Below are 115343 nucleotides of genomic sequence, written 5' to 3' on the forward strand. Positions count from 1 at the left end.
TGTGGTTATTGCTTTTAACGTGCTGGATGATCAGGACATCCATATTCATAAAAAGCGTGAATATGACATTGGTTTGATCACGGCTCCGAGGTTTGCTCCTGCAGGGGGCACGGAGGCCGATCTATTATCCGCTTGTGCAGATTTGCCTTTGTGCCTGCCAGATGGCTCGCTTTCCATCTGGCCAAGGCTGGAGGGCGCGTTTACGCGCATGCGTGTGCAACCCAGAGTAATGATGGATACAAATTCGGTCCGGCTTATCCGTGATTACATAAAGCAAGGTGAGTGCATGGGTTTTCTGACATGGCTGGATGTTGTGCAGGATGTGTCATCGGGGGATTTATCGTTCCATGCTCTGGATAACCTGCGGTTGAACGAAACATTGTGCCTGTGCACGCGGCATGTGGCGGGGGAGGTTATGCCTGTCATGGCAACCCTTGCACGCATGTTTGATGCACTGCCGCAAACGGGCACGCTCATGCCCGGCTGAGCGGGAGGCCCCTTATGGTATGCATTATGCGGGCTTGTGCCGGTTTTGTGGGGTGCATACATGCTTTGTGCGCCAGTGGGCCCCTGCGGTTAGGTAGGTCATGGCCGGGTATGGTAGTATCAGCAGCCATGTGCCCATGGGGCAGGAATATGGAAGGCACGGACCATGCGTAAACAGCTTATAAGTCTTGTTCTGGGCGGTGTGCTTGCCGTGTGCTCGGTTCCTGCCATGGCGCAGGATAATGAGGAGGACGGGGACTATAAGGCGTTGATGCAGAAGACGACCAATAACGCCAACGGGATTTGTATAGATTACCTCAACTCCGAGCATGAGGATTATTCAGGCGATAAAATGAGTGAGTCCCGCCCGCCGGATGAGGTTACAAAAGGCCTGTCCAAAGCCATAAGGGACGAATGCCAGAAACACCCCAAGGAGCGGGTGGGCAAGGCCGTTACCAATGTTAAAACAGCCTATGCGCACGAACTTGCGCAAATTATTAAAAAAATGAAAATCAATGATGACCCGATCAACACCAATGGCGGGTCATAACTCCTCCCATTTGTGGGGGAATACCCCCTCTGACCAGAATGGCGCAGGAGGGGAGGGGGCGTCAGATGTGCGAGAAGATGGCTTTCTCGGGCAGGCGGGATTTGGGGAGCTTGGCATTGAAGTCAGCATCCGAATGGTAGCCAAGGGCCACAATAACGGCTGGTGACAGGTCTTTTTCCGCCAGTTCCAGTTCTTCGCTCAGAATGGCAGCATCAAAGCCTTCCATCGGGGTGGCGTCCACGCCAAGGAGTGCGGCAGACAAAAGCAGAAAACCCTGAGCAATATAGGTCTGTTTTTGTGTCCATGTGGCAACATCCCCGGCCTGTTCATGCAGCCCTACAAACCCGGAGCGCCCTTTGTGTGCCAGCGCGCGGGCATCTGCATCGGCGTAGCGGCCATCGGCCTGTTCCTGGTCTGCAAGGGTTTGCAGGTATTCTGGTGGCAGCGTGTTGCGCGCACTCAGCACAATAACGTGCGAGGCATTCAGAACCCGGGGGGCATTAAAGGCAAAGGTGCCGCTGGTGGATTTGGCAACACGGGCTTTGCCCTCGGCCGTATCGGCCACAAAAAAGTGCCATGGCTGGGAGTTAACGGAGGAGGGGCTGTAACGCAGGGCTTCCAGCAGTTGCGCGACGACTGGGGCCGGTATCTTGCGCTCGCTGTCATATGCCTTGGTTGTATGGCGGTGTTTGAGAGTGTGCAGAAGGTCCATGATTCTGTCCTACGTTCCCCGGTATTATCCTGTGCATGCATGGCCCGCGGCGTGGCAACGGGTGCTGCCCTGCGCAGGGCGCTCTGGCGCGTCAGGCGGTATGTTGCTCCCACCTAGAGTGGGTCGGATCGCGCGGGAGATCAAGAGGGAGGGGGAGGTGCGTTCTGGCGTTGCTACGTTTGTGCGCGCTTTCAGCCGACAACAATACGGTCCCGCCCGTCCTTTTTGGCCTGATACAGCGCGGCATCCGCCTTGCGGATAATGGCGGTTGTTTCCGTCGGTAAGGATTTGTCCCACATGGCCACACCGAACGACATGGTGGTTTTGCCCAGAACGCGGCCATTGTAATGCAATTCCAGCCGGGACAGGCTCGCCCGCAGGTTTTCCACCCGCTGGATAAGCGTGTTCAGCGGGTGAGAGGTTGTGATGATCAGGAACTCCTCCCCACCAAAGCGGCAAACAATGTCATTACTTCTGAAGGAGTTCTGGATTTCATTGGCAATGGTGCGCAGGACCATGTCCCCCGCATCATGCCCGAATTCATCGTTAATGTGCTTGAAATGGTCAATATCGGCCATAATCAGGCCCAGTGCAGTGTTGTTTCGGCTGGCGGTGGCAATTTCGGCGTTCAGGGTTTCTTCCATGTAACGGCGGTTGTACAGGCCGGTCAGCGGGTCATGGATTGTTTGTTCCAGCAGGTCTTTCTGCAGGTTCTGGTTGACCAGAGCAGAGGCAATGTTTTCCACCAGTGCAACAAGGCGGAAGCGGTTTTCCTCCGCGACATGGCTTTGCAGGTACAAAAGCCCCACAACCTCGCCACTCGCAAACAGGGGTTCGCAATGATAAATGCTGACATTGCTATCCACATGCTGGCAGCTTACATCCCCGCCGGGGGTGTTGACGGAGTGGCTCTGCCCCAGCCGCAGCGCCCAGCAGGAGGAAGGATGTAACCCCTCGCAGCCAACGGGTGTGCTGCTGCCCCAGTGTGCAATACGCTCAAGCTGGTTTGTGGTGTGGTTATGTGTGTATAGCGCGCCGGGTATGCCGGGCAGCACGCGGGGCACAAAAGCGCAGATAATGGCCGAAAGTTCATCGCTGGTGCGGGCCGCTTGCAGGCGGTGTGCCATTTCCCCCAGCAGTTCCATGGCCTCGTTGTTGCGTTTGAGTTCGGTATTGGCCTTGAGCAGTTTATAGTCGCTGGCTTCCTGCGCCTGCATGGCGGCATCCAGCCGTTCGGCCATGGTGTTGTAGCCTTGGGCCAGCATATCAAATTCGGTACAGCCCATCTGGTCATCTACACGCACGGTGCGGTTGCCGTTCCCGAAGTCGGACATGGCCCGCACAATCTGGCTGACGGAACGGCGCATGCCGTTGAGCACAAAATACAGAAGCCCATTGACCAGCAGAACAATAATCAGGCACCCGCCGATAACCAGATTTCTGTTCCATGTGACATGCGCCCTTGCAGTGGCTTCCCGCGCAATGAGCAGTTCCTGCTCTGTCTGGCGGATTTCATCAGCTTTTTGGGCAATAATGGCCATGTTCACCCGGCCCTGACCAATAATAACCCGCGAGCGGGCCTCATCAAACCGGCCCTGACGGGCCAGTGCGATCTGCTTGGTCAGGGTGTCCAGCCGTTCGTTGGTAGCAATTTGCAGGCTTTGTGCCCGTTCGTGCTGGATGGGGTTATCCTGCACCAGTTGTTCAAGCATGTTGACCTTGGCGAGGGCAGACGCAACGCGGTCGTCAAAATCCTTGGCAAAGGAGGGGTCCGTGGTCAGCAGGTAGCCGCGTTCCTCGGCCTGGGCCTCGCGCAGGTCGGACAGGGTTTCAGAGACAATTTCGGTAATTTTCTGCCTGTGAGCGTTCCATTCAAAGCTGGAGATCATGCTGTTGGAAGCGGAAAGCAGCAACCCGGAAAGACAGACCAGATTAACACTGACGATGGAGCCGACAAAGACGATCCGGGATGTAAGGGAATGGAGCAAAATAATCTCTTTTAATTCTAAGATTTTGCGCAAAATATAGAAGATATTTTGGTTTTTCAATTACGTTTTGGCAATTTTGCAAGAATGTCATGCAGTTATACGTCATGATTTCATTCATTATTGCAGATCAGATAAAGCAGATGCGTATAGATGCCTGCCACACCGCCACCTATGTGCGAAGGAGAGGGGGTAAAAGAGGGCTAATTGATATTGAGTTGCATATGCGGTATTGGGGCTGCATCGTCAGTCTCCCAGAGTTCCTAGGCTTATGCGGTCCAACGCGTTTACCCTGTCTCAACTCCTGATTTCCCAGCGTTCCGTGTTTGTCCGCATGGTCAAACAGATTGTGGGAAGCCGCCCGGAGGCCGAGGATGTGGTGCAGGGGTTGTGGATCAAGCTGCAGGGCGTGGAGGACGACCGCTCCATAGAAAACCCGCAACCCTACCTTGTTCGGCTTGCGCTTAATTCTGCCAAAACGCACAAGATGCGGCTGAAACGCCACGATCAGGCCAAGCAGGACGCGCAGGACCTGCTGCATGGCAGCCGGGAGAGTTTTTCCCCCGAACGGGTAACAATGGGGCGCGAAGATATTGAGCATATGGATAACGTGATAAGGGCTTTGCCCGAACGCACACGCTATATTCTTTACCTGAACAGAATTCAGGGCGTGCCCCAGCAGCGTATTGCGGTGGAGCTGGGTATTTCCACCACATCGGTAGAGCGGCATATGCGCCGTGCGCTGGATATTATTGCCCTGAGCCGGGACGCCGGACCTTCCTGAGCGCTATTGTTCAGGAAAATGCAGCATTTTTATAAAACCATGCTGTCAATATATATTGGTATTAAGAAATAGGTCTGTTGCGTGTCCGCTCAAAGTTCTCAGTCTCCAGCACGAATCAAGGCCCGCGAATGGGTGGTTGTGCTGGCGTCTGGCCATACGTCCCCCCAGAGCGTTGCTGCCGTAAAGGCATGGCTGGCCGAAGCGGAGGAGCACAGGCAGGCGTTTGATGCAGAGCGACAGCTCTGGCAGGAACTGCATCTGTTTGAACAGGTTCTGGCTCAGGCGGAACCCCAGCCCCAGTGCAGGCTCGTTCAACCCCGAAGGGCATGGAAGCCCGCAAAACGCTGGGCGTTTGCGTTGCCTGTCATGGCCGCATTGGGAGTGGCACTGTTTTTTGCCCCCGATATTATGCTGCATCTGCGCGCGGATTACCTGACCCATGCGGGGGAGGTAGCAACCTATACCCTGCTCGATGGCACCAGTCTGGCGCTGGATGCGCAATCTGCTGTTGCCCTGCATTTTTCTCCCACGGAACGCAGGGTGGAACTGCTGGCAGGCCGGTTGTGGGTGGATGTGCAACATCAGGATACAAGGCCCTTCCGGGTTGTGGCGGCCGATGGTGTTACGCAGGATGTGGGCACGGCTTTTTTTGTCGGGCAGGATAAAAACCGGGTGGATATTGCGGTTACTCAGGGTCGCGTGCTGGTGGGCAAGCAGGATGCAGCCATGCAAACGGACCTGCAGGTAGGGCAGGCAGCGCATTACCTGCGTGGCGGCGCCGTCATGCGTGACCCCGCCGTGGACCCCGAAGATATAGCCGCTTGGCGGTATGGTGAACTGGTTATACGGAACCAGAGCGTGGCGGATGCCTTGCGGCTTATTGCGCGTTACCGCCGCGGGCCAACATGGGTCTGGGCCAATACTGCCGGAATGGACCGGGTGGATGCCGTGCTACGGAATGACCACCCGGATGATGCCATTTTATCCCTTATTAACGGGCGGGGGTTAAAGCTGACCCACCTGCCGGGCAACGGGTTGCTTATTACATCTGGCTCTCGCTGATTTTTTTTGCGTTCAGGGGGTGGGTAAATACCCCCGACGTGAGTCTTACATCTGTATGCAGGGAGTTGCGAATGCATCTCACTGTCGGTTCTGGCTGTTCCTGCCATAGCCCGATGGTTGTTTGTCAGGTGAAAGATGCATCACATTTTGTTTGGTCGCCGCTTAAAAAACGTGTCTGTTGGCTGGTACACTCTGGGTGGGTTGCTGTGCAGTGCTACGGCAAGTCTGCCCGCCATGGCGCAGACAGCACCCCTGCCCGGAGTGGGAGTGCATACGTTCCATATTGCATCCCAGCCTCTGGCTGCGGCCATCCGCCAGTTTTCACGCCAGTCGGGTGTGCAGGTTTCTGTGCCCACATCCCTTGTGCGCAATCTGGTCTCGGGGGAGGTGTCCGGCACATTGAGCGCGCCTGATGCGCTGGGCAAAATGCTGGCTGGCACGGGGCTGAGCTTCAAAAGCACGGCTCCAACCTCTGTAGCACTTGTGCAGGGGGGCACCGTGGCGGCTCCAGTAGGCCGGGCAAAGAGCGAGAGTGTGGATGTTGTCGGCCGTGCGCGTACAGCCAGCACCATGGCGTCCTCCGGCACCAAAACAAATACGCCGCTGGTTAATACGGCGCAGTCCATAACGGTGATCAGCCGGCGCGAAATGGATAACCGTGGCGTGTTAAGCCTTAACCAGGCCATACGCTATATTGCCGGTGTGCTGCCCGACCAGCGTGGCGCAACCGCATCGCGCTATGACCAGTTTACCCTGCGTGGCTTTACGGTTCCCACCTTTCTGGACGGGCTTAAGGAGCAGGCCAGCCCCACCGGCTATGCAACGGCCCAGACCGATACCTCGCGGCTGGACCGCATAGAGGTGCTCAAAGGCCCGTCTTCCGCTCTTTATGGGCAGTCCAGCCCCGGCGGGCTGGTTGCCCTGTCCAGCAAACTGGCCACGGCAGACAAGTTTTATGGCAGCCTGACAGCAACCGGCGGCAGTTTTGACCTGTACCGTGTGGATGGAGATGTAGGCGGGTGGGCCACAAAAGACGGTTTTGTGCGCTACCGCCTGTATGGCACGGTTAATGGTTCGGACAGCCAGCTCAGCCAGACCGTTAACCGGCGCTACAGCATAAGCCCGACGGTAACATTTGGGGGGGATGGCCCAACAACCTTTACGCTGCTGGGCAATTACCAGTACGATCCCAAAAGTGGGGCTTATGGGTCAGTGCCGCTGCAGGGGTCTTTGAAAAAAGCTGCTTTTGGCTACATTCCCCGCAATTTTTATGATGGGGAACGCTCTTACGAGGAGTTCGACCGTAACCACGGGGCCATTACCTATATTTTCAACCACGAGTTCAACAAAAACTGGAGTGTTGCATCGCGCGGCCGGTATGATGACATCCAGACAAAATACAAAAGCGTCTATAACAAGGGCGTTTATATGGACAGTGGCTACACCCGGCATATGGACCTTGAACAGTTGGGTGACTTCTCCCGCGGGATGATCTTTGCCAACGAGCGGATGCAAAATCTTGCATTCGATAGCCAGGTCAAGGGGCGGTTCAACACGTCCATTCTGCATCATCAGCTCATGGTCGGGTTTGATTACCAGCAAAGCCACGCAACCGAGGTGGATGGCTGGGGCGATGCACCGGGCATTAACGTGCTGCACCCGCTTTACGGGCAGCCGCTTACAAACCCGCCGGTTGCCAGTAATTACGTCACCAACCAGCACCAGATCGGGCTATATGCACAGGACCAGATCCGGATTGAAAACCTGTATCTGACCGGCAGCCTGCGTAATGACTGGTACCATAGCGAGCAGAATGAGCGGGTCAGCAACCAGCGCACAACAGAAAGCCCGGGGCAGATTACCTTCCGCGCATCTGGCCTGTATCATTTTGACTTCGGGCTTTCGCCTTACATTTCATACGCCACGTCTTTTGAACCGCAGGCCGGTCTGGTCTCCAATGATGGAGGGCTTCACAAGCATCAGGCTGACCCCAGCATGGGCAAACAGCTTGAAGGCGGGTTAAAATACCAGATCCCCGGCCTGCCGGTTCTGCTCTCTGCTGCGGCATTCCATATTGAGCAGACAGGTGTTCTGGTCTCTGTCCCCAGCAGTGACTATTCCACCCAGAGCGGCAAAGTGCATTCGGATGGCTTTGAATTTGAAGCGCATGTGGAGGCCTATAAGGGGCTGGACGTGACAGCCGCCGTAAGCACGCAGCGCGTCAAAGACGATTCAACTGGGCGGCCACTTATTGGCGCGAACCGGGGCAATGCATCGCTGTTTGCATTTTACACCATGCAGTCCGGTCGCCTTAAGGGGTTTGGCTTTGGGGGCGGGGTGCGCCATGTGGCCTCCTCCTACGGTGGTACGGCGTCCTATGGTGCGGTTACGGTGCCGTCCTATACGCTGTTTGATGGGTCGATCAGTTACGATATGTCTAACCTTGGGTCGTCATTTAAGGGCTGGACGTTGCAGGCCAGCGTGCACAACCTCTTTAACAAGCGCTTTGTCTCCAGCTGCTATGCCGGGGCACCGTATTCTGAATGGTGCTGGTATGGAGAGCAGCGTAATGCGCAGGCCAGCGTAGGCTACACCTGGTAAAACCCGGAAGGGGCGGGGGCTGCCCGGCCCCCAACCGGCCTGTAGGCTCTACGTTATCCACAGATTCTGAGGATGCTTGCGTGGGTAAGCCTGTGGATGAAAAGCGGATAAACACAGGGTTGCAATCTTGCCCGGCACTTGGTAGGCATCGCGCAGTCCTTGGGGAGTAGTTACCCTCAGTTTTGAGGGGCCTTCATCAACACACTTGGCCTTTTGGCCATGGTGGAGGCAGCGTTTTGCAAAAAACGCCAGGCAAGACCAACGGCAGAGGAAGCCCCAGTTGTGGCCGGGGGATTTCTGTCTGCTGTTTGTGTTTCTTGCGGCCCGTGGAATCTTCATGACCGGTTTTTTCACGCTGGGTGTTCTGGGGCTCAGCCTGTCGGTGGATGCTTTTGCTGCGGCTGTTGGCAAAGGGGCAAGCGAGCAGACTGCCCGTTTGAACGATGCCGTGCGCATAGGCGCGGTCTTTGGTTTTTTTGAAGCCATAACACCAGTCATCGGCTGGGTTCTGGGGTTGGCACTCAGCACATGGATTGCAGCGGTTGACCACTGGATTGCCTTTGGCCTGCTGCTGGCCATTGGGGGCAACATGATCCGCCTTGCCGTGCGGGGGGAAGAGCAGGCACAGCCAGATCAGGTTGTGGATCAGGCATCGCCGCGGCGTGGGGTGCTTGGTCTGGTCACAACCGCACTGGCTACCAGCATAGATGCAACGGCTGTGGGGGTTAGCCTTGGTGTCATGCAGGTGAATATTCTGTCCGCCTGCCTGATTATAGGCGGCATTACAACCGTTGTGGCTACAATGGGGGTCATCATTGGCCGGCATGCCAGTGTATGGATTGGCCGTTACGCAGAAATTCTGGGCGGGTGTGCGTTGATCGGCATAGGCTGTTCCATTCTTTATACGCATCTCAGTGCGCCATAAGGCGGGTATGGGCGGGGCAGGGGTGCATGCCTGCCCCGGGGCAGCTTTGCCTGCAGGTTGGCGCTTTAATTTCAAGTCATAATTGTTATGTTATACTATAACGTATATACCGGGGGGAGTATGCCGCAACAATAAGGTTCTCCTATGCCCAACAGGCTGCCCGTTACCGTTTTGTCCGGTTTTCTTGGTGCCGGAAAAACAACCTTGCTCAATTACATTCTGAATAACCGCGCAGGCCGCAAGGTCGCGGTCATTGTGAATGACATGAGCGATGTGAACATAGACGCCGATCTGGTGCGCGATGGGAGCAACCTCTCCCGCACGGATGAAAAACTGGTGGAAATGAGCAACGGCTGCATCTGCTGCACCTTGCGTGATGACCTGTTGCAGGAGGTACGCAGGCTGGCCGAAGATGGCCGGTTTGATTACCTTTTGGTGGAATCAACCGGTATTGCAGAACCCCTGCCCATTGCCGCCACGTTTGAGTTCCGTGATGAAGTCGGTGCCAGTCTGGCGGACATAGCCCGGCTGGATACCATGGTAACCGTTGTGGACGCGGTTAATCTTCTCAACGATTACGGTTCAACCGATTTTCTCAAGGATCGGGGGGAAATCGCAGGGGAGGATGATGAACGCGCTCTGGTTTCCCTGCTGGTGGAGCAGATTGAATTTGCAGATGTTGTTGTGCTCAACAAGGTTTCCAGCGCCACGCCCGAACAGCGCGTAGCGGCCCGCCAGATTATTATGAGCCTGAACCCTGACGCCGATATTGTGGAAACAGACAATTCCGTGGTGCCGTTGGACAGGGTTTTGAATACGCACCGCTTTGATTACGAAAAAGCTCATAAAAACCCGTTATGGTACAAAGAGCTTTATGGGTTTGCAGACCATGTGCCCGAAACGGATGAATACGGTATCCGCAGTTTTGTTTTTAGAGCGCGTCGCCCATTTATCCCCGAAAAATTCAAGGCTTTTATAGATCATGCCTGGCCGGGTGTTGTGCGTGGCAAGGGGTATTTCTGGCTGGCGACCAGACCCATGTGGGTGGGGGAACTGGGGCAGGCTGGAGCACTGGTGCAAACGCAGGCCGCCGGGCACTGGTGGGTTGCCATTCCTCCTGAACATTGGCCGGAAGATACGGAATGGCAGGATATGCTGGTTTCCAGGTGGGACCGGGTTTATGGCGACCGCAGGCAGGAACTGGTGTTTATTGGCACGGCCGATATGGACGAAGCCGCTATTCGCGCCGCATTGAACGCCTGCCTTGTGCCAGATACCGGGCAAACTCTTTTTGATGGAAGCATGTTTGCAAACCTGCCAGACCCGTTCCCCGCGTGGCAGATGGAGCCCGTGGAGCCATGACCCGCGCGCCAGCCCCCAGTAACGAACGCACCCTGCGCCACGAGGTCTGGCGCAGGTATGACGGCAACGACTGGCAGGCATTTGATGCCTTGCCCCCCAGCATACGCCAGCGCGTAACCCAGCATAGTTACGATGCATGGTCCGTGAATGTGCTTATGCTCTGGCGGCATTACAAACGGAGTTATGGCCGCACGGCACGGGCCGAAAAAGCACTGATCCGCTACCTGGATTATTGTGAGCGGCTGGAGCGCGACGTGTTTGCCACGCGGTATGGGGAGCAATATGGCATGCCGCTCCCCCATATGGCGGCAGGGTGTACTGTACAACGGTAACGGCATGCGTATTGGTTGCGTGCATTATCGCCTTTGCCAGCGGCTGCATATATGATAGAACAAAAAAAGAACATATTGCAGATGGAAAGCTAACATGGCGGTAGCAGAGCGGATCGTGTTTCAGCCATTTGTGTGGCAGGGGGCGGTATTGCGGGCGGGAGCACCCATTGTGTGCCCGAACGTGGAAGATGCACGCAGGCGGGTGGACAAAATCCGGGCCGGTATCCTGCATGTTGCCGGGGCCGTGGTCGTGCGCATGGATGTGGATGAAGACATAGGCGATTACGGGGAGCCCGAATATCTGGAACGGATCGGTGATACCCCCGGTGGAGAAGACGAGGACTAATCCGCCCTACAGCAATAGTCACAGCCAGTTGCTATGCCGCTCCGGTTTTGGCCGGGCATGACAAAGGGGTGATTGCGGGTGCGCAACACTCTGTAGGAACTGGCGCATCTTCCTGCTAAAGAGGGCGCATAAAGGCAGGGGGCAACCCGGCCTGCGGCGTGATTGTTAAAGGATGGTGTTTATGGCTGTGCATTATGCCACGGTAACATGGGAGCAACTGCATAGGGATGCACGGGCGCTGGCGGCGGCCCTTATGCCCAGAATGCCCTTTAAAGGTATTGTGGCGGTTACCCGTGGCGGGTTAATTCCCGCAGCCATTGCCGCCCGGGAACTGGGGTGCCGGTTGATCGAGACCATTTCCGTCGTGACCTATGACGAAGAAGAAATGGGCCAGCCCCAGATTATCAAAGCCCCGGAAGCAGCAGGGGATGGCGAAGGGTTCCTGATTATTGATGATCTGGTCGATTCCGGCGTGACCGCGCGCTTTGTGCGTGAATGTCTGCCCAAAGCCTATTTTGCCTGCCTGTATGCCAAACCTGCCGGTAAACCCTTGACCGATCTGTTTATTACGGAAGTTCCGCAGGATACGTGGGTTCTTTTTCCGTGGGATACGGCTCCGCTGTTCGTGCCGCCGCTGGTCAGCAACAAAAAAGAGTGTGCGGAGTAATTTTTTTAGCGCAACAGGGTTGCCAGTTTATAATTAGACGCCTAGTTTCCCGCTTGTTCGGGGCGTGGCGCAGCCTGGTAGCGCGCGTGTTTTGGGTACACGAGGCCCCCGGTTCGAGTCCGGGCGCCCCGACCATAAATAAAGCGGGAGGCACATAATGCCAGCGCGTATTTATCAGCAGTCCAAGCCAGCAGGTCAGTCCGGTCTGGCAGGCACCCGCAAATGGGTGTTTGAATACGGTCAGGGCGCTCCACGCAAGCAGGATGCCCTTATGGGGTGGACCGGCAGCGCGGATACCCGTTCACAGCTCCGCCTTCTGTTTGACAGCCGCGAGGCCGCCGAGGCTTACGCCCAGAATGAGCAGATTGCTTATGAGGTTGAACAGCCAGCGCAGCGGCACCGTCGTCCCAAGGTTTATGCCGATAACTTCGGCTACAACCGAATCCAGAACTGGACGCACTGAAATTTAGCCTCCACTCCCTGTGCGGGATGGGAGGCTTTTCGCGCCCTTAGCTCAGTTGGATAGAGCAACAGCCTTCTAAGCTGTGGGTCATTGGTTCGAATCCAATAGGGCGCGCCAGTTTTTTGTCTGTAAAATCCTGTCAGGGTGGGGGATCAGGCTCCGCCCTTTTTTGTGTCCGCTCTGCGCCGGGTTGTCTGGTGCCGCATTGTGCCACGGGGCTGGGTAAAGCGTTGGGCCAGCCGTGAGTTGGGGAAGGTATATGGGGGCAGGGCCGTAGTGCGCGCCCCCATGCTCTGGGTGTCAGATAATGTAATCAATAGGGGGGAGTGTCTGGTCCATGTTCAGGGCGGGCATACCCTTGTGGCGCACACCGACCTTGCGGGCAGGGTTGCCGACTACGGTGGTAAAAGGGGGTACGGGCTCAAGTACAATGGAGCCAGCGCCAATTTTGGCACCTTCACCAATTTCAATATTACCAAGGACTTTGGCGCCTGCGCCAATCAGCACGCCCCGGCGCACCTTGGGGTGGCGGTCCCCGCAATGTTTACCCGTGCCACCAAGGGTCACATTTTGCAGAATGGAAACATCGTCTTCAATAATGGACGTCTCCCCCACTACAATGCCTGTGCCGTGGTCAAACAGAATGCGGCGGCCAAGCTGTGCGGCTGGGTGAATGTCCACCCCGAACAGTTCTGATGCACGGCTTTGCAGATGCAGGGCCAGATGCCGCCGTTCAGACAGCCAGAGCCAGCGCGCCACCCGGTAGGTCTGCACCGCATGATAACCTTTGAAGAACAGGAACGGAGTTACAAAATCCGGGCAGGCCGGGTCCCGCTCCCGGATGGCCAGCAGGTCGGCAGCAGCTGCGCATACCAGATCAGGCTCCGCGTCAAAACTTTCCTTCACCAGTTCGGAAAGTGCATCGGCGGCAACGGAACGGTCCCCCAGTTTGCGGCCAATCAGGGCCGCCAGAGCAGATGCAAAGTTGGAATGGCTCCGCACGCCGGTTGCCAGCAGGCCGCGCACCAGTGGGTCATGGCAGCTGCATGCTTCCTGCGTCATCTGCCGCCACAGCACGGTCAGCTGTGGCGCGCACAGCATGCTGCTTTCTTCAAAATGACTGGAACTGACTGAGGCAACGTTACCGTCCTGCATCCCGGCTACTCCGCAACTACAAACCCATGGCGTGCTTTACAAAAGCTTTCCGCAGGGCAGGAAAGCGATGCACGCCCGCAATACCCAGATCACGCGCCAGACGGAGGACCGGGTTGTTGTTACTGAACAGCCTGTCCAGCGCATCTGTTGCCGCCAGCATGAGCATATTGGCCGGGCGGCACAAGGCCTGATAACGCGCAAGCACGGCTGGGGCGCCGGGGTCCTTGCCCTGCGCATGGATGTCCAGCAGCAATGGGCTCAGGTGAATGACATCCCGGTAGCCAAGGTTAAGCCCCTGGCCTGCAATGGGGTGAATCCCGTGTGCGGCATCCCCCACCAGAAGGAGCCGTGTATCTGTATAGCGCGCGGCATACTGGGCGGAGAGCGGGTAAGTCCAGCGGCGGCCCACGGGCGTTACGCGGCCAAGGCGGGTATTGCCCATGCGGCGTTCCACCTGCTTGGCAAAGGCATCATCGGGCAGGGCGGCAAAGCGTTCGGCTATGCCGTCCTTGTCGCTCCACACAATGGCGGACATGTAGGGGTGTTCGTCCGTGCCTGTCATGGGGAGCTGCGCAAACGGGCCCGCGGGTAGGAAGTGCTCCAGCGCGCTGTTGTCGTGCGGGAACTCGTGGGCAATGGCGCACACAATGGCGGTCTGCCCATAGGGTAGGCGGGTCAGGGGAATACCGGCTTCGGAGCGCAGGCGGCTGCGGCGGCCATCGGCGGCGACAATCAGGCGGGCGTTAAAGCTGCGGCCATCCTGTAGCTGCACATGCGCATTTTGCGCCGTGCGGGTAATTTTTGCTTCCGCGGGGGCCAGAACGGTCACGCCCGGTGTGGTGCTCAGGCATTTGTTCAGCGCCACGCGCAGGGCGCGGGCTTCCACCATCCAGCCAAAAGGCTGCGAGGCATCGGCTCGTGTGAACTCGAGAAAAAGGGAGGATGCGGGCTCACCCGGCCTGCCATCGGTGACCAGAATTTCCTCAATCGGGCAGGAGGTGGCGGGGAGCAGGTCCCACACTCCGGCACTTTCCAAAAACTCCTTGGGGCCTGCGGCAATGGCGTAGGCGCGCCCGTCCAGATCCGGGTGTTCCATGGGGGGCAGGGCCGCCTTGTCCACTACGGCCACCCGCATGCCGCCACGCGCCAGACGGCACGCCAGAGCGGCACCAACTGGCCCCGCGCCGATAATGCACACATCCACGTCCGCCACATGCGGGTGGTGGGTGCTGGCGTGTTCTGCCGTGGCATCGGGGGAGATTGGGCTCATGCGGTTTTTTCCTTAACATTCACACATCTGGCAGGCGGCACGCCCGGAAAGCCGCACAGGCTGTTGCGGATCATGCCCCTATATGCGCCCTCCTTTGCGACAAAACCAGCCGTCTTGCCTTGAGGTGCATCAAAGCTCTTGGCAATTGGTGTTTAACTGTGCCAACATCGTAACGTCATGGAAATGTTTTGCAGCAGGGAGTTGCAGGCAGTATGAAGCTGATTACCGCCATTATAAAGCCCTTTAAACTCGATGATGTCCGCGAAGCGCTTGCGCCGCTGGGTGTTCAGGGGATTACTGTCTCGGAAGTCAAGGGGTTTGGTCGCCAGAAAGGGCAGACGGAAATTTACCGTGGAGCTGAATACCGGATCAGCTTCCTGCCCAAGATCAAGGTGGAAGTCGCTGTAAGCGATGCCCTGCTTGACCAGGTGCTGGAAGCGATTCTGGATGCAGCGCATACGGGCAAGATCGGGGATGGCAAGATTTTTGTCAGCGATCTTACCCGTGTCATCCGCATCCGCACGCGTGAGACCGGGGATGCAGCCCTTTAAGGGGTAGGCCGGTCTGGCGGTAGGGTAGGTTTGCGCAACCTCGGGTCTGGCACCTGCCCTTGCGGCCATTAGGGCGGCAACCCCGCGTGTGGGGGCTGCCGTAAACCTGCATTTTGTGCAGGGTTGCTGGCGGTGTGCGCCAGTGTGCAGGGTGCTGCCCGCTGCACGGTAAGAACCGTGTTAAAAGGGATGCCTCTCTTTCCCATTTTCAGGCTTGACGGGGCAGGGGTGTGGCCTCATTGCTTCGGACATGCGAGTAGCTGCCATTCTACTGGCTGCCGGTACAGGCAGCCGCTATGCCGCCACCACGGGGTGTGCCACGCCCAAGCAGTATGTGCTGCTTGCTGGCCAGCCCGTTATCCGACACGCCGCAGAGGCTCTTCTGCCGCATGTCTCCTCTATTCAGCCGGTGGGGGACCCTTCCTCCCTGAATGACGCATTGCAGGGGCTGGCTGTTCTGCCGCCTGTGCAGGGTGGTCAAACCCGGCAGGCCAGTGTGCGCGCCGGGCTGGAGGCGCTGGACGCCCTGCCACCGGAGCAAAAGCCCGATCTGGTTCTGGTGCATGATGGTGCCCGCCCTTATGTTACCGGGCAACTGGTGGCCAATGTTGTGGCGGCTCTGGCGGAACATCCCGGTGCTATTCCCGCCGTGCCCGTGGCCGATACCCTCAAGCGTGAAAAAGACGGCGTGATTGATGGCACCGTCTCGCGCGAGCATCTGTTCCGTGCGCAAACGCCTCAGGGTTTCCGTTTTGGCCTGTTTTTGGACCTGCACCGCGCAGCGGCCTCGCTCAATGCCACGGATGACGCCAAACTGCTTGAGGAGTCCGGCTTTAGCGTGGCGCTTGTGCCGGGCGATGAAGATAATATCAAACTGACATACGAGGCTGATCTGGTGCGTCTTGAAAGGCTGATTGGCCCCACATTGCTGCCGCGTGTGGGCCTTGGGTACGATGTGCATGCCTTTGAGGAAGGGCGCCCGCTGATCATGTGCGGGATTACCATTCCCCACACGCATGGTCTGGCCGGTCATTCCGATGCCGATGTGGGTATCCACGCGCTGTGTGACGCCATTTATGGCGCACTGGCCGAAGGTGACATCGGCAGGCATTTCCCTCCCAGCCAGAACGAGTGGAAGGATGCGGATAGCGCGCGCTTCCTCATCCATGCGGGTCAGCGTATTCGCGAGCGGGGGGGGATGCTGGTCAATGCCGACCTGACCCTGATTTGCGAACGCCCCAAAATTGGCCCCCATGCGCAGGCCATGCGGGAGCGCCTTGCTGCGCTGCTGGAAGTGGATGTGGACCGTATTTCGGTCAAGGCCACAACGTCTGAACGGCTGGGCTTTACCGGGCGGGAAGAAGGCATTGCCTGTGCGGCTACCGTCAGCGTTCTGGTGCCGTAAAACCGCACCGCGTAGCTGACGGCGAAAAAACATTGCACAGGGGCGCGTGGACCGGTATTTCTGCCTAATTCGTAGGCAAATGGAAATGACTGTGCAAACGCAACCTCTGCTGCGTCCGATTGATCTGGGCGGTGTTGTTCTTGATACGCCAGTAATTCTGGCGCCCATGTCCGGCGTGACCGACCTGCCATTCCGGCGGTTGGTCCGCAGGCTTGGGGCTGGCCTTGTTGTTTCCGAAATGATTGCCTCATGGGCAATGGTGCGTGAGAACGATACCACCCTGCGCATGGCCGAAGTGGCCGATGCCGGTGGCCCCAATGCCGTGCAGCTGGCCGGGTGCGACCCGCAGGCCATGGCCGAAGCCGCCCGTATTGCCGTGGACCGTGGGGCGGACCTGATCGACATTAATTTTGGCTGCCCGGTTAAAAAGGTTGCCGTGGGGCAGATGGCAGGCTCCGCCCTGATGCGGGATGAAGCCGCGGCACAGCGCATGCTGCAAACGGTGGTCAAGGCCGTGTCTGTGCCTGTCACGCTCAAAATGCGCATGGGCTGGGATCATGAGCACCTTAATGCCCCCGTGCTGGCCCGTATTGCGCAGGACGCGGGTATTCGCATGATTACGGTGCACGGGCGCACCCGCCAGCAGTTTTATAACGGCACGGCGGACTGGGCGTTTGTGCGCAATGTTAAAAACGCGGTGGACCTGCCCGTTATTGTAAACGGGGACATCCTGACCACAGCTGATGCCCGCAACGCACTGGCCCAGTCCGGCGCTGATGGGGTGATGATCGGGCGTGGCTGCTACGGGCGTCCGTGGTTTCTGGCGCAGGTTGCCCATGCCCTGCGTACGGGGGAGGAGATGCCCGACCCCGCGCTGGAACAGGAAAAAGCCATTGTGCTGGAGCATTATAACATGATGCTGGAGCATTTTGGCCCACGCCCCGGCCTGCGGCTGGCCCGCAAGCATGTGTCCTGGTATTCGGCCGGGCTGCCTGCTTCGGCTGCATTCCGTGCCGTCTTCAACAAGGTGGAAACGCCCGATGAGGCCATAGCCCGGATTGCCGAGTTTTATGACCAGCAGATTGCCGCCGGTGCACAGCGGGAGCCGCGTGCCTCCCGCCAGGAAGCCGCACGCCAGCACGAACAGGCTCACGCGGCGTGAGCACACAAGCGCCAGACAGGGCAGAGCCTGACGCGGCGCTTCTACTGGACAGCCTGCCTGTTCCGTTGCTTGAGGTCGGGGCAGGGAATGCTGTTCTGGCGCTCAATATGGCGGCAGAGGAGTTTTTTGGTATGTCCCGCCAGCAGATCAAGGCTGGCGGCATGGCTGAAATTGCACCACCTGATCACCCGATTTATCTGCTGCTTGCCCATCTGCGCCAGCGCGGGGGGAGTGTGACCGAGCATGACCTCCTGTTCAGTTCCCCCCGCTTCCACCACGAGGGGGTGAGCGTGCAGGGGGCGGAGGTGCTGGACCATCCGGGGCATCTGCTGCTCACATTCCACCAGCCATCCACCGCACGGGTGCTGGACCAGCAGCAGGTCTATCGCTCGGCGGCGCGGAGTGTGTCGGGTATGGCGGCCATGCTGGCGCATGAGGTGCGCAACCCGCTTTCAGGCATCAAGGGGGCCGCCCAATTGCTGGAGCAGGCCGTGGGGGATGCAGACCGTGATCTGGCTACCCTGATCTGTGATGAAGTGGACCGCATAGATGCGCTGGTCGAGCGTATGGGCATGTTTGGCGAGGCGCAGATGGACTACCGCGCCCTGAACATCCACCGCCTGCTCGAGCACGTAAAGCTGCTGGCCAGCAACGGTTTTGCCAAGGACCTGCGGATTATAGAGCAGTATGACCCCTCGCTCCCCCACGTATGGGGGGACCGGGACAGGCTGGTGCAGGTGCTGCTCAATCTGGTCAAGAACGCGGCGGAAGCGCTGCATGAGACCGGCAAAAAGGGGGATATTACCCTGATGACCAGCTACCGACCGGGTATTCGCGTGACCGCTCCGGGCACCACCCAGTGGCGGCACCTGCCGCTGGTGGTGACCATAAGGGACACAGGGCCCGGTATTTCGGAAACAGTCAGGCCGCATCTGTTTGAACCCTTTGTTTCCACCAAGGTCAACGGTAGCGGGCTGGGGCTGGCGCTGGTGGGCAAGGTGATGGATGACCACGGCGGAGTGATGGAAGTTGAAAGCCGACCGGGCAGAACGGAGATCAGTCTTTTCCTTCCGCTGGCGGAAGAAAGGGCCGGACTGTCTTGACCTTGGGGTTGCCCGCGCCTGATAAGCCTCTCCCTGTTGTTATTCCTCTGGTTCCAAACGCATGACACCACTGCCCACCATTCTTGTTGCTGATGATGACCGGTCCATCCGTACCGTGCTGGGGCAGGCACTTGGTCGCGCGGGTTATCAGGTTCAGGTCACGCCCTATGCGTCCACCCTGTGGCAGTGGGTGCAGGAAGGGGAGGGCGATCTGGTTATTACCGATGTGGCCATGCCCGATGGCAACGGGCTGGAACTGGTAACGCGCATCCGCCAGATCCGGCCGGACCTGCGGGTTATTGTTATGAGCGCCCAGTCCACGCTGACAACCGCCGTAAAGGCCACGCAGCGCGGTGCGTTTGAATATCTGGCCAAGCCGTTTGACCTGAAGGAACTGCTCGCAGTGGTGGCGCGTGCGCTGACCACCCCGGTACAAGAGGCGGAAAAACCCGCATCCCCCCAGACACCGGAGGAACGGTTGCCGCTGATCGGGCAATCCGTGGTTATGCAGGGCATCTACCGCAGTATTGCTAGACTGACGACCTCGGACCTGACCGTGATGATCACGGGGGAGAGCGGCACCGGCAAGGAACTGGTGGCCCGTGCCCTGCACGAATATGGCCGCCGCCGTAGTGGTCCGTTTATTGCCGTCAACATGGCTGCCATCCCGCGTGAGCAGATCGAGAGTGAACTGTTTGGCTACGAGCGCGGCGGCAATCTGGGCCGCATGCCCGGCCGGTTTGAGCAGGCATCGGGTGGCACGCTGTTCCTTGATGAGATCGGGGATATGCCACAGGAGGCCCAGACCCGCCTGTTGCGCGTGTTGCAGGAAGGGGAGTTTACAACCGTGGGGGGCTCCACCCCCCTGCATGCCGATGTGCGGATTGTGGCCGCAACCCACAGGGACTTACGGCAGGCCATACAGGCCGGTACCTTCCGTGAGGACCTGTATTACCGGCTGAACGTGGTGCCCCTGCGCCTGCCCCCCCTGCGTGAACGACGGGAGGACATCCCTCTCCTTGCCCGCCACTTTCTGGCCCAGTGCCGGGAGGCAGGGGGTGGCTACCGGACGCTGGATGAGGAAGCCATGACCCGCCTGCAGGCATGGCGCTGGCCGGGCAATGTGCGGGAGCTGGAAAACCTGATCCGCCGCATTGTGGCCCTGTATTCGCAGGAAACCATTACGGCCGAGCTGGTGGACGCGGAACTGGCGGACCCACTGGAGAATGATTTTGTGCCAGATTGCCGGCAGGTGGCCGAACCACTGGTCGATTCAGTCTCGCGCCATATTGCCCGTTATCTGGAAGCAGGGCGGGAGGGTATGCCGTTGCATGATCTGCACGCCCGTATTATTGCTGAGGTGGAACGTCCTCTGATCCAGATGACGTTGACGGAAACACGGGGCAACCAGATCAAGGCCGCCGCCATGTTGGGGTTGAACAGAAACACCTTGCGTAAGAAAATACGCGACCTTGAGATTCCCGTCGTGCGTGGCGTAGTCTAGCCACGGGTATGACAAACGCGCCACGGTTCTCCTTTTCCCACCTGTTTTCACGCGCAGGCCTGCAATGGCTGCTGCGTGCGCTTGAGCGCAGGAGCGTTGCCGTAACGCTTGTGGCTCTGGCGCTGTGCCTTGTGTTTGCAACATTTGTCGTGCTTTCGGGCGGTATGTCTTTTGGGCATTACGCCGTGGTCGAGCCGCTGGTGCTGGTTGTTAACGGGCTGGTGCTGTTGCTGCTGCTGCTTGCCATGGGGGTGCGTGGCTGGCCTATTCTGGTGGAGTATCGCAAAGGGCTGGCGGGCACGCGCCTGCATGTGCGCCTTGTTACCCTGTTTGGCATTGTGGCGGTTGCCCCTACGGTGGTGGTGGGTGTGTTTGCCACCCTGTTTTTCCATTACGGAATACAGATCTGGTTCTCTGATAGGGTCAACACGGCACTGAACGAGGCCTTGCAGGCATCACGCGGATATTTGCAGGAGCATAACGCCAATATCCGTACAGATGCGTTCTCGATGTCCAATTACATCATGAGCGCGCAGAACGAACTGGCCGCCAGCGGCATGGAACTGCTGCAGGACCATGATGCCCTGTCCCAGATGCTCGACAGTCAGGCGACCATCCGCGGGCTGACCGAGGCCTTGGTATACGACCCCATTACCAACCGAGTTGTGGCGGCTGGCGGGCTGATGAGCCGGACAGGCTACCTGCAGGACCTGCCTCCGCCTGCGGCCACGCTCATGGCGCGCTCTAATGATGTAGCTATTCTGGACTCCCCGGACGAGCGCACGGTACGGGCTGTTGTGGAACTGTCGCAAACGCCTACGCTCATGCTGGTGATTACCCGGCTGGTTGACCCGTCCATTCTGGAGCACATGCACCGGACGGAAAACGTGGTGGCGGACTACAAGCACCTCAACAGCAACAAGGCCAAGATCCAGCTCACCTTTGTCATGATCTTTGTGCTGGTGGCGCTGCTGGTGCTGGCTGTTGCCGCCCTGATCGGCTTTGCACTGGCCAACCAGATTGCCCGCCCGCTGGGCCTGCTGAGCATGGCCGCACGCAGGGTGAGTGAGGGTGATCTGCGCGTCCACGTGCCTGAAACCGACCGGGATGATGAAGTGGCAAGCCTGTCCCGCGCCTTTAACCGCATGACGGAGGAACTGGACAGCCAGCGTTCGGAGCTGATGCTGGCGTATGGGCAGATCAATGAGCGCAGGCGCTTTACCGAGGCTGTTCTGTCAGGCGTGTCCGCAGGGGTGATCGGGCTGGACGTGGAACAGCGGATTGAGCTGCCAAACCGTGCGGCCAGTGTGCTGCTCCAGACCAATCTGGCGGATGCCACGGGTGAGCCGCTGGCAACACGCGTGCCGGAGTTTGCCGGGCTGCTTGAAGAGATCACCCTCTCGCCCGAGACCGTCTTCACGCGTGAAATCCAGATTGGCCATGCCACCAGCCAGCGCACCCTGCTTGTGCGCGTGGGGGCGGAGCTGCGCGGCACCGTAACCGAAGGGTATGTCATGACATTTGATGACATTACAGCCCTGCAACAGGCCCAGCGCAAGGCAGCATGGGCGGATGTGGCCCGCCGCATCGCGCATGAGATCAAGAATCCGCTTACCCCCATCCAGCTTGCGGCCGAGCGGCTCAAACGCCGTTTTTTGAAGGAAATCACCTCCGACCCCGACACGTTTGCCCAATGCGCGGATACAATTGTGCGTCAGGTGGGGGACATCGGGCGTATGGTGGACGAATTTTCGGCTTTTGCCCGCATGCCACAACCAATTATGAAGGATGAGAACCTTTCCCGTATTGCGCAGGAGGTGCTCATCCTGCAACGTAACGCTCATCATGAGATTTCGTACCACCTTGATCTGCCACAGCACGGACCACTGGTTCGGTGCGACCGGCGGCTTATCAGTCAGGCCTTGATCAATCTGCTGCAAAATGCGGCCGACGCCATTGCCATGGTCCCGCGGCAGGCAGACGCATCCGGGCAGGAGGTGGCTCCCAAGGGGGAGGTATGGGTGCGTATTGCGCAGGAGGGGGAAAACATTGCTATTGTCGTGGCCGACAATGGGGTGGGGCTTCCCAAGGATGACAGGAACCGCCTGACCGAGCCTTACGTAACGCACAAAGCCAAAGGAACAGGGCTGGGATTGGCTATTGTGAAAAAAATCATGGAAGATCATGGTGGAACGGTCCGTCTGGAAGACAGAGCAGGAGAGAAGGGAACTGTGGCTACTCTGGTTTTGCCGGTGAAAGACGACCATGGCGCATGAAATCCTGATCGTTGATGACGAACCCGACATTCGGATGCTGATCGAAGGCATTCTGTGTGATGAAGGGTACGAGGCCCGTGTTGCCTCCAGTTCCGAGGCAGCTCTGGCGGCTTTTAGGGCACGCAGGCCGTCTCTGGTCATTCTGGACGTGTGGTTGCAGGGCTCGGATATGGACGGGCTGGAAATTCTGCAGGCCATGAAGGCGGAGGAAGCTTCCGTGCCCGTGGTCATGATTTCAGGCCATGGCACGATCGAAACCGCCGTGGCGGCTTTGCAGCACGGTGCCTACGATTTTATTGAAAAACCGTTTCAGGCCGACCGGCTGCTGGTTATTGTCCGCCGTGCCCTTGAAGCATCGCGCCTTGCGCGTGAAAACGAGGAACTGCGCCTGCGCGCCGGGCAGGATGCAGACCTGTACGGTAACAGCGCCCAGATCGTGGCTATCCGCAACCAGATAGAAAAGGTGGCTCCCACCGGCTCACGCGTGCTGATAAGCGGCGGTCCGGGCTCAGGCAAGGAGGTGGCTGCCCGCATGATCCATGCCCGCTCCCGCCGGACGGATGGGCCTTTTGTGGCACTCAACTGCGCCACGCTGGCTCCGGGCCGGTTTGAGGAGGAGCTGTTCGGGCTGGAAGGCGGGGTGGATGGTGTTGGCCGCCGGACGGGCGTGCTCGAACGCGCCCATGGTGGCACCCTGTTGCTGGATGAGGTGGCGGACATGCCGCTGGAAACGCAGGGCAAGATTGTCCGTGCCCTGCAGGACCAGACCTTTGAGCGGCTGGGTGGTGGCTCCCGTGTTAAGGTGGATGTGCGCGTACTGGCCACCACCAACCGCGACCTTCAGGCCGAAATTGTAGGTGGCCGCTTCCGCGAGGACCTGTATTACCGTCTGGCGGTTGTGCCCCTGCGGATGCCAGCCCTTAAGGAACGGCGGGACGATATTCCCGGTCTGGCAACGCTGTTCCTGCACCGTGCGGCGGAAATGGCAGGCCTCCCCTCGCGCGATCTGTCGCCCGATGCCGTGGCTGTTCTGCAGGCGTATGACTGGCCGGGCAATGTGCGTGAGCTGCGGAACCTGATGGAACGGGTGCTGATCATGCAGCCCGGCAGCAGCCAGGACCTGATCCGCGCAGACATGCTGCCTTCCACAATTGGGGAGAACGCGCCGGGGCTGTTAAAGTTTGATGCTTCGACCGATGTCATGAGCCTGCCACTGCGCGAGGCGCGGGACCTGTTTGAAACCCAGTACCTTCAGGCACAATTATTACGATTTGGAGGGAACATAAGCCGCACAGCGCTGTTTGTGGGCATGGAGCGGAGCGCTTTGCATCGTAAACTCAAGCAGCTTGGTGTAACATCGGACGAACGGAACACTGGCTGAGCAGTGAGTTGTTACGAGTCAGGGCAGGCGTTGGATCTGGCTCCCAAGAAAAAAAGAAAATGGAATAGGGTCGCACACAGTGGAAAAAGAGAGTGCACACAATGTGCAGGACGCATTTTTAGGCCAGATTCGCCGTTCCCGGGCGGCCGTGACCGTATTTTTGGTCAATGGTGTCAAACTTCAGGGTTTTATTACGTGGTTTGATGATCAGGTAGTGCTTCTCCGGCGTGATGAGCAGACCCAGCTTATTTACAAACATGCCATCAGCACTGTTATGCCCAGCATTCCCGTAGATATTGCAGACTCCACCGGAGCGGGCGCAAAGGCGGACAAGGAACCATCTCTTGGCGACGAGTTTTACTGAGAAAAAACAAACGGTTGCAACGCGTGCTGCCGTTATTCTGCCGTGGGAGCGCTCAGCCCACGGGCAGGACGTAAGGGCCGCAGAGGCCCGGCTGGAAGAAGCCGTTGGCCTGACGGCCTCCATTGGTCTGGTTATTGTCCGTAAAGCCGTTCTTTTGCTGCGTATGCGCCGCTCGGCCACATTGCTGGGCAAGGGGCAGATCGATTCCCTTCGAATAGCGGTCAAGGCCGACAATATTGACGTGCTGGTGGTGGATACCAAACTGACCCCCGCCCAGCAGCGTAACCTGGAAACCGAGTTTGGCTGTAAGGTTATCGACCGAACCGGCCTTATTCTGGATATTTTTGGTGCCCGTGCCGCCACGCGGGAAGGGACATTGCAGGTTGAACTGGCGCATCTGGAATACCAGCGTTCGCGCCTTGTGCGGTTGTGGACCCACCTAGAGCGCCAGCGCGGTGGCTTTGGCTTTCTGGGTGGTCCGGGTGAAACCCAGATCGAAGCTGACCGCCGCATGATTGGCGAGCGCATTGTGCGCCTTAAAAAAGATCTGGAGCAGGTGCGCCGCACACGCGGGTTGCACAGGCAGGCCCGCAAGCGTGTGCCGTTCCCCGTTGTGGCTCTTGTGGGTTACACCAACGCGGGTAAATCCACCCTGTTCAACGCCCTGACCGGGGCCACCGTTTACGCACAGGACCAGTTGTTTGCAACGCTGGACCCGACCATGCGTGCCATAGAACTGCCATCGGGGCGGCAGGTTATTCTATCGGACACGGTGGGTTTTATCAGCGACCTGCCAACGGAGCTGATTGCCGCCTTCCGCGCCACGCTGGAAGAAGTGGCCGAAGCCGACATTATCCTGCATGTGCGTGACATTGCGCACCCCGATAGCGCGACCCAGAAAAAAGACGTGCTGGGTGTTTTGCAAAGCATGGCCAAGGACAACATGCTTGAGCAGGACTGGCCAAGCCGTGTGATTGAAGTGCTGAACAAGGTGGACCTGCTGGGCGAGCACGCAGCAGCCCTGCAGGGGGATGAAAGCGTTGCCATTTCCGCCATTACGGGGGATGGGCTGGACCGGCTTCTGGCCCGTATTGACCAGCGCATTACATCGGGGATGGAAATGGTGCGTTACGCCCTGCCACTGGCCGATGGTGCCGCGCTGGCATGGCTGTACCAGCATGGCGAGGTCATAGGTCGTAACGACCGGGAGGAAGAGGCGGATATTACCGTGCGCCTGCTGGCAGAAGACCGTGCGCGCTTTGAGCGGCAGTTCCGGCACATTACGCCTCAGATCGCTTAACGCGTTACGTGGGGCTCCATGCCCGGCGGATCAGTCAGCCTGATCCGCCGGGCATGCGCTTTTTAATCAGTCAAACTCGGTTGGCAGGCTCAGATCAGCGTGGTGCGCAAACAGCCTGTCGATCTGATGGCGTGAGATACGCCCGGTTGAGAGGTCGTGCGGGATCTCGTTGCGCGCAAAAAAACGGACTTCGCTGGTTTCAATACTGGTGGTTGGGGCTCCGCCGGTAAGTTCTCCCAGAAAAAACATTTTGGTGATGGAAAAAGCCTCTGGCGGTTCATGCCCCTGTTTTGCCCGGTCCAGCACCATGGCAAGGCGGGTTATGCGCACCGTGTAGCCGGTTTCTTCCCATACTTCCTTGGCGGCGGATTCCGAGGCACTCAGGTTTACATCCGCCCAGCCGCCCGGCACGGTCCAGCGGTTCTGGTCCAGCACTTCACGCACCATGAGCAAGCGGTTCTGGGCGTCAAACACCCCGGTACGCACTTCCAGCTTGGGGGTGGCGTAGCCGGTCTGCTGGGTAAACAGGTTTTCTATCTGCTGGATGGGGGCACCACTGCCACGGGCCATAACTTTGGCAGCCAGCGTGCGCAGCATTTCATAGCGTTCGCGGTCAAACGGGTCTTTGGCAAAGGTCAGTCCGGTTTGGGCAATGGCCTGAACCTCTCTGGCCCAGATAAGCCATTCAGGCTCGGACATGGTTGTGTTCCTCTCTTCTTCAACAAAAAACGGGAAGGCATGCGCCCTCCCGTTTTTTTATGTGCTGCTAACAGGCCGGGGTATCCGGGTTAGTAGGCAGGTTCAGGCTCTGTGGCGGCCTGACCGTTAATCAGCAGGCCATCCCCATTGGCAGAAATATTGACGGTTTCGCCGTCATGGATCGTGCCTTCAAGCAGCTGCCCGGCCAGCGGGTTTTGCAGGTTGCGCTGGATAACCCTTTTAAGGGGGCGCGCACCATAAACCGGGTCGTATCCTTCATTCGCCAGCCAGGTTTCGGCCAGATTATCCAGATGCAGGCCAATCTTGCGGTCTTCGAGCAGTTTTTGCAGGCGGCTGATCTGAATATCCACAATCTTGGTCATATCCACCCGCTGGAGGCGCGAGAAGAGAATAACCTCATCCAGACGGTTCAGGAACTCGGGGCGGAAGTGTTCACGCACCACCTTCATAACCTGTGCCTGCACCATGGCTGGGGTATCCCCATCCGGCTGGTTGGCCAGATATTCGGAGCCGAGGTTGCTGGTCAGGATGATCAGCGTATTGCGGAAGTCCACCGTGCGGCCCTGACCATCGGTCAGGCGGCCATCATCAAGCACTTGCAGCAGGATGTTGAATACATCCTCATGCGCCTTTTCCACCTCGTCAAACAGGATGACCTGATAAGGGCGGCGGCGCACGGCTTCGGTCAGCACGCCACCTTCTTCATACCCCACATAGCCTGGAGGTGCGCCGACCAGACGGGCCACGGCGTGCTTTTCCATGAACTCGCTCATGTCAATGCGCAGCAGGGCCTTGTCATCGTCAAACAGGAAGCGGGCGAGTGCTTTGGTCAGCTCCGTTTTGCCAACACCCGTCGGGCCGAGGAACAGGAACGACCCGATCGGGCGGTTGGGGTCCTGTAAACCGGCGCGGGCACGGCGCACGGCGTTGGCAACCGCACGCAGGGCGGGTTCCTGCCCCACAACTGATTTGCGCAGCTCGTCTTCCATCCGCAGCAGTTTGGCGCGTTCGCCTTCCAGCATCCGGTCCACGGGCACACCCGTCCAGCGTGAGACAACCGAGGCAATGCCCTGATCCGTCACCGCTTCGGAGACAAGGTTCGCGCTTTTTGCTTCCTGTTCCTCCGTCTGCTGGGCGCTGGCAATCTGGCTTTGCAGGTTGGGGATAACGCCATACATCAGCTCGGAGGCGCGTTGCAGGTCGCCCTTGCGCTGGGCCACTTCCACATCCGATCGGGCCTGATCAAGCTGTTCCTGCAATTTCTGCACCGCATGCACGCGGTCTTTTTCCGCATGCCATGTGGCGCTGAGCGTGTTGGATTTTTCTTCCAGATCAGCCAGTTCGGCCTCAACGGATTCCAGCCGGTCCTTGCTTGCGGTGTCGTCTTCCTTGCGCAGTGCTTCCCGCTCGATCTTGAGCTGGATAATGCGGCGGTCCAGTTCGTCCAGCTCTTCGGGTTTGCTGTCGATCTGCATACGCAGCCGGCTTGCGGCCTCGTCTATCAGGTCGATGGCCTTGTCGGGCAGAAAGCGGTCCGTGATGTAGCGGTTGGACAGGGTTGCCGCGGCGACCAGTGCGCCGTCGGTAATGCGTACGCCATGGTGCAGCTCGTATTTTTCCTTGATCCCGCGCAGGATGGAAATGGTATCGGCCACGGAAGGCTCGCCCACGTAAACGGGCTGGAAGCGGCGTGCGAGTGCTGCGTCTTTTTCAATATACTTACGGTATTCATCCAGCGTGGTGGCACCAATGCAGTGCAGCGTGCCGCGCGCCAGTTCAGGCTTGATCAGGTTGGAGGCATCCATGGCGCCATCGGTCCGGCCTGCGCCGACCAGCGTGTGCATTTCATCAATGAACAGGATGACCTGCCCTTCGGCGGACTCAATTTCCTTGAGCACGGCTTTCAGGCGTTCTTCAAACTCACCACGATATTTGGCACCGGCCACCAGCGCGCCCATGTCGAGGGAGAGGAGTTTTTTGTTTTTAAGCGCTTCGGGCACATCGCCATTAACAATGCGTTGGGCCAGACCTTCCACAATAGCGGTCTTACCCACACCGGGTTCGCCAATCAGCACAGGGTTGTTCTTGCTACGGCGGGCCAGAACCTGAATGGCGCGGCGGATTTCCTCATCCCGGCCAATAACCGGGTCCAGCTTGCCCTGCTGGGCAACTTCGGTCACGTCCCGCGCATATTTCTTCAGCGCGTCAAAATTGGCTTCAGCGTTTTCGCTGGTCACTGTGCGTCCCTTGCGGATGGTGGCTATGGCTTTTTCCAGCGCATCGGGGGTAGCGCCGTTGGTTTTGAGCGCCTCACCCGCCGCGCTACTGGTCGCGGCAAGGGCTACCAGCAGGCGGTCCTGCGCGACAAAGCTGTCGCCTGCTTTCTGGGCGATCTGTTCGGCGGAATCCAGTGCGCGCACCAGGTCCGGGGTAGCTGCTGGCTGACCAGCGCCCCCACCCTGTACCTTGGGCAGTTTGGCCAGTGCCTGCTCGTTGGCGGCACGGACCGCATCGGGGTTGCCACCGGCGGCACGGATCAGGGCCGATGCAGCGCCTTCCTCATCATCAAGCATGGCTTTGAGCAGGTGCTCGGGCGTAAGCTGCTGGTTAAAATCGCGCAGGGCAATGGTCTGTGCTGCCTGCAGAAAACCGCGTGAGCGTTCGGTAAATTTTGCAATATCCATAATATCCCTCTTGTCCCTTTATCGTAGGCGACTGAAGGCCTTGCCCCATCCCGCTTTGCGGCAACGGAAGGCAGGGTCTGTCGTGTTGACACCTCTAAGATTGGAAGGCCCAACAGCACAATCAAGGGGGATGTGTGCATATGTCGCACACCCTATGGAATGGCCGATATGAAAAAAGGCGGAGCCCCGTGGGAGCCCCGCCTTTTTTACACCAGACCGGCTTGGGGCCGGTGGCTTTGCACTCAGGCCGCGTTCAGCTGGGCTTCGGCAAATTCATAGTTTGCCAGTTTGTCCAGGAAGTTGGTGATGTAGTCCGGGCGACGGTTGCGGAAGTCCAGGTAGTAGGAGTGTTCCCACACGTCTGCCGTCAGCAGTGCCGTGCCCTGGCCTTCGGCCAGCGGGTTGGTGCCGTTGGGGGTTTTGGTAATGGCCAGCTTGCCGTCCTTGCCCAGCACCAGCCAAGCCCAGCCAGACCCGAACTGGGAGATGGCGGCCTTGCGGAATTCTTCCTTGAAGGTGTCGATGCTGCCAAAGTCTGCGGTAATTTTGGCCCCAAGCTTTTCGGGCATGGCACCGCCAGAGGTGGACAGGCTGTTCCAGAAGAACGAGTGGTTCCAATGCTGGCCAGCATTGTTGAACAGGCCGGTCAGGTCAGCCTTGCCGTGTGCGGCCAGAATAATGTCTTCCAAAGACTTGCCAGCAAGGTCGGGCTTGCCTTCGAGCAGCGTGTTCAGGGTGTTTACGTAAGCCAGATGATGCTTGCCGTGGTGGAACTCAAGCGTTTCCTGGCACATGCCGCGTGCGGCAAGGGCATTGGGGGCGAAGGGGAGGGTTGGCAGTTCAAAAGCCATGACATAACTCCGTCGTATCAAGCAGGGCGTGTCAAAAACGCGCCTGTCCAGAGCTATGGGCGTGCCATATGGCACAGAGCCAGCGGGTGGTGGCCCGATGTCTCTTTTCCCTTGCTCACGGAAACTTGCCCTGCTGGTGGGGGTGGGGTGGCGCGGCAGTCCGTAAGGAAAGCTATATGTGCATTACGCATGAAACAGCATGAATTTGCAACATGCCACCGGGTAAGAGAAGTAGGATACAGCCATGAACACCCCTCCATCACACACCGATATGCAGGCATTGGCGGGGCTTGCAGCGGGGGATGCGGACAGGCTGCTCTGTGCGCGTTTTCTGCCCGCATCCGCACAGCCGGGCGGGCTTGTTCTGCTGGCGTTCCATAACGAGCTGATTCGCGTGCTGGCCCCGGCCCGCTCGGCTGCGGTGGCCGGGCCCATGGCCGGGCTGATCCGCCTGCAATGGTGGCGCGAGGTGCTGGAAAAGACCCGCCCCCCCGAGCATATTCTGGCCCCTTTTCTGCTGGGGATGATGGCATGCGGGCAGGCCCGGCTGGCCACACTGCTCCGTCTTGTTCACTCTTGCGAGATGGAACTGACCGGCGCGCGTGATCAACCGGCATGGGAGGGCATGATGCGTGATGGCCCCGGAGCGCTACAACGCGCAACAGGCGAACTGCTGGGGGTGGAAGACCCCGCCACCCTGCTCAGGCTGGAAGCCTGTGGCATGGCCTATGGAGCAGGGGCCATGCTGCGGCACTGGCCCGTGCTCCAGCAATCAGGGCGGTTTATATGGCCCGCTCAGCAGGAGGCGCTCAGGTTACAAGGGCAGGCATGGCTGGCGGCGCTGGACTGGTCCCATCTGCCCGCGCCTTTTCGCCTTGCTGCTCTGCCTGCCATACTGGCCAAGCGGGACCTTGCTGGGACCGCCCGGCAGGCCGGGCAGCCCCGTGGGCTGGGGGACCGCGCCGCACTCATGTGGCAGGGTATTAAGGCTCTGCGTGCGTTTGAGCGCGACTGAACGGCTTGGAGTGCTGCAAAACCCTTACGGGTCGTTGGCTACAATGTTTTCCAGTACCCCGATCAGGGCGGAATAGTCTGCATCTGCTGCGGCGCGGCGGGTCAGGGAGAGTTCCTGCGTGACTGCGGCCATGGTGGGTACCGGCACGGCCAGACGGGCACAGGCATCAAGCAGCAGGCGCATGTCCTTCTGCATGAGCCGGGTGGGGAACTGGGGCGAAAAATCCCCTTCCTTGGCCATTTTGATCTTGCGTTTGTGGTGGGGGGAGATCACGGCCATGTTATCCAGCGCATCAAACAGCATGGTGCGGTCGAGCCCTGCGGCCAGACCATAGGCAATGCCTTCGGCCACGGCGGCCAGCCCGGCCCCCATAATCCCGTTAATAACCAGCTTGAGCCGTGCGCCACTGCCTGCCGGGCCTGCATGAATGGTCAGGCGGCCAATGGCGTCAAACACCGGTTTGGCGCGGGCCATGTCATCCTCACTGCCGCCAGCAAGTACCACCAGATTTGCGCTGTCCGCCTCGGGCGTGCTGCCAGAAACCGGACAGTCCACAACGCTGACTTTCAGCTTCTGGCCCGCATCCAGCAAGGCCTGTGCGGCTTCGGGGGAGACGGAGCTTGTGTTCAGTAACAGTCCGCCCTCTGGCATGCCGGCCAGTCCGCCCTGTGGGCCGTACATGCTGGCGCTCAGGGCCTCATCATCCGGGACGCACACAAGAACAATATCAGCCGTTTTGGCAACATCTGCCGGGCTGGGCAGGAAGGCGGTGTTTTCGTCTCCCCCCTTGCCGGAGGGCGTGTAAGCCACGGCTGCAAACCCTGCTTTTTTCAGGTTTGCGGCCATGCGGCTGGCCATTGCGCCAAACCCGATAAAACCGATTGTCTTTGCTGTGCTCATGGTATCAGAGACTCCTGCATGTTCTTGCGTATTATGGACATAACGCACAAACTCCTTTCAAGGTTAAGGCGCATGGCCTGAATGCGCTGTCAGGCACCCCGGAAGAATAAAGGCTGATCATGGCTCCACCTGTTGCCGGTCGCGCGCGGCGCAAAAACCTGTCGCCACTGGCACGGCAGGTTCTGCTTTACGGCCTGTTCCTGCTCCCCGCCGTGTTTGATCTGGTGGAAGGGTGGCTGGGCTGGCTGGGGCCAAGGCCTTACCGCGAATGCCTGCATGACTTTGGGCGTTATGCGTTCCGCTTCCTGCTGGTTTCGCTCATGGTGACACCCTTGCGGCGCTTTACCAGAATTAACCTCATCCTCTACCGCAGACCGCTGGGGTTGCTGGCCTTTACCTATGCGGCCCTGCACGTCACACTCTACCTGACATGGGCGCGCGGGCTGAACCCGGCCCTGATCTGGACGGATTTTACCACCCGTCCGTTCCTCAGCTTTGGTCTGCTGGCTTTTGTTATCCTGTGCGTGCTGGCGGCTACCTCCACGCGCAAGTCCATTATGCGGCTGGGCAAGCGGTGGGCACCGCTGCACAAAACGGTTTACGTGGCTATGGTGCTGGCCTGCGTGCACTACAGCATTGCCTTTAAGGTCTGGCACGTTGAGCCATTTATCTACGCAGCCATAGCAGCAGCCGTGCTGGCAACGCGCCTGCTCCCCAAAGCACAAAAAAGCCGCCCGACCCCGGTTTAGGGGCGGGGCGGCTTTGGGCCGTGCCGGGCTGTGTGGCGCTGGCTTTTGTGCGCTCAGGCCAGCAGGTTGGGGTGCCCCAGTGTTGCCAGCAGTTTTGCCGCGCGTGCATCGGCATGGAGAATGGTAACGGTTTTGCCGCGCCCTTCCAGCCGGGTGGCGGTTTTTTCCAGCGTGTCTGCCGCACTGATGTCCCATAGCTGGGCGTCGGCCAGATCAATCACCACGTTTTTTGCGGGGCCCTGAAAATCCACGGCATCGGTCAGCACGCTGGTTGAGGCAAAAAAGAGCTGGCCGCGCACATGGTAGGTGCGGGTTGTGCCATCGGGCGTATCCTCCGCTCTGACCTGCACCAGCTTCATGACCTGAAACGAGAAGAACAGACCGTTCAGCAACACGCCGCAGCCAACACCAGCGGCCAGATCATGTGTCAGCACAACCACCACAACGGTTGCCAGCATAACGGTGGAGGACAGCTTGGGGTGGGCCACCAGCTCGCGCAGGGATGACCACGAAAATGTGCTGATGGATACCATGATCATGATAGCCACAAGGGCTGCCACCGGCACCTGAGCAACAAAGCGGTGCATGGCGACAAGCAACAGCAGCAGAAAAGCCCCCGCCGTAAAGGTGGACAGGCGGCCCCGGCCACCGTAGCGCAGGTTGCCCACGGTCTGGCCGATCATGCCGCAACCGGCCATGCCGCCAAACAGGCCCACAAAAATATTGGAAATACCCAGCCCCGTGCACTCCATGCGCTTGCTGGAATGGGTGTCGGTCAACTCATCCACCACCGTTGCGGTCATGAGCGATTCCAAAAGCCCGACCATGGCCATGGCAAAGGCATAGGGCAGTACAATCTGGAATGTGCTCCAGGTCAGGGGTACCTGCGGCCATGTCAGGTGTGGCAGCCCCGTGGGCAGCGCCCCAAGGTCGGCTACAACATGAATGGGCATGGGAACGGCAAGGCTGATCCCGGTCAGCACCAGAATGCAGATAAGGGGGGAGGGAACAGCCGTGCTCAGCCGTGGCAGCAGGTAAACAATGGCCAGCCCAAGGGCGATCAGGGCGTAGGTGTGCCACGTTACATGCAGCATCTGCGGGATCTGGGCAGAAAAAATAAGAATGGCCAGCGCGTTGACAAAACCCGTCGCCACCTCGCGCGAGACAAAGCGCATCATGCTTTGCAGCCGCAACAGCCCGAACAGCACCTGCATGCCTCCGGCCAGTAGGGTTGCCAGCAGCAGGTACTGCAACCCATGCCCGTGCACCAGATCCGCCGCAACCAGCGCGACCGATCCAGCGGCCCCCGAGATCATGCCCGGCCTGCCGCCCGTTATGGCAATGGCAATGCTGATAACGAACGAGGCAAAAAGCCCCACTTCCGGCGCAACCCCCGCCACGTAGGAAAAAGCGATAACTTCGGGGATAAGGGCAAAGGTGCCGACCATGCCGGCCAGAACGTTACGGACGGGTTGTTCCGTCCATTCACGCACATACTGCTGAACACTCACGAGGCAGAAAATATCCTGTAAACTAGGGTGGATGGTTTGGTGCTCCCAGCCATAAACCGGACTTTTTATGTGCGGAAAGGTTTTTCTTTGCGGATCATGGCTTGCACATTCCCTGTTTGGCCGGAATGGTGGTGTGCCTGCGTTGTGTTTTTGGTGCGTGAAGATGTTTGAACTGCCCCCTCCATCCCCCCTTGTATGGATCCTTGCCGGAGAGGCGAGCGGGGATGTGCTGGGTGCCCGGCTGATGCACGCACTCCGCGCGCGTAACCCGCATATCCGCTTTGCCGGAGTAGGGGGTACGCGCATGGTGCAGGAAGGGCTTGCCAGCCTTTTTCCAATGCGGGATCTGGCGGTTATGGGGCTGGTGGAAATCCTGCCCCGCGTGCGCCAGCTTTCGCGTAGGCTTAATCAGGCTGTGGCGGATATTGCGGCCCAGAAACCCGATCTGGTGATTACCATAGACAGCCCCGGCTTTGCCCTGCGCCTGCTCCGGCGGATTGCGGGTATGGGTATGTTGCGCGTGCATTACGTGGCCCCGCAGGTATGGGCATGGCGGCAGAAAAGGGTGCGCAAGTTCCCCGGTCTTTGGGACGAACTGCTATGCCTGCTCCCGTTTGAGGAAGAATTTTTTGGCAGGCACGGCCTGAAAACCCGCTTTGTGGGGCACCCCGTCCTGCAATCCGGTGCGCAGGAGGGCGATGCCGCCCGGTTCAGGGCACGGCACGGACTGGCGGATAACGCACGGGTGCTGGTGCTGATGCCCGGCAGCCGCCGCTCGGAAGTGCCAAGGCTGCTGCCCGTATTCGGGCAGATGCTGGCCCTGCTCCGTACCAGCATGCCCGATGTGGTGCCGGTTGTGCCGGTATCCCCCGTGGTGGCGGCTACTGTTGAGCAGGCCGTGCATAACTGGCCCGTTCGCCCGATTGTGGTGACAGATGTGGACGACAAGCATGACGCATTTGCCGCAGCCGGGGCGGCTTTGACCAAATCAGGCACCTCCACGCTGGAACTGGCATTGGCCGGTGTGCCCATGGCGGTAACATACCGGGTTAACCCCCTTACGGCGTTTATGGCGCGCAGGCTTATCCGGGTGCCCTATGTGGCTATGGTCAACCTGCTTGCAGGCCGGGCCATTGTGCCCGAACTGTTGCAGGAAAACTGCGCGCCAGACGTGCTGGCGCGCGAGGTGCAGACACTGTTTGAAAACCCCACCGTGGCTCAGGCCCAGAAGGCGGCCTTTGCCACGGTCCTGCACGGGTTGGAAGGGCCGGGGGGGAGTCTGCCGGCAGACGCCGCGGCATCTGCGGTGCTGGACCTGCTGGCCGCACGGGGGCAGCCGTAAGGGCTACCCTTCAGGCGTGAGTGTGGCCGTGGGTTTTATAAAGCTCGGCGGGGTCAATTTCAGGCTTGGTCAGTTCAAGCAGCCCGGTGGGGGAGAATGCGCGGTAAAAGCAGCTTCTGCGCCCGGTGTGGCAGGCAACGCCAATCTGGTTGACTAGCAGCAGAACGGCGTCTGCATCACAGTCCAGCCGTGCTTCGTGCAGGTGCTGGACCTGGCCGGATGTCTCGCCTTTACGCCACAGTTTTTTGCGGCTGCGCGAGTAGTAGCAGACGCGCCCGCTCAGCAGTGTTTCACGCAGGGCTTCGGCATTCATCCATGCAATCATCAGCACTTCGCCCGTGTCATGCTGCTGGGCAATGGCGGCAATCAGGCCGGAAGCATCGTATTTGACTGTGCTGAGCATGGCATCAAGCACTGCGGCATCGGGTGCGGTGTAGGTCATGGTTTGTCCGGTGTGGTGGCGGAGGGTTCTGGTGGTGTGCCAAGGGCTGGTAGCAGCCACGCGGGGGGGCGGGCAACCACGTTATGGTCAAGGCAGGTCAGGGGTTTGTCGGCCATGTCCACCTTGAGCAGTGCTAGCCCGATATGATCGCGCGAGGAGCGCAGGGTGCCAACCTCCTGCCCGTTATGCAGGATGGCGGTGCCCGGCGCGGGCAGGGGGGCGGTGGCGGCAATGGGTACAAGGCGGCGTTTGAGCAGCGTGCGGTAGTGCATGCGGGCTGTGACTTCCTGCCCCATGTAGCACCCCTTTTTCCAGGCAATGCCGCCAAGCAGGTCCATGTTGGCCTCGGCTGCCAGTGTGCGGCCCTGTTCGCAGTCCTGCACGCCATCCGGCAGGCCAAGGGCCAGGCGGTGCAGGTCATAGTCCAGTTGGGTGGCGGTCTGCTCCGTGGTGGCAGGTGGGTCTATCAGCCGCCAGCCTGCGGCGGGCAGTCTGGGGTCTGCAACGCTTATTGCGTTTTCCAGCAAGGTGGCCTCGGGCCTGTTACCCCATGCGGCATAAACGGGGAGTGCCGTCAGTTCCATCTGCACATCCGAGCGGAGCCGAAAGCGCATGAGCTGTGTGCGCAGGGCTTCGGCCTGCTCGGTGGCGCAGTCCAGTAGCAGGCAGGTATCATCCGGGTCGGGTATGGCAAAAAAATCTGCCTGCCAGCGGCCCTGTGGGGTCAGGCATGCGGCCCATGCGGCCTGAGCCGGTTGCAAGGCTTCAATATCTGCCGTGACCAGCCCTTGCAGAAACCGCACACGGTCCGCGCCGGAAAGCTTGAGAACAGTCCGGCCCTCAAGCCGGGTAATATGGGATGGGGCGGGTAATGGCATGGTGTGGTGTCCTTTTATGCAAGGATGCAGGCCGTTGGTGCAAACTCTAGACCGGGTGGGGCAATGGGGCCATAGGCAGGCTGTTCACGTCCGGCTTTGCCGCAAAAGTGCCAGAGCCGCATGGGCGACGCGCTCCACACTTAACCCCGCAATGGGGGCCAGTCCTTCTGGCCCCGGTGCCTCTACCCAGTGCGTCATGGCTCCGGTGGGGGCATATTCCGATGCGCGGGACGGGCCGAACAGCCCCAGTGTGGGCGTGCCTGCCGCAGCGGCCAGATGCATTAACCCGGAATCGTTACCAATATACAAAGCACAACGGGCCAGCATGGCGGCGGTTTCGGTCAGGGCAAACCGTCCTCCGGCATCTATAGCATGGGGCAGGGCGTGCAGCACGGGGCGGGCCAGTTCCGCCTCCTGCGGGCCGGGGCCATAAAAAATGGCAGGGCGGGCCTGGGGGTAACTGGCGGCAAGCTGCTGCCACAGGGGCAGGTAGTGTTCTGTGGGCCAGATTTTGCCGTGCCAGTTGGCCGTGGGGCCAAGGGCAATAACCGGTGCATCAGGCGTGTGTGGCGGTATAACCTGTGCGGCAGCCTGCTGGTCCGCATTGTTGAGCCACACCGTAGGGTGCGGGGCGGGGGAAAGGCCGAGCAGGGCCCCCAGATGCCCCACCCGCCTGCCGGGCCTGCGCCCCCCACGCATGACAAACCGCCGCCCCGAGCGCAGGGCAAAACTGATGATTGAGCCGCGCAGGTCCACGGTCATGTCCCAGCGGGTGGGGGCGCAGGTTTTCCACAAATCCAGCCAGTGCAGGTCGTAGCGGCGTTTGTGCATGACCAGAACCAGCTCGAGTCCGGGCATGTGGCTGAACAGCCCGGCGGCAACAGGCCCGCAGGCAACGGTTATGCGCGCATTGGGCCATTGCTGTATTAATGTGTTGAGAATACCGGTGGAAAGCACCGCATCCCCCAGACGGGTGGCCGTAATAAAAAGAATGCGCATGCAATCAGGCTATACTGTCTCTTTGTCTCTTTTCCAAGCAGAGCAGATATGGACATTTGCGCGGCATATGCCAGAAGATGGAGCGTTACAGCGCAGGCTGGCCCGCTCCAGTGGAGCAGGTCGCCCGCGTAGGTCCACTGTCTGGGCAATAAGGGTATTTTGGCAATGTTGCAGAAAGGTTTTTTGCTGGCTTCCGTCGGGGGGCTGGTGGCTATGGTTGCATGTGTTCCCGCCCATGCGGCCGAGCGGGCGTGGGTGCCCACCACCTGTGGTGCGGAACCGCAGGCCCCTGCGGTCGATGTTTCCAGTGTGGAAAAATATAATGCCAGCGTGGACAAGGTCAGCGCTTACGAAAAAGCCGCCCGCACCTATAACGCCTGTGTCTCCAAGACTGCGGTGAAGGAAGAAACCGCAATCAGCAACGACGCACGGGATAAAATTGCCTATATTCATGATGGCAGTACCGCTGTGCAGCAGCGCATCGGGGCTAATTTTACCCAGCTGACAACCGCGCTCAAGGCGGGTGGCACCAAGCTACAGAAAGCAGCGCACTAAGCGCTTTTGGGCTTTTGCCGTGCAGCCTGTTGGGCCGTAAGGCAGTATAACAGGCGCACAACAAACACGCTGCGCCTTGTATGATGCGTCCGGCTGGGGCAGATATGCCATAATACGGACAGGCATGTATTGGCAGGAACAGGAACGGGCCGGATCGTGGCAGAGGATATTTACCGGGAAGTTGACGAAGAGCTGAAGGCTGAACGCATGCGTGCGGTTGCCCGGCGTTATGCCGGTGTGGCTGTTGCCGCTGTGGTGGTCGTTGTGGCTGGCGCGGGCCTGTGGTCGTGGAAGCTTGCTCAGCACAAGGCTCTGGATCAGGCAGCGACAGGCACGTATCTGGCCGCCTTGCGCCAGACCGATCACCTGCCCGATCAGGTGGGCAGCAGCCCCATAACCCTTGTCGGCAAGGCGCAGAGTGGTCTGGAGGCCCTGCAAAAGCTGGCAACATCGGGTGATCAGGGTGTGGCCACACTGGCCCGGATGCAGGAAGCCGCCGTGCAGGCCGCCCGGGGTGATGCCCCCGCCGCACTGGCCGCATGGAATGCCGTGCAGGATAACCCCGCCGCCGACCCGGCCCTGCGCAGCATTGCAACCCTGCTATGGTGCCAGCATCAGCTTGATACGGGGGATATTCCGACCCTGCGCTCGCGCCTTTCCCTGCTGACCGGGCCGGGCAAGGCCTGGAACGGCCTTGCCGTGGAGGCGCTGGCTGTTCTGGATGTGCGCGAAGGGCATAGGGATGATGCCCGCAAAAAACTGTCTGCCCTTGTGGATTCGGGCGAAACACCGGCAGGTGTACGCAACCGCGCACAGGATATGATGCAGGCCCTTGATCCGTCAGCAGGATAAAACCATGAGCAGCAAAATATATACGGGCGGCGCAGCCCGCTCCGGCCTTACCCGCAGGAGCCTGCTGGCCGGGGCAGCCCTTGCCCCCACACTGGCCGCTTGTGGTGATGACGACGATAAAAAACCCCTGCTGGCCGGGCACCGTACGGATGTCCTGTCATCAGGTGCTGGGCTGATGGTGGATAAGGAAGACCGCACAGCCATTACGCTGCCCGCACCTGTTACGGTTTCCGAGTGGCCGATCAGTGGCCGCGTGCCAGAGCATACGGGCAGCAACTATGCGTGGGGCGGGCTTAAGCGTCGCTGGAAGCATAGCGTTGGTGCGGGTATTTCCGAGCCGGACTTTATGGCATGGGCAGCCCTTGGCTCGCTGGGGCGGGGTATGCTGTCCTGCCCGCCGGTGATCCATAACGGCCGTTTGTTTATTATGGATGCGCAGGGCGTTATCCGTGCCTTTACATGGCCTGCCATGCGGCATGTGTGGACCTTTAACCCACGCCCCAAGCAGTCGCGTTCGAGCAACACCGGTGGTGGCATCGGGGTTGATGGGGACGTGCTGTATATTGTGGATGGCATTTCGCAGGCTGTTGCCGTTTATGCCGCAACAGGCAAGGTCAAGTGGCGGACCGATGTTGGAACACCCGGTCGTTCTGCCCCGACCATTGCCGAAGGTCGGGTTTATTTTGGCACGATTGATGAGCGCTTTTTTGCGCTCGATGCCGCAACCGGCCATCAGGTCTGGACATATGCTGCCACGGCTGCCGAAACCACGGTGTTTGGCCAAGCCGCTCCCGCCTACGCCAATGGCGTTGTGGTGGCAGGCTTTGGCGGAGGCGACCTGATTGCCTTCCGCGCCGAAAGTGGTGAGGTCGTGTGGAGCGAAATGCTCGGCAATGTTGGCTCACAGGCCAGCACACTCAACCTGAACTGCGTGCGTGGCCTGCCGGTTATTGTGGGCAGCGTTGTGTATGCGATCAGCATGGCGCAGGTGCTGGCTGCGGTGGATATCCGCACGGGCCGCCGTGTGTGGGAGCGTTCCGTCGCCAGCCAGAACAGTATTCTGTGCGTGGGGGAATGGCTGTATGTTGTCTCCCTCGACCAGCAGATCGCCTGTATTGACCGCCTTTCGGGCCATGTGCGCTGGATCACCCAGCTCCGCCGCTTCCGCAAGATCAAGGAAAGCAAGGACATTGTCACATGGTTTGGCCCCATTATGGCGGGTGGCCAGCTTGTGTGCCTGAGCACCCTGCCAGAAAACGGCATGATCCGTATTAACCCGGTAACCGGCGCAATTATCTCTATCGATGCCATGGAGGCCATCTCCTTCGTGCCTCCTATTGTTGTGGACAATCAAATGCTTATCGTAACTAATGACGGAAACCTGATCTCCTATGGTTGAACGTCGCAAGTCCATGCGCCCCCTCCCGCCGATACCGACGGGGGACCTGCCGGTTGTTGTTATTGCCGGACGCCCCAATGTGGGCAAATCCACCCTGTTCAACCGCCTTGTGGGGCGCAGGCAGGCACTGGTGGCCGATACCCCCGGTGTAACCCGTGACCGCAAGGAAGGGGTTGCCCTTGTCCGCGGTCGCCACATACGCCTGATTGATACCGCCGGGCTGGAAGAAGCCGCACCAGATACACTGTTTGGCCGCATGCGCGCCTCGTCCGAAAGTGCGGTGCAGGAAGCGGACCTTATTCTGTTCTGCATAGATGCACGCGCAGGCATTACTCCCGCTGACGAGCATTTTGCCCAGTGGATCCGCCGCCAGAACCGGCCCGTGCTGCTGATCGCCAACAAGGCGGAAGGGCGGCAGGGCACAGCCGCTGCGCTGGAAGCTTACGCACTGGGGCTGGGCGACCCGCTGGGCCTGTCCGCCGAGCACGGCGAAGGCGTGACCGACCTGATGTGGGAAATTGCCGAGCGCCTGCCTGCTGACAAGGTGGAGGATGAAGAGGACGAATGGGCCCCCGAACCCGACCTGTCGGAAGAGGATGAAGAGGAGATTCGCCCCAAGGGGCCGCTCAAGGTTGCCATTGTCGGGCGGCCTAATGCGGGCAAGTCCACGCTGCTGAACACCCTGCTGGGTGAAGAGCGCATGATCACCGGCCCCGAACCGGGCCTTACGCGTGATTCCATTGCCGTAACCCTGCATGACGGGGATGACACGTTCGAGATTGTTGATACAGCAGGCCTGCGTAAAAAGGCCCGTATTGATGAAGCCTTGGAAAAAATGTCTGTCTCGGCCTCCATTGAAGCCCTGAAAATGGCGGAAGTGGCCGTGCTGGTGCTGGATGCGACCCTTGGTGTGCATGAGCAGGACCTCCAGATTGCCCGTCTGATCGAGCGGGAAGGACGGGCCTGTGTGCTCGCACTGAACAAGTGGGACGCGGTGGAAGACCGTACGGCCACGCGCAAGGCCATTCTGGACCGGCTGAGCATTTCTCTGGCCCAGATGCGTGGCGTGCCGGTTGTAACCTTTTCTGCCCTGACCGGCTCGGCAGTGCACAAGCTGCTCCCCGCCGTGCGTGAGGCTTGGACCGTATGGAACGCCCGCGTTCCCACAGGTGCGCTCAACCGCTGGTTTGAGGAAATGCTTGAACGCCACCAGCCCCCGCTGGTGGATGGCAGGCGGCTTAAACTGCGTTACATGACGCAGGTTAAATCCCGCCCGCCAACCTTTGTTGTTTTTGGCACCCGAGCCGAGCAGATGCCCGATGATTACAAGCGGTATCTGGTCAATGGCCTGCGTGAAGCGTTTGATCTGCCGGGTGTACCCATTCGGCTGCAAACGCGTGGTACCAAAAACCCGTACGCAAATACCTGACCCCAACGGGTCAGGTTGCGCGCAAAAGGGGTATCCGCTGCGGCTTTGTCATGGGCTGACAGCTCTGCCACAGGCAGTGTGCTGCCCCCAGTAAGGAGCCAGAACCAGCATGACGCCCCCCCAGCAGACCCCGCCCCGCCAGCCACCTCCCTCCGATGGTTTGCATGGCTCGGCCAGAAACTGGGCCATGCTGGCGGTTTCTCTTTCGGTTTTTCTGGCGCTGCTCGACTACGCCATTGCCAATGTGGCCCTGCCAGACATTGCGCGAGACCTCAGGGCGTCTTCTTCCTCCTCCATCTGGATCGTCAATGCCTACCAGATGGCCAGTCTGGTTTCCCTGCTGCCGCTGGCTGCCCTTGGTAGCCGGGTGGGGTTTGCGCGGCTGTGCCGGGCGGGCATTCTGCTCTTTATGGTGGCTTCACTCCTATGCGCCATGGCAACCAGCCTGCCGGTACTGGCCGGTGCGCGGGTGTTGCAGGGCATAGGGGGGGCTTGCATCATGAGCGTGAACATCGCTCTGGTGCGCTTTATTTACCCTTCGGCAGAAATCGGGCGCGGCATGGCTCTTAACGGGCTGGTGGTGGCTCTTGGGGTGGCGTTGGGGCCTACGGCTGCTGCGGGTATTCTTACCTTTGCATCCTGGCCGTGGCTGTTCTGGATCAACCTGCCTTTGGGGGCTGCGGCTCTGGGTATGGCGTTTTACGCCCTGCCCAACACGCCACGCGCGCCCCATATGCCCGACATGACCGGCAGCCTGCTGTGCGTTGTGGCCTTTGGGGCCTGCATTATGGGGGGCGATGGTCTAGCTCATGCGCAGGGCTGGGTTGGCTCTTTGCTGCTGCTGTTATGTGGGCTTATGGCTGGCGTGTGGCTGGTGCGGCGTGAGGTCGGGCTGGCACAGCCGATCCTGCCGGTTGACCTTTTGCGCCGCCCCGATTTTGCCGTGGCGTTTACCACCGGGTTCTGCGGTTTTATCGCGTCCAATTTTTATATCGTTTCCATGCCCTTTACCCTGCATGACGCGCTGGGCCTTAGCTCTGCCCAGACCGGGCTGCTCATTACTCCGTGGCCTATTGGTATCATGCTCTCGGCCCCGGTTATTCGCCGGGTGGCGGACCGTATTTCGGCCGGGGTTCTGTCTTCCATCGGGCTGGGGCTTACGGCTTCGGGGTTTTTCCTGCTCTGGCAACTGCCTGCCCACCCTGCATTGTGGGACATCGCCTGGCGCACGGCCCTTGCCGGGTGGGGGTTTGGGTGTTTTCAGCCCCCCAACAACCGGGCGATGATGGTTGCTGCCCCCCTGCACAGGGCCGGGGGTGCCAGCGGCATGGTGCAGGTGGCCCGTCAGGCCGGACAGACCGTTGGGGCCATGGGGGTTGCTGCCTTTTTTACCCTCTGGGCAGATGCTGCCAACCGTGAATGCCTGCTGGCCGCGGGGTGTGTGGCTTTGTTTGCTGCACTGCTGAGTGCCAGCCGCCTGCTGGGCGGGCGCTCTGCATAATGCCCTATTGCGTGGCAACAGCTAAGGGGATGGCAGCATGAAAACATGCCTTGTGTACAGGGACCGGCTTCTGCCCGCATCCGAGCATGCCTTCATGCGCAGGCAGTACATGGCCTTCAGCCAGTTGCGGCCTTACTGGGTTGGTTGCCACCGAGATAACCCTCCGGCGGATATGGCCACCACCTTGCGCATTCTTGGCGAAGGTCGTGTGTTAGGGGGGCTGCGGCGGCTGGCGTTTAAACAACTGGGGTGGGGGGCAGGCCGTGCCGTGGCTGATCTGGCCCCTGTGGTGGTCCATGCCCAGTTTGGGCGGGGGGGCGCGTTGGCTCTGCCCATTGCCCGGCAACTGGGCTTACCACTGGTCGTAACATTCCACGGAGGCGATGCCTTTAAGGACAAGCATTACGCAAACCGCTTTCCGCCCCCTGTTTTTCAGCGCCGGTGGCAAAGTCTGCTGGATTACAGCGCCATGTTTGTGTGCGTGTCCGACGGGGTGCGGGACAGGCTATTGGAGCGCGGTGTGCCCGCCCACAAGCTTGAGGTGCTGAACATTGGCACCGAGGATGTGGCGCCCGCTCGGGGACCGTTTGACCGTTTGGTTTTTGCCGGACGGTTTGTGGAAAAAAAAGGACTGCCTGTTCTGCTGGATGCCCTGCGTATTCTGGCTGGGCAGGGGGTAACGCCCCCTGTGGTGCTGGCGGGCGACGGGCCAATGCGCGCGGCCATGGAGCAGTATGCCGCAGGGCTTGAGCATGTCTGTTTTGCTGGCTGGTTAAGTGCCGGGCAGCTCCGCCAGCAGCTTGAACACGCGGTAGCACTGGTCGTGCCCAGTGTGCGGGCCACTGGGGGAGACCGGGAGGGCCTGCCCAGCGTGGCGGCCGAAGCCATGATGTATGGCGTGCCGGTTGTGGCCTCCCGCGAGGCCGGGCTGGAGATAACCCTGCTTGATGGAGGGGGGCTGGTAGTGCCAGCGGGGGATGCGCAGGCACTGGCGCAGGCACTGGCCCATGTTCTTCAGGCGGGTGTCCGCATTGGCATGGGGCAGGCGGCGCGCATGGTGGCGCGGGAGCAGCTTAGGGCGTCGGTCCAGTCTGCCCGGCTGGAACAACGCCTTTTGTCTGTTTTGTAATCAGACTTCGCTTTCAAGGAAAATGCGCGAGGCATCGCCCATCCACGGGCCGTAATAGCGTTCCAGCCAGTGTTCGGCCTGTGTGGGGGCACCTGCGGCAAGGGCTGTGAGCGGGGCCAGATAGACCCATTCGCTCGTCTGGCTCTGTTCGTCCACCATATCCCGGTTTTGCAGGCCATCCATGGAAATGGAGAGCATATGGGCGGCAAGGTCGCGCACGGTGCCTTCACCCCAAGGGGTGTCCAGCCCCATCATGGGTACCAGTTCGCGTAGCTTCACGTAGTCTTCCCACGGGCGGGCGCGCACCAGTTCCCATGCGGCTTCGAGTGCGGAGTCATCATACAGCAGGCCGGTCCACAGGGCGGGCAGGGCCATCATCATTTCGGGCGAGCCCGCATCGGCCCCGCGCATTTCCAGAAACTGCTTGAGCCGCACATCGGGGAAGGCGGTTGTCAGGTGGTCTTCAAAATCACCCAGCGTGGGAGTAAAGCCTTCCAGCCCATCCTGCCGCTCATCATTCAGCCATGCGCGGAAGGAGCGGCCAGCCACGTTGTGCATCCGGCCCTCACGCATGATGAAGTACATGGGCACGTCCAGCGCCCAGTCCACATAGCGTTCAAAGCCAAAGTCTTTTTCAAACACGCAGGCAGGCATGCCCGAGCGGGCATTGTCCGTATCGGTCCAGACCCGTGCACGGTTGGAAAGGAAGTTGTTGGGCTTGCCCTCCACAAAAGGAGAGTTGGCGAACAGGGCCGTGGCTACGGGTTGCAGCGCCATGGAAACCTGCATTTTGCGCACCATGTCCTGCTCGGAGCCAAAATCCAGATTAACCTGCACGGTGCAGGTGCGCTGCATCATGTCCAGCCCCATGGTGCCAACCTTGGGCATGTAGTCGCGCATAATGCCGTAGCGTGTTTTGGGCATCCATGGCTGGTCAGCACGGGTTGCCGTGGGGTGGAAGCCCAGCGGCGCAAAACCCAGCCCCAGCTTGCGTGCCAGTGGGCGCACGGCATCAAAATGGTTGCTCAGTTCTTCTGCCGTGTCATGCAGGGTGCGCAAGGGCGCACCGGAAAGTTCGAACTGCCCGGCCGGTTCGAGCGATATGGCAGCCCCCGCAGCCTCCCCCTGACCTTTGAGCCCGATAATACGCCCGTCATCCAGCACGGAGGTCCAGTCATCGGGTTCGGATTTGTGGAGGTTACGCAGCAGGGTTTCTATGCCCTGTGGGGCATAGGGGGGTGTTGCGTAGGCTGTGTTGCCAGCCTGGGGTGCGTCTGCGCCCACGGTGGCTTCCGGGCGCACAAAGCCGAATTTTTCATGCTCGGTGCCTATGCGCCACGCATCACGCGGTTTGCAGCCCTGCGCAAGCAGTTCGGCCAACTGCGCAATGGAATGGATGGGCGTTGTGTCGGAAGCACCGGGGTTGGACATGAGGTTTTCTGTATCCCAAAAACAGCCTTGCGGTCGCACGGCAAGACAGGAGCAATTGCCTTATTGTGATGAAACAGGGGCAGAGCGCAAGCCATTGCCCAGCAGCGCAAGCCCCGCCACCACCGCAGTATCGGCCCGCAGCACCAGTGAACCAAGGGAAATTGGGGCAACAAAAGGGCGCTTGAGCAGGGTCTGGCACTCACCATCGCTCAATCCGCCTTCCGGCCCGATCAGGAGTCCATCTCCCTCCTGCACCAGTCGCGGGGTGGGGTGGGGTGTGCTCTCGCGTTCGTCCAGCCGTTCTATTGCGGCAAACAGGCTTGCCTGCTGCGGCCAGCTCCCCAGCAAGGCGGGCAGGGTCTGCACCTGCGCTATGGCCGGTATGTCCAGCCTTTCGCATTGTTCGGCAGCTTCCACGGCTATGGCGTGCAGGCGCTCGGGGTTGATGCGGTGGGTGTTGGTGCGTTCGGTGACAAGTGGCAGAAATTCCGTCACGCCCAGTTCGGTGCCCATGCGCAGGACCAGATCGGTGGCATCGCGCTTGAGCAGGGCAAAGGCCAGCCGCAGGGGCGGGCAGGGCTGTGGGGCGCGTAGCTGGCGCTCAAGGGTCAGGCTGCCCCGGTCCTTGCGGATTTCGGCTATGCTGGCCAGCCATTCCCCCATGCCTGCATGGAACACACGCACCTGCTCCCCAGCCTTTTTGCGCAGGACAGTGCCAAGGTAGCGCGCCTGCTCGGGGGCAATCGGGCAGGGAGCGCCCTCCTGCGCCGTGGGCACAAGGGCGGGGTCCATATACAGGCGGGGGAGGCGGGAGAGGCCATTCATGCCGGTCATTTATCCTGCATCTGCTCGGGTGAGGGAGGAACAGGCCCGGTTTACGCACGAAATACCCTGTTTTGCAAAGGAGGTGGTGGGGGGAGGTTATGGTCCGCACCAGTTTGTGGCATAGGGAAGGGTGCAAAACGGTGCCCGTTGTTCCTGACCAGAGGCCTTATCAGAATCGTGTCTGCTTCCACCAGCCATACCGACATCCGGGTTACGGGATGGATTGCCCGCCTCCCTCCCTCCCTGCAGGCTTATGCCCTGCTGGCCCGGCTGGACCGGCCGGTGGGAACATGGCTTTTGTGGCTGCCCGGTGTATGGGGCATTCTGCTCCCCCAGGGCGTGGCTCCCATGGAACGGGTCAGGCTGATTGTGCTGTTTGGCATTGGCAGTCTGGTCATGCGTGCGGCGGGCTGTGTTGTAAACGACATGTGGGACCGCGATATTGACCGCCAGGTTGCGCGTACGGCGGGGCGGCCACTGGCGTCCGGCGCGCTGGGCATGCGGCAGGCCACGGCCTTTCTGGCATTGTTGCTGGTTATGGGGCTTGGGGTGCTGGTGCAGCTTAATCCCCTTTCATGGATACTGGGGGTGTCCTCCCTTGTGCTGGTGGGGCTTTACCCTCTGGCCAAGCGGTTCACATGGTGGCCGCAGCTTGTCATGGGGTTTACGTTCGGTTTTGGCGCACCCATGGGGTATGCGGCTGCTGCGGGGCAGCTGGCATGGGCACAGGCCGCCCTTTATGCTGCCACGATTGTCTGGCAGCTTGGGTTTGATACGATCTATGGCTTTCAGGACATGGAGGATGATGCGCGGATTGGCGTTAAATCCACCTCGCGCCTTATGGCCGGACGGGCACGGGCGTTTATTGGCGTGTGCTATGGGCTGACCCTTGTGCTGCTGGCGGGGGCTGGCCTGCTGGCCGGTGCTGGCTGGCTGTTCTGGCCCGCGCTGCTGTTGCCCGGTGTGCTGTTCTGGCGGCAGGCTGTGGCGGTTAACCCGGCCCGGCCGGCTTTGTGCCTTGCGCAGTTTTATGCCAACCGCAAAATTGGGCTGACCATTGTGCTGGCTCTGGCGCTCGGGTTGCTGGTGGTTTGAGAGTATCTGCGTTTTTTGCTGGCGGTAATGGCTGGCTGTAATAGCTGGCAGTCAAAGTGAGATGCCCTGTTCATGATAAGAGTTTTTCGTGCTGTTGCGCCATTATGTGCCGGTCTGTTCTTGCTGGCGGGGGCTGCCCATGCGCAGGATGCCGAAGGTAGTGCTGATACCGCAGCCGCCAGCACCGTGCAGCCCGCACGCCTGAGTGCTGCGGACAAGGTATGGGTTGCCCGGATTGAGCAGGAGCTTAACCATGCGCTCACCTTCAAGGCCCGCATCCAGCAGATAGATGCGGAGGGCAAACGCACAACCGGCACGGTGTGGATGAAGCGCCCCGGCCAGATGCGTCTGGCCTACGACCCGCCATCCCCTTTGCTGCTGGTTGCCAATCAGGGCAAGGTCGTGTTCCGCGACAGCCAGCTGGACCAGACAACGGTCATACCCATGGACCGGACCCCGCTTGGGCTTCTGCTGGCCCAGCATGTCAGCCTGTCTGACGGGGTTACATTGACCGCCTTCCGCCACGAAGCCGGGCTGGTTGCGGTCAAGCTGGTGCGCACGGCATCGCCCGGAGATGGCAGCCTGACACTGGTGTTTTATGAAACCCCGCTGGCCCTGCGCTCATGGAGTGTGCTGGATGCACAGGGGCATGAGACCCGCGTGACCCTGTTTGACGTGCATCCGGGGGCGGATATTCCGGCCAGTACGTTCGACCTGCCCGCCCAGCCGGAAGAATAATATCGTCCCCGACGGGGCCGGCCCAGCACGGCCCGGTTTGCGCAGCTACTGGAAAAACAGGCCGCGCATGGCGATATATACGGCGAACAGGACAGATTTTGAGACTGAAGGTATGAACGCCATGACCACACGGCACGCAGCACCATGACGGGGGAAGACCTGTTTGGCGGGGCCTCCCCCATGTCGGGTGCCGATGCCGCTCCGGCGCGCACGGGGGGCAGGCCCGCTCCAACCCAACCGCTGGCGGACCGCCTGCGCCCGGCCTGTCTGGCCGATGTGGTGGGGCAGGGGCACTTGCTGGGGCCGGAGGGCACGCTTACGCTCATGCTTGAGCGCGGCACCCTGCCCAGCCTGATCCTGTGGGGTGGCCCGGGGGTGGGCAAAACCACCATAGCCCGCCTACTGGCACAGGCTGCGGGGTTGCGGTTCATGCAGATTTCGGCCGTGTTTTCCGGGGTGGCGGACCTGAAAAAAGCGTTCGACGCCGCGCGCAAGCTGGCGGCTGGGGGCGTGGGCACACTTTTGTTTGTGGACGAGATCCACCGCTTCAACCGCGCGCAGCAGGACGGCTTTCTGCCCGTGGTGGAGGACGGAACCGTGGTGCTGGTAGGGGCCACGACCGAGAACCCTTCCTTCGCCCTGAACTCGGCCCTGCTCTCGCGCTGTCAGGTTATGGTGCTTAACCGGCTGGATGACCCGGCACTGGAAGCCCTGCTGGTCCGCGCGGAGGAGGAGACAGGCCACCCCCTGCCGCTTACGGAGGACGGGCGCGCCACCCTGCGCGCCATGGCCGATGGAGATGGGCGCTACCTGCTGAATATGGTTGAGCAGGTTCTGAGCCTGAAAAACACAAAACAGCTGGATGCGCAGGCTCTGGCCCGGTTGCTGGCCAAAAGAGCCATTCTGTATGACCGGGACCGGGAGGAGCATTACAACCTTATTTCCGCCCTGCACAAATCACTCCGCGGCTCGGACCCCGACGCCGCGCTGTACTGGTTTGCGCGTATGCTCGAAGGGGGCGAGGACCCGCGTTATCTGGCCCGCCGCCTGACCCGCTTTGCCACCGAGGATGTGGGCATGGCCGACCCCAACGCCCTGCCTCTGGCCGTGGCTGCGTGGGAGACATATGAGCGGCTTGGCTCGCCCGAGGGTGAGCTGGCTCTGGCCCAGCTTGTGGTGCATCTGGCAACAGCCCCCAAATCCAACGCGGCCTACAAGGCGTATGGGGCTGCACGTCGCGCCGCCAAGGCCACTGGCAGCCTTATCCCGCCCGCGCATATCCTGAACGCGCCCACGCGGCTGATGCAGGATATTGGCTACGGCAAGGGGTATGAATACGACCACGATGCGGAGGAAGGTTTTTCGGGGCAGAATTATTTCCCCGATGGTATGCGCCGCCAGACCTTTTATAATCCAACGGGTAGAGGCTACGAACGGGAGGTCAAACACAGGCTGGAAACATGGTCCCGCTTGCGGGAACGGCGCCAGTCGTGAATATCAGCGCATGAGTGTTGTCAATCTTACCGTGAGCGAGGACGAGGCCGGTATCCGCCTCGACCGTTATTTCCGTCGCCATTACCCGCATCTGACCCAGGGCGCGCTGCAAAAACTGTGCCGCACAGGCCAGATTCGCGTTGAGGGCAAAAGGGTGGAGGCCTCCACCCGGCTCGAGCCGGGGCAGAGCGTGCGCGTGCCGCCCATTCCCATGGCTGCCAAGCCCGCGCGTGATGTGCCGCGCCCGCTGGACGACAAGCTGGTGCGCGAAATCCAGCGTATGGTCGTTTATCAGGACAAGCACCTGATCGTGCTGAACAAACCCTCCGGCCTGGCCGTGCAGGGTGGTCCGGGCATTACCCGCCATGTGGATATGATGCTCGATGGCCTGCGCGAAAACCCCGATGACCCGCGCCCAAGGCTGGTCCACCGGATTGACCGCGATACATCGGGCCTGCTGCTGCTGGCCAGAACCCCCGGCGTGGCTGCCAAACTTGCGGCCTCCTTCCGTGGGCGGGACGTTAAAAAGACGTACTGGGCTGTTGTTGTGGGCAGGCCAGACCCGCTCTCGGGCGAGATCGACCAGCCGCTTGCCCGCCTGGGTGCCGGGCCGGGGGCCATTACCGTTGCCGCCGACCGTAAGGATGAGGATGCCCAGTCCGCCCGGACTGTGTACGAAGTGCTGGATTCGGCAGCCCGCAAGTTCTCATGGCTTGGGCTTTCCCCCCTTACGGGGCGCACGCACCAGTTGCGCGTGCATTGCGAATCCCTTGGCACCCCCATTCTGGGTGACCCCAAATATGGTGGGGCCACAGCGCACCCCTCCGGCTTTACGGACCAGTTGCACCTGCATGCGCGGGAGCTGGACATGCCCCACCCCGCAGGTGGCCGCCTTGTTGTAAGCGCTGAACTCCCCGCGCATATGCGTGAGACCTTCCGTGCTCTTGGCTTTACACCCGGAACAACGCCGCCCCCTGCGCGCAAGGGCGGCTGAGCGGCAACCGACCTCGCGCGGGAGAAAACGTGACAATGCGGTTTAAGTGGAAAATTGGCCTGCTTGCGGGTGTTGTGGCTGTGGTCGCGGGTGGCGGGACAATTTTTTCCGCAACGCAGGATGCCACATGGCTGAAAACCCGACTGAGTGATGCGGTGGAACAGGGCACGGGGCGGCACCTGAGCATTGGCACGCTGCATGTGTGGGTGCTGCCCTTCCCTTGGGTGGAGGCGCAGAATGTGCGCCTTTCCGGCGTGGAGGATGGTGGCCCGGACGTGCTGGCGGTCAAGCAGGTGCGGGCACGGCTCTCCATCATGCCGCTGTTTTCCCACCGCATTGCGTTCCGGGATGTGAGCATTATTTCCCCCAAAATCACCCTGCGCCGCCTGAGCGATGGACGGGCGGACTGGCTGCTGACCCCACCAGCCGCCACGGAGCAGGCCGCGGGCCCTGCACCTGCGGTGCGGATGCACTGGAATGTCAGCGCATCGGACCTGAATATCGTGCAGGCAGATGTGGTGTGGGATGACGCCCTTACCCATTATTCGGGCACGTTTGGCCTGCGCAAGGCCACGTTGCGTGGGCTGGATGGCACGGCCCCTGATCTGGACATACAGGGCCAGAAGGGCTCCGCCAGCTTCAGCCTGACCGGGCAGACAGGCCCGTTCTGGCCCCTTGGTGCGCAACTGCCCCTGCAACTCCGCCTGAGTTTGAACAATGGCGGGCATTCCATAGGCCTTGCGCATGTGGATGGCGTGATCAACGCACCGCAGGCCGAGCGTGTGTATAACCTGCACATGGGCGGTTCTGTCGGGCAGTTACAGGACCTGAATACCTTTTTCCCCCATGCCAATCTGCCTGATGGGCAAAACCTCTCGGTGGATCTGAGCGTGGCGGGGAGTGGGGATGCCCCGCAGGTCCAGAGCCTGCATATCCGCACGGGGCGTGTGGATCTGGGGCGCTGGCTGCCACAGGCAGCACTTGTCCGTGCTGTGGTGGATGCGCCTACCCCAACGGACCCGCTCAGCCTGCATGTGGAAGGGCAACTGGGTAGCCAGCCTGTGGGTCTTAACGGGTCCGCGGGCACTCTGGCACAACTTGTGCAGATGCAGGAGCAAACCCCTGCACCCGTGGATTTGGCGGTTACGCAGGGGCAGTCATCCGTGCAGGTCAAGGGTGCGCTCAGTGCTGTCCATTCCGCGCTGGATGTGCAGGGTACGCTGGAGCATCTGGCGTTTGGCACGCAATGGCCGGATGCTACCGGGCTGACAGTTACCGGGCATGTTGAAACCGACAAAACGGCATTTTTATACAAAAATCATACGGTTGCGGATGTCATGCACAACCTTGCGCTGGCGGGGGATATGCAGGTGCAGGCCGTAAGCTGGCAGGGTGTTGCCTGGTCGCAGGTGCAAACGCATGTGGCACTTGCCAACGCCCGTCTGGTGCTGGACCCTATCCATGCCGTGGGGAATGGCCAGCAGCAGGTTGCCCGGTTTGTGTATGACCTGTCTGGCCCGCAGCCGCAGGTGGAGGCGTCTGCCCGCTCGGTGTTCCTGCCTCTGGCGGTTGTACAGGCATGGATGCAGGTTGCGCCGGACATGCAGGGCACGGTCCAGCTTGTGGGTGCGCTCTCTGCGCAGGGTGATACGGCGGCTGCGCGCAGTAGTTCCCTTGCAGGGCATCTGGGCGCGTCCGTGGTGGACGGGAGCGTGGGCGGCGGGCTGATACGCCGTTTGCTGGGGCCGCAGGTGCCGGTCAAGGGGCAGATGCCTGTGCGCTGCTTTGGTGTGCATACACAGTTTGCCAACGGCGTGGCCCATATTGATCAGGTCGGGCTGGAAAGCGCCTTTTTGCACCTGCGCGGGCAGGGAACGGTTACTCTGGATACGCATGAGCTCAACATGGAACTGGCACCGCAGGTGCTGCTGGGTGGGGCTTCGGCGTCGTCCTCCCTGCGTGTCACGGGGCCATGGAATAACCCGCAGGTGAGCATGGCTGCCGCGCAGGATGGGCGCGTTGGCATTACCATTGGTGGGGAAGGGGAGGAGGCTACCTCCTGCGCGCCACTTCTGGCGACTGCGCGTGAAGGAGCCGATGGCCCAAGCCCGACCGTGGCGACAAAAAAAGCCAGCAAGGAGGAAAAGATCATGAACATGCTGCATGGTCTGGGGCTGTTCCGGTGAGCGCGAACGCAACGGGTCTGCCCGGGCGTACCCCGGCAGGGCGCAAACGGTTCTGGAAGCAGGTCCAGCTTGTCCCGCATGATGGGGGATTTGCTGTTCATCTGGATGGGCGCAGCGTACGTCTGCCAGGTAAAACGGTCCTGTGTGTGCCATCCCGCGCGCTGGCCGAGGCACTGGTGGCCGAATGGCAGGCTGCCGGGCAAACCGCAGAGGGGTATTTTACCCCCGATGACCTGCCATTAACCGGCATTGCAGGCTCCATGCTCGAACGCATTCCGCAGGCGCGGGACGGAGTGGTGCAAAGCCTTCTGGCTTATGCCAACAGCGACCTGATCTGTTACCGCGACGGCGCGGGCGGCAAGCTGGCGCAACAGCAGGCAACCCTGTGGGACCCGTGGCTGGCATGGCTGGATAAAACCTACGGTGCAACCTTCCGGACCACGCTCGGGGTTATGCCTATCTGCCAGTCCGATCAGGCCTTGCAGGCGCTTGGTGCGGTTATGGAGAGCATGACAGACGCGCAGCTTGCCGTGCTGGGGGTAGCCGTTCCGGCACTGGGGAGTCTGGTGCTGGGGCTGGCCTTGCTTGGTGGCGCGCCGGTGGAGGAACTGGTTGCCTGCGCTACGGTGGATGAGCGCCAGCAGATGGCGGTCTGGGGGCAGGATACAGAAGTTACGGACCGCATTGCCCGTATGCAGATGGAGCTGGAAACAGCCTCCCGGTTTGAAGCGTTAATGCATCAGGCCTGAGCGCTGGTCGCCCATGCTCCGCTAAGGCAGGGTGTGGGGTGTTTGCGCACGGGGCGTTTTGGTGTTTTTGTGGTCACTGTCAAACAGTGGAATCTGTTTTTGCAGGGGAGTATTTCAGGTCATGAAGATCAGCAACGGTGTCTTGGCTGCGGCAATGGTCGCGGGGCTTTCTCTCTCTGGTCTGTCGGCGCATGCGGCGGGGCCGGGTGGCTGGGGTGGTGGCATGGGTGTTGGCTCCACCTTTGGCGGTCCGGGCGGTAATGCGCTGGACGGGCTGGACCTGACCCGCAAGCAGCGCAACCAGATCACAACCATCCTCAAGGAAGCGCATGATCAGGATCAGGCGCAGGACACGCAGGAAGAGTTTGAAAACCTGCACGAGCAGATACAGGACCTGCTGAGCGTGCCCGGCCCGCTGGACCAGAACCAGATTGCACAGGTACAGCAGAAAATGGCAGCCCTGCGTGCAGAACGCGAGGCACGGCACCTCCAGACCGCCAGCCGGATTCATGACGTGCTGACGCCTGAGCAGCTGACCCAGATGCGTGAGCGGCAGCGCAAGATCCATGACCTGCTGAGCCAGCTGAATGCCTTGCAGCATCCCGCCCAGCAGATTTCTTCCGATAACCAGAAGAAGTAAAAACCAGAAGTTCCTTGACTCAGGGCCCGGTCGTACCGTAAGCCCTGCAACAAATCAGGACCGCCACTCCGCGAGTGTTCGCGCAGTGGCGCGTCTCGTTATGGGGTGTGTTGCACTTGTTCGAAGCTCTTTCAGGCAAGCTTTCCGGGGTTTTTGATGGTCTCGCCAAACGTGGCGCGCTGTCTGAAGCCGATGTGATGGAGGCCATGCGCGAAGTCCGTCTGGCCATGCTGGATGCGGACGTCGCGCTGCCCGTTGTTAAGGACTTTGTTAACAAGGTTAAGGAACGTGCGGTTGGGCAGGAGGTGCTGGAAAGCATTTCTCCCGGTCAGGCCGTTGCAAAAATTGTTAACGATGCGCTGATCGACGCGCTCGGTGGTGCAGGTGTTGCTCCCCTTAACCTGAATGCCACCCCACCCGTGCCGGTGCTTATGGTCGGGCTTCAGGGTTCGGGTAAAACCACCACATCGGGCAAGCTGGCCCTGCGCCTTGCTACGCGTGAGCGTAAAAAAGTGCTGCTGGCCTCGCTCGATACGCAACGCCCGGCCGCCCAGTTGCAGTTGGCCCAGCTTGCCCAGCAGGCTGGTGTAACGTCCCTGCCCATTATTGCGGGGCAGACGCCAGTTGGGATTGCCCAGCGTGCGCTCGAAGTCGGGCGCAAGGAAGGGTATGACGTCGTTATCCTCGATACGGCGGGTCGTCTGTCCATTGACGAAGCGCTGATGGAGGAAGTCCGCCAGATCAGGGACGTAACACACCCGGCGGAAACGCTGCTGGTTGTGGACGCCATGACCGGGCAGGACGCGGTCAATACCGCCAAGGCGTTTAACGAGGCCGTGGGTGTGACCGGTGTTGTCATGACCCGTATGGATGGTGATGCGCGCGGTGGTGCTGCCCTGTCCATGAAGGCCATTACCGGCGCGCCCATCAAGCTGACAGGTTCGGGCGAAAAGCTGGACGCGCTGGATGAGTTCCATCCCGAGCGTGTGGCAGGCCGTATTCTGGGCCTGGGTGATATTGCCGGTCTTGTGGAAAAAGCAGCGGATACGCTGGACCACGAGGAAGGTGAGCGTCTGGCCCAGCGCATGATGGCTGGCAAGTTTGATCTGGATGACTACGCATCCCAGATCCGCCAGATCAACAAGCTTGGTTCCATTTCCGGTATTCTGGGAATGTTGCCGGGTATGGGTAAGGTCAAGGAAGCGCTGGGGGACAAGGACCTTGATACGTCCGTCCTTAAAAAGCACCTTGCCATTATCGGTTCCATGACCCGGGGCGAACGTCGTGCGCCGGGGATTATCAAGGCCTCGCGCAAAAAACGGATTGCCGCAGGGTCTGGAACAACAGTTCAGGACGTCAACAAGCTGCTCAAGCAGTTCGACATGATGTCCACCATGATGAAGCGTTTTAACAAACTGGGCGTGAAAGGTCTCATGCGCCAGGGAATGTCTGCGCTCATGCCTAAGGGAATGGGTGGAGGCCCGCCGGGTGGTCCTGGCGGTTCTCCCTTCCGCTGATGCGGCCTGTTTCTGCCTAAGTTTTCCGGGTTTTGTTTTTCGGTCTGGAGTATTCCGAATGAGTGTTAAAATTCGTCTTGCCCGCGCTGGTGCCAAGAAGCGTCCTTACTACCACATCGTTGTGGCAGACAGCCGCAGCCCGCGTGATGGCCGCTTTATTGAAAAAGTGGGTGCCTACAACCCGATGCTGCCTTCCGACCACGCTGAACGCGTGCGTCTGGTAAACGAACGCATCACGCACTGGCTTTCCCAGGGTGCGCAGCCGACCGATCGTGTTGCCCGCTTCCTGGGTAACGCCGGTCTGATCGCCAAGCCGAGCTTTAACGAGCAGCCCAAGCAGTCTGCTCCGAAGAAGAAGGCGCAGGAACGTGCAGCCGCTGCCGCCAAAGCAGCAGAAGCCGCAGCCTGAGCTAAGCCGAGCCAGCTATGCAGCCTGACCTGATCCTTGTTGGTGTTGTGGGTAAACCGCATGGAGTGCGCGGCCTTGTGCGCGTGCATTCCTATGCGGCGGATGCCGCAACGCTGGAGGATTATGCGGTTCTGCAGGATGCGCAGGGGCGTAAATGGTCCTTGCGCTGGTGCGGTGCGGATAGCGTTGCCGAGCTTAAAGACGCAGATGGCAAGCCACTGGCGGATCGGACTGCGGCACAGGCGCTGGTGAATACCCGCCTGTATGTGCCGCGCTCCTGCCTGCCGGAGCCAGAGGAAGAAGAATTCTACCATGCTGACCTGATCGGCATGGAAGCGTTTGAAAAAGGTCTTTCTCTGGGGCGCGTCCTCATGGTTCACGATTACGGTGCCGGTGCCAGCCTTGAACTGGGTGATGGCTCGCTTGTTCCCTTTACCAAGGCCTGTGTGCCTGAGGTCAGGCTGGATGAGCGTACCATAACCATTGTTCGTCCCGATGAAGTTTCGGGGGAAGAAGGGCGTGGTGTTGGCAAGCGGCAGGCGGGGGCGCCAGCATGAGCTGGCAGGCCACCGTTGTAACACTCTTCCCGGAAATGTTTCCGGGGCCTTTGGGGCAGTCCCTCGCGGGGCGTGCGCTGGAGAACGGGGTGTGGTCCTGCCGTACCGAAGACCTGCGTGAGCATGGTCTTGGTCGCCATCGTGCTGTTGATGATACGCCGTTTGGTGGTGGCGCAGGTATGGTTATCCGCCCGGACGTGGCCGATGCGGCACTTGCCGCAACGCAGGCTGACGCCAATATTCCGTGTGTGTATCTTACGCCACGGGGGCGTCCGCTTACACAGGCGGATGTACGGCGTTACGCGGCAGGTCCAGGCGTTATGCTGCTGTGTGGCCGGTTTGAAGGGGTGGACGAGCGCTTTTTGCAGGCGAGGGGTGTCGAGCAGGTTTCCATCGGGGATTATGTTCTCTCGGGTGGGGAAACTGCAGCTCTGGTTCTGCTGGATGCGTGTGTTCGTCTGCTCCCCGGTGTAATGGGGAGTGAACAGAGCGGTGTGGAGGAAAGTTTTTCCGACGGGCTGCTCGAATACCCACATTATACCCGCCCGGCTGTATGGGATGGGCATGAGGTACCCGAGGTTCTGCTTTCGGGTAACCATGCTGCCATAGCGCAGTGGCGGCAGGCTAAGGCTGAAGAGACAACGCGGGAAAGAAGGCCGGATCTGTGGTCTGCCTGGCTGGCTCGCAAGAATGAAAACAGGACTGCAGCTGTGGGCGGGGCCGCACAGGCAGACCTTAGGGGTTTGAGAAGGATACCGACATGAACATTATCCAGCAGTACGAAGCTGCCGAAATTGAACGTCTGACCGCTGCGCGCGCAGTGCCCGTATTTGATGCCGGTGACACCGTGCGTGTTTCCGTGCAGGTCAAGGAAGGCGAGCGCGTTCGTCTTCAGGCGTTTGAAGGCGTTGTGATCGCCCGTTCCAACAAGGGCCTGAACAGCAACTTCACCGTGCGCAAGATCTCCAACGGTGAAGGCGTGGAACGTGTGTTCCCGCTGTATGCTCCGACTGTGGCCGAAATCAAGGTCGTGCGTCGTGGTAAGGTGCGTCGCGCAAAGCTGTATTACCTGCGTGGCCGTAGCGGCAAGTCTGCACGTATTGCAGAACGCCCGCGTGAAGTTGTTGCTCCGGCAGCAGCAGGCTAAAAGCCACAAGGCTTTTGGGCACGACGCCAGACATGGCTTGTGTGAACCCGACTGGCCTGTGGCCAGTCGGGTCTTTGTGATAAAACAGGGTGTGTGCAGCGCTCATTCAAGGCTGTTCACACGGATATAAAGGTAAGGAGGATGCGCATGGCTGCGCGTACGTTGTTCGACAAGATCTGGGATGATCATGTCGTGGAAACCCTTCCGGACGGCACCTCCATTCTTTATATCGACCGCCACCTCGTTCATGAGGTGACCAGTCCGCAGGCGTTCGAAGGCCTGCGTCTGGCCGGGCGCAAGCTGCGCCACCCGGAAAGAACCGTGGCTGTTGTGGACCACAACGTGCCCACATCCGACCGGAGCCAGCCGATCGAGGAAGCGGACAGCCGCAACCAGATTGAAACGCTCGAGCGTAACGTCAAGGAATTTGGCGTTCCCTATTTTCCGCTTCTGTCTGCCAATCAGGGGATTGTGCATGTGGTTGGGCCGGAGCAGGGGATTTCCCTGCCGGGTATGACCATTGTGTGCGGTGATTCGCATACCTCCACGCATGGAGCACTTGGCTCGCTGGCGTTTGGTATTGGCACGTCCGAAGTTGAACATGTCATGGCCACGCAGACCATTCTGCAGCGCCCTGCCAAAAACATGCGTGTCAATGTGGAAGGAACCCCCGGAGCGGGTGTTTCCGCCAAGGACATCATGCTGGCCATTATCGGGCATATCGGCACCGCCGGTGGCACGGGGCATGTGATCGAATTTGCCGGGTCCGCCATTCGTGGGCTGGATATGGCAGGCCGCATGACCATCTGCAACATGGCGATCGAGGCCGGTGCCCGCGCAGGGCTTGTTGCCCCGGATGAGACCACGTTCGAGTACGTGCGCAACCGCCCGTTTGCCCCCAAGGGTGAAGGGTTTGAGCAAGCCGTTGCCTACTGGAAAACCCTTGCATCGGACGACGGTGCGCATTTTGACCGCGAAGTAACCCTGCGCGCTGAGGACATAGGCCCGACCCTGACATGGGGCACAAGCCCCGAAACAGTTCTGGCCATTACCGATACCGTGCCCGACCCGGCACAGGAAACCGACGAGGCCGTAAAAGCCCAGTTGCAGCGCATGCTGGACTATATGGGCCTTGAAGCCGGACAGAAAATTGCTGGTACGCCGGTGGATGTGGTCTTTATTGGCTCATGCACCAACAGCCGGATCGAGGATCTGCGTATGGCTGCTCAGGTTGCCGCCGGGCGCAAGGTTGCTCCGGGCGTGCGCGCCATGATTGTTCCCGGTTCGGGTAACGTCAAACGGCAGGCTGAGGAAGAAGGGCTGGACCGTATTTTTCTGGATGCAGGTTTTGAATGGCGTGAGGCCGGGTGCTCCATGTGCCTTGGCATGAACCCCGACCGCCTGACCCCCGGCCAGCGTTGCGCATCCACCTCCAACCGTAATTTTGAAGGACGGCAGGGGCCGGGTGGGCGCACACATCTGCTTTCTCCCGCCATGGCTGCGGCTGCTGCGGTCACGGGCTGCCTGACCGATGTGAGGGAACTGGCATAATGGAAAAGTTCGTCACGCTGTCCGCCATTGCAGCGGCTCTGCCGCAGGCCAATATTGACACGGACAAGATTATTCCGGCGCGGTTTTTGAAAACCACCCAGCGTACCGGCCTTGGCAAGCACGCGTTTGATGCCATGCGTTACCTGCCCGATGGTGCCGAAAATCCGGATTTTGTGCTCAATCAGCAGCCCTGGCGCAAAGCCGAAATCCTGATCACGTATGACAATCTGGGGTGTGGTTCCTCGCGCGAGCATGCGCCGTGGGCTTTGCTGGATTTTGGTATCCGCTGCGTTATTGCGCCCTCTTTTGCCGATATTTTCTTCAACAACTGCTTCAAGAACGGCATTCTGCCCATCCGCCTCCCGCGTGAGGTGTGTGATGAGCTGATGGGGGACGCACAGATGGGCAGCAATGCCCGCCTGACGGTGGACCTGCCGCGTCAGGTTGTTATTCGCCCCAATGGGGAAGAAGTCCCGTTCGAGATTGATGCCTTCCGCAAGCATCTCCTGCTCGAAGGGCTGGATGACATCGGCCAGACTCTCAAGCACGAAGCAACGATTACAACATACGAAAAACGGCAGGACCGGGATAAATCCTGGCTGCCCACCATTCATTTTGACTGAACAGATCCCTACGGAGCACCGCGATGACAGACCCCAAGCAGCCCGTTAAACTTCTTGTCCTGCCCGGAGATGGGATCGGCCCCGAAGTTGTGCGCGAAGTCGGCCGGATTATTGCATGGCTGGAAAAAAAGCGCGGCCTGACATTTGAACTGACCGAAGACCTTGTGGGTGGTGCCTCTCTGGCGGAATACGGCGTGCCGATCCGTGATGAGGTGATCGAGAAGGCCTGGGCTGCCGATGCTGTTCTGTTCGGCTCGGTGGGGGACCCCAAATGGGGGCATGTCAGCTTTGACAAGCGGCCGGAAGTCGCCATTCTCAAGCTTCGGCAGGAACTGGGGCTGTTTGCCAATCTGCGTCCCGCCAAGGTGTTTGATGCGCTGGTCGATAGCAGCACGCTCAAGCCCGATGTTGTGCGTGGTCTGGATATTATGATCGTGCGTGAAACCGTGGGCGGCATTTACTTTGGTGACCCGCGCGGGATCGAAACCCTGCCCGATGGCTCCAAGCGCGGCATTAACACCGAGGTTTACACCACGTCGGAAATCCAGCGCGTGGCCCGCGTTGCGTTTGATCTGGCCCGCAAGCGCGATAACCGCGTGTGCTCGGTGGAAAAATGCAACGTGATGGAAAGCGGCCTGCTGTGGAAAGAGGTCGTGACCGATGTGCACGCCCGCGAGTTCCCCGATGTGACGCTGTCGCACATGCTGGCCGACAACTGCGCCATGCAGCTGGTGCGCAACCCGCGTCAGTTTGACGTGCTGGTAACCGGCAACCTGTTTGGCGATATTCTGTCCGACCTTGCCTCCATGCTGACAGGTAGCCTTGGCATGCTGCCATCTGCCACTCTGGGGGCGGAACAGGCCGATGGTCGTCGCCCGGCGCTGTATGAGCCCATCCATGGTAGCGCGCCTGACATTGCAGGGCAGGGTATTGCCAACCCGATTGCCCAGATTCTCTCGTTTGCCATGCTGCTGCGGTATTCGCTTAACCTCCAGACCGAAGCGGATATGATCGAGCAGGCAGTTTCCAACGTTCTGGCCAGTGGTCTGCGTACGGCGGATATTATGGCAGAAGGCATGGCCCGCGTTGGTACGTCCGTTATGGGCGAAGCCATTGTGCGCGAACTGGACAAGCTCCAGAACAGCTAAAGCTGGAGCATACGCCAACAAAAAAGCCGCCCACAGCACTGTGGGCGGCTTTTTTGTTTGTAGCTTCAAGCAGGCTCTGGCTTGCGTCCGGGCAAACAAAAAGGCCGGAACCCGTGGGGCAACCGACCTTTAATGCCTGCAAAACAGGAGGAGGCTGGCTTAGAAGCCTTCGCGTTCCAGACGCTTCCGTTCCATTTTGCGTGCGCGACGTACGGCTTCTGCCGCTTCACGCGCTTTGCGTTCGGACGGCTTTTCAAAGTGCCGACGCAGTTTCATTTCACGGAAGATGCCTTCGCGCTGCATTTTTTTCTTGAGCGCTTTAAGAGCCTGATCGACATTGTTGTCACGGACTAGAACGTGCACTTGGTCACTAACCCCTGTTCAAAAAAATCCGGCAAACCGGTTTTTGGGAAGCCATTATGGAAGGAGATCTGCGTTACCCTTCCGGGCTGCCGATTCCACTGTTGGCGGTCTCTATAACACGGCCTTAAGACAAGATACAATTCGTTCTTGCGTATCAGACCCGCACTTCCGTGTGTTTTATTGTGGATGTGCAAAAAAACAGGACAACAAAAAGCATGTCGGTTCTTGCTATTGCCCGTATGGGCCACCCGGTTCTGCTGCAACGCGCGGTTGAGGTGGAAGATATCAGTAATCCCCAGATCAGGGAACTGCTGCAGAATATGCGAGAAACCCTGACCGAAAGTGGCGGTGTGGGTCTGGCAGCACCGCAGGTGCATGTACCGCTCCGGCTGTTCCTGTATTCGGTACCCACAACGCGCAGCGAAGGGGAGGATGACCCGCCCCGCCCGGTACAGGCCCTGATTAACCCAGTTATCGAACCGGATGGGCCGGATATGATGCCGCGGCTTGAAGGATGCCTGTCCATTCCCGGCTTCAGGGGGGAGGTGCCGCGTTACCGCCGTGTGCGCTATAGTGGCTGGGACGAGCACGGCGCGCGGGTGGAGGGCATAGCCTCGGGCTTTTGCGCCAATGTCATGCAGCATGAAATGGATCATCTGGACGGAATCCTCTATCCCATGCGTATGAAGGATATGGCCCGCTTTGGTTTTGAGGCGGAAATCACACGGTATGGGATACAGGCATGAGCATGCTGCCGGGAAAAATGGAACAGGCCTTGTCTTTGGCGGTGGCAACACTGGCTGCGGGCGTTATGCCCGCCCCCATGGAGCGGGATACGGACCGGGATGCCGCCTTGCGCAAGCTGGCATCCGTTGCCGGGGAGCGCGGGTGGAGCATGGCCACGCTCAGATCCGTGGCGGGGGCCGATGCAGACCTGCTTTTTCCCGCAGGGGTGGTGGAAATGGTGGAAGCCTGGTCCGATCTGTGTGACCGCGCCATGGTGGACGCCATGCAGGACACGCAGGAACCCCGGCTGAGCCAGCGGGTGCGTCAGGCTATTCTGCTACGTCTTCCGCCCGATGAGCAGCGCCGCACGGCTGCCCTGCGGGGGATGCGTGTCTTTTTATCCTGCGGGGGACAAAAGGCTTTCCGCCGCGCATGGCTGCGCACGGTTAATGCCATATGGCAGGCTGCGCAGGACGATGCGACAGGCCTGACCTATGTGAGCAAACGGCTGACTCTGGGCGGGCTGTATGCCTCGGTCTTTCTGTTCTGGCTGAGCCGTGGGCAGGATGAAGCAGCATTCGAAGCGTTTGTAGACAGGCGTCTGGCCGATGTGCTGCGCATAGGCCGCCTTAAGGCCCGCTTTGGCGTACAGGCAGGCACCCCGGCACCAGCCGCAGGGTAAACACACGCATGGTCATGCCACCTCCCCATGAGCGCGCAGGCTCAGACCTGCTCTTTTTGCGTGAAGAAAGTTTAAGACTGGCACAAACCCTCATGTTTTTGGCCGCGCGGGACATGGCCGAGGCTGTGGCCCCCGTGCTGGAGGAGGATGGGTTGGGCCGCGCGCATTACCGTGTGTTGCAGGTGCTGGCGTTTAGTCCGGGTATTCCTGTTAGTCGGTTGCAGGACATTCTGGGTGTGACCAAGCAAAGCCTTGGGCGCACACTGCACGAGCTGGATGCGCGGGCATACCTGCAAAGCAAAGCCGGGCGGCAGGACAGGCGGCAGAAGCTGCTGTTTTTAAGCCCGACTGGCAAAGCCGCTGAGGCCCGTCTGTTTGCCGTTATCCGGCAAAGGCTTGTTGCTGCCTACCGCGAGGCCGGGGGCGCTGCGGTGGAGGGTTTCCGCCGTGTTATCAATGGTATGCTGTCCGAGCATAGTCGTGCCTTGCTAAGCGAAGAGAGTGTAGGGCGAAGGGAAGGGCGTTAACATGTCTGAGCAGATAACAACCGCCGAAGGAGATGTGGCCGCCCACGTAATGGTGGTGGATGACGACCCGCGTCTGCGTCGGCTGTTGCAGCGTTACCTGTTTGAGCATGGGTTCCGCGTGAGTGTTGCCGCCAATGCGACCGAGGCACGGCACACGCTGGAAGGTATTCAGCCCGATGCGCTAGTGCTGGACGTGACCATGCCGGGGGAGAACGGGCTGGAATTAACCCGATCCCTGCGGGATGCCGGGCAGGACCTGCCCATTCTGCTCCTGACCGCGCGCGGGGAGCCGGAGGACCGCATTACCGGGCTGGAAGCGGGAGCGGATGATTACCTGGGGAAACCTTTTGAACCGCGCGAGCTTTTGTTGCGGCTCAAGGCGCATCTCCGCCGGCATCAGCCCCCACCGCCAACAGACAACCTGCGGATTGTCCGGCTGGGGGACAAGGAGTTCGATCCGGTCAGGCTTCTGCTCAGCGGGCCGGATGGCAATATCCACCTGACCGGGGGGGAGGCGGCCCTGCTGTGCGTTCTGGCCCGCAGACCCAATGAAACCTTCACGCGCGAGGACATCGCCAAGGCCATGGATATGACCGAAATTGGCGAGCGCGCGGTTGATGTGCAGGTAACACGCCTGCGCCGTTGCATAGAACCAGACCCGCGTGAGCCGCGCTTTTTGCATACGGTGCGCGGGCGCGGATATGTGCTTAAGCCGGGTTTATAGGGCGTATGATGGGCCGCAAGGGATTCCGCCTTTTCCCACGTGGGGGGTGGCCCGCGCTCAAGGTGGAAAAATCGGTCAGGCGCATGTTGCCGCGCTCCCTGCTTGGGCGTTCTTTGCTGATTGTTCTGTTCCCGCTGCTGATCACGCAGGGAATCGCGCTTGAGCTTTATTACGGCAATTTCCTCAAGGTAGTATCCCGGCGGTTGACCGGGTCTGTCACGGCGGAAATTGTTTTGTCCCTTAACGCGCTGGAACGGCTTAAAAACCCGGCGGACAAGGAATGGTTTGTTGCGCAGGCGCGTGAGCAGCTCCAGCTCATAGAAATCTGGCGACCGGGGGAAAAACTCTCCCGCGTGGGGTCCACCCATGTTCTGGGCCCTATGGATGATGACCTTGTGCATGCGCTGCGGGAGGCCATTGACTACCCGTTCTTTGTCAAATGGCGGCATTTTCACCATGCGGTGCGTATTTACATCCAGCTTCCCGATGGCGTGCTGGAAATAGATACCCCGCGCAAACGGCTGGATATGGGGCAAATCTGGCTGTTTGTGGCATGGACCGTGGGCAGCACGTTTTTGCTGTTCATTATTGCGGGCCTGTTCATGCGCAATCAGGTGCGCGCCATCCGGCAACTGGCTCAGGCGGCGGAGCAGTTTGGTATGGGGCGCGATATTGGCCCTATTCGCCCCGCAGGCGCGCAGGAGGTGCGTAAGGCTGCCGTGGCCTTTAACCGCATGCAGGACAGGATAACCCGCTTTGTGGCGCAGCGTACGGGCGTTCTGGCGGGGGTTTCGCACGATTTGCGTACCCCACTGACCCGCCTGCGGCTGTCTCTGGCCATGATGCCGCGTGAAGGCAGCATATGCGCCAAGGCCATGACCGAAGATATTGATGAAATGATCGGCGACATTGCCGAAATGGAACACATGATCGACAGCTATCTTTCCTTCGCGCGGGGGGAAGGGTCGGAGAGCGTCCAGCAGGTCGAGATGCTGCCGTTTCTGGAGGATGTGGTGGCCGCAGCCCGGCGGGCAAGTGTGCATATTCGTGCACTTGTGGTGGAGCCGGGTTTGCGTGCGCATATGCGCCCCGATGCCATGCGCCGTGCCTTAGGTAACCTGTTTGATAACGCCCGCAGGCACGACGCAAGCGTGGTGCTGAGTGCGCGCCGCGTAGGCGGTGGGGTGAGTATTCTGGTGGATGATGACGGGCCGGGTATTCCGCCAGACCGTCGTGCCCAGGTGCTACGTGCGTTCGAGAGCGGGCAGGATGGTGGCACCGGGCTGGGCCTGACCATCGCGCGCGATATTATTCGTGCACATGGGGGGGAAATGGCGCTGGAACAGGCGCCAGAAGGCGGGCTGCGCGTCCGGCTGTATCTACCAAACTAGCAACGTGCCGCCGGGAAAAGGTATTTTACAGCGAGTTACCCGAACCGAAGTGACCGGGGCCGGAACTGTTGTTGAACATTCCGCCCTGTCCGCCCGCAGCGCCTGAGCCCATCATGTTCTGCATGGGGTTATAACGGCCCACATTGCCCAGAATCTGCTGGAGCGCGTTAATCTTGGTGCCCGGCGTTGGCGTGATCTCGTTGATCATGGCCACGTGTTTGGCGTCCTTGATGTTGAGCGTGCGCATGCTTTCCAGCGTGCCTGCGCTGTTGAACTTGAGCACAACAAGGTCCTGCTTCATCACACCTGGGAAATCCATGGGCACCAGATGGGTGGTCATGGAAATGTAGATCCAGATATTATCGTCAAACGCGCCCTTGGTGGTGGGGGAGCCCATCAGGTCAATGGCGTCTGCACGGGTGCTGGTGCCGGGTTCAAGCTGGCTGTATTCTTCAGGCTCAAGCAGGGAGCCTCTGGGCGTGGGGGTAGGGCCAAAAGCCTGACAGCCGGACAGCACAAGAACCGTGGCGAGTGCCCCACAGGCACTTTTAAGGCGCGATGTCTTGTTCTTGCGTGGCGGCGTCATCTGGTCAGGGTGTCCCAAGCGTAAGATTGTGATCCATGATCGTCATCCAACTGGCAACGGCCATGTCTGTCCGATGCCCCAACACTCGCGGGGCGTCAATTGCTGAATGGCAAAAAGAGCACGCTTTATGCGGCTCAGGCCCGGACATTACTCCATAAAGTTCCGCTTGTGTGGTAGATTGTTCAGGCGGTGGTCAGAAAGCTTTGTCCCGAGCGCATCCCGCCTGCTTGTTTCAGCGTTACTTCAGGAGACTTCCATGACCGAAAAGCCAGAATTCTATCGCCCTCTGGCCGTGCGCCGAATCGGAATGCTGGGAACGGATATGACCGTGGAAGCCACGCCGGATGAGTGTAAAAAAGTGGCCCGGCGTCTGGGCCTGCAGGATGTGGCCCTGCTGCGCTGCCGTTACCGGCTCAAGGATGACGGGCGCGGTGTTGTGACGGCCGAAGGCGCGCTGGCTGTCCGTTTTACGCAGACCTGTGTTGTGAGCATGGAGGCGTTTGAGGATATGATGGCGGGATCGTTCGTTGTCCGCTTTGTTCCGGCCAGCCAGTTTGTGGAAGGCGACGCGCCGGATATGGACGCGATTGATGAAATTCCGTATGAGGGGCAGGACGTTGATCTGGGCGAGGCTGTTGTTGAACAGTTTGCTCTGGATCTGGAGCCTTATCCGCATGCGCCGGATGTTGTTCTCCCTTCCGGCCTGATCATGGATGAGGATGAGGCTGAACAACACGGTCTTGAGGAAGAGCCTGAGAAAAAGGCCAGTCCTTTTGCTGGTCTGGCTCGCTGGCGGGGCGGAAACGCGTAATTGCCCAAGTGTGGGTGTGGGGTTTTCTTGTAGGATTGCTTGCGAAAACGCTTGCTGTCTGCTAGAGGCCGCGGCTCAGTGCTGGTGATAAACCTGTTTTGGCGTCTGGCTGCGTTAACGCGTGACCGGGCGTGTTGTTCTAACCATTTTTATGAGAAGGGGCTGGGCTTATGGCTGTACCCAAAAAGAAAACCTCGCCTTCACGTCGTGGCATGCGTCGCAGCCATGAAGCTCTGCGTGCAGAAGCTCATGCTGAATGCTCCAACTGTGGCGAACTGAAGCGTCCTCACAATGTCTGCAGTCACTGCGGTCATTACGACGGCCGTGAAGTGATTGCCGCAGGCAAGGCACTCAAGGTCGCCGTTCGCGCCTGATTTTTCAGGCGTGAAAACGCGTGCTGCATCCGTAGCACGCGGGGTAATGGGGGTAAGGCATCTGCGGCATGGCAGAGAAGCAGGCATGAGCAAGACCGAGATTCCAGAAAGTTTTCCTTCCGACCCTAACGAGGTGTTCAACCTCGCCGTGGACGGAATGGGGGGCGATGGGGCTCCAGAAGTGGTTGTTGCCGGGCTTGCCATTGCTGCCGAACGGCACCGCAATATCAAGGTGCTGCTGATCGGGGATGAGGCGCGCCTGCTGCCTTTGCTGGCGAAGTATCCCAAGGCTGCGTCCATATGCACGGTGTGGCATACGGATGTGTCTGTCTCCATGGACATGAAGCCAACATCCGCTTTGCGGATGCGTCAGTCCTCCATGCGGCTTGCCATGGACGCCGTAGCCAGTGGACGTGCCCAGGGGGTTGTGTCCGCCGGTAACAGTGGTGCCATGCTGGCTCTGGCCAAGATTGTGGTCAAAACCCTGCCGGGTATTTCCCGCCCGGCCATGGCGGCCATCAGTCCCACCATCAAGGGCGACGTGGTCATGCTTGACCTTGGCGCCAATGTTGCGTGCGACTGGCGTAATCTGGTCGAGTTCGCCGTTATGGGCGAAGCCTTTGCCAAATCTGTTCTGGGGTTGCCCGCACCAACCATTGGCCTGCTCAATATTGGCGCGGAAGAACTCAAAGGGGACGAAAAACTGCGCGTGGCGGCTGAAACCCTGCGTGAGAGTCCTCTGGCTGCCCAGTTCCACGGTTTTGTGGAAGGGCATGATATTACCGCAGGCACCACGGATGTGGTTGTAACTGACGGGTTTACCGGAAATGTTGCGCTTAAAACCGGCGAGGGTGTGCTTAAAATGGCCACCACCCTTTTGCGCCGTGTTTTCCAGCGTGGGATCATCTCCCGCCTTGGCTACCTGCTTGTTCGCCCCGGTCTGGAGCGGATGAAGGAGTGGCTGGACCCACGCCGTTATAATGGCGCTGTTTTTGTGGGCCTGAACGGTGTGGTGGTAAAATCCCATGGCGGCACAGATGCCGAGGGCTTTGCCGCCGCAGTCGATGTGGCCATGGATATGGTCACGCATGGTTTTAACGAAAGCATTCGTGAGCGTCTTTCTCATATGGGGGCGCTGTTGATGCGCCCGCAGACGGAGGAGGAATGTGAACCAGCCCTCCCGGTGACCTGAGTAAACGGGACGAATGTGTTGCGCGTGTAAGCCTTTGAGCTGCCTGCGCTGGCGGATAATGAAAGAACGGTCATGGCGAAACGTTCGCTTCTGGTAGGTTTTGGTGGATTTCTGCCAGAAAGAGTTGTCACGAACGAAGAGCTGGCAACCCGGCTTGCGACATCGGATGACTGGATCAGAACCCGTACCGGTATTACCCGCCGCCATATTGCTGGCCCCGATGACAGCGCAACCAGCATGGGGGCGGAAGCCGCTCGCAGGGCGCTGGATTATGCGGGCCTGAGCGCTGATGATATTGATGTTGTTCTGGTCGCAACATCCACCCCTGATCAGGCTTTTCCCGCAACGGCAGTTCGGATTCAGGCTGCTTTGGGCATGACCCACGGGTTTGGCTTTGACGTTGCAGCAGCCTGTTCCGGTTTTATTTTTGCTCTGGCAACTGCGGATTCCTTTATCCGTTCCGGGCAGGTGCGTAATGCCCTGGTGATCGGGAGCGAGGTTTATTCCCGCATTGTGGATTGGGAAGACCGCGGTACATGCGTCCTGTTCGGGGATGGTGCCGGGGCTGTTGTCTTGTCTGCATCAGAGAGCGAATCCGATGCGCGCGGTATTCTGTCCACCCATCTGCATTCCGATGGCACAACAGGCGACCTGCTGTATGTGGATGGCGCCGTGGGGCAGCCCGATAAAACCGGACATTTGAAAATGAGCGGGCGTGACGTGTTCCGCCATGCCGTGGCCAAGCTGTCGTCTTCCGTGGATGAAGCTCTGGAAGCCGAAGGGCTGACCTACGCGGATGTGGACTGGCTTGTGCCGCATCAGGCCAATATCCGGATTATTGAAGGCGTGGCCAAAAAGCTTGCACTTCCGGCTGATCGCGTAGTTGTGACCGTTGACCGGCACGCCAATACCTCTGCTGCCTCCATTCCTCTGGCACTGGATGAAGCCGTGCGGGATGGCCGGATTCAAAAAGGTGAACTGGTGCTGATGGAAGCACTGGGCGGCGGGCTGACATGGGGTTCGGTGCTGGTCCGTCTGTGATCTGGCGATAACAGACAAGTGACATCATTGTGAATGAATTGACGCGCCGCACAGGCGTGTTACCTTTCTGCGCATGGAAACTGTCACACGTGCATCTTTGATAGAGCAGATCTATCAGCAGGTAGGGTTGTCTCGTAAAGAGTCGTCTGTGCTCCTAGAAGATGTTCTGGAGACAGTCATGCAGGCGCTCGAACGAGGCGAAAGTGTCAAAATCAGCGGTTTTGGCACGTTCTCAGTCCGAAAAAAGGGGCAGCGCTGCGGGCGTAACCCCAAAACCGGGGAGGAAGTGCCTATTCTTCCCCGCTCCGTTCTGGTGTTCCGTTCCAGCCAGCTGCTGCGGGCGGAAGTCAACCATGAGGAGGCAGAGCCGGGAGTCGATTATGACGATTGATGGCACATTCCCCCACAATGACGCCGCGCCTGACGTGTCTGATGCCGATATGGATGTGTCGGAGTCGGGTTCTTTCGAAAAAGGCCCTCACGCTTTCCGCACAATTAGTGAAGTGGCGGACGAGCTGCATGTGCCCCAGCATACCCTGCGGTTGTGGGAGACTCAGTTCCATCAGGTCCGTCCCTTAAAAAGAGGTGGTGGGCGGCGGTATTACAGGCCGGAAGATGTGCACCTCCTCGCCCGTATTGCGGACCTGCTCTATAATCAGGGCTATACTGTAAAAGGTGTGCAGCGCCTGTTGCAGGAAGGGGACGCATTACAGACAACCGCCCCCCAACCCGTGGAAACTGTCAGGCCAGACGAAAACAGCGTGGCGGAAGCCGCACTGGCGGAAGATGCTCAAATACAGAATGCACCATTGGTTGCAGGCTACCAGCAGGTAGAAGCCGTTGTGGCCGAACTGCCCGCAGCGGTAGAGGCTGGGCTGGAACAGGCATTGGTGCAGGTTATGGGGCAAAACGTACGCCTGCGCTCGGATCTGGCCGATGTTCTGGTGGAGCTGGAAGCCATCCGGCGCAAGATTTTGGTCTGATTGAAAAAAAGATAAAAATAACGAGTAGAGTGGGTTGTGCTCTTCGCAAGGTATTGCTAAACACCACTCACACTTAACGGGCAGTAGCGCAGTCTGGTAGCGCATCAGTCTGGGGGACTGGGGGTCGTGGGTTCGAATCCCGCCTGCCCGATATTTTTTCCAAATGAAATTGCTAAATAACCCCACCTTCGGGGGGAAATGCAAAAGTCTTTTCAGACTTCTGCATTGTTTCCGTATGCCCAGCGCTGCCAGATCAGGTTGAGTGCGGCCATTGCGGCAGGCCCAATAAACAGGCCGATCAACCCCCACATTTCTGCTCCACCCAGAATACCAAGCAGCACCCACAGGAAGGGGAGCTTTGTTGTGCCGCCAATCAGGGTCGGGCGTACAAAGTGGTCAGCCACAAAAATAACCGTGGCCCCAATGCAGAATGTGACAATGGCAGCCACCGACGCGCCTGAAACCAGAATCAGGAGCGAAACCAGCCCAATTGCGATCATGGCGCAAAAAGGGATCATGGCTGCTACGGCAGTAATAACCCCAAACAGGGCTGGGTGTGGTGCATGGGCAAAAAGATAGACAAGGCCCATGAGCAGGCCTTCACCAATTCCCACCAGAACAAGCCCCTGCACGGAACCATGGATGGAGGCAACAATCTGGCGTGCAATGCTTTCCCCCCTGCGGCCGAAAGCCCGGCAGGATGCAACGCGGCACTGACGAATGACGGAAACCCCGTCCTTGTACAGAAAAAACAGGGTGAGAATGGAAAAGCAGAACAGTGTGCCCCTGTGTGCGATCTGGCTGCCAAGGGCACGTGTGACCATAACCCCTTTATTGTCCAGAGCGCCCAGCAGGCCGGAAACATCGCGCGGGTTGGACAGGTGCGTTTCCCACAGATGCGCAATGCTTGCAGCACCTACGGGTAACTGCTGGATAACATCAGGCACGGGAACGCCAAATTTACGGGCATGATCCAGCCATTCCAGCGCACTCTGGGCTTCTCCAATGGCTTCAAGCGTGATCAGTGTTAGCGGGATAACAAAGAGCAGCGCCATAACAACCGTAAACAGTAACGGTAACAGCGTGCCACGCGCTGCATTGGGCCACATACGGCATGCACGGCTGTAAAGGGGCCATGTGGCAATGGCAAACACGCCACCCCAGGCCAGGGCGGGTAGAAAACCCTGTATGGTGTAAAGGGCTACGGCCACAATAAAGAGCGCAAGCAGACTGCGTGCCATTTCCTGTCCCCGCTTGGAGCGCTGGCTGGCCTTGATAAGGCCGCAACGCTGGTGAGCAGGCACTAACGAAGATGGAGGCGTATTGGGCATGCGCGAGGTGTCTTTCCAAAAATTCTGCTTAATACAGAGCGCTCTTTCCGTGCTGTACACAGCATACTGTGTTGTGGGTGAATAATACAGCGCGCGAGGGGGCACGGAGTATGCACACAGCCCGGAATGGGGCGGATTGGCAGTATCTTTTTCTGAATTTATCTCTAGTGTTCCGCTGCCTGCCTGCACATTGAAGCGGATACCCCATGCTCAGAAATTTTCTGACGGTTGGTGGCTGGACCATGCTCAGCCGCATTCTTGGATTGATACGCGACCAGCTTCTGGCGGCCTTTATGGGGGCCGGGCCGTTGCAGGATGCTTATCAGGTTGCGTTTCGCCTGCCCAACATGTTCCGCCGTCTGTTTGGGGAGGGGGCGTTTAATGCCGCCTTCGTGCCCATGTTCTCGAAAGTTATGGTGCAGGACGGGCGGGACGAGGCACGCCTGTTTGCCCGCCGTGCGCTTGGGGTCATGCTGGCGTGGCTGGTGTTTTTGTGCGTGCTGGGCGAAGTATTCATGCCGCAGGTGCTACGGGTGATAGCGCCGGGTTTCCTGCAAAATGGGGACCGTTATGATCTGGCGGTCAGCCTGAGCCGCATTACCTTTCCCTATCTGGTCATGATTTGCGCTGCGGCATTGCTGGCTGGGGTGCTGAATGGCCTGCACCGCTTTGGTGTGGCGTCTGCTGCCTATCTGGCGTTCAACGTGGTGGGTATTCTGGCTATTGTCGGGGCTTCTCCCTTTTTCCCCAGCGTTGCCTATGCTGCGGCATGGGGGGTTACGGCCTCTGGCGTGGTGCAGTTGGGCTTGCTGGCATGGGCGTGCGAAAAAGCCGAGTTCGGTCTTATGCCGCTATGGCCCCAGTTAACGCCGCGTATCCGTCTTTTGCTGCGCCGCATGGTGCCGGGCCTGATTGGGAGCGGCGTTGGCCAGATCAATTTAACGGTAGATACCATTATTGGCACCCTGCTGCCCGCAGGCAGTGTGTCGCTCATGTATTTTGCAGACCGGATCAACCAGTTACCGCTTGGTGTGCTGGGGGCCGCCGCCGGAACAACGCTACTGCCTGTGCTCACGAGGCATCTGAGTGCCGGGGATATACAGGGCGCGCACACGGCCCAGAACCGTTCCATTGAATATGTCGTGCTGCTGACCCTGCCTGCCGTTGCCGGGCTGCTGGTTCTGGCTGGCCCGATCATGATTGTGCTGTTCGGGCATGGCTCTTTTACCGAGCATGATGCGCTGTTATCCGCCCAGTCCTTACGGGCTTACGCGGTGGGGCTACCCGCTTTTATTCTGGTTAAAGTTCTCTCCCCTGCATTTTTTGCACGGGGCGATACCCGCACCCCCGTTTACGTTGGGGTTGGGGTGCTTGTACTCAATTTTATTCTCAACCTGCTGTTTATGAAGCCTCTGGCACATATGGGGCCGCCGCTGGCCAGTAGCGTGACCGCCTGCGTGAATGTTGCTTTTTTGGTGGTGCTGCTGCTGCGTAAAAACGCGTTGCTCGTGTACGATTCAACCTTATCCCATATGGGGCGGGTTGGTGTTGCGGCTCTGCTTATGGGGCTGGGCCTGCTGGGGCTTGAAAGTTTTGTCTCTCTGCCCGCAATTTTTGTGACCCGGGCACTCTGGCTGGTTGGTATGGTTGTGGGGGGCGCTGTGTTTTATGCAGCGCTCCTGCATGCTCTTGGTGTGGTTAACCTGTCCGATGTGGTTGTGCGCATACGGGGGCGGCTGCGGCGCAAGATGGGGTAAGCAGGGGAGTGGCGCATGCCAGAGGTTGTTCTTGCGCATCAGGTCGATTTTGCAACTTGGCGTAAGGCGAGCAGCCATTTTGTGCGCGCTGGGGTGTTGCCGGAATCCATCTTCTGGCAGGTAGCTCAGGCAGGGCAGGAGGCTGCGTGGTCTGCCGAGCCTGCGCAAAGCCCACCAGAGCCCCCGCAAGGCCTTAACCTTTCCCGCCGTTTTGTGGGTGTGCTGGCCCAAGCATTGCAGGCGCATGATCCCGAACGGTTTACAATACTTTACCGTATTGTTTATCGCCTTACGTATGCCGGACTGGCATTAACAGATACGACTGACCCAGACCTACTATGGCTCCGGCAGGCCTTGGCGGCTGTCAGGGCAGATACGCTGCATTTTCGTGAAGTTTTTTCCGCGTTTACGGCGCAGGGAACGAGTGACGCACTGCATTGCACGCCAGAGCATTATATTCTGGAAGCCAACTCCCATTACTGCATGGAGCGGAATGTAAGGCCGTGGCGGGTTGTAGCCCCGTACCGGCGGATGGAATGGGCCGGAGGCATACGCTTTGCTGCGGGAACAGATACGCAGGGTGACGATGCCGCAGTGCAATGGCAGGCCGATGGTACAGGCATCTGGCAGGGGTATGGCCTGAGCGTTTTGCCCCCGCAGCGTAAGGATGTGGAAGAAGCCTCCAACCTTGCCATGCTGGCAGCCCGTGCAATGGATTGCCGCGCCTGTGCGCTATGGCAGCCTGCTTCCCGCACGGTTTTTGGCGAAGGACCAGAGCATGCCCCCATTATGTTTGTGGGGGAACAGCCGGGGGATCAGGAGGACCTGCAGGGGCGGCCTTTTGTGGGGCCAGCGGGCCAGCTTCTGGACCGCGCCTTGCAGGATGCCGGGTTGCACCGTGATCAGATTTACGTGACCAACGCCGTCAAACATTTCCATTTCACGTGGAACGGTACCCGCCGCCTGCATCATAAGCCCGAAGCCGAGCATGTAGCTGCCTGCCATGAGTGGCTGAATGCGGAGCGCCGGCTTGTTCGCCCGGCATTGCTGGTAATGTTGGGGGCAACGGCCGCGCAGAGCGTGCTGCAACAACCCGTTACAATCTCCCGCACCCGTTCACGCCTGTTCCCGCTGGAAAATCAGACACAGGGGCTGGTAACGGTTCACCCGTCCTATCTGCTACGGTTGCGTGATGAGGACAGCAAACAGCGCGAATATGCTCATTTTGTAGAAGATTTGCGACTGGCGGCCGACTATATGATGCAGCACAGGAACGCAGAAGGAGGATAAAAAGGGGAGGGGTTAGCCCGCATCCGCTTTATTCAGGCGTTGGTGAAGCTCTTTGCCTGTTTTGAAAAAAGGAACCAGCTTTTTGCTGACCTTGACCTGTTCCCCGGTCTTGGGGTTGCGGCCCAGGCGTGGCTCCCTTTCCTTGACGGAAAAAGCGCCAAACCCACGCAGCTCAACGCGGTTGCCTGCTGCCAGGCTGCTTGTAATGCCACCAAAAACCGTATTCACCAGCAGCGTAGCCTCTCTAAGCTGTAGGTGCGGGTTTTTCTCTATAAGAATGGCAATAAGTTCAGACCGCGTCATTGAGCCCCCTGCCGAATAGGGTAGAGAATTAAGGTCTGACTGAATCTGTGCCAGACAGATGCAAGCATTCCGTTCTCTATGGCTGAGCGTCAAGATAAAAAATGCGTGACGGTCAGGGCACAGGGCCAGACCGCCGTAGCATTCGGGATTATCTTAGGCGGTTGCTGCCTTTTTACCGCGCTTTGCACGGCCAGACGTATCGTCTTCATCACCAGCGGCGTGGATTTTGCGGCCAAGGCCGATTTCCCGTGCCAGCGTGGAACGACGTTCTGCATAGTTGGGGGCAACCATGGGGTAGTCCGCAGGCAGGTTCCAGCGTTCACGGTACTGCTCGGGGGACATGCCATATGCGCTCTGAAGATGACGCTTGAGCATCTTCAGCTTTTTGCCGTCTTCGAGGCAAACGATATAGTCAGGGAAGACCGAGCGTTTGACAGGAACGGCTGGCTGCAGTTTTTCCGGTTCGCTCTGCGGCTGGTCAGCCGTTTTGAGAGCCTGAAAAACGTCCTTGATCAAAACCGGAATGACAGCAGGGTCCGTCGGGTTGTTGGAGACGTGTGCAGACACGATCTCGGATACAAGATCTAGGAGAGGCGAATAGTTCTGGATCTCACTCATGACAGGCCTAATTAAAAATTCAGTGTGAATAATAAGAACCATACTCAATTATTTAATCGTTGTGAACTACCAATATACAAAAAAGCAAAAATAAGGCCCGTCTGGTATAAAATGTTGGAATGCCCGATTGATTTTTTTAGTATTTGAAGGAATTCGTATAAATTATTCGTAATATTTTGTTTAATAATACTCAATGATTATACAGGTGTGCAGAGCGGCTTTGTCCTGCGCTCGGGTTCTGGTGGTTGTCTTGGTGTTTTATGAAGTTTGATTGATAATATTATAATATTTCTGATAACGACCGCATTCGCAGGATGAGCGGACGGTAGAAAAGACAGTATTCCTATTTAGTATTGTCCTCTTGAGAATAAGGACTGCGTTTTTGGAATATCTGTAACGCTTTATAGGTGCGGTTGATTTTGGAACAAAAAAATCCCGGCTTTCCGTATGGAGGAAAGGCCGGGATTTTTAAAAACCGTGTATTCAGTCTTAACGAATACCGAGTTCGCTCATCAGAAAATCACGGAACACGGCAACACGCTTGGAGCTGCGCAATTCCTCAGGATAGACAAAATAGGCGTCCACCGTTGGGGTCGTAATTTCCGGCAGGATCTGCACCAGATCAGGGAACTTGCTTGCGGCGTAAGACGGAATGGACCCAATACCCAGCCCGGCGGCAATGGCGGAGGCCATGGCTGCCATGCTGTTGACCTCCAGCCGCGCAGGGCGAGCGTGGCTGCTGACCTGCCCGGCTTCGGCCAGCCAGTTGATATGGGCAACCGGGGGGTGGTGCTCACCGAACAGAACCAGTTGGTGGTTTTTAATGTCTTCCAGGCTGGAAGGCATGCCGTGGCGTTCAATATACTGTGGTGCGGCAAAAATGGGCAGGTTGAAGTCCGCCAGATGCCGCTGGATCAGGTCCGGCTGGCGGGGGGCGTGCATTCGTACGGCCACATCCGCTTCACGCATGCCAAGGTCCAGATCGTTATCTTCCAGAATAAGGCAGATATCAATTTCGGGATTGGCTTCCATAAACTTATGGAGTCGTGGCATAAGCCAGCAGTTACCAAAGCCTGTTGTGGTTGTAACCCGTAGGCGGCCTGCGGCTTTTTCCTTGCTCTCCGTCAGCAAGGTCTGTGTCATCTCCAGCTTGGAGAACACCTCCCGCACTGTTTTATGCAAGGTTTCCCCTTGCTCAGTCAGGATCAATCCACGCGCATGGCGGTGGAATAGGGGTACCTGAAGAACATCTTCCAGAGCAGAAATCTGTCTGGATACGGCAGACTGGCTTAGGTTAAGCACATCCCCCGCGTGGGTAAAGGAACCGGCTTCCGCTACGGCATGGAAAACCCGGAGTTTGTCCCAGTCCACGCACGCCTCCTGCTAAATTGACTGAAATTACAAAAGCACAATACCATGCTTTCAAAGTTACTACGTGCAGTAATTACTGCACGTGGTCAAGGTATGGGCAGCGTTACGTTTTGGGCAGTTCTGCCAAATACCGTTCCGCGTCCAGCGCTGCCATGCAGCCGGTGCCTGCGGCTGTAACAGCCTGACGGTATATTTTGTCCTGTACATCGCCCGCGGCAAATATACCGGGGACAGATGTGCGGGTCGTTCCGGGGGTGGTCTGAATATACCCTTCGGTATCGAGCGCGAGCTGGCCCTTGAAAATCCCGGTGGTGGGGGCATGGCCAATGGCAATGAACAGGCCATCAATTTCCAGCGTGGTTTCGCTCTGGTCCTTCAAGTTGCGCAGGCGCACGGCACTGACCACTTCTGGCGTTCCGGTGGAGAGAATATCTTCCACCTCGCTATCCCAGATGACCGAAATCTTGGGGTGGCTGAACAACCGGTCCTGCAGGATTTTTTCAGCCCGCAGGGAGTCGCGGCGGTGGATCAGGGTCACGTGGGCTGCGTGGTGGGTCAGGTACAGAGCTTCTTCCACTGCGGTATTGCCACCACCGACCACAGCCACCTTTTTACCCCGGTAGAAAAAGCCATCGCAGGTGGCGCAGGCGGAAACACCACCGCCTTGCAGGCGTTTTTCGCTTGGCAGGCCAAGCCAGCGTGCCTGGGCACCTGTCGCAACAATAATGGCTTTGGCATTATAGACGGTGCCGGAATCCCCAACCAGCCGGAAGGGGGAACCCGTGCTGAAGTCCACCTCTGTAATAATGTCGTATTCAATGCGGGTGCCAACATTCAGGGCCTGCTCGGCCATCTGTTCCATCAGCCACGGGCCCTGCACGGCTTTGGCAAAGCCGGGGTAGTTTTCTACATCCGTTGTAATGGTCAGCTGCCCGCCGGGTTGCAGGCCAGCCACCAGAACGGGGGAGAGGTTGGCGCGGGCAGCGTAAATGGCTGCCGTGTAGCCTGCGGGGCCTGCGCCAATAACAAGCAGGTCGGTTGTGATGGTCTCAGTCATGCCAGAAGAGTTCCCCAAAGCAAGAAGTGCGGGTGCAGTTGTGCCGCGCAAGCATGGTCCAAAATGTGTTGGACAAAAGGATATGACGGGTGACTTGGCGTTGAGCAAGTGTTGAGAGATCAGTTTGCGGCATGGCGGGGAGCGTGGCATATACTCCCCACTCTTCATGGGAGTGGCATCTTGCACAGGATAGGTCGGATAAGGTGACGGATCTGGACGCTGTTGATCTTCGTATCGTAGCTGAATTGCAGGATGACGGTCGCATGACCAATGTCGAACTGGCGCGGCGTGTTGGTATTTCCGCTCCTCCCTGCCTCCGTCGTGTTCGGCGGCTGGAGGAGGAAGGCGTTATCCGTGGTTATCACGCCCAGCCGGATGCAACGGCCCTTGGCTGGCCAATCATCTTTTTTGCGCTGATCGGCCTGGATAGCCAGAAAGAAACCGTGCTCTCCGCCTTTGAACGCCAGCTTGCCGAATGGCCGGAAGTGCGTGAATGCCACATGATTCGCGGTGGGGGGGATTTTCTGGTTCGCCTGATCGCGCGTGACGCAGCGCATGAGAACGCACTGACCCGGCAGTTGACCGAAGCCGCACACGTTATTCGGGTGCAGACATTGCAGACCATCCGCACCAGTCTGGAACGCAAGGGTGTGCCATTGCCCGGCCCGCGGGAAGGAACCGCGGAGTAATGCCAGCCACGGATGCGCCCGAGGGCGGTATGGCAGGTGGTCCCCAAATCAGCATTATTGTACCGTGTTATAATGAAGCCGCCAACGTGGCACCCCTTGTTGCCATGCTGGAATCCGTTATGGCGGGCCGCCGTTGGGAAGTGATTTTTGTCGATGACAATTCACCCGATGGCACAACAGCAACAATATGCGCGCAGGCAAGGCACAAAAGCTATGTGCGTGGCATCTGCCGTATTGGCCGCAGGGGGCTTTCCTCCGCGGTGATAGAAGGGGTTCTGTCCTCCTCCGCGCAGGTTGTCGCCATCATGGATGGTGACCTGCAGCATGATGAAAGCCGCCTGATCGCCCTGATAGACGCTGTATCCACGGGTGCATGCGATATTGCCGTTGGCAGCCGCCATGTGGCAGGCGGTAGCAATGCGGGGCTGGCCAATGCGTGGCGGCATGCCTTGTCGGATAGCGGAATATGGCTGGCGCAGCGGTTTTTGCCGGTCAGGCTGACAGACCCCATGAGTGGTTTTTTTGCTTTGCGCCGGGATACGTTTGTGGCCATTGCGCCGCATCTGTCGGGGGCCGGGTTTAAAATCCTGCTTGATCTGCTGCTTTCATCCAAAAAGCCACTTACTGTGCGTGAGATAGATTGTGGCTTCAAACCCCGTGTGGCGGGGGAGAGCAAGCTGGATGCCGTGGTCATGCTCCAGTTTGCCGCTCTTCTGGTTGAAAAAGTCTCACGCGGGTTGGTGCCTTTGCGCTTTGTGGCCTTCTGCGCCGTGGGGCTGGCGGGGATTGTCGCCAATCTGGGGGTTATGCATCTGGTCTGGCTGTGCGGAGTGCATTTTTCCACCGCGCAGGCCATTGGTACCGTTGCCGCCATGGTTGTGAATTTTTCGCTGGATAATAACTTCACCTATCGGGACCGGCGTCTGCACGGCAGGCGCTGTGTGTGGGGGCTGGTCCTGTTTATGCTGGTCTGTTCCGTAGGAGCGCTGGCCGATGTGGGTGTGGCACATCTGATGTATGCGCAAAGCTACAGGGTGAATGAGGCCAGTCTGGCTGGGGCCGTGCTGGCCGTAGTCTGGAATTATGCCATGTCCTCCACAATTGTCTGGAGAACCCGGTAATCTTGCGCGGCGGTCTGGCACAGTACGGATACTGGGCGTGGGGGCTGGGCCTTGTTACCGTTTTGCGCCTTGTGCTGGCCGCGTACATCCCGCTTGCACCGGATGAGGCTTATTACCGCATATGGGCGCTGGCCCCAGCCGGGGGGTACCTGGACCACCCACCCATGGTGGCCGTTTGGGCGCGTGTGGGCATGTTCCTTGTAGGCGACACTCCTTTAGGTGTGCGCCTTATGGGACCACTTTCCGCCTGTTTGGGCACGGTGCTGGTTGTTCAGGCCGCGTCCTGCTGGTTGCGCACCCAGCTTGTGCCGGAGCAGGCCCGCACAGGGGCTATTCGTGCAGGTGTTTTGCTGAATGGTACTCTGGGCATCGGGCTTGGCACTCTGGTCATGACCCCAGACACTCCTTTGCTTCTGTGCATAGCACTGATGCTCTGGGGTTTGGTGCATGCCTGTTTAGGGCGACAGAACTGGATGTGGCTGGTTGTAGGGCTGGCAGCCGGGCTGGGGTTTGAGAGTAAATACACCATGCTGCTCCCGCTGGGCGGGCTTGTCGTGTGGCTGCTTGCTACCAAAGTGGGCAGGGCATGGCTGCGTACGCCGTGGCCGTTTGTGGGCGCGTGCGTGGCGGCTGTCTGCGTTGTTCCGGTAGTCTGGTGGAATGCGCAGCATGGCTGGGTCAGCTTTTTCAAGCAGGGCGGACGGTTGGGGGACTGGAACCCCACACGTGCGCTTGGCTTTATGGGCGAGTTGCTGGGCGGGCAGGTTGGGCTGGCAAGCCCGCTGGTTTTTCTGTTTTTTGCAGGTGGTGTCTGGCTGCTCTGGCGGCGGCGGGATAGTTTTTCCGTATTGCTGCTGTGCATGATCATGCTGCCCGTGGCCGTGTTTGTGCAGCATGCACTGGGTGCGCGGGTGCAGGCTAACTGGCCAGTCATGCTGTACCCTGCCTTGGCGCTTGCTGCTGCATGGGTGCTCTGGCCGTGGTGGAAGGTGGCAGGTTTTCTGGGGTTGGGGCTTACGGGTATCGTTTGTGTGCAGGCGGCATTCATGCCGCTGCGCCTGCCTCCTCATCTGGATGTCACCTTGCGGCAGGTTGGGGGGTGGCCCGCTTTTGCGCGCGCTGTCTCAGCGCAGGTGCCGCAGGGGTTCCCGCTTGTTGCGGATGAATATGGTCTGGCGTCCGAGCTGGCGTTTTATGCGCCGGAGCGGGTGGTTGCCGGGGTTGAACCACGCTGGGCGCTATTTGCGCTCCCCCGACCTGCATGTGGGGCGCAGGCCTACCTTGTTCTCAGCCACCGGCGGCAGGGTCCACCAGATACCCGTTTTTTTGAGGTGCTGGACGCATTGCCAGAGCAGGTGCGCGCGCGCCGGGGTGTGGTGGCAGATACGTATTCCATCTTCCATGTAAGGCTGCGCTGTGCGGTGCCGGGTCTTATGCGTGATGCTGCTTTGCTTTCTGGCAATGCGCGCTAGCAGGCGGCGTTTGCGTGTTGATGTGAAAAAAGGCAGGATGGCAGGCAATCGCTTCGCCAGCAGAAACAGGAACCCGAGTTTATGGCTTCTCCACGGCTTGTGGCGGTCCAGATGGACCCACTTGAGCATGTTAATATTGATGGGGATTCAACCTTTGCCCTGATGCTCGAAGCTCAGGCACGCGGGCATAGCCTGTTTGTGTACGAAGTGGGGTCCATGGCTCTGGATGAAGGTGTACACGAAGCGCGTGGCGCAACCCGTACCGATGTCACGGCCCTAATGCGCCCGGTTACCGTGCGGCGGGAAAAAGGGCGGCACGCTACGTTTGGTGATGCCGAACGCCGCTCACTGCGTACGATGGATGTGGTGCTCATGCGTCAGGACCCACCGTTTGACATGGCTTATATTACCGCCACGCATATGCTGGACCATATCCACGGCGTTGGTCCCGACCGCGCACTCGTGGTCAATGACCCGCGCTGGGTGCGTGACAGCCCGGAAAAACTGCTGGTCACGCATTTTCCCGAGCTGATGCCGCCAACACTGGTGACATGGGACATCGAGCAGATTCGGGCATTCCGCGCCAAATGGAAGGACATAATTGTCAAACCCCTGTTTGGTAACGGCGGGAGTGGCGTTTTCCGTATTAAAGCAGATGACCAGAACCTGAACGCCCTGCTGGAAATGCACTTTGCCCGCTCGCGCGAACCTCTCATGATCCAGCGGTACGAACCCGCCGTAACCGCAGGGGACAAACGCATTATTCTGGTGGATGGTCAGCCGATTGGTGCGATCAACCGCGTGCCATCGGGGGATGACCACCGCTCCAACATGCATGTGGGGGGCGTGGCCTGCAAAGTGGAACTGAGTGCCCGTGATCGCGAGATTTGTGAGGCAATCGGACCGTTTCTTAAAGAACATGGCCTGATTTTTGTAGGCATTGATGTTATTGGGCAGTATCTGACGGAAATCAATGTGACATCCCCCACCGGTTTGCAGGAGCTGGAACGGTTTGATGGCACGAATGGTGCCGCCAGCATATGGGATTGTATTGAACGTAAGTTGTCTGTCCAATAAAAGCAGTCAGACCCTGTTGGGCGGTATCATGCCGGGCTGCCACACAAGGGTACTTTTGTGGTGTGTGCTGCAAGCAGGAAGGAAGAGAGTATAGTGGCTCTTGAAGAAATGTCCGCCAGCGGGCAGAGAGAGAACATGAGTGACGTTCTCCAAGAATACCCCTCCAGCGGAGGGGAAAGCCCCGTACCCCCTCCCTCGCGTTCTGCGCTTGATGCGGAGGCCGTCAAACAGGCCTATCGGCGTTGGGCCAATGTCTATGATCTGGGATTCGGCGGTATTTCGCGTTTCGGTCGCCTCAAGGCGGTCAACACGATCAATGCCCTGCCCGGCAAGGATGTGCTGGAAGTGGGTGTGGGGACCGGGCTTGCGCTCCCGCATTACAACCGCAGCAAGGTCATTACCGGCATCGACCTTTCAACCGACATGCTGGCCAAAGCGCGCGAACGCGTCAAACGCGATAACCTGAGCAATGTGACGGCCCTGCTGGAAATGGATGCAGAGGACACCACGTTCGAAGACAACTCGTTCGATGCAGCCGTTGCCATGTTTGTTGCATCCGTTGTGCCGCACCCGCGCAAGCTGCTGTGCGAACTCAAGCGTGTTGTCCGTCCGGGCGGGCATATCCTGTTCATCAACCATTTTCTGGCCCCCGGTGGTATTCGCGGCGCAGTGGAACACGCTATGGCGCGCGCTTCCCACTCGCTTGGCTGGCACCCCGATTTTGCCATGGAATCGCTTCTCCCGCAGGCAGACATCGCGCGGGCGACTATTCAGCCAGTGCGGCCTTTTGGCCTTTTCACGCTGGTTACTCTGGAAAATCTGCCGGATTAATAAACATGTGCGCTCCAGTTTTGGCTGGGGCGCTAGACATGCGTGGCTTGGCAGAACGCTTTTGTGCCATAAAACACTAGAATATGGTCGTTTTTTGTCTAGCGGGTTTACTGTTCTCCATTACGGGCCTGCACAGAATATGGAACATGGAGCATGATCTCCGCTCACAGCCTGTCTCACCAGTATTCGGCTCCGGTGGGTAAAACTGCCAGCCAACGGCAGGATGCCGCCGCCGGAACAGCGTATCTGCTACTTGCTGCTTCTGCCGCTCTTGTTGGGGGCGGTGTTTCCGTTCTGGCAGGTATGGGCATGTTGCCTGCAACCGGGCTGTGGGGCAGGCTTGCACAGGCCCATCCGGCCCTGATGCTCCTGTATGTTGTTGTTCCCGCACTGGTTAGTGGTTTTGGCACGCTCTGGCTGCCTCGTGCCCTTGGGCGGGGGAGCATGCTGCTGGGGCGGCTTAATCTGGCAGCCGTTGGGGTGTTTGCTCTGGCTGCGGTGCTGACCTGCACTCTGCCCGATGCACGTATTGCCCATATTCTGTGGTCACTGGGCGCGCTTATGTCCGCCATGGTCCTGTTGAGCACTATTTTTGACAGCTGCGCAGATAGTCTGGAACAGACGTCTTTCTCCCCCTTCGTGTGGGGGGAAATGCTGTCTGCTGCCGTGCTGTTGCTGAGTGTTCCGGTTTTTGCGGCTTCTACGCTGCGGACATGGCTGTGGCCTGCGACCAACCCTGTAATCGGCGCTGAGTATTTTGCAGCCCCCATCGGGTTGATTGTCCTGCTGGCCGGGTTCGGGATCGTGTTTGAAATGGCCGCCCGCATCGGGCAGGTTAAAACACGCCCTGTTGCCTATATTATGGCGGCTACTGCGGCTTCGGGCGTTGTGGCATGGGCCAAAAGCAGTCTGGCGCATGGAGCCGATAGCCAGACGGCGCAAATGGTTGGCAACAGCCTGCTGGCGTTGTGCTCCCTCTCCGCCGTGTGCCTTGCCGGTCTGTGGCTTGCAGGTACCTGGAAGGCACGGGTTTCGTTGCGTACGCCGCTGCTGTGGGGCATGGGTTTTCTGGCTGTTGTGGCCGGTGGCTGGGTTGTCCAGCTTGTGCAGGGCACAGGCTTGCACCCGGCTTTGCAGCTTGGCGCGCTTTATGCCGTTTGCGGTGGTTTTTACCTCTGGCGGGGTGAGGCCTGTGGGTTCTGGTACCCACAAAAGCTGGCTCGCCTGCACTTTGTGTTAACGGCGGCTGCAACGCTTTGCCTGTTTGTTTCTGGCATGCAGGTGCTGGGTTGTGCCCTGTTTGGCATGGCCGCACTGGTGTTTGTGCTGGCAGCAGTGATCAGCTTCCAGCGTGATATTCCAGTGGTTACTGGTCATGCAAATGTGGCAGCCAGCGCTGCCGGAGGGTCTGCCCTATGAGCGAAGCCAGTCTTTCCCAGCCGCAGGCCAGACGGCCACGTTTTAAAACGGAGCAGGTTGGTACGCAGGCGCGTGACTGGCTGGCTTTGCTCAAGCCCCGGGTTATTTCACTGGTTGTGTTTACGGGTGCTGCGGGTATGTTCATGGCACCCGGGCACCTTGACCCGTTTGTGGGGTTGGTTACCATATTCTGCATCTGTCTGGCCTCGGGCGCTGCCGGGGCCATTAACATGTGGTACGACCGGGATATTGACGCGGTCATGCAGCGGACCATTACACGGCCGGTACCCTCAGGGCGTATTCCCCAGAACGAGGCTCTGGCTTACGGGGTAGGTCTTTCCTGCCTGTCCGTCTGCCTTATGTGGATTGCAACCAATACACTGGCTGCCGCTATTCTGGCGTTTTCCATCTTCTTCTATTCCGTTATTTACACCATGTGGCTCAAACGCTCCACGCCGCAGAACATTGTTATTGGTGGGGCAGCGGGTGCCTTCCCCCCCATGATCGGCTGGGCGGCTGCTACGGGCCATATGGCACTTATGCCGGTGGTCATGTTCGGTATTGTGTTCTTCTGGACACCGCCGCATTTCTGGTCTTTGGCGTTGTACGCCTGCAAGGATTACGGGCGCGCGGGTATTCCCATGCTGCCGGTTGTGCGTGGCATGCGTCATACACGGTGGCAGATATTCTCCTACACACTGGTGCTGCTCGCTGTTTCGCTTATCCCGTCCTTTGTGGGGCAGAGCGGGCTGATCTACACGGTGACTGCCGTGGTGCTGGGGCTTGGGTTTGTTGCCTGTGCTGTGCGCGTGCTTCTGGAACCGCAGGACGAAAACGGCGTCAGCCAGAAGGGGGATAAGGCTGCGCGGATCTCGTTCCGGTTTTCTCTAGCTTATCTGTTCTTTCTGTTCTGTGGCCTTCTTGGTGACCACTTCTTTCAGATATGGATGCACTCAGCATGACCACTCTCCCAATGGACCAGAGCCCAGAACAGCTTGAACGGCAGAAGCGGCAGAGCCAGCGGGTACGGAGCATGCTGGTGTTCATGCTTGTTCTGGCTGGCATTATGTTTGGGCTGACATTGTTCCACCCGTAATGCCAGCCATGCCCGGCATGGGCCATTACCGGTATTTTTTGTAGTGAACGCACATAAAAACCCCGCCCTCCATAACGGAAGGCGGGGTTTTCTATTGTAGCTACAGTTTGGCCCGAGGTTTAGCGGGCCTGCTGAATGGCCGAAAGCAGCCAGCGCCCCCCGCGGGAGGGACGGACAAATGTCCAGACCTCGGTAATGGTTACGGGGGTGGTGGAGCTGCCATCAATCACCTGACCGGTGGCGTTGGTTGTCAGGTCGATCAGGCTGTAACGCATGGCTACACTTGCGTAATCCATGTTGTTCTCACGCCATGCTTCGGCCAGATCCCCCTGAAGGAAGCGCACATCCGAGACAACGTTGCGGGCACCCTGACTGGCCAGAGTTGCCAGCTGCTCATTGAAGTAGGAGACCATTTCCGGCGTGGCCATCTGCTGCATGGCCGGAATGTTCTGCTGGTTCCACGCACTCTGAATATCCATCAGCGTTTGCTGGAAGGACTGGTAATCCGCCGTGGTAATCTGCACGGGTGCCCCTCCTGCGGATGGCGTGGGGGAGGCAGGTGCTGCGCCGGGCATACCGCGGGGGGAGGACATGCCAAACCCGTTAGTGCCCTGGCTGGAACGCCCGAACCGGCGGATCAGCCACAGGATGAGCATAACCACCAGCCCGATCTGGACCAGAAGCCCCAGAAAGCTGAAGAAGCCGTGCATCCCACCCATAAAGCCATGGCCGCTCAACATACCAAACAGCCCGGCTCCCAGAAAACCACCGGCCAGACCGGTCAGGAACGGGTGGCGGTTGGGGTAGCCCATGGGGCGGGCAAAGGGAGCACCCATTTGCGGTGCGCCATAGCCGGGGGTGGGCGCAGTGCGCGGCGTAATGGAGCGGTCCATGGGAGCGGTGCTGTACGGCGTTGTGCGCGTAACAGGGGGCGCGCTCCATGTGCGGCTGCCACGGCTCCCCATGGACCCACCCTGACCGGGCCGTGCATCGGCCTGTATGGCCAAGGGTCCGGCCAGCAGGCTGGCAGCCAGCAATGCATGAAGGGTCGATCGCAGCAGACGTGATTTCACGGGTTTTTGGTCTCCGGCTAACAGTTATGCCCCGGCAGTATTCAGGACATCTGTGCGTAATGTGGGGGCGTCGGTGCCAAAACGGAATACCAGATCATCCGCTAATGTGATGGAAGCAAAAATTTCCAGCAGATTCCCCGCAAGGGTAAAGCCCGCTACGGGCTCGGCTATCTGGCCATCACGGATCATGAAGCCCGAGGCACCACGGCTGTAATCCCCGGTCAGGCCGTTAATGGAGGAGCCCATCATTTCCGTAATGTACAGCCCTTCCCGAATGTCGGCCATCAGGGCTGAGGGGGAAAGATGACCGGGTTCAAAGAACAGGTTGCTTGCTGAGGGACCGGGCGGGCTGGCCGTGCCGCGGGCTGCGCGGGCATTGCTTTGCAGGCCAAGCTGGCGCGCGCTCCGGCTGTCCAGCACCCAGGTTTGCAAAACGCCACCCTGTACGAGCGAGAGCGGGGCGACGGCCATGCCCTCTCCGTCAAACGGGCGGGAGCGCAGGCCTTTTATGCGGGTCGGGTCATCGGTAATGCCAACCGAGCTGGCAAAAATGGCCTGCCCCATTTTGTCTTTAAGGAAGGATGTGCCACGGGCAATGGTGGTACCCGTAATGGCCCCCACAAAATGCCCCAGAAAGCTGCCAGCAACCCGTGGATCAAACACAACAGGGTAGCGCCCCGTTTTGGGGCGGCTCGGGTTCAGGCGTGCAACTGCTTTTTGCCCGGCATTGCGGCCAAGTTCTGCCGCGTCCTTCAGGTCATGCAGCCAGACTGTGCCGTGGTAGTCGTAATCACGCTGCATGCCATCCCCCGCACCTGCCAGAACACAGACGGAGTTGGAATGGCTGGTGCGGCTGTAAGTGCCCGCAAACCCGGCGGAGGTTGCCAGAGTAATGTCGGTGCGCCCCCAGGACGCACTGCTACCCGCGCTGTTGGTCACGCCTTTTATGGCCAGTGCGGCTTCTTCCCCCGCCTGAGCGCGTGCGAGCAGGGCGGCTGTATCGGGCTCGGCCGGGTCTGCCAGTTCCAGAGCATTGGTCTGGAATGTGCCTTGCATGGCGTTGGGCGCAAGGCCTGCGTACTGGTCATCGGGGAGCACGCGGGCCATGGCCAGAGCCTGCTCGACCAGCGCGCCAAACTTGGCCCGGTCCGGAGTTGTGGTGGAGACAATGGCGTTTTTGTTGCCAACAAAAACCCTCAACCCCAGATCGGTTGTTTCCGAGCGTTCCAGTTCTTCTGTCACGCCATTGCGCACACCAGCGCCTACAGCGGTACTGCTGACAAAAACGGCATCGGCGGCATCCGCACCACTGGTGCGGGCAAGCTTAACCAGATCGGCAATAAGGTCGAGGGGCTGTTGCGTCATGCTGCCAGTGTCTCCTTGATGCTTTGCAGGGAAGGAATGTGGCCGATGGGGCCAAGGGCTGCAAGTGTTGGCGTTCCGGCAAAAATGCGGGCTGCCGCACGGCAGATGTCCTCCCGCGTGACGGCCTCGATCTTGGCGACCGTTTCATGCGTGGGGATGACGCGGCCAAAAATCTGGAGTTGCCGTGCAATCTGCTCGCACCGGCTGCCCGTGCTTTCGAGCGACATGAGCAGGGAGGATTTAAGCTGCGCGCGGGCACGCACCAGCTCGTCCATGCTCACTTCCAGCTGGACTTTGCGCAGCTCTTCCAGTGTTACGGGAATAAGCTCTGCGCATTCCTTTTCCCCCGTGCCGGCATAAATGCCAAACACGCCGCCCCCTTCAAACGGGGCGTTAAAGGAATAGACCGAATATACCAGCCCGCGTTTTTCCCGGATTTCCTGAAAAAGACGTGAGGACATGCCCCCACCCAGCAGGGTGGAAAGCAGCAGGGCTGCGTAATAGTCGGGGTCATGGTACCCGGTGGAGGGGAAGCCAAGCACAATATGCGCCTGATCCAGCTCCTTGATCTGGCGGAACTCGCCCCCGGCGTAGTGTGCGGCCTCCATGGCTGGGGCCTTGGTTGTGGGCAGGTGGGCAAAATGCTGCTCAACCTGCGCAACAACAGCCTGATGCTCCAGATTGCCAGCAGCGGCCACAATCATGTTCGCAGGGTTGTAGTGCGTGCGCATATACGAGGTAAGTGTGTCGCGCTGCATACCCTTGATCAGCGCCTCGGTGCCCAGAATGGGGCGCCCCATGGGCTGGTTGGGAAAAGCGGTTTCCTGAAAATGATCAAAAACAACGTCATCCGGCGTATCGTTCGCCTGACCGATTTCTTGCAAGATCACGCCCCGCTCGCGTTCAAGCTCGGCGGCATCAAACGTGGAGTGGGTGAGAATATCGCCAATAATGTCGATCCCCAGCCCAAGATTTTCCTTGAGAAGCTTGACGTAAAAAACCGTCTGCTCGCGGGCGGTATAGGCGTTGATATGCCCGCCCACATTTTCAATCTCTTCGGCAATGCGCAGGGCAGAGCGGCTGGTCGTGCCTTTGAAGGCCATGTGTTCCAGAAAATGGGATACGCCATTTTCCGCCGCGGTTTCGTTCCGGGTGCCAGCGGAAATATAGGCTCCGAAGGAAACGGTTTCCACACGGTCCATGCGTTCGGTCACAACGGTCAGGCCGGAGGGCAGGCGGGTGAGCTGGATGGGGTCTGTCATTCTTGTCCTGAAAAACAGCAGGGCTGCCGCGTGGGCAGCCCTGCAATGGGGGAGGGTGTGTTTTACTTAGCCTGCGTTGGAAAGAACCGCCGCGCGGACTGCATCCTTGATCGCGCCTTCGGTCGCGGGGACCGTGCGGTAACGTTCCTCCCGCTCGAACAGGTCCGCCAGATGCACAGGGAGCGCGGGGTGAATACCCGTTGCGGCCACCATGGCGTCGGGGAACTTGGCCGGGTGTGCCGTGGCTTCGGCCACCATGGGAATACCCGGCTGGCGGAAGCGGCGGCCAGCGGCAATACCAATGGCGGAGTGCGGGTCGGCCATATAGCTGGACCGCTGGTGCAGGGTGCGGATCTCGGCCTCGGTCTGGGCATCATCCAGCGCCAGACCAGAGAACAGGGTGCGGGCGTTCTCCCAGACTTCGGCCGGTACGTCCATATGCCCCGTGCTGCGGAAGCCGGTCATGATCCGGGCGCAGGCCGGGGCATCCCGCCCGAGCAGTTCAAACAGCAGGCGTTCGAAGTTGGAGGAAACCTGAATGTCCATGGAGGGGGAGAGGCTGGGCACCACCCCTTTGATGGTCATGTCATTGGCGTTGAGGAAGCGGGTTAGAATGTCGTTCCGGTTGGAGCCGACGCAAAGCTGGCGGATGGGCAGGCCCATCTTGCGCGCAGCCCATGCTGCCAGAATATTGCCGAAGTTGCCCGTGGGCACGGCAAAGGAGACTTCACGCTCCGGCGCGCCCAGAGCAAGTGCGGCATGCACATAGTACGGGATTTGCGCGGCAATACGCGCCCAGTTGATGGAATTGACGGCAGAAAGGTGCATCTCCCGGCGGAAGGGAATATCCGCAAACAGGCTTTTTACAAGATCCTGACAATCATCAAACGTGCCTTCAACCGCAAGGTTGGTCACGTTGGGTTCACGCACGGTGGTCATCTGCCTGCGCTGCACTTCCGATGTGCGGCCCTTGGGGTGCAGGATGATCACGGACAGGCGCTTGCGGCCCCGGCAGGCTTCAATGGCAGCGGAGCCCGTATCCCCCGAGGTGGCACCGACAATGGTGACGTGCTCGTTACGCTGGGTCAGAACATGCTCAAAAAGCTGGCCAAGCACCTGCATGGCCATGTCCTTGAAGGCAAGGGTCGGGCCGTGGAACAGTTCCTGCACGAACAGCCCGTCCTCCACCTGTGTCAGCGGCACAATGGCGGGGTGGTCAAAACCGGCATAGGCTTTGGCGCACAGGGTTTTGAGCGTGTCTTCGTCAATATCGGAGCCGGTAAAACGGGCCAGAATACGGGCTGCCAGCTCCGGGTAGGGCAGGGCACGCATGGCCTGCCACTCGGCTAGCGAGAATTCGGGCCATGTCTGTGGCAGATACAGCCCGCCATCTTCGGCAAGGCCACTCAGCAGGACATCGGAAAAAGAAAGAACGGGAGCATTCCCGCGTGTGGAAATGTAGCGCATGAGGGCGTTTATATCCTGAATGACGGATGCCGCGAAGTGGCTTGTACGATAATTTCGGCAGTGCCTAGCCCGGCGGGGGTGTTGTGGGCAGGGTCAGCTCGTAAATGGTGATCGGCCATGTAATGGTGGCCGAGGGCGCGCCAAAAGCCGTGCTGTGGTTGAGCTGGCTGGCGGAAACATACAGGTGCCCGTGCCCGTCCAGCCCCGGTGTGGTCGGCCATTGCAGGCGCGGGTCGGTTATCAGCCTGCGTGGCACCCGCCCGGTGGTGTAGCTGAGAATGCTCGATGTTGTGATGTCGGCCCAGTAAAGCGTGCCGTCATTATCAATGGTCATGCCGCCAAGCGATGGGGTTTTGAACCATTGTGTCACGCTTTCCTCAAACGCGGCGGGGGTTATGTCGGGGTCGGTAAAAATGGCGGTGGACACGCGGGAGAGGTATTGCCCCGGAGCCTGAAGCACAATCCACGTGCCATCGGGGCTGACCGCAACCATGCTGGCATCCACGGCTGCGTATCGGCCTGTGTTGTCCCGCACCGGGCCGGTGGGCGTTACAATCGGGCGGCTGGCAATAAGGTCGGGGTGGTGGTCCAGAAAGCGCCGGGCTGTGGCGGTGGCAATATCAATGACCAGCAGGCCCGCAACGCCTGAATCGGGCACGTAAGCCGTAGTGCCATGCACGGCAATGCCCGACAGAATACTCCCCGGTCGCAAGGCGCTGGCCTGTACGGGTACCGTGCGGAGTACGGTGTTGGTGCCAGGGTCAATTTCCACCAGTTTGGGGGCGGCTACGGGCGGGTTCTTGCGGTTTGTCACGCCGCTGTCGAGCATCCATATGTGGCCGTCTGCGGTTCTGGTCAGCCCGCCAAGGGCTACAAACCGGGTTTGTGCATCCCCTTCGGGCGCGTTCCATGCAGCATTGGGCCATGCGGCCAGTTGCCCGTTTGTGTCCCGCACAAAAAGCTGCGGGCCGGTGTTGCCAACCCATGCCGGGGCTTCCAGCAGCATGCGCCCGTCAGGCAGGGGGAGCACTGCATCCCATATCTGGCTGCTGGACTGCATGAAGGGCTGGAGCGCACTGGCAGGCAGTTCCGCAACCTTGGGCATGTGCAGCGCCCATGCCGGGGCATTGGCCAGCGGGAGAGCAAACAACGCTGCCAGCAGGCCAAAAGCCGCGCGGCGATTGGGGGCGTAAGAGCGGGGGATAAGAACAGTCATGCGCGCGGGCACCCGGTTGGTGGAGAGTCAGGCAAAAAACGTGGGCAGGAGTTTCCGCCCCACAGGCGGGCCTTACAAACGCCTTGTGTGCAGGGCCGGTTTGTTGTGGGTGTGGTACGCTGCCTTTTACGCATCGGGGGCGCGCTCAAGGTAACGGCGGCGGATATGGGTCAGGTAGGCCGTGGCGTCCAGCGGTTTGCCGGTGGCATCCTGTATGATCCGGGGCATGCTGGCACTGCGCGCGCGGCCATGAACATTCTGGCGCAGCCATGCCAGCAGGGGGGCAAAATCCCCCTGACCAATGGCGGGCAGAATGGCCGGGTTGGCTTTGCAGGCCGCGTTGCGCAACTGGGCCGCGGTCATGGCACCAAGGGCATAGCAGGGGAAGTAGCCGAACAGCCCCGCAGGCCAGTGAATATCCTGCAAACAGCCGCGCCGGTCATCTGGCACGCGCAGGCCCAGCAGGGCGTGCAGGCGGTCATTAAACGCTCCGGGCAGGTCGGCCAGTGCCAGATCGCCCGAGATCAGGGCTTTTTCCAGCTCGTAGCGGACCAGAATATGGGCGGGATATGTGACCTCATCCGCATCCACCCGAATAAAGCCGGGTTCAACATGCGTCAGGTGCCGGTGCAGGCTGGCTGCGTCCCATCCGGGGGTGTTGTCCGCCACGCCAAAACTGTTGCGCACCTGCGGAGCCAGCCAGTTTGCAAAGGTGAGGGAACGGCAGAACTGCATTTCCATCAGCAGGGACTGGCTTTCATGCAGGGTCATGCCGCCGGACTGGCCCACAGGCTGGCTGGCCCATTCGGTCGGGAGCCCCATTTCATACAGGGCATGGCCTGTTTCGTGCAGCACACCCATCATGGCGGGAATAAAATCCGCCTCCACGTAGCGGGTGGTCAGGCGTACGTCGTGGGTCGCACCACCGCAGAACGGGTGCGCGCTTACGTCCAGTCTGCCGCGTGTTACGTCAAACCCCATATGGTGCATCAGGCGGCGGCCCAGAGCTTCCTGCCGTGCAATGGGGAATGGACCTGCGGGGGGCTGAAGGGCTGGCAGGCTGGCCTGCTGTTCCAGCACGGAGCCAATCAGTTCAGGCAGTTCTGCGGCCAGAGACGTAAAAACAGGGTCAATGTCCGCCTGCCGGGTGCCGGGGTCAAAACTGTCGAGCAGGGCATCGTAGTCAGTCAGTCCCATGGCCTCGCCCGTGGCTACGGCGGTTGCACGGGTCAGGCGCAGCACTTCTGCCAGATGCGGCTCAAGGCTTTTAAAGTCACTTTCCTCACGCGCGGTACGCCATGCCATTTCGCACCGTGCCGTGGCCTGTGCGCTGGCTTCCACCAGCTCACCCGGCAGGGCGGTGGCCTGAGTGTGCTGCCTGCGCATCTGCTCCAGATTGGCAGCGCGCCACGGATCATCCCCCGCATCGGCCTCGGCCAGCAGGTCCGCCATAACCGGAGCGGTCAGGATTTCGTGGCGCAGCCCTTCCAGCATGGCCAGATTGTCCGCCCGGCGTTCGGCAGCGCCCGATGGCATCATAACTTCCTTGTCCCACCCCAAAATACCAAGGGCATCATTGAGGGAGGAAAGGCGCGCAAAGTGGCGTTCGAGGGAAAGATAGGCTTTGTTCATGCAGGGGATGCTACAGCATCATGCCCGCAAACAAAATGTGTCTGATCGGGCATATCCACCTTTCAGGCCGGGTTTGGCTGCAAAATTAAAGGGGCAGACCGCGTGAACGGGAAAAAAACGGATCAGGACCCTCCGCTGGCGCCGGCGGATATGGCGCTGGCCTGTCTGGCGCGGGGGGATGCCGAGCAGGCCGAATCCCTTTTGCGCGCGCATTTGCGCCTTAACCCGGCGGATGCACAGGGCTGGCACGCCATGGCCTGTATTGCCCGTGCCGGGGGGAATGCAGCGGCCGCAGTAGCCCTTGCGGGCAAGGCGGTGGAGCTGGCGGGGGAGCCGTTTTTTTATATCACGCTGGGGTTGGCCCTGCTGGAACTGGGGCATGTGGAGCAGGCGCGGGCGGCGGCCAATGTGGCCGTGCTTGCAACGCCCGCAGACCCCCGCGCGCATGACGCCATGGGCCAGATACTGGAAAAGGCAGGTCGCCTGCCCGAGGCCGAGCAGGCCTTGAAAAAAGCACGCACCCTGCGCCCGCTGGAGCCAGCGCGGCACATGGCGCTGGCGGCCTTTCTGGCCCGGCATGGGCGGGTGGAGGAGGCAATCAGCCTGTCCGCCCGGGCACTAAGGCTGGCGGGGGAGGATGTTGCCGCCCATAACCTGCATGCCATGCTGCTTGAGCGTGCCGGGCGCATGGGGGAGGCGGAACCGCATTTCCGGTATGTGGCGCAGGCCATGCCGGATAACCCGCAGGCTTTGGCAAATCACGGGGCTGCCCTGTTTGCCATACGGGATTATGAGGGAGCAGAGCAGGCCCTGCGCCTGTCAGCCGCGCTGGCCCCGGATGTAGCGGAAACCCTGACAAATCTGGGGCTTGTGCTTATGGCGCAGGGCCGGTTGCACAGTGCCGGGCAAGTGCTGGAAGCCGCCTACAGGCAGCGCCCGGATGATGCCCGGCTAGCACTTAATTATGGCACGGTGCTGATGGACCTTGGCCATACACAAACCGCGCGGGACCTGTTTACACAAGCCATGCAGCAGGCCACCACGTTACAGGACCGGGCGCGTGCAACGCTGGACCTTGCCGGCCTTTACCTGTCTGTCGGGGAGTTTGCGCAGGGGTGGGCGCTGTTTGAAGCACGCCGGGACCTGCTGGCACCCCCACATTGTGTAGCCAGCATGGCGCAGTGGGATGGGCGCGCCACAACAGGTGCCGTGCTGCTCTATGCCGAGCAGGGGCTGGGCGATGCCTTGCAGTTCCTGCGGTATGTGGGGCTGGCGGCCCAAAGGGCACGGGTTAGCCTGCTGGTGCCCCAGAGTATGCACGCGCTTGTGCGTCGCCTGCTCCCCCAATGGGGTGGGCGTGTGCAGCTTTGTCTGCCGGAACAGGCAAGCCATGCGGAGGCATGTTGCAGCTTGTTAAGCCTGCCCCAAAAGCTTGGGGTGGCAAGCCCTTTTGCCTGGCAGCCTGACCTTGCATGTTTTGCAGGGCCAGTTCCGCTATGTGTGGGGGAGGGGTTGCAGGTGGGGCTGTGCTGGTCGGGTAACCCCAGCTATCAGTTTGACCGCAGGCGCTCTCTTGCTCCGGCCCTGCTGGGCGGGCTGTCTGCTGTAAAAGGCGTGAGTTTTCAGGCTTTGCAGCCCTGTTCGCGGCTGGAGGATGTGCCGCTACCACTCAGCCCCCTGCCAGCGGGGGATCTGCTGGCCACGGCCCGGCTCATAGCCGGGCTGGATGTGGTTGTGAGTGTGGACACCATGATTGTTCATCTGGCGGGGTTGCTGGGTAAACCCACCCTGTTGCTGAACCGGTATGCAGGGGACTGGCGCTGGGCAGCGGCCTCTACCCCTTCCGCAGGGGGCACGGTTTCCCCCGGTGCGCTGGAGCGCAGCGTGTGGTACCCTTCGGTCCGGATTGTCCGGCAGCCTGCCCCGGAGGGGGATGTTCCCAGTTGGCACCACCCGCTTGCAACGGCCACACACTGGCTGGAGCAGGCAGTGCTATGCAAAGAGCAGGGCGGTTGCTCCCACAAATTGTAGCTTTATGATGCAGGCATGACACGTATCTCTCCCGATGGCGCTACGCCAGCCATGGCGCAGTGGTTTACGCTCAAGGCGGAAAATCCCGAAGCCCTTCTGTTCTTCCGCATGGGCGATTTTTACGAACTGTTTTTTGATGATGCCACGGCAGCCGCCGCCGCGCTGGATATTGCCCTGACCGCCCGTGGCAACCATGGAGGCGAACCCATAGCCATGTGTGGCGTGCCCGTGGCTGCGGCCCCGGCCTATCTGTCTCGTTTAATCCGCCGGGGGTTCCGGGTTGCGGTGGCTGAACAGACGGAGGTGCCGCGCAAGGGGCGCCCCGCCAGCAAGGGGCCGCTGGCACGTGGCATTGTGCGGGTGGTAACGCCCGGAACGCTCACGGAGGATGAACTGCTGGAGCCGGGCCGCTCCAACCTGCTGCTCGCACTGGTCTGCCCCGCTGGGGCAGATAAAGGCAAACGCCGCAAGGATGCCCCGGCCGAAGGTGCAGGCCCGCTTGGCGCTGCGTGGATTGATGTATCCACCGGCCTGTTTGAGACAGCAAGCCTGCCCGCCACGGCCTTGCCCGCCCTGCTGGGGCGTTTGGACCCGGCGGAAATTCTGGCCAGTGCCGCCGTGGAACTGGGCGATTATGAAGCCCGGCGTGCGCCCGAGGCCACATTGCCCGCCCCCGGCAGTGCCCGCCAGCGCCTTGCCGCGGCCTTTGATGTGGCGAGCATTGAAGCCTTTGGCACTTTTTCGGACGAGGAGAGCGTGGCTGCAGCCATGGCGGTGGACTATGTGCGCCGCTCGCAGGCTGGCAAACTGCCTCGGCTGGCCCACCCCATTGCACAAAGCCAGAATGGCGTGCTGGGCATAGACCCGGCCACCCGCGCCAGTCTGGATATTTTGCGCGCGCGCGATGGCGGGGTGGAACACACCCTGTTTACAGCCATTAACCGCACGGTCAGCGCTGCCGGGGCGCGCATGCTGGCGGAATGGCTGGCCTCCCCGCTGACGGAGGTAGCAGCTATTGCTGCCCGGCAGGAGGGCTGGTGGTGGCTCAAGGACCACGCCGCCCGTTGTGCAGCACTGCGCGATGCGCTGAAAAAAGCGCCCGATATTGCCCGTGCGCTAGGCAGGCTCTCGCTCGGGCGGGGGCTCCCGCGTGATATGGCCGGCATACGCGATGGGCTGCATGCCGCGCGTGAGGCTGCCCGTATTCTGGCAGGGCCCGATGGAGGGGATGCTGCCCAGCTCCCCACGGTTCTGGCGCATGCCATGGGCTGGCTGGGTGCGGCCCGTGCGCTGGAAGCCGAGTTGCACACGGCATTGGCGGAGGAACTGCCCGCCCGGCTTGATGATGGTGGCGTGATTGCCGCAGGCTATGATGGGGAGCTGGATGAACACCGTGCCCTGCGCGATAACTCACGCCGCCTGATTGCCGCCTTGCAGGCGGAGTACGCAACCCGGTTTGGGGTTTCCAACCTTAAAATCCGCCATCACGCCCAGCTTGGCTACGTTATGGAAGTGCCTGTGGGGGCCAGTGCGCGGCTCAAGGACAATCCCGACCTTATTCTGCGGCAGGGCACGGCCAGTACGGCCCGCTTTGCCACGGAGGAGCTGGCCAGCCTGAACGTGCGCATTACCGAGGCAGCGGAAAAAGCCGCCCAGCGCGAAAAGCAGGTGTTTGCGGAGCTAACGGCCAAGGTGCTGGCCGAGCGGGAACTGCCCGAACTGGCTCAGGCACTGGCGGTGCTGGATGTGTTGCAGTCCTGTGCGGCACTGGCCACGGGTGGAACATGGTGCAGGCCCGACGTGCGTGAGGATACGGCGTTTGATCTGCAAGGCTGCCGCCACCCTGTGGTGGAGGCGGCCCTGCCGCGGGGCGCGCGCTTTACCCCCAATGGCTGCGTACTGGCCCCAGAACGCCGCGTTATGCTGCTGACAGGGCCGAACATGGCCGGTAAATCCACCTTTTTGCGGCAGACGGCGCTGGCGGTCATTCTGGCACAAGGCGGCTTTCCCGTAGCGGCGGATTCCGCACGTATCGGGGTGGTGGACCAACTGTTCTCGCGCGTTGGCGCATCGGATGATCTGGCGCGCGGGCGCTCCACTTTTATGGTGGAAATGACCGAAACAGCCGCCATTCTCAATCAGGCGGGGCCGCGCTCGCTTGTGGTGGTGGATGAGATCGGGCGGGGGACTGCAACGCTGGATGGGCTGGCCATTGCATGGTCGGTGCTGGAGGCCCTGCATTCAACGGTGCGCTGTCGTGCAATTTTTGCAACCCACTTCCACGAACTCTCGCGGCTGGTCGATACGTTGCCCCGTTTGTGCCTGCATACAATGGCAGTGCGGGAGTGGCGCGGGCAGATCGTTTTTTTGCACGAAGTGCTTGCAGGATCAGCAAAAAAAAGCTGGGGTGTGCATGTGGCGCGGCTGGCTGGCGTGCCCGTAAGCGTGGTGGAGCGGGCCGGTCGCCTGCTGCGTGAACTTGAGCGTGCTGAAAATACCATACCCGAACCATTACCGCTTTTTGACACACAGAAGACATTACCCCCACCATGCGAAAATACGTTAAAGAAACGATTGATGGAGATTGACCCGGACAGTCTGACCCCAAGGGCCGCGCTGGATATGCTGTACGACCTGCGCAGGCTGGCCGGGCAGGATACAGACACATCTGCTGCCGGCTGATCCCCTCCAACCCCGACCGTTCCCAGGAGCTGAACCCGTAACCCTATGCCCACCTCTTCCGCACAGGCTGCCGCCGGGCAGCAAACCGACATGTCCGTTCTGGCGACCCTGACGCCAGAAGCCCTTGCCGCATGCCTGACGCGGGAGTTGAGGGACGCCACACCAGATGATGCCGCCATCCCCCCAAGGGATGAGGCCGTGGCTATTTTCCGGCGGCATCTGGGGCGTTATCAGGCGGATGTTCGCAAACGGTTTGAGCAGTATGAGCTCAAGGGGGCGGCAGCCGCCAAAACCCTTGCGACCTTTGCCGACGTTATGCTGCGCGCCATTGTGGACTTGGCCGTGCGGGCGACCACAGTGGACGAACCACCTGCCATGGGGGGGCGGTCGGGGTTTGCCGTGGCAGCAACAGGCGGGTACGGGCGCGGGCTGCTGGCACCGTTCAGTGATATTGACCTGCTGTTCCTGATCGCGCAGGGCGCGGGTGAGCGTGCTCACCCCGTGGTGGAATATGTGCTGTATTTTCTGTGGGATCTGGGGGTCAAGGTTGGCCACGCCACCCGCACGATAGATGAATGTATTGCCGAGGCATCCAAGGATACCACGGTCCGTACCGCCCTGCTGGACGCACGCCTGCTGGATGGGGATACAGCCCTGTTTGCCATGTTTGAGGCCCGCTATATCCTCTCCTGCGTGGAGGCGGGGGCTGCGGGCTTTATTCATGACAAACGGCGCGAGCGGCTGGAGCGGCACCGCAAGTTTGGGGATAGCCCCTATCTGGTCGAACCCAACATAAAGGAAGGCCGGGGCGGGCTGCGGGACCTGCAGACCCTGTACTGGATGTGTCGCAACACCTTTGGCACCCGCCATGTGCGTGACCTGCTGGCCCCGGAATTTATATGGATGGGCCTGCTGACCGAGCAGGAAGCCGCCCGTGCCCGCCGGTCGTGGGACTTCCTGTGGACCGTGCGCCTGCACCTGCATTACGTGGCCGGGCGGGCGGAAGAACGCCTGACCTTTGACATGCAGCCCGTTATTGGCGCGCGTATGGGCTACACCCGCCACGGCCGCCAGAACGGGGTGGAGCGGTTTATGCGCCACTACTTCCTGACCGCGCGGGAAGTCATGCGTCTGACCCATGTGCTCGAACCCGCCGTACTGCGGCAGGCGCAGGGTCCGGTGGCCAATGCCGCCAAACCGGACGAAGCCATGCGTGAGGCAGGCTTTACCCTGCTTGACGGGCAGATCCTGCCCGACCGGGGCGTGTCCTTTGATCAGGACCCCATTAAAATGATGCAGATTCTGGACTGGGCGCGCCTGCGCCGCCGTCCACTGCACCCGCTGGCGCGGCACCAGCTTATCCGGTGGGAGCGCCGGGCCATTACCCTGCGGGACAACCCGGAGGCCGCGCGCATCTTCCTCGACCTGTTGTGTGGAGACACGGCAGAGGAGGAGCAGCGCCCGCGCAGGCGTGGGGCGGCCCTGCCTCCGCCAGCTCCTACGGAGGAGAACTCACCGGTTTATTCCGCCGCGTATGGCAGCCATCCGCCATCGGGCCATTCCTACTGGCTCCATATCCTGAACGAGACCGGGATTTTTGGCCGCCTTATTCCCGACTGGGCGCGTATTGTCGGGCAGATGCAGTTTGACACCTACCATGTGTTCACGGTGGATGAGCATACGGTAGAAGCTATTCGTATTCTGGACGAAGTGGCCGCCGGACGCATGGCGGACGAAATTCCCATTGCATATGAGCTGATCAAGGGCCTGCATTCGCGCCGAGCGTTGTATATGGCCGTGCTCCTGCATGACGTGGCCAAGGGGCGCGGCGGGGATCATTCGGAAATCGGGGCTGAAATTGCCGCCGAACTCTGCCCCCGCCTTGGCATGTCGGGGGAGGAGACGGAAACAGTCTCATGGCTGGTTCTGCACCACCTCCTGCTCAGCCATACCGCCTTCCAGCGTGATATTGACGACCCCAAAACCATTCTGGACGTTGCAGATATTGTGCAGTCCCCCGAGCGGTTGCGTCTGCTGCTGCTGCTGACCATTGTGGACATGCGCGCGGTAAGCTCGCGCGTGTGGAACGCGTGGAAGGCAACCTTGCTGCGGGAGCTGTATCTGCGTGTGGCGGAAGTTCTGGCCGGTGGCCTCTCCACCACCGAGCGCGACGTACGTGTGCGCCATGCCAAGGATGTAACAGCCGAAATTCTGGGCGAAGAGGGTGTGCCCCAGCGTGACATCGAGCACTTTCTGGGACTGGGTTATGCAGGGTACTGGCTGTCGTTCGATTACGAGACCCACAGCCGCCATGCCCGCCTGATCCGTGATGCCGATGCGCGTAGTGCCCCCCTTACGGTGGAGGTTCTGCCCCTGCCAGCGCGGGGTGTGACCGAGGTTACCGTCTATACGGTGGACGTACCGGGCCTGTTTTCCAAGATTGCAGGGGCGCTGGCGTTGGCCGGGGCCTCCATTGTGGATGCGCGCATCCATACCATGACCCACGGCATGGCGCTCGATACGTTCTGGATTCAGGACACATCAGGTCAGGCGTATGAAGAAACACACCGTCTGGCGCGCCTGACCTCCCTGATCGAGCAGGGCTTGAGCGGGCAGCTTGATATTGGGGCCGAAATTGCACGGGCAGGTTTTGGCCATATGCCGCTGCGCATGCGGGCCATCCATGTGCCCCCACGGGTGGTGGTAGATAACGGCGTGTCCAACACGTACACGGTTATCGAGGTTAACGGTCGCGACCGCCCCGGCCTGCTGCATGACGTTACCGCAGCCATGAGCCGGGAGAACCTCCAGATCGCCTCTGCCCATATTACCACCTACGGCGTGCGGGCGGTGGACGTATTTTACGTCAAGGACCTGTTCGGCCTGAAGATTACGGACAAGAAGCGGCTGGAGGAAATCCGTGAACGTCTGCTGGCCGGGTTGAAGGAGGCGGAAGCCGAGGCATCCGCCTGTGCTAACGCCCGCTACTCAGCCTGAAGTTACGCTCCGGCCCGGGCTGGCGGGTGATAGCCCTTTGTCCAGCCCGGTACGCAGTTCCATGCCCTGCGGGCTGGCGGGGTCAATCAGCCCGGTGCGCAGGAACAGGTCGATCAGCACCAGATTGACGTTGAACTTGAACTCATCCGTATCCCGCACAATGCGGTAAGCCTCGCTCAGCGGGATCAGGGCAAAGCTTTCTACCTCGCCATCGGCGGCGGTCGGCTCAAAGCTTTCGGGTAGGTACAGGTCGTAGCAGTATAAAATATCGCGCCGCAGCCCTTCGGGGCGGTTCAGGGCATAGACCAGCCGCCCGGCCTGCACGGCCTCCTCCGCCAGTGGGCCGGGTATGCTGGCTTCTTCTGCGGCTTCCTTGATCAGTGCCTCGCGCGGGGTGTGGCCTGCGGGCATGCCGCCTGCCACCAGATGGTCCAGTTTGGAAGGGTCCAGCCGTTTGTTGGCTGCCCGCCGCCCGGTCCACAGGTGCAACCCATCTGCCTTGCGGACAAGACCGTTCATGTGCACGCCCGTTGCTACAAACCCGAACAGGGGCAGTGCTCCGCGGTCTATGCGGCCTACAACGGGCTGGTCCATGTCGGGATAAACATCAAACAGTTCGTGGTGGGATTTGTAAAATCCCTCTCTGGCAAGCTCTTCCCCCAGTGCTTCAAGCCCTTTGGGGTGGGGAATGTTAAAGCCCTTGTCTGGCGTGCCAAAGCCAGCCTGCTCCATACGGGCGAACAATTCGGGCGCCAGCCAGCCAGAAGGCGTGCCGCCAAGGGCAAGGGGGGCGCGCCCACCCGGAAGAGTAGCCGTGTTGCAGTCCGTCAGATGGCGGAGGAACGGGTTGGCATGGGAAGGCATAAGGGCAAAGGTCCTGTTCTTGCTGTGCCAGACACGAATGCTGTTATCGGGGCATAAAACGGGCATGGCAAGGTGGCAGGGGGTTGCAAAAACTGCCTGACGTGCCACATCCGGGGGCATGTCCCCCCGTAGAGCAGTGTCTGGCCCACTCAATAGGCCGGTTTCCTATACTTTTGCCCGTTTGTTGCCCTATCTGTGGCCACAGGAGAACAAGGCCCTGCGCTGGCGTATGGCGCTGGTGCTGGTTGTTCTTGTGGCCGGAGAGCTGGCTACGCTGTCTGTGCCCATTGTGTATAGCAAGGTGGTGGACAGGTTTGTGCACCCCAACAGTCTGGCCATGGCACCGGCACTGCTTATCCTGTGCTACGGGCTGGTGCGCCTTGTGTCCGGCGCGTTGACCAACCTGCGGGATTCCCTGTTCGCCCCCGTGCGCTTCCGTGTGGCACGGCAGGCGGCCTATCGCAGCTTTGCGCATATGCATAAGCTTTCCCTGCGCTTCCATCTGGACAGGCGCACAGGGGGTGTTACGCGCGCCATAGAGCGTGGCACGGAGGCGGTGGAAACGCTTTTGCGCATGCTCATGTCCCTCTCGCCCACCATTTTGCAGGCCTTGCTGGTGATGGGGGTGATCTGGCGGCTGTTCAACTGGACCTATGTGCTCATGATCGCGCTCATGATCACGGCCTATATTGTGTTTACGGTCCGCTTCACCTCGTGGCGGCTGGGTATCCGCCGCCGTATGAACGACACCAACACCGAGGCGTCTGGTCGGGCGCTGGACAGCCTGCTCAATTACGAAACCGTAAAATATTTTGGCAACGAGGAGCATGAGGCCCGGCGGTACGACAACGCACAGGCCCGCTACGAAAAAGCAGCCATGAAAACCCAGTACTCGCTAGGGGTGCTCAACTTCGGTCAGGCTGCCATTATTGCCATATCCCTTGCCGCAATCATGCTGCTGGGCGGGCATGATGTGGAGGTGGGGCGTATTACGGTGGGTGAGTTTGTTATGGTCAACACCTACCTGCTCCAGCTTTATGGCCCGCTCAATTTTCTGGGTTCCGTGTATTCGGGTATCCGCACCGCTCTGGTCGATCTGGAACATATGCTCAGCCTGACGGAAGAGGTGGTGGAAGTGGCAGACCCGGCCAGTCCGCTCCCCATTGCCACGCGGCTGGCGGACTCTGCTCCGGCGCAGGTGGCGTTCCGTGATGTGCACTTTGGCTACCGCCCCGAGCGGGAGATCCTGCACGGCGTCAGTTTTGATGTGCAGCCGGGGCACAAGGTGGCCATTGTGGGGAGCACGGGGGCAGGTAAATCCACCATAAGCCGCCTGCTGTTCCGTTTTTACGATACATGGTCCGGCGCGGTTCTGGTGGATGGGCATGACGTGCGCTCATACCGTCAGGCGGACCTGCGTGCGGCCATAGGCGTTGTCCCGCAAGATACCGTGCTGTTCAATGACAGCATAGGCTACAACATCGCCTACGGGCGTCTGGGGGCTACGCCCGAACAGGTGGAGGAAGCCGCCCGACTGGCCCAGATCCATGATTTTATCATGACCCTGCCCGAAGGGTACGAAACACAGGTGGGCGAGCGTGGCCTCAAGCTCTCCGGTGGGGAAAAACAGCGCGTGGCCATAGCCCGCACGATTTTGAAAGACCCACGCGTTCTTGTGCTTGACGAGGCCACCAGCGCGTTGGACACACATACGGAAAAAGAAATTCAGGCAGCGCTTAAAACCGTTTCCGCCCACCGGACAACCCTTGTGATCGCTCACCGGCTTTCCACTATTGTGGATGCGGACGAAATTCTGGTCATGGGGCAGGGGCTGGTTGTGGAGCGTGGCACGCATGCGCAGTTGCTGGCGGCACAGGGCCAGTACGCAGCCATGTGGGCTGCACAGGCCACGGGGGAGGGCTGACCTGCTGATTGTTGCCATCCCGCCGAATCCGGCAGATGCTGCACAGAACGTAAGGAGTAAAAACATGGCGGATAACCACGCACACGCCACGACTGGGGCGGAAAATGCAGCACATGCCGGGCAGCGCCCCGAAGTGCCCGAAGACCTTGCTCGCTGCGCAATGGTGATCGAACACGCCATTGACCATTTGCGGAATGAGAAGTTCCCGCCACTGGCTGTGGCCTCGGCATTGCTTGGCGGATCGCTGGGTGTGATGGCCCGCAGCATGGACAAGGAAACCATCCTGCGTATTCTCGACTCTGCCGCGCAAAGCGTGCGTTTGGGTGATGTTCACGCCTCCGTTCTGGCCGATGGTGGTGAGGAAAGCGAGAAAGCCTGAGCTTCAACCCTTGACTGAGGGCGACGGCTAATGTCATAAGCCGCGCCAATCCTGAATGTGGTCGCCGGGCGTTTGTCTCGGCCCTCTAGTTCCTTTTTTGTTTAAGACAAGGATGAGACAATGTCCCGTCGTTGCCAGATCACCGGCAAAGGCGTGCTGACCGGAAACAACGTCAGTCATGCCAACAACAAATCCCGTCGTCGCTTTCTGCCCAACCTGCAGGAAGCTTCCCTGACGTCCGAAATTCTGGGCTCCGCCGTTCGCATGCGCGTTAGCGCACGTGGCCTGCGCACCATTGAACACAATGGTGGTCTGGATTCCTTCCTGCTGAGCACGCCTAACCGCAAGCTCCCCACGGAAGCACAGGTCATCAAGCGTCGCGTTCTGCGCGTGCAGGCCAAGAAGCAGGCTGCCGCAGGCGTCTGATTCAGGGCTTTGTCTATTCCGTAGGAACCGGGGTCTGCCACATTAGGTGACAGAACCCGGTTTCTGCGGTTCAGGCGCCTGCCACTCCTTGTCAGGCGCTTTTGTCTATCGGCCGGTGTCCGGCAGCCAGCTTTCTGAAAGCAATAATTTTCAGGGGGCGTTCAAGGCGTTCGGCGGCCACAGGCGCGAAGGTTTGTTCCTGTCGCGCCTTACCTGTTTTCTGGAGGTTTTCGTGTCCGCCACAACTGATCTGTCCAAGATCCGTAATATCGGTATCACCGCGCACATTGACGCGGGTAAGACAACCACGACCGAACGCATTCTGTACTACACCGGCGTGTCCCACAAGATTGGTGAAGTGCACGAAGGTAACACCACCACAGACTACATGGCCCAGGAACGTGAGCGTGGTATTACCATCACCTCCGCCGCCGTGACCTGTGACTGGAAAGATCACCGGATCAACATCATCGACACCCCCGGACACATCGACTTCAACATCGAAGTGAACCGCTCGCTGCGCGTGCTCGATGGTGCCGTGTTCATCATCGAAGGTGTTGCCGGTGTTCAGCCGCAGTCTGAAACCAACTGGCGTCTGGCTGACCGTTACAACGTTCCGCGCATCATCTTCATCAACAAGCTCGACCGTACCGGCGCAGACTTCTACCGTGCATTCGACACGCTGAAGGAAAAGCTGGACATCGTTGCTATCCCCCTTCAGCTGCCCATCGGTGCGGAAGACCAGTTCCTCGGCGTTGTCGATCTGGTGGAAATGAAGGCCATCATCTGGGAAGGTGGTGAACTGGGTGCGAAGTTCCACGACGAAGAAATTCCTGCCGACCTGAAGGAAAAGGCTGCCGAAGCACGCCAGAACCTGCTGGACACGGCCCTGGCTGTTGATGAAACCGCCATGGAAGAATACTTCGAAAAGGGCGACGTTTCCGTTGAAACCCTGAAGCGCTGCATCAAAAAAGGCGCTATTTCGGGTGAATTCCGTCCGGTTCTGTGTGGTACGGCCTTCAAGAACAAGGGCGTGCAGCCCCTGCTCGACGGGATTGTTGATTACCTGCCCGCTCCTAACGACGTTGAAGGCATCCGTTGCGCTCCGCCGGAAGGTGAAGAAGAAAACGAAAGCGCACAGCCCATCCTGCCGGTTGACCCCGATGGCAAGTTTGCTGGTCTGGCGTTCAAGATCATCAACGACAAATACGGCACGCTGACCTTCGTGCGCGTCTACCGTGGCGTTCTCAAGACCGGTGACACCGTTCTGAACACCACCAAGGGCCACAAGGAACGTATTGGCCGTATCTATCAGATGCACGCTGACAAGCGCGTGGAACTGAGCGAAGTGCACGCTGGTGATATTGCTGCGTTCGTGGGTCTGAAAGACTCCCAGACGGGTGACACGCTGGCCGATCCTTCCGATCCGGTTGTTCTGGAACGTATGTCCTTCCCGGTTCCGGTTATCGACATCTCCGTTGAGCCGAAAACCAAGGATGCAGTGGAAAAGATGACACTGGCCCTGCAGAAGCTGGCTGGTGAAGATCCTTCCCTGCACCTCAAGACCGACCAGGAAACGGGCCAGATCATTCTGTCCGGCATGGGCGAGTTGCATCTGGACATCATCATCGACCGTCTGCGTCGTGAATATGGTGTGGATGCAAACGTGGGTGCACCGCAGGTTGCATACCGCGAAACCATCTCCAAGCCGCACACGGAAACCTACACCCACAAGAAGCAGTCTGGTGGTTCGGGTCAGTTCGCAGAAGTGAAGATTTCCTTCGAGCCGGTTGAACGGAACGAAGGCATCTCGTTCGAGAACAAGGTTGTTGGTGGTACCGTGCCGAAGGAATACATTCCTGCGGTGGAAAAAGGTATCCGCATGCAGTCTTCCACAGGTGTTCTGGCTGGCTTCCCCACGGTTGACTTCAAGTTCACCCTGCTTGACGGCAAATACCATGACGTTGACTCGTCTGCGCTGGCGTTTGAAATCGCTGCAAAGGCCTGCTTCCGTGAAGGTATGAAGAACGCCGGTCCGGTTATTCTGGAACCGATCATGGACGTGGAAATAACCACTCCGAACGATCACGTTGGTGACGTGGTGGGCGATCTTAACCGCCGCCGTGGTATGATCCAGAGCCAGGAAACCTCGGGTTCCACGGTTATGGTTCGTGCCCATGTGCCGCTGAAGGAAATGTTCGGTTACATTTCTCACCTGCGTTCCATGACCAAGGGCCGTGCGTCCTTCACCATGCAGTTCCATCACTATGATCCGGTGCCCCGTAATGTGGCAGACGAAATCATGGCGCAGTCCCGCTAAGTTTTTCATCCTTCGGGTTGGAAAAACAACAAGGCCGCCTCCCTTCGGGGAGGCGGCTTTTTTGTTGCGTGCGTATCGGGACAGCACAAAGCCATACGCCGGGTTGAGTTCTGTATTTTGGAAGAGGAAAAAGGGAAGGGAGCGCTGGCTCCAGTTCCCATTGTAGCAGCATCGGAGTGCCGTATGCTCCTCCCGGAGTAGGAGGTAGTCTGTGTGTTGGTCAGGCTCTGTGGCGGCAAACGGTGGTGCGCTTGCCGCCCGGATAGGAGCTGTTAGCCAAACTCACCAATATCATGCATGAGCGCTACGCTGATCTCGCGCAGGAGATCGAACATCTGGCCCATGGGGGTAAAGATGTCGCGGTGTTCGCGCACGTAAATGCCTTCTTCACGCGGGCCACGTGGCTCGTGGAAATCCAGATCGGACGGTCCGGTGCCTGTGGGGAAGATGAACTTCATTTCCTTCAGAACCGTAGGAATATCCAGACACAGGATATGCTGCATCATCATCTCGTGGTTGAAGCCACCACGCGGCATGAAGAAGGGGATACGGCACGCCAGCAGCCAGATGCGCTCGATCAGCATGATCCGTATGGCATGGAGCAGACGAATGCGTGGCTCCGTGCGCGGGGCATGCTGCCATGCTTCACGCAGGGCCAGATGATCGGCCTGAATGCGGCGGAACATGGTATGCAGTTCCGCAGAGAGGTTCAGGCCTTCCAGCCCCCCCATAAGGGCCAGAAAAGCTTTTTGCCGCTTGGGAGATGTTTCTTCCGTTGCGCGGTCCAGCCAGAAGCCGGGGTCCAGCATACACACAACGCTCTTGAGCACCTTGTCATCCGAGCAGGCAAGGGCATGGCGGGCAAAGTCCAGCGCGCGGTGGAAGCGGGGGCTGGAGGTGTTGAGTGTTTCAAATGTTTCGGGGTGGCGCTGGGCGGCTGCCCCCAAACCCTGCAAGGTATTGGCGCACCAGCCAAGCTGCTGGAGAATGGCGTTGTTGGGGATGGCCCGCAACTGGCTGGGGTGCGTGATCCGGCTACGGGTTGCTGCTTCCGCACTTTGCCGTGCGGGTGGGCGGGAGCCGGTGCGATCAATCAGGGATGGGCCAAAAGCCCCCAGCAGGGCCGCGTAGCCGGGGTCAGCGACCAGCCCTTTCATGTTGTCGATCACGCTGGAGAAGAAGTCGGCCGAAAAGTCCGGATGGTCGTAAATAGGGTCACTTTTCTGCTGGTCGCTCAGGAACAGGTTTTCCGCAATGGTTGCCATTGTGGCGGTGGCCAGTTCCGGGCTGCCGAACAGCAGGTAGCCATCCCCGCCCTGAAAAGCGGTTTCTTCGCGGCAGTGGATGTTCGAGCTTTCAAAGCGCTTCCGCACATGGGCGGGGGAGAGGTAGTCCAGCCGGTCTGCCATGCGGAAGGGGTGCGCGCCACGGCCTATGCTTTCGCCGTGCGTGTCAAAGAATACGACTTCAACATCGCTCAGGTCCCAGCGTACCAGCAGGTCATGGATGTGTAGCCGCAACCGTTCGATTTGGTAGGAGGCCGCAAGCTGGCCAATATAACGCCCGGAATCCGAATAGCCGAACTGGAAGCATATCCGCCCGACGCGGCGCACGTAATCGCGCCATGTGGGGGAGCGGAGCGCTTCCTCCACAATGTGTTCGCCTTTGACCAGAGCATCTTCTGTTTCAAACAGCGGCGAAATTTCAATACGGTCGGCAACCCCAAAATAGGTTGCAATCCAAAGGGCCGTCAGCAGGGTGTAGCCGGTTTCGGTCTCGGCAATCAGGAAGCGGACGGGGGTATCGGAATCCACGTATTTGACAATCTGGGCGATTGTCATCATCAGCCGCCCGGCCGATGAGGGGTCGCTGAGCAGGGCGCCAAAGTCCACCGGTACGGGGGTTACGCTTTCCAGCGCATCGTTCACACGGTTGAGCAGGGCGCGGCGCTGGGCCGGGTTGGTCGGGTCGTCCAGCAGGTTCAGCTTCTGGCGGACAAAGTTATGGATCTGGCTGGCGTTCAGCCGGACATGGGTGTGCGCCAGCCCAAGGCCGTGGGCCATAAACCCGGCCCGTGCCACCGCAAGGGGGAGCTGGGCGGAAGGGGGAGCGTTTTCAATAGCGGTCTGCAACAGCGCGTTCAGGTCGGATGCGCAGGTCAGTGCCGTTGTGCGGCCATTTACCAGCAGTTCGGCAAAACGGGCTACTGCCTGCCCATCCGTTGCACCGTTAGGGACTGCGCTAATCTGGGCTTTAACGCAGTCTATGGCTTTTTGGAGTGTCTCTGTCAGTTCAGGGGCCAGAACGCCCTCGTGGGTAATCTGGCGTTCGAGCCGCATGAGCTGGAACAGCTTCATGCGCAGGCGCAGGCGCAGGGTGTCCCACCAGCCTATGTCCGTGCGTCCATCCGTATCGTAGCCCACCCAGCTTGTGGCAATGACCGGGCGGGGGGAAAGGGTGGTCCACTCCTGCGGCCAGGTGTTTTTGGCGGTAGTGAGCAGGGCGGCGTTAAGCTGGTCTATGGCATCCCGCGCACGGGTAATGGCCTGCACGGCCAGCGTGAACTCTTCCTCCAGCGTTGGGTGAACGCTGCGGCGGTGGGTTGTAAAAAACGGTGCGGTTTCGGGCGGAATATCACGCGAGGCACTCTGGGCCAGTGCTTCGTACACCGGGTTGCTCAGGGCAAAGGTCGGGTGAGCCGTAAACACAGCGGCAAAACGGATGGAGGAAACAAGCTGGCTATACGCCGCAAAGGAGGGCGTGGGCAGGCTGGCGCAAAGCTGCTCGGCAACATGGCGCAGCTTGTCCTGTGCGGTATCAAGCGTGGCACCGCCTACATAGCGGTGCAGGTGGCGCGCGCGGTTTAGAAAAGCCTGATCGCGCAGGGTGCGCACCAGCTGGGTGACATCCTCAAACGTGATTGTCCCACTTTCCAGTGCATCACTGAGCCGCAGGGCCGTGCCCATAACGGGGTTGGTGCCTTCCGCCGGAGTACCGGTAGAGGACATGTTGGCAATGGAGGCGAGCACGCTCCCGATGCGAGGGGGAAGGGTAGAAAAATCCGTGGTCATGGCGCGCTCTATATCCTTGCGGATTGAATCGGAAAAGAAACAAAACGTTCGGGCAACAATTTATTCGCCAGCTTTTCATGTCTGCTTTCTGTGCGCAACCGCCTCACGCACACTTGGGGTGGCGGTGGGGGAGTGCTATTCATGGTTCCATGACAGCGCATACCGACACGGAAGCAGACATTGCCGCCCGGCAGACACTCCGGCGATACCAGAATGCAGCCACAGGGCTGCTGGTTGCCATGGGGGGGATGACTGCTCTGGGCTATGCCGCCCCGGCTGCGGGCTGGGTAAAGGATGGTTTTTTTCTGGAAATGTTCCGCGCCGGTGCGCGGGCCGGTGTAGTCGGGGGGGTAGCCGATTGGTTTGCGGTTGTGGCCCTGTTCCGCCACCCGCTGGGGCTGCCTATTCCGCACACCGCTATTCTGCCCGCGCAAAAAGACCGTCTTGCCCGCGCCCTTGGGCGGTTTGTGGCCAGTCAGGTGTTTACCGCCAAGGAGGTCGAGCGTGTGCTGGCCAAGGTGGATGTGCCCGGCTTTATTGCCAATCTGCTGGAAGACCCCGCAACACAGGATGCGGTGGTAGGGGCCATGGCGCGCTCCATGCCGCAACTGCTGGACCGGCTGGAAGATGGCAGGGCCAGCAACGCCATAGGCCGGATTATGCCGGGCCTGCTGGGTGGGAGCGACCTGTCCCCCGTTATTGCCAAGGCGTTGCGCAGCTTGGTTGATGATGACCGGCATCAGGAGGTGCTGTCCTACTTCCTCAGTCAGCTCAAGGACGGGCTGAAGGCCAAGGAAGGCGCTCTGCGCGACATGATCGAAGACCGCGTGCGGGAGCAGGGGGGGCGTATTCTGGGCTGGGCCATTGGGGGATCGATTGCCACCAAGGTGCTGAGTGCCGCCGCACAGGAACTGGACCGAATCGATCCGGAAAATTCCAGCCTGCGCGAAGGCTTTACAAGCTGGGTGAGACTCCAGATCGACCGGATAGAAACAGACCCAGAGCGTGGGCGGGAGTTTACGCAGGCCGTGACCTCCGTGCTGTCGCACGAAAGTGTTGTGGGCTGGTGGGGGGACATCTGGCTACGCTTCCGCCGCATGGTGGAGGCCGATGTGGAGGACCCGCAGGGACGCATTGCCTGCCTGCTGCGCGATGCACTGGCGCGTATGGCCGGGCAGTTGCGGAATGACGAGGTATTGCGCCAGCGCATTGTGGAGCGTGTGGACAGCACAATTGGCAAGGCCCTGCCGTTTGTGCGCGACCAGATGGCCGAGTTTATTGCCCGCGTTGTATCGGGCTGGAACGCGGTGGAAATTGCAGAAAAGCTGGAGCTGCGTGTGGGCAAGGACCTCCAGTTCATTCGTTTTAACGGCACACTGGTCGGGTTTGCGGTGGGGGCGCTGCTGTTTGCCATTCTCCGGCTGACATTCGGGATTAACGCGCAGTAAGTCCCGTTTTGTGTCTGGTGGTTCAGGGCGAGGCAAAAGTTAACCGCATGGCACTTGAGCGGATATGGAAAGGCTTGTGCCGCAGGGATAGGCGTAAGCTTGGATAAAGGCAGTTCTGCGGGGAACCGCAGATCACATATGCGTTGAAAGGCTGGAGTGGGCTGCCTGTAACAGGACGTTTTGGGTTGACGTTGGCAACGCTTGTCGCCATGTATCCGAAACAGGACCATTCAGGTCTTTAATTAGGTGAAAGCCGGATTATGCTGAAACTTTCCCGTCTGGCGGACTATGCGATCGTCATACTTGTTAAACTGGGGGAACAGGACGGTGTGGTGACATCCCCAGCCCTTGCCGCCATTACGGGTGTGCCTGAACCCACGGTTGCCAAGGTGCTCAAGGTTTTGTCAGCCCATGGTTTTGTGCTCTCCCAGCGTGGCGCAAAAGGTGGTTATCGTCTGGCCCGGTCCCTGGCGGATATGTCTGTTGCCAGTGTGATTGCCGCAGTTGATGGCCAGATCGCCCTGACCGCCTGTGTTGGCGGGCGTGAGTGCGATACCGGTCTGTCCTGCGGTTTGTGTGGTAGCTGGGACGTTATCAACACGGCAATACGCTCAACACTGGAGGGAATCTCGCTGGAAAGCATGCGCCCCAAGGAGGCATGCTCCACGGTTCTCTCCCAGATCAACAAGCTCAACGCGACCCACACAGTACGGGAAGGGGCCTGAACAATGCCAGCAGTGACACAAACGCGCGAAGCCGTAGAGAAGCTGGGCCAGTCCACGTACAAATGGGGCTTTGAAACCGACATAGAAATGGACATGGCTCCCAAAGGGCTGAATGAGGACATTATCCGTCTGATTTCCAGCCGTAAGGAAGAGCCGGAATGGATGCTGGAATGGCGTCTGGCCGCCTATAAAACATGGCAGGCCATGGAAGAGCCCAAATGGGCCAAAGTCGCTTTTCCTCCCATTGATTATCAGGATGCGCATTATTACGCGGCACCGCGTAAAAAGCCCGGCCCCAAGTCTTTGGACGAGGTGGACCCCGAGCTGCTGCGTACATACGAAAAGCTGGGTATTCCCCTGCACGAGCAGGCTCTGCTGGCCGGGGTGGAAGTACCCGAGGGCGAGCGCATGCCCGTGGCCGTGGATGCGGTGTTTGACAGTGTTTCCGTTGCCACCACCTTCCGCAAGACGCTGGAGGAAGCGGGGGTCATTTTCTGCCCGATCTCCGAGGCGGTCAAGGAACACCCCGATCTGGTGCGTAAGTATCTGGGCACGGTGGTGCCTGCGGGGGACAACTTCTTTTCCGCCCTCAATTCCGCCGTGTTTACGGATGGTTCGTTTGTGTACGTGCCCAAGGGGGTACGCTGCCCCATGGAGCTGTCCACCTACTTCCGGATCAATGCCAAAAACACCGGGCAGTTTGAGCGGACACTGATTGTGGTGGAGGAAGGGGCTTCCGTTTCCTACCTTGAGGGCTGCACGGCCCCCATGCGTGATGAAAACCAGCTCCACGCGGCAGTGGTGGAACTGGTGGCCATGGATGATGCTTCCATCAAATATTCCACGGTGCAGAACTGGTACCCCGGCGATGAAAACGGGCGTGGCGGGATTTATAACTTTGTGACCAAGCGCGGCGCATGCCGTGGGGCACGCTCCAAAATATCCTGGACGCAGGTGGAAACCGGCTCTGCCATTACGTGGAAGTATCCTTCCTGCATTCTGCAGGGGGAAGGCTCGGTTGGCGAGTTCTACTCCGTGGCGGTCACCAATAACCACCAGCAGGCCGACACCGGCACCAAGATGATCCACCTTGGCCGCAACACGCGCTCCACCATTATTGCCAAGACCATTAGTGCCGGCCGTTCGGACAGCACGTATCGTGGTCTGGTGCGGGTGCAGCCCAAGGCTTCTGGTGCGCGCAACTTTACCCAGTGCGATAGCCTGCTGATTGGTGACCAGTGCGGGGCGCATACCGTGCCGTATATTGAAAGCCGCAACATGAATGCGCGCATCGAGCACGAAGCAACAACATCCAAGATTTCAGAAGACCAACTGTTTTACTGCCGCCAGCGTGGCCTGTCCGAGGAAGACGCCGTCGGCCTGATCGTAAACGGTTTCTGCCGTGACGTTCTGAAGGAACTGCCCATGGAATTTGCCGTGGAAGCGCAAAAACTGTTGCAGATCAGCCTTGAAGGCAGCGTGGGTTAAGGGAGAGCAGAGTATGAGCCAGTTTTTGGAAATTTCCGGCCTGTGCGCGCAGATTGATGCGGATGGGCAGAAAAAGCAGATTTTGCGTGGTGTGGACCTGAGCATCCCGCCGGGTGAAGTGCATGTGATCATGGGGCCAAACGGCTCGGGCAAATCCACGCTCTCCTACGTTCTGGCCGGGCGGGAGGAGTACGAGGTAACAGCTGGCACCGCCACCTTCCACGGGCAGGACCTGCTGGCCATGGAACCGGAAGAGCGTGCTGCTGCGGGCTTGTTTCTGGCGTTCCAGTCCCCTATCGAGCTGCCCGGCGTTAACAATGCCAACTTCCTGCGCA

103 protein-coding genes, 3 tRNA genes, 2 pseudogenes and 1 riboswitch (2 of these 109 only partly in view) are annotated in these 115343 nt (G+C 59.7%); of the genes and pseudogenes, 79 read left to right on the plus strand and 29 right to left on the minus strand.

Translation table 11 applies throughout. The features are described from left to right. Both ACSYTG_RS04195 and ACSYTG_RS04200 read left to right on the plus strand, forming a co-directional pair. Positions 1–487, plus strand: partial view of a LysR family transcriptional regulator gene (locus ACSYTG_RS04195; protein ID WP_489783027.1) — the 3' portion only. The gene continues 410 nt to the left of window position 1, outside the view; 487 of the gene's 897 nt are visible here — the last part of the coding sequence; its start codon lies off the left edge, out of view; it ends in the stop codon at positions 485–487. A 165-nt stretch (positions 488–652) separates the two neighbouring features. After that, a complete protein-coding gene (locus ACSYTG_RS04200) occupies positions 653–1036 on the plus strand; it encodes a hypothetical protein (protein WP_233129042.1) in 384 nt (127 codons plus the stop codon). A 61-nt stretch (positions 1037–1097) separates the two neighbouring features. Here the strand turns inward: ACSYTG_RS04200 and nfsB are convergent, their stop codons facing one another. Both nfsB and ACSYTG_RS04210 read right to left on the minus strand, forming a co-directional pair. Then, positions 1098–1748: an oxygen-insensitive NAD(P)H nitroreductase gene (gene nfsB, locus ACSYTG_RS04205; protein WP_415420545.1), complete on the minus strand. Its 651-nt coding sequence runs from the start codon at positions 1746–1748 to the stop codon at positions 1098–1100. 191 nt (positions 1749–1939) lie between these two features. Beyond that, positions 1940–3736 carry a diguanylate cyclase gene (locus ACSYTG_RS04210; RefSeq protein WP_253528683.1) on the minus strand — a complete coding sequence of 599 codons (1797 nt, stop codon included), beginning with the start codon at positions 3734–3736 and terminating at the stop codon, positions 1940–1942. A gap of 268 nt (positions 3737–4004) precedes the next feature. On the opposite strand from ACSYTG_RS04210, the gene ACSYTG_RS04215 reads away from it, so the two are divergent. The 11 genes and pseudogenes from ACSYTG_RS04215 to ACSYTG_RS04265 all read left to right on the plus strand — a co-directional run bounded on the left by ACSYTG_RS04215 (position 4005) and on the right by ACSYTG_RS04265 (position 12392). Further along, entirely contained in the window at positions 4005–4517 is a 513-nt protein-coding gene (locus tag ACSYTG_RS04215) for a sigma-70 family RNA polymerase sigma factor (RefSeq protein ID WP_086645518.1), read from the plus strand. Between the two features lie 486 nt (positions 4518–5003). After that, a pseudogene (locus ACSYTG_RS04220) lies at positions 5004–5579 on the plus strand (FecR family protein); the annotation flags it as partial. 426 nt (positions 5580–6005) lie between these two features. Further along, positions 6006–8180, plus strand: coding sequence for a TonB-dependent siderophore receptor (locus ACSYTG_RS04225; protein WP_415420557.1), 2175 nt, complete (start codon positions 6006–6008; stop codon positions 8178–8180). Positions 8181–8329: 149 nt separating this feature from the next. Then, positions 8330–8430: riboswitch (yybP-ykoY riboswitch) on the plus strand. Positions 8431–8517: 87 nt separating this feature from the next. Beyond that, the gene (locus tag ACSYTG_RS04230) at positions 8518–9105 is read left to right on the plus strand and encodes a manganese efflux pump MntP (protein ID WP_489783026.1); all 588 of its coding nucleotides are present in this window, start codon (positions 8518–8520) and stop codon (positions 9103–9105) included. 144 nt (positions 9106–9249) lie between these two features. Then, a complete protein-coding gene (locus ACSYTG_RS04235; RefSeq protein ID WP_489783025.1) occupies positions 9250–10467 on the plus strand; it encodes a GTP-binding protein in 1218 nt (405 codons plus the stop codon). Beyond that, positions 10464–10799, plus strand: a complete 336-nt coding sequence (locus ACSYTG_RS04240; RefSeq protein ID WP_086645515.1) for a DUF6525 family protein — start codon at positions 10464–10466, stop codon at positions 10797–10799. Before ACSYTG_RS04235 ends, ACSYTG_RS04240 begins: the two co-directional genes overlap by 4 nt. A gap of 94 nt (positions 10800–10893) precedes the next feature. Next, a complete protein-coding gene (locus ACSYTG_RS04245; RefSeq protein WP_086645514.1) occupies positions 10894–11145 on the plus strand; it encodes a hypothetical protein in 252 nt (83 codons plus the stop codon). Between the two features lie 181 nt (positions 11146–11326). Further along, the gene (gpt, locus tag ACSYTG_RS04250) at positions 11327–11812 is read left to right on the plus strand and encodes a xanthine phosphoribosyltransferase (protein WP_086645682.1); all 486 of its coding nucleotides are present in this window, start codon (positions 11327–11329) and stop codon (positions 11810–11812) included. A 58-nt stretch (positions 11813–11870) separates the two neighbouring features. After that, positions 11871–11947: transfer RNA gene (locus ACSYTG_RS04255), tRNA-Pro, on the plus strand. A 22-nt stretch (positions 11948–11969) separates the two neighbouring features. Further along, positions 11970–12275, plus strand: coding sequence for an ETC complex I subunit (locus ACSYTG_RS04260; protein WP_489783024.1), 306 nt, complete (start codon positions 11970–11972; stop codon positions 12273–12275). 40 nt (positions 12276–12315) lie between these two features. After that, a tRNA-Arg gene (locus ACSYTG_RS04265) sits at positions 12316–12392 on the plus strand. Positions 12393–12575: 183 nt separating this feature from the next. Here the strand turns inward: ACSYTG_RS04265 and cysE are convergent. Continuing rightward, on the minus strand, positions 12576–13376 hold the full coding sequence (cysE, locus tag ACSYTG_RS04270) for a serine O-acetyltransferase (RefSeq protein WP_489783112.1): 801 nt from the start codon (positions 13374–13376) through the stop codon (positions 12576–12578). A gap of 70 nt (positions 13377–13446) precedes the next feature. Next, positions 13447–14700 carry a UbiH/UbiF/VisC/COQ6 family ubiquinone biosynthesis hydroxylase gene (locus tag ACSYTG_RS04275; RefSeq protein ID WP_165925397.1) on the minus strand — a complete coding sequence of 418 codons (1254 nt, stop codon included), beginning with the start codon at positions 14698–14700 and terminating at the stop codon, positions 13447–13449. Between the two features lie 212 nt (positions 14701–14912). Here ACSYTG_RS04275 and ACSYTG_RS04280 point away from each other — a divergent pair, with 212 nt between their 5' ends. From ACSYTG_RS04280 to hflX, 9 genes are all read left to right on the plus strand, one after another. Then, positions 14913–15251 (plus strand): P-II family nitrogen regulator, encoded by a 339-nt coding sequence (locus tag ACSYTG_RS04280; RefSeq protein ID WP_025828032.1) that lies wholly within the window; start codon positions 14913–14915, stop codon positions 15249–15251. Positions 15252–15501: 250 nt separating this feature from the next. Next, a complete protein-coding gene (ispF, locus tag ACSYTG_RS04285; protein WP_086645681.1) occupies positions 15502–16656 on the plus strand; it encodes a 2-C-methyl-D-erythritol 2,4-cyclodiphosphate synthase in 1155 nt (384 codons plus the stop codon). Between the two features lie 91 nt (positions 16657–16747). After that, a complete protein-coding gene (gene dusB, locus ACSYTG_RS04290; protein ID WP_253528949.1) occupies positions 16748–17818 on the plus strand; it encodes a tRNA dihydrouridine synthase DusB in 1071 nt (356 codons plus the stop codon). Then, on the plus strand, positions 17815–18921 hold the full coding sequence (locus ACSYTG_RS04295) for a two-component system sensor histidine kinase NtrB (protein WP_086645510.1): 1107 nt from the start codon (positions 17815–17817) through the stop codon (positions 18919–18921). Before dusB ends, ACSYTG_RS04295 begins: the two co-directional genes overlap by 4 nt. Positions 18922–18982: 61 nt before the next feature. After that, positions 18983–20425, plus strand: a complete 1443-nt coding sequence (gene ntrC / locus ACSYTG_RS04300; RefSeq protein WP_086645509.1) for a nitrogen regulation protein NR(I) — start codon at positions 18983–18985, stop codon at positions 20423–20425. Positions 20426–20433: 8 nt separating this feature from the next. Then, the gene (locus ACSYTG_RS04305) at positions 20434–22701 is read left to right on the plus strand and encodes a sensor histidine kinase NtrY-like (protein ID WP_086645508.1); all 2268 of its coding nucleotides are present in this window, start codon (positions 20434–20436) and stop codon (positions 22699–22701) included. Next, complete coding sequence (ntrX, locus tag ACSYTG_RS04310; protein ID WP_086645507.1) at positions 22691–24082, plus strand: nitrogen assimilation response regulator NtrX; 1392 nt, start codon at positions 22691–22693, stop codon at positions 24080–24082. The genes ACSYTG_RS04305 and ntrX overlap by 11 nt, the downstream gene beginning before the upstream one ends. A 79-nt stretch (positions 24083–24161) precedes the next feature. Further along, positions 24162–24446, plus strand: a complete 285-nt coding sequence (hfq, locus tag ACSYTG_RS04315) for an RNA chaperone Hfq (protein WP_059024200.1) — start codon at positions 24162–24164, stop codon at positions 24444–24446. Further along, entirely contained in the window at positions 24427–25746 is a 1320-nt protein-coding gene (gene hflX / locus ACSYTG_RS04320; protein WP_086645506.1) for a GTPase HflX, read from the plus strand. Before hfq ends, hflX begins: the two co-directional genes overlap by 20 nt. 66 nt (positions 25747–25812) lie before the next feature. Here hflX and ACSYTG_RS04325 read toward each other — a convergent pair whose 3' ends face one another. From ACSYTG_RS04325 to ACSYTG_RS04335, 3 genes are all read right to left on the minus strand, one after another. Further along, complete coding sequence (locus ACSYTG_RS04325; protein ID WP_489783023.1) at positions 25813–26445, minus strand: NUDIX hydrolase; 633 nt, start codon at positions 26443–26445, stop codon at positions 25813–25815. A gap of 89 nt (positions 26446–26534) precedes the next feature. Next, on the minus strand, positions 26535–29150 hold the full coding sequence (gene clpB, locus ACSYTG_RS04330; RefSeq protein ID WP_095349369.1) for an ATP-dependent chaperone ClpB: 2616 nt from the start codon (positions 29148–29150) through the stop codon (positions 26535–26537). Between the two features lie 242 nt (positions 29151–29392). Beyond that, complete coding sequence (locus tag ACSYTG_RS04335) at positions 29393–30001, minus strand: superoxide dismutase (RefSeq protein WP_086645503.1); 609 nt, start codon at positions 29999–30001, stop codon at positions 29393–29395. Positions 30002–30245: 244 nt separating this feature from the next. Between ACSYTG_RS04335 and ACSYTG_RS04340 the strand changes: the two genes are divergently transcribed. Further along, entirely contained in the window at positions 30246–31016 is a 771-nt protein-coding gene (locus ACSYTG_RS04340) for a squalene/phytoene synthase family protein (protein WP_489783022.1), read from the plus strand. A gap of 24 nt (positions 31017–31040) precedes the next feature. Here ACSYTG_RS04340 and ACSYTG_RS04345 read toward each other — a convergent pair whose 3' ends face one another. Then, positions 31041–31916: an NAD(P)-dependent oxidoreductase gene (locus ACSYTG_RS04345; RefSeq protein WP_489783021.1), complete on the minus strand. Its 876-nt coding sequence runs from the start codon at positions 31914–31916 to the stop codon at positions 31041–31043. Positions 31917–32035: 119 nt separating this feature from the next. Here ACSYTG_RS04345 and msrQ point away from each other — a divergent pair, with 119 nt between their 5' ends. Beyond that, on the plus strand, positions 32036–32665 hold the full coding sequence (gene msrQ, locus ACSYTG_RS04350) for a protein-methionine-sulfoxide reductase heme-binding subunit MsrQ (protein ID WP_253528741.1): 630 nt from the start codon (positions 32036–32038) through the stop codon (positions 32663–32665). A gap of 53 nt (positions 32666–32718) precedes the next feature. On the opposite strand, the gene ACSYTG_RS04355 is transcribed toward msrQ, so the two are convergent. Then, positions 32719–34176: a SulP family inorganic anion transporter gene (locus ACSYTG_RS04355; protein ID WP_489783020.1), complete on the minus strand. Its 1458-nt coding sequence runs from the start codon at positions 34174–34176 to the stop codon at positions 32719–32721. Positions 34177–34339: 163 nt separating this feature from the next. Here ACSYTG_RS04355 and lpxB point away from each other — a divergent pair, with 163 nt between their 5' ends. Further along, a complete protein-coding gene (gene lpxB / locus ACSYTG_RS04360; protein WP_489783019.1) occupies positions 34340–35518 on the plus strand; it encodes a lipid-A-disaccharide synthase in 1179 nt (392 codons plus the stop codon). A gap of 10 nt (positions 35519–35528) precedes the next feature. On the opposite strand, the gene hisI is transcribed toward lpxB, so the two are convergent. The 3 genes from hisI to ACSYTG_RS04375 form a co-directional block, all read right to left on the minus strand. Then, entirely contained in the window at positions 35529–35960 is a 432-nt protein-coding gene (gene hisI / locus ACSYTG_RS04365; RefSeq protein WP_086645497.1) for a phosphoribosyl-AMP cyclohydrolase, read from the minus strand. Next, positions 35957–36838 carry a CAF17-like 4Fe-4S cluster assembly/insertion protein YgfZ gene (gene ygfZ / locus ACSYTG_RS04370; RefSeq protein ID WP_086645496.1) on the minus strand — a complete coding sequence of 294 codons (882 nt, stop codon included), beginning with the start codon at positions 36836–36838 and terminating at the stop codon, positions 35957–35959. The genes hisI and ygfZ overlap by 4 nt, the downstream gene beginning before the upstream one ends. Before the next feature lie 84 nt (positions 36839–36922). Continuing rightward, positions 36923–37837, minus strand: a complete 915-nt coding sequence (locus ACSYTG_RS04375) for a glycosyltransferase family 9 protein (protein WP_489783018.1) — start codon at positions 37835–37837, stop codon at positions 36923–36925. A 165-nt stretch (positions 37838–38002) separates the two neighbouring features. Between ACSYTG_RS04375 and ACSYTG_RS04380 the strand changes: the two genes are divergently transcribed. From ACSYTG_RS04380 to ACSYTG_RS04405, 6 genes are all read left to right on the plus strand, one after another. After that, complete coding sequence (locus tag ACSYTG_RS04380; RefSeq protein WP_086645494.1) at positions 38003–38392, plus strand: hypothetical protein; 390 nt, start codon at positions 38003–38005, stop codon at positions 38390–38392. Between the two features lie 156 nt (positions 38393–38548). Then, on the plus strand, positions 38549–39244 hold the full coding sequence (locus ACSYTG_RS04385) for a tetratricopeptide repeat protein (protein WP_489783017.1): 696 nt from the start codon (positions 38549–38551) through the stop codon (positions 39242–39244). 4 nt (positions 39245–39248) lie between these two features. Continuing rightward, the gene (locus ACSYTG_RS04390; protein ID WP_253528752.1) at positions 39249–40643 is read left to right on the plus strand and encodes an outer membrane protein assembly factor BamB family protein; all 1395 of its coding nucleotides are present in this window, start codon (positions 39249–39251) and stop codon (positions 40641–40643) included. A 13-nt stretch (positions 40644–40656) separates the two neighbouring features. Next, positions 40657–42072, plus strand: coding sequence for a ribosome biogenesis GTPase Der (der, locus tag ACSYTG_RS04395; protein ID WP_086645679.1), 1416 nt, complete (start codon positions 40657–40659; stop codon positions 42070–42072). A 109-nt stretch (positions 42073–42181) separates the two neighbouring features. Further along, positions 42182–43573: an MFS transporter gene (locus ACSYTG_RS04400; protein ID WP_086645491.1), complete on the plus strand. Its 1392-nt coding sequence runs from the start codon at positions 42182–42184 to the stop codon at positions 43571–43573. 37 nt (positions 43574–43610) lie between these two features. Continuing rightward, a complete protein-coding gene (locus tag ACSYTG_RS04405; RefSeq protein WP_489783016.1) occupies positions 43611–44702 on the plus strand; it encodes a glycosyltransferase in 1092 nt (363 codons plus the stop codon). Here the strand turns inward: ACSYTG_RS04405 and ACSYTG_RS04410 are convergent, their stop codons facing one another. Continuing rightward, positions 44703–46133, minus strand: coding sequence for a glutamate--cysteine ligase (locus tag ACSYTG_RS04410; protein WP_489783015.1), 1431 nt, complete (start codon positions 46131–46133; stop codon positions 44703–44705). 60 nt (positions 46134–46193) lie between these two features. Further along, complete coding sequence (locus tag ACSYTG_RS04415) at positions 46194–46958, minus strand: 16S rRNA (uracil(1498)-N(3))-methyltransferase (protein WP_489783014.1); 765 nt, start codon at positions 46956–46958, stop codon at positions 46194–46196. Between the two features lie 177 nt (positions 46959–47135). On the opposite strand from ACSYTG_RS04415, the gene ubiA reads away from it, so the two are divergent. The 15 genes from ubiA (at position 47136) to leuB (ending at position 61806) form a co-directional block, all read left to right on the plus strand. After that, positions 47136–48053, plus strand: a complete 918-nt coding sequence (gene ubiA, locus ACSYTG_RS04420) for a 4-hydroxybenzoate octaprenyltransferase (RefSeq protein WP_489783013.1) — start codon at positions 47136–47138, stop codon at positions 48051–48053. 72 nt (positions 48054–48125) lie between these two features. Further along, positions 48126–48791, plus strand: coding sequence for a LolA family protein (locus ACSYTG_RS04425; RefSeq protein WP_489783012.1), 666 nt, complete (start codon positions 48126–48128; stop codon positions 48789–48791). 144 nt (positions 48792–48935) lie between these two features. Beyond that, positions 48936–50285: a replication-associated recombination protein A gene (locus ACSYTG_RS04430; protein ID WP_489783011.1), complete on the plus strand. Its 1350-nt coding sequence runs from the start codon at positions 48936–48938 to the stop codon at positions 50283–50285. 10 nt (positions 50286–50295) lie between these two features. After that, a complete protein-coding gene (locus ACSYTG_RS04435; protein ID WP_086645486.1) occupies positions 50296–51279 on the plus strand; it encodes an RluA family pseudouridine synthase in 984 nt (327 codons plus the stop codon). 35 nt (positions 51280–51314) lie between these two features. After that, positions 51315–53465, plus strand: coding sequence for an AsmA family protein (locus tag ACSYTG_RS04440; RefSeq protein ID WP_489783111.1), 2151 nt, complete (start codon positions 51315–51317; stop codon positions 53463–53465). Then, positions 53462–54214 (plus strand): ATP12 family protein, encoded by a 753-nt coding sequence (locus tag ACSYTG_RS04445; RefSeq protein ID WP_489783010.1) that lies wholly within the window; start codon positions 53462–53464, stop codon positions 54212–54214. The genes ACSYTG_RS04440 and ACSYTG_RS04445 overlap by 4 nt, the downstream gene beginning before the upstream one ends. Positions 54215–54335: 121 nt before the next feature. Then, on the plus strand, positions 54336–54854 hold the full coding sequence (locus ACSYTG_RS04450; RefSeq protein ID WP_095349385.1) for a Spy/CpxP family protein refolding chaperone: 519 nt from the start codon (positions 54336–54338) through the stop codon (positions 54852–54854). 116 nt (positions 54855–54970) lie between these two features. Beyond that, complete coding sequence (gene ffh, locus ACSYTG_RS04455) at positions 54971–56371, plus strand: signal recognition particle protein (protein WP_086645482.1); 1401 nt, start codon at positions 54971–54973, stop codon at positions 56369–56371. A gap of 58 nt (positions 56372–56429) precedes the next feature. Then, positions 56430–56780: a 30S ribosomal protein S16 gene (gene rpsP / locus ACSYTG_RS04460; protein WP_048852797.1), complete on the plus strand. Its 351-nt coding sequence runs from the start codon at positions 56430–56432 to the stop codon at positions 56778–56780. A 17-nt stretch (positions 56781–56797) separates the two neighbouring features. Beyond that, positions 56798–57337: a ribosome maturation factor RimM gene (rimM, locus tag ACSYTG_RS04465; RefSeq protein WP_253528789.1), complete on the plus strand. Its 540-nt coding sequence runs from the start codon at positions 56798–56800 to the stop codon at positions 57335–57337. Next, on the plus strand, positions 57334–58101 hold the full coding sequence (gene trmD, locus ACSYTG_RS04470; RefSeq protein WP_086645480.1) for a tRNA (guanosine(37)-N1)-methyltransferase TrmD: 768 nt from the start codon (positions 57334–57336) through the stop codon (positions 58099–58101). The genes rimM and trmD overlap by 4 nt, the downstream gene beginning before the upstream one ends. Then, the gene (rplS, locus tag ACSYTG_RS04475) at positions 58098–58484 is read left to right on the plus strand and encodes a 50S ribosomal protein L19 (protein WP_086645479.1); all 387 of its coding nucleotides are present in this window, start codon (positions 58098–58100) and stop codon (positions 58482–58484) included. The genes trmD and rplS overlap by 4 nt, the downstream gene beginning before the upstream one ends. Positions 58485–58631: 147 nt before the next feature. Continuing rightward, positions 58632–60035 carry a 3-isopropylmalate dehydratase large subunit gene (leuC, locus tag ACSYTG_RS04480; protein ID WP_086645676.1) on the plus strand — a complete coding sequence of 468 codons (1404 nt, stop codon included), beginning with the start codon at positions 58632–58634 and terminating at the stop codon, positions 60033–60035. Next, complete coding sequence (gene leuD, locus ACSYTG_RS04485; RefSeq protein ID WP_165925416.1) at positions 60035–60658, plus strand: 3-isopropylmalate dehydratase small subunit; 624 nt, start codon at positions 60035–60037, stop codon at positions 60656–60658. The genes leuC and leuD overlap by 1 nt, the downstream gene beginning before the upstream one ends. A 23-nt stretch (positions 60659–60681) precedes the next feature. Further along, entirely contained in the window at positions 60682–61806 is a 1125-nt protein-coding gene (gene leuB / locus ACSYTG_RS04490; protein WP_086645477.1) for a 3-isopropylmalate dehydrogenase, read from the plus strand. A 159-nt stretch (positions 61807–61965) separates the two neighbouring features. Here the strand turns inward: leuB and rpsU are convergent, their stop codons facing one another. Further along, positions 61966–62169, minus strand: a complete 204-nt coding sequence (gene rpsU, locus ACSYTG_RS04495) for a 30S ribosomal protein S21 (RefSeq protein ID WP_003623949.1) — start codon at positions 62167–62169, stop codon at positions 61966–61968. Positions 62170–62384: 215 nt separating this feature from the next. Between rpsU and def the strand changes: the two genes are divergently transcribed. The 5 genes from def to ACSYTG_RS04520 are packed head-to-tail and all read left to right on the plus strand — an operon-like array spanning position 62385 to position 66219. Then, complete coding sequence (def, locus tag ACSYTG_RS04500) at positions 62385–62915, plus strand: peptide deformylase (protein ID WP_489783009.1); 531 nt, start codon at positions 62385–62387, stop codon at positions 62913–62915. Next, entirely contained in the window at positions 62912–63577 is a 666-nt protein-coding gene (locus ACSYTG_RS04505; protein ID WP_489783008.1) for a rpsU-divergently transcribed protein, read from the plus strand. Before def ends, ACSYTG_RS04505 begins: the two co-directional genes overlap by 4 nt. Before the next feature lie 14 nt (positions 63578–63591). Then, the gene (locus tag ACSYTG_RS04510; RefSeq protein ID WP_489783110.1) at positions 63592–64104 is read left to right on the plus strand and encodes a MarR family winged helix-turn-helix transcriptional regulator; all 513 of its coding nucleotides are present in this window, start codon (positions 63592–63594) and stop codon (positions 64102–64104) included. A gap of 1 nt (position 64105) precedes the next feature. Beyond that, positions 64106–64828, plus strand: a complete 723-nt coding sequence (locus tag ACSYTG_RS04515; protein WP_086645475.1) for a response regulator — start codon at positions 64106–64108, stop codon at positions 64826–64828. Between the two features lie 8 nt (positions 64829–64836). Then, positions 64837–66219, plus strand: a complete 1383-nt coding sequence (locus ACSYTG_RS04520) for an ATP-binding protein (protein ID WP_086645673.1) — start codon at positions 64837–64839, stop codon at positions 66217–66219. Positions 66220–66244: 25 nt separating this feature from the next. On the opposite strand, the gene ACSYTG_RS04525 is transcribed toward ACSYTG_RS04520, so the two are convergent. After that, positions 66245–66805, minus strand: coding sequence for an outer membrane protein assembly factor BamE (locus ACSYTG_RS04525; RefSeq protein WP_086645474.1), 561 nt, complete (start codon positions 66803–66805; stop codon positions 66245–66247). A gap of 256 nt (positions 66806–67061) precedes the next feature. On the opposite strand from ACSYTG_RS04525, the gene ACSYTG_RS04530 reads away from it, so the two are divergent. From ACSYTG_RS04530 to ACSYTG_RS04560, 7 genes and pseudogenes are all read left to right on the plus strand, one after another. Next, entirely contained in the window at positions 67062–67616 is a 555-nt protein-coding gene (locus tag ACSYTG_RS04530) for a DUF177 domain-containing protein (protein WP_489783007.1), read from the plus strand. Between the two features lie 170 nt (positions 67617–67786). Next, positions 67787–67990 carry a 50S ribosomal protein L32 gene (gene rpmF, locus ACSYTG_RS04535; RefSeq protein WP_048852785.1) on the plus strand — a complete coding sequence of 68 codons (204 nt, stop codon included), beginning with the start codon at positions 67787–67789 and terminating at the stop codon, positions 67988–67990. Between the two features lie 85 nt (positions 67991–68075). After that, entirely contained in the window at positions 68076–69182 is a 1107-nt protein-coding gene (gene plsX / locus ACSYTG_RS04540) for a phosphate acyltransferase PlsX (protein ID WP_086645672.1), read from the plus strand. Positions 69183–69254: 72 nt separating this feature from the next. Beyond that, positions 69255–70223 carry a beta-ketoacyl-ACP synthase III gene (locus tag ACSYTG_RS04545; RefSeq protein ID WP_086645472.1) on the plus strand — a complete coding sequence of 323 codons (969 nt, stop codon included), beginning with the start codon at positions 69255–69257 and terminating at the stop codon, positions 70221–70223. 73 nt (positions 70224–70296) lie between these two features. After that, positions 70297–70614 carry an integration host factor subunit alpha gene (locus tag ACSYTG_RS04550; protein WP_086645471.1) on the plus strand — a complete coding sequence of 106 codons (318 nt, stop codon included), beginning with the start codon at positions 70297–70299 and terminating at the stop codon, positions 70612–70614. Between the two features lie 70 nt (positions 70615–70684). Then, positions 70685–70924 (plus strand): annotated as a pseudogene (locus ACSYTG_RS04555) (MerR family transcriptional regulator); the annotation flags it as partial. A gap of 359 nt (positions 70925–71283) precedes the next feature. Beyond that, a tRNA-Pro gene (locus ACSYTG_RS04560) sits at positions 71284–71357 on the plus strand. Between the two features lie 61 nt (positions 71358–71418). Here the strand turns inward: ACSYTG_RS04560 and ACSYTG_RS04565 are convergent. Next, the gene (locus ACSYTG_RS04565; protein ID WP_086645470.1) at positions 71419–72537 is read right to left on the minus strand and encodes an AI-2E family transporter; all 1119 of its coding nucleotides are present in this window, start codon (positions 72535–72537) and stop codon (positions 71419–71421) included. A gap of 206 nt (positions 72538–72743) precedes the next feature. Here ACSYTG_RS04565 and murJ point away from each other — a divergent pair, with 206 nt between their 5' ends. Both murJ and ACSYTG_RS04575 read left to right on the plus strand, forming a co-directional pair. Next, positions 72744–74294 carry a murein biosynthesis integral membrane protein MurJ gene (murJ, locus tag ACSYTG_RS04570; protein ID WP_489783006.1) on the plus strand — a complete coding sequence of 517 codons (1551 nt, stop codon included), beginning with the start codon at positions 72744–72746 and terminating at the stop codon, positions 74292–74294. 15 nt (positions 74295–74309) lie between these two features. Beyond that, positions 74310–75584: a UdgX family uracil-DNA binding protein gene (locus ACSYTG_RS04575; protein WP_489783005.1), complete on the plus strand. Its 1275-nt coding sequence runs from the start codon at positions 74310–74312 to the stop codon at positions 75582–75584. A 12-nt stretch (positions 75585–75596) separates the two neighbouring features. Here ACSYTG_RS04575 and ACSYTG_RS04580 read toward each other — a convergent pair whose 3' ends face one another. The 4 genes from ACSYTG_RS04580 to trxB all read right to left on the minus strand — a co-directional run bounded on the left by ACSYTG_RS04580 (position 75597) and on the right by trxB (position 78933). Then, a complete protein-coding gene (locus ACSYTG_RS04580; protein ID WP_086645467.1) occupies positions 75597–75887 on the minus strand; it encodes an integration host factor subunit beta in 291 nt (96 codons plus the stop codon). A gap of 153 nt (positions 75888–76040) precedes the next feature. Continuing rightward, the gene (locus tag ACSYTG_RS04585; protein WP_086645466.1) at positions 76041–76505 is read right to left on the minus strand and encodes a Ros/MucR family transcriptional regulator; all 465 of its coding nucleotides are present in this window, start codon (positions 76503–76505) and stop codon (positions 76041–76043) included. A gap of 489 nt (positions 76506–76994) precedes the next feature. Continuing rightward, complete coding sequence (locus ACSYTG_RS04590) at positions 76995–77876, minus strand: LysR family transcriptional regulator (RefSeq protein ID WP_095349392.1); 882 nt, start codon at positions 77874–77876, stop codon at positions 76995–76997. 103 nt (positions 77877–77979) lie between these two features. After that, on the minus strand, positions 77980–78933 hold the full coding sequence (gene trxB, locus ACSYTG_RS04595; RefSeq protein WP_278740964.1) for a thioredoxin-disulfide reductase: 954 nt from the start codon (positions 78931–78933) through the stop codon (positions 77980–77982). A 263-nt stretch (positions 78934–79196) separates the two neighbouring features. Here trxB and ACSYTG_RS04600 point away from each other — a divergent pair, with 263 nt between their 5' ends. The 8 genes from ACSYTG_RS04600 to ACSYTG_RS04635 all read left to right on the plus strand — a co-directional run bounded on the left by ACSYTG_RS04600 (position 79197) and on the right by ACSYTG_RS04635 (position 86638). Then, positions 79197–79622, plus strand: a complete 426-nt coding sequence (locus tag ACSYTG_RS04600) for an Lrp/AsnC family transcriptional regulator (protein WP_233129058.1) — start codon at positions 79197–79199, stop codon at positions 79620–79622. Further along, positions 79622–80743: a glycosyltransferase gene (locus tag ACSYTG_RS04605; RefSeq protein ID WP_489783004.1), complete on the plus strand. Its 1122-nt coding sequence runs from the start codon at positions 79622–79624 to the stop codon at positions 80741–80743. The genes ACSYTG_RS04600 and ACSYTG_RS04605 overlap by 1 nt, the downstream gene beginning before the upstream one ends. Before the next feature lie 2 nt (positions 80744–80745). After that, positions 80746–82215: an ArnT family glycosyltransferase gene (locus ACSYTG_RS04610; RefSeq protein ID WP_489783003.1), complete on the plus strand. Its 1470-nt coding sequence runs from the start codon at positions 80746–80748 to the stop codon at positions 82213–82215. Between the two features lie 81 nt (positions 82216–82296). Continuing rightward, positions 82297–83292, plus strand: a complete 996-nt coding sequence (gshB, locus tag ACSYTG_RS04615) for a glutathione synthase (RefSeq protein WP_165925422.1) — start codon at positions 82297–82299, stop codon at positions 83290–83292. Positions 83293–83427: 135 nt separating this feature from the next. After that, positions 83428–84123 carry a class I SAM-dependent methyltransferase gene (locus tag ACSYTG_RS04620; protein ID WP_086645670.1) on the plus strand — a complete coding sequence of 232 codons (696 nt, stop codon included), beginning with the start codon at positions 83428–83430 and terminating at the stop codon, positions 84121–84123. 153 nt (positions 84124–84276) lie between these two features. After that, positions 84277–85542, plus strand: coding sequence for a heme-copper oxidase family protein (locus tag ACSYTG_RS04625; RefSeq protein WP_415420467.1), 1266 nt, complete (start codon positions 84277–84279; stop codon positions 85540–85542). After that, a complete protein-coding gene (locus ACSYTG_RS04630; RefSeq protein ID WP_086645458.1) occupies positions 85539–86504 on the plus strand; it encodes a heme o synthase in 966 nt (321 codons plus the stop codon). Before ACSYTG_RS04625 ends, ACSYTG_RS04630 begins: the two co-directional genes overlap by 4 nt. Continuing rightward, positions 86501–86638: a hypothetical protein gene (locus tag ACSYTG_RS04635; protein ID WP_415437751.1), complete on the plus strand. Its 138-nt coding sequence runs from the start codon at positions 86501–86503 to the stop codon at positions 86636–86638. The genes ACSYTG_RS04630 and ACSYTG_RS04635 overlap by 4 nt, the downstream gene beginning before the upstream one ends. Positions 86639–86757: 119 nt before the next feature. On the opposite strand, the gene ACSYTG_RS04640 is transcribed toward ACSYTG_RS04635, so the two are convergent. The 6 genes from ACSYTG_RS04640 to ACSYTG_RS04665 all read right to left on the minus strand — a co-directional run bounded on the left by ACSYTG_RS04640 (position 86758) and on the right by ACSYTG_RS04665 (position 94653). Further along, positions 86758–87711, minus strand: coding sequence for a Tim44 domain-containing protein (locus ACSYTG_RS04640; protein WP_489783002.1), 954 nt, complete (start codon positions 87709–87711; stop codon positions 86758–86760). Between the two features lie 24 nt (positions 87712–87735). Continuing rightward, positions 87736–89076, minus strand: a complete 1341-nt coding sequence (locus tag ACSYTG_RS04645; protein WP_489783001.1) for a TldD/PmbA family protein — start codon at positions 89074–89076, stop codon at positions 87736–87738. After that, on the minus strand, positions 89073–90338 hold the full coding sequence (locus ACSYTG_RS04650; protein WP_086645455.1) for a M16 family metallopeptidase: 1266 nt from the start codon (positions 90336–90338) through the stop codon (positions 89073–89075). Before ACSYTG_RS04650 ends, ACSYTG_RS04645 begins: the two co-directional genes overlap by 4 nt. A gap of 66 nt (positions 90339–90404) precedes the next feature. Next, positions 90405–91805 (minus strand): threonine synthase, encoded by a 1401-nt coding sequence (gene thrC, locus ACSYTG_RS04655; RefSeq protein WP_086645454.1) that lies wholly within the window; start codon positions 91803–91805, stop codon positions 90405–90407. Positions 91806–91869: 64 nt separating this feature from the next. After that, a complete protein-coding gene (locus ACSYTG_RS04660; RefSeq protein WP_489783000.1) occupies positions 91870–93021 on the minus strand; it encodes an L-dopachrome tautomerase-related protein in 1152 nt (383 codons plus the stop codon). Positions 93022–93147: 126 nt separating this feature from the next. Further along, positions 93148–94653, minus strand: a complete 1506-nt coding sequence (locus ACSYTG_RS04665; protein WP_489782999.1) for a carboxypeptidase M32 — start codon at positions 94651–94653, stop codon at positions 93148–93150. A gap of 102 nt (positions 94654–94755) precedes the next feature. On the opposite strand from ACSYTG_RS04665, the gene ACSYTG_RS04670 reads away from it, so the two are divergent. From ACSYTG_RS04670 to ACSYTG_RS04680, 3 genes are read left to right on the plus strand one after another with little or no spacing between them, the layout of a single operon-like run. Then, positions 94756–96684 (plus strand): tetratricopeptide repeat protein, encoded by a 1929-nt coding sequence (locus tag ACSYTG_RS04670; protein ID WP_489782998.1) that lies wholly within the window; start codon positions 94756–94758, stop codon positions 96682–96684. Positions 96685–96699: 15 nt separating this feature from the next. Further along, positions 96700–99366, plus strand: a complete 2667-nt coding sequence (gene mutS / locus ACSYTG_RS04675) for a DNA mismatch repair protein MutS (RefSeq protein ID WP_095349406.1) — start codon at positions 96700–96702, stop codon at positions 99364–99366. Between the two features lie 45 nt (positions 99367–99411). Further along, complete coding sequence (locus tag ACSYTG_RS04680) at positions 99412–102363, plus strand: [protein-PII] uridylyltransferase (RefSeq protein WP_086645450.1); 2952 nt, start codon at positions 99412–99414, stop codon at positions 102361–102363. On the opposite strand, the gene ACSYTG_RS04685 is transcribed toward ACSYTG_RS04680, so the two are convergent. Continuing rightward, a complete protein-coding gene (locus ACSYTG_RS04685; RefSeq protein WP_489783109.1) occupies positions 102355–103227 on the minus strand; it encodes an NUDIX hydrolase in 873 nt (290 codons plus the stop codon). The two genes, ACSYTG_RS04680 and ACSYTG_RS04685, sit on opposite strands and share 9 nt — an antisense overlap. Before the next feature lie 181 nt (positions 103228–103408). Here ACSYTG_RS04685 and ACSYTG_RS04690 point away from each other — a divergent pair, with 181 nt between their 5' ends. From ACSYTG_RS04690 to fusA, 4 genes are all read left to right on the plus strand, one after another. Next, complete coding sequence (locus tag ACSYTG_RS04690; RefSeq protein WP_179290123.1) at positions 103409–105151, plus strand: ABCB family ABC transporter ATP-binding protein/permease; 1743 nt, start codon at positions 103409–103411, stop codon at positions 105149–105151. 64 nt (positions 105152–105215) lie between these two features. Continuing rightward, a complete protein-coding gene (locus ACSYTG_RS04695; RefSeq protein WP_165925432.1) occupies positions 105216–105530 on the plus strand; it encodes a hypothetical protein in 315 nt (104 codons plus the stop codon). 120 nt (positions 105531–105650) lie between these two features. After that, complete coding sequence (gene rpmB, locus ACSYTG_RS04700; protein WP_086645448.1) at positions 105651–105956, plus strand: 50S ribosomal protein L28; 306 nt, start codon at positions 105651–105653, stop codon at positions 105954–105956. 232 nt (positions 105957–106188) lie between these two features. Further along, the gene (gene fusA, locus ACSYTG_RS04705) at positions 106189–108276 is read left to right on the plus strand and encodes an elongation factor G (RefSeq protein ID WP_086645666.1); all 2088 of its coding nucleotides are present in this window, start codon (positions 106189–106191) and stop codon (positions 108274–108276) included. 272 nt (positions 108277–108548) lie between these two features. Here fusA and ACSYTG_RS04710 read toward each other — a convergent pair whose 3' ends face one another. Then, entirely contained in the window at positions 108549–111347 is a 2799-nt protein-coding gene (locus ACSYTG_RS04710; RefSeq protein WP_489782997.1) for a phosphoenolpyruvate carboxylase, read from the minus strand. A gap of 77 nt (positions 111348–111424) precedes the next feature. On the opposite strand from ACSYTG_RS04710, the gene ACSYTG_RS04715 reads away from it, so the two are divergent. The 4 genes from ACSYTG_RS04715 to sufC form a co-directional block, all read left to right on the plus strand. After that, a complete protein-coding gene (locus ACSYTG_RS04715; protein WP_253528861.1) occupies positions 111425–112795 on the plus strand; it encodes a DUF445 domain-containing protein in 1371 nt (456 codons plus the stop codon). 260 nt (positions 112796–113055) lie between these two features. Continuing rightward, on the plus strand, positions 113056–113520 hold the full coding sequence (locus tag ACSYTG_RS04720) for an SUF system Fe-S cluster assembly regulator (RefSeq protein ID WP_086645445.1): 465 nt from the start codon (positions 113056–113058) through the stop codon (positions 113518–113520). A 3-nt stretch (positions 113521–113523) separates the two neighbouring features. Continuing rightward, positions 113524–115008, plus strand: a complete 1485-nt coding sequence (sufB, locus tag ACSYTG_RS04725) for a Fe-S cluster assembly protein SufB (RefSeq protein WP_086645444.1) — start codon at positions 113524–113526, stop codon at positions 115006–115008. 13 nt (positions 115009–115021) lie between these two features. After that, positions 115022–115343, plus strand: partial view of a Fe-S cluster assembly ATPase SufC gene (gene sufC / locus ACSYTG_RS04730; RefSeq protein WP_086645443.1) — the 5' end (the start) only. Its footprint extends 449 nt past the window's final position; only the first 322 of its 771 coding nucleotides appear in the window; the start codon lies at positions 115022–115024; its stop codon lies off the right edge, out of view.

Source organism: Acetobacter sp. ESL1128, assembly GCF_058505085.1.

Bases quoted from the DNA above. Each gene is read 5' to 3' on its own strand.
- ACSYTG_RS04200 (WP_233129042.1), top strand. From the start codon at position 653: ATGCGTAAACAGCTTATAAGTCTTGTTCTGGGCGGTGTGCTTGCCGTG.
- nfsB (WP_415420545.1), bottom strand. From the start codon at position 1,748: ATGGACCTTCTGCACACTCTCAAACACCGCCATACAACCAAGGCATAT.
- ACSYTG_RS04215 (WP_086645518.1), top strand. From the start codon at position 4,005: ATGCGGTCCAACGCGTTTACCCTGTCTCAACTCCTGATTTCCCAGCGT.
- ACSYTG_RS04225 (WP_415420557.1), top strand. From the start codon at position 6,006: ATGCTGGCTGGCACGGGGCTGAGCTTCAAAAGCACGGCTCCAACCTCT.
- ACSYTG_RS04230 (WP_489783026.1), top strand. From the start codon at position 8,518: ATGACCGGTTTTTTCACGCTGGGTGTTCTGGGGCTCAGCCTGTCGGTG.
- ACSYTG_RS04235 (WP_489783025.1), top strand. From the start codon at position 9,250: ATGCCCAACAGGCTGCCCGTTACCGTTTTGTCCGGTTTTCTTGGTGCC.
- ACSYTG_RS04240 (WP_086645515.1), top strand. From the start codon at position 10,464: ATGACCCGCGCGCCAGCCCCCAGTAACGAACGCACCCTGCGCCACGAG.
- ACSYTG_RS04245 (WP_086645514.1), top strand. From the start codon at position 10,894: ATGGCGGTAGCAGAGCGGATCGTGTTTCAGCCATTTGTGTGGCAGGGG.
- gpt (WP_086645682.1), top strand. From the start codon at position 11,327: ATGGCTGTGCATTATGCCACGGTAACATGGGAGCAACTGCATAGGGAT.
- ACSYTG_RS04260 (WP_489783024.1), top strand. From the start codon at position 11,970: ATGCCAGCGCGTATTTATCAGCAGTCCAAGCCAGCAGGTCAGTCCGGT.
- cysE (WP_489783112.1), bottom strand. From the start codon at position 13,376: ATGCTGTGCGCGCCACAGCTGACCGTGCTGTGGCGGCAGATGACGCAG.
- ACSYTG_RS04275 (WP_165925397.1), bottom strand. From the start codon at position 14,700: ATGAGCCCAATCTCCCCCGATGCCACGGCAGAACACGCCAGCACCCAC.
- ACSYTG_RS04280 (WP_025828032.1), top strand. From the start codon at position 14,913: ATGAAGCTGATTACCGCCATTATAAAGCCCTTTAAACTCGATGATGTC.
- ispF (WP_086645681.1), top strand. From the start codon at position 15,502: ATGCGAGTAGCTGCCATTCTACTGGCTGCCGGTACAGGCAGCCGCTAT.
- ntrC (WP_086645509.1), top strand. From the start codon at position 18,983: ATGACACCACTGCCCACCATTCTTGTTGCTGATGATGACCGGTCCATC.
- ACSYTG_RS04305 (WP_086645508.1), top strand. From the start codon at position 20,434: ATGACAAACGCGCCACGGTTCTCCTTTTCCCACCTGTTTTCACGCGCA.
- ntrX (WP_086645507.1), top strand. From the start codon at position 22,691: ATGGCGCATGAAATCCTGATCGTTGATGACGAACCCGACATTCGGATG.
- ACSYTG_RS04325 (WP_489783023.1), bottom strand. From the start codon at position 26,445: ATGTCCGAGCCTGAATGGCTTATCTGGGCCAGAGAGGTTCAGGCCATT.
- clpB (WP_095349369.1), bottom strand. From the start codon at position 29,150: ATGGATATTGCAAAATTTACCGAACGCTCACGCGGTTTTCTGCAGGCA.
- ACSYTG_RS04335 (WP_086645503.1), bottom strand. From the start codon at position 30,001: ATGGCTTTTGAACTGCCAACCCTCCCCTTCGCCCCCAATGCCCTTGCC.
- ACSYTG_RS04340 (WP_489783022.1), top strand. From the start codon at position 30,246: ATGAACACCCCTCCATCACACACCGATATGCAGGCATTGGCGGGGCTT.
- ACSYTG_RS04345 (WP_489783021.1), bottom strand. From the start codon at position 31,916: ATGAGCACAGCAAAGACAATCGGTTTTATCGGGTTTGGCGCAATGGCC.
- msrQ (WP_253528741.1), top strand. From the start codon at position 32,036: ATGGCTCCACCTGTTGCCGGTCGCGCGCGGCGCAAAAACCTGTCGCCA.
- lpxB (WP_489783019.1), top strand. From the start codon at position 34,340: ATGTTTGAACTGCCCCCTCCATCCCCCCTTGTATGGATCCTTGCCGGA.
- hisI (WP_086645497.1), bottom strand. From the start codon at position 35,960: ATGACCTACACCGCACCCGATGCCGCAGTGCTTGATGCCATGCTCAGC.
- ygfZ (WP_086645496.1), bottom strand. From the start codon at position 36,838: ATGCCATTACCCGCCCCATCCCATATTACCCGGCTTGAGGGCCGGACT.
- ACSYTG_RS04375 (WP_489783018.1), bottom strand. From the start codon at position 37,837: ATGCGCATTCTTTTTATTACGGCCACCCGTCTGGGGGATGCGGTGCTT.
- ACSYTG_RS04380 (WP_086645494.1), top strand. From the start codon at position 38,003: ATGTTGCAGAAAGGTTTTTTGCTGGCTTCCGTCGGGGGGCTGGTGGCT.
- ACSYTG_RS04390 (WP_253528752.1), top strand. From the start codon at position 39,249: ATGAGCAGCAAAATATATACGGGCGGCGCAGCCCGCTCCGGCCTTACC.
- der (WP_086645679.1), top strand. From the start codon at position 40,657: ATGCGCCCCCTCCCGCCGATACCGACGGGGGACCTGCCGGTTGTTGTT.
- ACSYTG_RS04400 (WP_086645491.1), top strand. From the start codon at position 42,182: ATGACGCCCCCCCAGCAGACCCCGCCCCGCCAGCCACCTCCCTCCGAT.
- ACSYTG_RS04405 (WP_489783016.1), top strand. From the start codon at position 43,611: ATGAAAACATGCCTTGTGTACAGGGACCGGCTTCTGCCCGCATCCGAG.
- ACSYTG_RS04410 (WP_489783015.1), bottom strand. From the start codon at position 46,133: ATGTCCAACCCCGGTGCTTCCGACACAACGCCCATCCATTCCATTGCG.
- ACSYTG_RS04415 (WP_489783014.1), bottom strand. From the start codon at position 46,958: ATGAATGGCCTCTCCCGCCTCCCCCGCCTGTATATGGACCCCGCCCTT.
- ACSYTG_RS04425 (WP_489783012.1), top strand. From the start codon at position 48,126: ATGATAAGAGTTTTTCGTGCTGTTGCGCCATTATGTGCCGGTCTGTTC.
- ACSYTG_RS04430 (WP_489783011.1), top strand. From the start codon at position 48,936: ATGACGGGGGAAGACCTGTTTGGCGGGGCCTCCCCCATGTCGGGTGCC.
- ACSYTG_RS04435 (WP_086645486.1), top strand. From the start codon at position 50,296: ATGAGTGTTGTCAATCTTACCGTGAGCGAGGACGAGGCCGGTATCCGC.
- ACSYTG_RS04440 (WP_489783111.1), top strand. From the start codon at position 51,315: ATGCGGTTTAAGTGGAAAATTGGCCTGCTTGCGGGTGTTGTGGCTGTG.
- ACSYTG_RS04450 (WP_095349385.1), top strand. From the start codon at position 54,336: ATGAAGATCAGCAACGGTGTCTTGGCTGCGGCAATGGTCGCGGGGCTT.
- rpsP (WP_048852797.1), top strand. From the start codon at position 56,430: ATGAGTGTTAAAATTCGTCTTGCCCGCGCTGGTGCCAAGAAGCGTCCT.
- rimM (WP_253528789.1), top strand. From the start codon at position 56,798: ATGCAGCCTGACCTGATCCTTGTTGGTGTTGTGGGTAAACCGCATGGA.
- trmD (WP_086645480.1), top strand. From the start codon at position 57,334: ATGAGCTGGCAGGCCACCGTTGTAACACTCTTCCCGGAAATGTTTCCG.
- rplS (WP_086645479.1), top strand. From the start codon at position 58,098: ATGAACATTATCCAGCAGTACGAAGCTGCCGAAATTGAACGTCTGACC.
- leuC (WP_086645676.1), top strand. From the start codon at position 58,632: ATGGCTGCGCGTACGTTGTTCGACAAGATCTGGGATGATCATGTCGTG.
- leuD (WP_165925416.1), top strand. From the start codon at position 60,035: ATGGAAAAGTTCGTCACGCTGTCCGCCATTGCAGCGGCTCTGCCGCAG.
- leuB (WP_086645477.1), top strand. From the start codon at position 60,682: ATGACAGACCCCAAGCAGCCCGTTAAACTTCTTGTCCTGCCCGGAGAT.
- def (WP_489783009.1), top strand. From the start codon at position 62,385: ATGTCGGTTCTTGCTATTGCCCGTATGGGCCACCCGGTTCTGCTGCAA.
- ACSYTG_RS04505 (WP_489783008.1), top strand. From the start codon at position 62,912: ATGAGCATGCTGCCGGGAAAAATGGAACAGGCCTTGTCTTTGGCGGTG.
- ACSYTG_RS04510 (WP_489783110.1), top strand. From the start codon at position 63,592: ATGCCACCTCCCCATGAGCGCGCAGGCTCAGACCTGCTCTTTTTGCGT.
- ACSYTG_RS04515 (WP_086645475.1), top strand. From the start codon at position 64,106: ATGTCTGAGCAGATAACAACCGCCGAAGGAGATGTGGCCGCCCACGTA.
- ACSYTG_RS04520 (WP_086645673.1), top strand. From the start codon at position 64,837: ATGGGCCGCAAGGGATTCCGCCTTTTCCCACGTGGGGGGTGGCCCGCG.
- ACSYTG_RS04525 (WP_086645474.1), bottom strand. From the start codon at position 66,805: ATGACGCCGCCACGCAAGAACAAGACATCGCGCCTTAAAAGTGCCTGT.
- ACSYTG_RS04530 (WP_489783007.1), top strand. From the start codon at position 67,062: ATGACCGAAAAGCCAGAATTCTATCGCCCTCTGGCCGTGCGCCGAATC.
- rpmF (WP_048852785.1), top strand. From the start codon at position 67,787: ATGGCTGTACCCAAAAAGAAAACCTCGCCTTCACGTCGTGGCATGCGT.
- plsX (WP_086645672.1), top strand. From the start codon at position 68,076: ATGAGCAAGACCGAGATTCCAGAAAGTTTTCCTTCCGACCCTAACGAG.
- ACSYTG_RS04545 (WP_086645472.1), top strand. From the start codon at position 69,255: ATGGCGAAACGTTCGCTTCTGGTAGGTTTTGGTGGATTTCTGCCAGAA.
- ACSYTG_RS04550 (WP_086645471.1), top strand. From the start codon at position 70,297: ATGGAAACTGTCACACGTGCATCTTTGATAGAGCAGATCTATCAGCAG.
- ACSYTG_RS04565 (WP_086645470.1), bottom strand. From the start codon at position 72,537: ATGCCCAATACGCCTCCATCTTCGTTAGTGCCTGCTCACCAGCGTTGC.
- murJ (WP_489783006.1), top strand. From the start codon at position 72,744: ATGCTCAGAAATTTTCTGACGGTTGGTGGCTGGACCATGCTCAGCCGC.
- ACSYTG_RS04575 (WP_489783005.1), top strand. From the start codon at position 74,310: ATGCCAGAGGTTGTTCTTGCGCATCAGGTCGATTTTGCAACTTGGCGT.
- ACSYTG_RS04580 (WP_086645467.1), bottom strand. From the start codon at position 75,887: ATGACGCGGTCTGAACTTATTGCCATTCTTATAGAGAAAAACCCGCAC.
- ACSYTG_RS04585 (WP_086645466.1), bottom strand. From the start codon at position 76,505: ATGAGTGAGATCCAGAACTATTCGCCTCTCCTAGATCTTGTATCCGAG.
- trxB (WP_278740964.1), bottom strand. From the start codon at position 78,933: ATGACTGAGACCATCACAACCGACCTGCTTGTTATTGGCGCAGGCCCC.
- ACSYTG_RS04600 (WP_233129058.1), top strand. From the start codon at position 79,197: ATGACCAATGTCGAACTGGCGCGGCGTGTTGGTATTTCCGCTCCTCCC.
- ACSYTG_RS04605 (WP_489783004.1), top strand. From the start codon at position 79,622: ATGCCAGCCACGGATGCGCCCGAGGGCGGTATGGCAGGTGGTCCCCAA.
- gshB (WP_165925422.1), top strand. From the start codon at position 82,297: ATGGCTTCTCCACGGCTTGTGGCGGTCCAGATGGACCCACTTGAGCAT.
- ACSYTG_RS04620 (WP_086645670.1), top strand. From the start codon at position 83,428: ATGAGTGACGTTCTCCAAGAATACCCCTCCAGCGGAGGGGAAAGCCCC.
- ACSYTG_RS04625 (WP_415420467.1), top strand. From the start codon at position 84,277: ATGATCTCCGCTCACAGCCTGTCTCACCAGTATTCGGCTCCGGTGGGT.
- ACSYTG_RS04630 (WP_086645458.1), top strand. From the start codon at position 85,539: ATGAGCGAAGCCAGTCTTTCCCAGCCGCAGGCCAGACGGCCACGTTTT.
- ACSYTG_RS04635 (WP_415437751.1), top strand. From the start codon at position 86,501: ATGACCACTCTCCCAATGGACCAGAGCCCAGAACAGCTTGAACGGCAG.
- ACSYTG_RS04645 (WP_489783001.1), bottom strand. From the start codon at position 89,076: ATGACGCAACAGCCCCTCGACCTTATTGCCGATCTGGTTAAGCTTGCC.
- ACSYTG_RS04650 (WP_086645455.1), bottom strand. From the start codon at position 90,338: ATGACAGACCCCATCCAGCTCACCCGCCTGCCCTCCGGCCTGACCGTT.
- thrC (WP_086645454.1), bottom strand. From the start codon at position 91,805: ATGCGCTACATTTCCACACGCGGGAATGCTCCCGTTCTTTCTTTTTCC.
- ACSYTG_RS04660 (WP_489783000.1), bottom strand. From the start codon at position 93,021: ATGACTGTTCTTATCCCCCGCTCTTACGCCCCCAATCGCCGCGCGGCT.
- ACSYTG_RS04665 (WP_489782999.1), bottom strand. From the start codon at position 94,653: ATGAACAAAGCCTATCTTTCCCTCGAACGCCACTTTGCGCGCCTTTCC.
- mutS (WP_095349406.1), top strand. From the start codon at position 96,700: ATGACACGTATCTCTCCCGATGGCGCTACGCCAGCCATGGCGCAGTGG.
- ACSYTG_RS04680 (WP_086645450.1), top strand. From the start codon at position 99,412: ATGCCCACCTCTTCCGCACAGGCTGCCGCCGGGCAGCAAACCGACATG.
- ACSYTG_RS04685 (WP_489783109.1), bottom strand. From the start codon at position 103,227: ATGCCTTCCCATGCCAACCCGTTCCTCCGCCATCTGACGGACTGCAAC.
- ACSYTG_RS04695 (WP_165925432.1), top strand. From the start codon at position 105,216: ATGGCGGATAACCACGCACACGCCACGACTGGGGCGGAAAATGCAGCA.
- rpmB (WP_086645448.1), top strand. From the start codon at position 105,651: ATGTCCCGTCGTTGCCAGATCACCGGCAAAGGCGTGCTGACCGGAAAC.
- ACSYTG_RS04710 (WP_489782997.1), bottom strand. From the start codon at position 111,347: ATGACCACGGATTTTTCTACCCTTCCCCCTCGCATCGGGAGCGTGCTC.
- ACSYTG_RS04715 (WP_253528861.1), top strand. From the start codon at position 111,425: ATGTCTGCTTTCTGTGCGCAACCGCCTCACGCACACTTGGGGTGGCGG.
- ACSYTG_RS04720 (WP_086645445.1), top strand. From the start codon at position 113,056: ATGCTGAAACTTTCCCGTCTGGCGGACTATGCGATCGTCATACTTGTT.
- sufB (WP_086645444.1), top strand. From the start codon at position 113,524: ATGCCAGCAGTGACACAAACGCGCGAAGCCGTAGAGAAGCTGGGCCAG.